Genomic DNA, 115,343 nt, shown 5'->3' on the forward strand with positions numbered 1-115,343 from the left:
CGCCGGAAGCGAGCGGGCGGAGTGATCAGCGCGGGACCAGCAACACCCACACCGGCCCGTCGGCCAGCGGAAGCGCCTGGCCCGACTCCGTCGTGAACCGGGTGCCCTCGGTGGGCGAGGACCGCGACCACGTGCCGTCGAACAGCGACCCGTCACGCAGGAGCGTGGCGTCGCCCGAACCGACCGTGCGGACGACCGGTGACGGCGAACCGCTCGCGTCCTCCACACCGGTGCCCGCCGTCTCCTCGACCTGCTGCACGACAACGGTCGCGGCCCCGACGTCCCCGGTGCCCACGGACGTCACGGGCGAGCCGTTCAAGACCACCCGCCACCGCCCGGTCCCGGGCGAGAACTCGAAGCGGTACTCGTCGCGTCCGACACGCACGACGTGGTCGCTCACCTGTCGGCCACCGGAGGGCGCGTCGCCGCGCGGCAACACCTGGGTCGGTGCCGGGCCGGTGCCCTGCGGAACCGACGGCGGGCGCACGTAGAGGTTGTGGGGGACGGGACGAGCCGGGTCGCGGAAGAACGCGTCCGGCACGTCCCGGGGACGCACGAGCCTGGCGGACGACTCCGCCAGGACGGGCTCGATCTCGGGTGCCGCGCCGGAGAAGACGAGCGTCGGCTCGCCGTACTGGGCGAACAGCTCGACGTCGGCCTCGCGAGCGCTGCGCACCGGGCCGGTCACGTCGGGAATCTGCTCCGAGTAGAGCGCCGCGAGCCGCGTGGAGCCGCCCTCCACCGGCTCGACGTAGACGACGTCGGCGGCGTCCAACCCGGTCTGCGGTCGTGCCGCCTCGACGTTGTCGATCTTGATCACGGTCAGCGGGACCGGCGGTCGGTCGGGAGCGGCGAACTCGGGTCGCGCCTCGTTTCCCGGTGGCGCCGGGCCGGTCGCCCCGTCGTCGCCGTCCGACACCACCAGCCACGTGACGACGCCCAACACGGCGCACAACAGCACGGCCAGCACGACCAGACCACCCCGGCTCAGTCGGGCGGGCACAACCGATCACTCCTTCCAGCTCCGGCGACCCGGGAGGTCGGGCCGCAACACGGCGGCTCCGACCACGCGGCCCGCCGCGAGGTCGGCGAGCGCGCAATCCGCGTCGTCGAGCGAGTACGGGACCGTGGAGACCCGCATACGGTGTCGTCCCGCGATCCGCAGGAACTCGCGCGCGTCCGTGCGAGTGTTCGCGGTGACGCTGCGGAGCTGCCGCTCCTGGAACAGGTGGACGTCGTAGTCCAGCGGTGGAACGTCCGTCAGGTGGATGCCCGCGACCGCCAACGTCCCGCCTCGGTCGAGCGCGGACAACGCCACCGGCACCAGCTCGCCCGCAGGGGCGAACAACACCGCCGAGTCCAGCGGTTCGGGCGGCGGGTCGGCGGGCCCCTGCACCGACGCGGCACCCAGGTCGGTCGCGAGGGCCCGCGCCCCCGCTCCCCGCGTCATCACGTGCACGCGTGCTCCCTCGGCCAGCGCCACCTGAGTGGTCAGGTGGGCGCTGCCGCCGAAGCCGTACACGCCGAGCCGACCCCGCGGGGGTAGCTGCGCCCGGCGCAGGGCGCGATAGCCGATGATCCCCGCGCACAACAGCGGCGCCAGCTCGGCGTCGGAGTAGCCGTCCGGCAACGACAGCGCGTAGTCCGCGGGCACGGTGGTGTACTCGGCGTAGCCGCCGTCGGCGTCCCACCCGGTGTACCGGGAGTCCGGGCACAGGTTCTCGTCGCCACGGGCGCAGTACCGACAGCGTCCGCACGTGTGCCGCAGCCACGGCACCCCCACCCGGTCGCCCACCGCGACCGTCCCCCGGTCGACGCCCGTACCCAGCTCCTCGACCACGCCGACGACCTCGTGTCCCGGTACGACGGCCGGTCGCCGGACCGGCAGGTCCCCCTCGGCCACGTGCAGGTCGGTGCGGCACACCCCGCACGCCAGCACCCGCACCAGCAGTTCACCCGGTGCGGGCGTCGGCACGGGTTCGCGATGCGGTGTCAGGGGTCCGGACGTCACCGGACCCGGCCGCGTCACGCGCCATGCCCGCATGCGCACCTCCGAGGTCGCCTCCGTCCGCGTCCTCAGCGTCCCCGCATACCCCGTCCGGGCGAAGGGACTTACGTCCCTCACGGCGACGTGCGGACGACTCTCGCACCCGGCCCGCGACCTGGGCTGCCATGGAGGCGACGTCACAGGAAGGGAGTGTCATGAACCAGCCCGAACGGTCTCACGGTCGCGCGCTCATCCCCGACTTCCGGGACCTGCTCGACATGCTGCCCACGATGAGCGGGCTGCGCCCCGCCCTCGATCTGCACAGCATCAGGGTGGAGGACCGCGTCGAGGGCGACACCTACGTTCTCCGGGCGGAACTACCCGGGATCGACGTGGACAACGACCTCGACATCACCGTCCACAACGGTCTGCTGACGATCGAGGCGGAGCGCGAGGAACGCGAGCTGGAGGGCGGCCGGTCCGAGTTCCGCTACGGTTCGTTCGCCCGCACGGTGGCGCTGCCCACGGGCGCGCGGGAAGACGGGATCGACGCCTCCTACGACGACGGCATCCTCACCGTGCGAGTGCCGCTGACCAAGCCGGAGGAGAACCGGCGTCAGATCCGCGTGCGGCACGACTGACGCGACACCACGGCGGGGGCGGTGTGCACGGCACCGCCCCCGCCGTCGTTCGCCTCATGCGCCCGCCGACGCGGCCGGGGCCTGCTCGTCCACCAGCCACTCGTCGGCGTCGTCCGTCCCCGTCGGTGGGATGACCACCACGGGAACGCTGGCGTGCTTGACGCACGCGCTGCTGACCGAGCCGAGCAACGCGCGGCGTACCCACCGCCCGGACCGCCGTGCCACCACGAGCATGGCGGCGTCCTTCGCGGCCTCGATGAGCCCGACGGCGGGCGTCGCTTCCAGCACCACGGGTTCGATGCGGGGAACGCGTTCCCGCCCTCGGGTGATCTCGGCGATCGTCTCCTCCAACTGCCGCGCGTGCCGCTGTCGGATGCGCTCCACGGGCTGCCACGGTGGTTCCTTCGCCAGATCCACCGCCCACACGTGGACCGCCCGCACCGTGCAGTCGCGGACGAGTGCCTCGTCGAGCGCCCAGTCCAGCGCGGCACGCGCGGCCGACGACCGGTCCACACCAACCACGATCGGCTTGTCCACCGTCCCCGCCATCCACTTCGTCCGTCCCTCACCTGCCTCCACCGCGCTTCCCTCTCCGGTGCGATCCGAAACCCCGCCCGCCGTCTCCGCCGCGAACCCCGAGGTCCGCTCGTTCGGCCGTGTCCCGTGCCCCCCTCGTGGTGAGACCATCCGACGTGACCTGGTGACGAGAGGCCGTCGTGCATGATCGACACTGGACACGTCGAGCCGAGGACAACTGGGGGTGACAGGCATGTCGGTGCCGGGTCCCGTCCGCCGAGACGTTCCGTCGCGCCCTGTCGCGGCCTGGCTGGCGCTGGCCGCCGTCGTGCTCACCGTCGCGGGCGGCTGGTGGCACACCGGCAGTCCCCTCATCGCCGTCGAGTTCCCGTCACCCGACCGTGTCGCCGACGCCGACGCCGTCGCCTCTGCGGCGGCGTGGGGATACGCGCTGATCGTCTGCTACGGGCTCGGCCTGTACCTCGGTACGGCGGCGGCCGGGTGGGTGTGGCGGACGCCGCCCGCGCGCGCGGCCGTCCGATTCGGGCTGACGGCCTCCGTCGTCGCGGTCGTGACACACCTGATCGAGAACACCATCCTGCTGGTCGCGGGCGGCGACGTCGGCGTCGACTCCGTCCTCGCACACTGTGTCACCGCTCTCGCCGTCGCCAAGTACTCCGCCGTCGTGCCCGCCGCACTCGTCGCGGTGACCGGGGCGATCGTGCTGGTGTGGCGGTGCGTCACCCACTCGGCCGCCGTGACCGAGGGCCGCGCCGAACTCGTCCTGGACACGGTCCCGCCCCGCCCCATCGCCGTCGACGACCCACCGCTGCCGGGCCAGACCGACGCGCGCGCGGTCCGCTGGCGGCAGGCGTACAACGTGCCCGACGTCCGCCCGGACGTGATCAGCCAGCGCTGGCACGAGGGTCAACACACCACCGGTTTCTGCCTCTCCGGCGGGGGCATCCGGGCCGCGAGCGTCGCACTGGGAGCCCTGCGGACGCTGCGGGAGGAACTGCTGGACGCGCGCTATCTCGTGTCGGTGTCCGGCGGCGGCTACACGGCCGGAGCGCTGCAGCTCGCCCTCACGGGCGCGGGCGCGCCACCGCCGAACGGCACCGTGGAGCGCGATCCCGAGACCGTGTTCACCGCCGGAACCGCCGAGTTCAACCACGTCCGACGCCACTCCAGCTACCTCGCCGACAGCCCCGGCGAAGTGCTGGCCGCGCTCGGACGTGTCGCACGAGGGCTGGTGCTGTCGCTGGCCGTCCTCTTCGGACCCGCACTCGTGCTCGGCGTGGCGACCGGGTGGCTCTACCAACGGGTTCCGGTGACCCCGTTGTCCTCCGACCCGCTCGCCTTCCCCATGCCCCGGCTGGGCGCGGTCGTGGCGGTCGTCGTGTTCGCCCTCTGCGCATTCCTGTTCAGCCTGCTCACCCAACGCGAACCGCAGCGACGTGGTCCGATCTCCCGGCTCGCCACCGACTTCGCGGTGCTCGCGTGGATCGTGGCGGGCATCGCGATGGTCGTGCCATCGCTGGCCTGGGCCTCGGCGTGGCTGCTCTCGCACACCGACCGGGCCGTGGACGTGGGTGCCTCGGTGGGTGCTCTCGCGCTGACCTACGTGAGTGCGATCTCGGTCATGGCGTGGCGGCACCGGGCGAAGCTGCAACGCCGCTTCGCGTTCCTCCGCCGCGCCACCGCGAAGCCCGCCGCCGTGCCCAACGGCCTCACGCAACGGCTGCTCGTCATCGTCACCACCGGTGTGCTCGCCCTGCTGTGGCTGCTGTTGCTCGGCACGGCCGTGATGACCGAGGGACGCGACGAGGCCCTGTGGACCGCCGCCGCCACGCTGGTGGTGGTCGTCGCGCTCGGCGGGGTGTGCGACGTGTCGTCGCTGAGCCTGCACCCGTTCTACCGCGAACGGCTGGCCCGCGCCTTCGCCGTGCGGGTGGTCCGCCGACACGCGGACGGCCAGAAGGTGGCCGTGCCGTACGACCCGGGCGAGGGCACCACGCTCTCCGCCTACGGCGTCGCCGCCGACGGCGTGCGTTTCCCCGAGGTGGTGTTCGCCGCCGCCGCCAACCTCAAGGGCGAGCACCGCACGCCGCCCGGCCTCGGCGCGGTCTCGTTCACGATAAGTGCGAAGTGGACCGGCGGCCCGGACGTCGGCTGGGTGCGCACCGACGACCTCGAACGCATTTCGAGCGAGCGACTCCGACGCGACCTCACCGTCCAGGGCGCGGTCGCCCTCAGCGGAGCGGCGTTCGCCTCGGCGATGGGTCGGTCGAGCCGCTGGTTCCAGGTGCTGCTCGCGGTGTCGGGCGCGCGGCTGGGCGCGTGGCTGCCGAATCCGGGATTCGTGCGGCAGGCTCGCGAGGCCGCCCGACGCGGCGACTGGGCCTACCCGTGGCTGCCGACAGTGCGCCGTCTGCCGTACCTCGTGCGGGAGGTGTTCAACAGTCACCCGCACCACGACCGGCTGCTGCACGTCAGCGACGGTGCGCACTACGACAACCTCGGGTTGGTCGAGTTGTTCCGCCGCCGCTGCACCCGCATCTACTGCATCGACGCCAGCAACGACCAACCGCCGTCGGCCCGCACACTCGCGGAGGCCCTCGAACTCGCCAGGGAGGAGCTCGGCGTGCACGTCGAGCTGCACGACCCGTGGCGCGCCGACGCGGGCGCGGCGCTCACCGAGCTGCCGGACCATCCCCTCGCCGACCGCATGGCGCTCTCGCCCGTCATCACCGGCACCGTCCACTATCCGCCGGAGAGTGGTCTCGACGAGGGCGTCACCGGGGAGCTCGTCGTGGTGCGCGGCGTGCTGTGGCCGGAGCTGCCGTACGCGCTGCAGTCCTACGCCGTGCACCATCCACAGTTCCCGAACGACAGCACCGGCGACCAGTGGTTCGACCACGGCGAGTTCTCGTCCTACACCGAGCTCGGTGCCCGCATGGGTGAGGCCGTGCGGGCGGCGACCACCGCCTCGCGGCCCGCTTCGCAGCCCGCATCGTCGGCGCGGACGCCGCGGTCGGCGAGGCGGCCGGCGACGGCAAGTGGACCGTCCACCCCCGAGCGAAATTGACCGTTGGCCAACGTCTCGGACCGGGCACTGTAGGCTGTCCACAGCTGGTTCCCGCACCGTCGCAGCGTGTGACATCTCACCGGCGAGGAGGGCTCGACGCCGGCGGGCGGATAGGGCAGGATACTGGCCTCGCCGACCAGCCGGCATGTGATGGGAAGCGACCGTGGAAGGATCTCTCGTGAATTCCCAGACCGCCCAGCTCGACGACCTTCGCCTGGTCGCGCTGCCCAGTGCCATCAAGTGCACGGAGTTGTTCGTCCGGTTCTCCCTGACCGAGTGGTCGCTTCGCGAGCTCTACGACGAGGCAGCGGACGTGGCGCGGCAGCTCGTCGGAGCCGTCGTGGAGCGCACCGACAAGTCCTCCCCCGGCTTCGTCACCGTGCGGTTGAGACTGTCGGGCAATTGCCTCGTCGTCGAGGTCGAGGACGACCAGCTCGACCACATCCACGACGAGGCTCCCGTGATCGAGGGTCGCCCGACCGGGGCGGTCCCGCTGGACGGCCGCGGCAAGCTCGTGTGGTGCGAGGTCCCGCTGCCGGACGGGGTGACGGCGGCGCAGGTGCGCCTCCCGCGCCGCGACGAGCGCAGGGCCCAGGTGGTGCCCGAACCGGCCCCGGGCGACGAGAAGGCCACCCCCGACCCCGGTGTCGTCGACCGCATCCTCGTGAGCCTGCAGAACCGCGAATGGTGACCGCACCGGCGTGTCCGCCTTCCGCGTGCGCGTGTCCGCACCGGACGTCCCCGTGAGGTAGCGCCCCGGCGTCGACCCGGCGGCCTCGCCGCACAGGCGCGACGATGGTGCCATGACGTTCGAATCGATGACGCGGTGGCGTCCCGCCACCGGCGGCACGGCGATCACGCTCGGCGGACGGGCCACGGCCCTGCTCGACCGCGCTCGCGTCTACACGTGCGGCATCACGCCCTACGACACGATGCACCTCGGTCACGCCGCCACGTTCGTCTGGGTGGACACACTGCGACGGGTGCTGCGAGTCCTCGGTGTCGAACCCGTCCTGTGCCGCAACGTGACGGACGTGGACGACGTCATCGACGCGGCGGCCAGGACGGCGGGCGTGCGCTACGACCACTACGCCGCGTTCCAGGAGTTCCGCTTCGACGAGGACATGGCCGCGCTGCGGGTCCCGATGCCGGACCACGAGCCGCGCGCCCACCGCTACGTCGACGCGGTGATCCGGCTGGCGGGTGCGCTCGCCGAGTCCGGGGCGGCGTACGTCCGTGACGGCGGCGTGTACTTCCGGGGCCGACACGTGGTGGCCCGCGCGCAGCTCGACGAGGGGGAAGCGCTGGAGCTGGCCCGCGAGTACGGCGGCAGGCCCGACGACGACACGAAGGACGATCCGTTCGACGTCGCGGTGTGGCAGCCTGCCGAGCCCGGCCACCCGACGTGGGACTCGCCGTGGGGACCGGGACGGCCGGGGTGGCACGCGGAGTGCGTCGCCATGTCCGTGTCGACGTTCGGCCCGTGTGTCGACATCCACGCAGGTGGCGCTGACCTGCGGTTTCCCCATCACGCCTACCACTCGGCGATGGCGGAGGCCTACGCCGGGGTGTCTCCGTACGCGCGGGCGTGGTTCCACGTGGGGACGGTGCTGGCCGACGGCGAGAAGATGTCCAAGTCGCGAGGCAACGACGTGCTCGTCCGGGATCTCCTCCGGGACCACCCCGCTCCGGTGGTGCGGCTGGCGATCATCGACCGGCCGTGGGCACAGCCGTGGGAGTACGCGCCCGGTGTCCTGAACGTCGCCGCGGCGAGGCTGGAGGACCTGCACCAGGCGGCGGGCCGTCGCGGCGGGCACACCGACGACACCGACATCGAGCACATGCGACGCCTGCTCGGGGACGATCTCGACGTGCCCGCCGCGCTCGACGTCGCGATCGAACGCGGCGGCACCGCGGCGCGGGTGTTGACCGCCGCGCTCGGCCTGTCGTGACCCGTCAGTTCACGGGTTCGACGTCGGGGATGCCGTCCTCCGGGGGCGGGGCGTGCTCGGTGGTCGACTCGGTGATCGGTGCGTCGCCGTTGTCGGTGAGCAGCACCGGAGTCAACGCCTCGCTGCCGGTCCCCTCGATCCGCGCGACCCGCACTCCGGACACGCCCGCGTGCGAGTCGGCGGAGTACCGGAACGGCGCGAACGTCGGACCGGCGAACTCGCCACCCACCGTTTCGAGCGCCCGCACGAGTCCCTCGCGGGTCGGGTTCGGCCCGGCGGCCTGGAGTGCCTGCACGAACGTGTAGGCCTGGGCCATCCCGTAGATGCGGTAGTTGGTCAGGTCGCCGTCGCCACCGTGTTCGTCCCACACCCGCTGCCACAACCGCACCCAGGGGTCGTCGGTCTCGTCGACGCCCGCGAGGTACTCGGTCGTGAGCGCCCCGTCGAGCGAACTCGCGTCGTCGACGGCTCCCTCGGAGAACCGGGCGAGCAGCGAACCGACGAGTGCCGCGTCGGACCCCACGTTGCTGTAGACCCACTGCGGCCGGAAGTTCAGCCGTTGGGCGGCCAACTGGCTCAACGCGGTGAACGACGGCACCGTGAACCCGACGACGATCTCCGCGCCGGCGTCCTTCAGGGCGCTGATCTGCGGGGTGATGTCGTTCGTGGTGGGCGCGTAGCGAACCGCCTCGACGATCTGCTCGTCCACGAACGCGCGGATGCCCTTCTCGCCGTCGTCGCCGAAGTCGTCGTCCTGCAGCAGCAGGCCCACCTTCGCGTCGGGGTGGTTCTCGGCGAGGTACCGGCCGAGGATCTTGCCCTCGATCTCGTAGTCGGACTGCCAGCCGAAGGTGTTGGGATAGGTCTCGGGTCGGTTCCACAGCAACGACCCGGACGAGACGAAGAGGTCGGGCACACCGTTGTCGTGCAGGAAGTCGAGCACCGCGCTGTGGGTGGGCGTTCCGAGCCCGCCGACCATCGCGAAGATCTCGTCGCTCAGCACCAGCTCGTTGGTGACCTGGCTCGTGTTGGTCGGGTTGTAGGCGTCGTCCTTGTACAGGTATCGGATCGTGCGGCCGTGGACTCCGCCCTGGTCGTTGACGAAGTCGAAGTACGCCTTCGCCCCGGTGGGGATCTCGCTGTATCCGGGCGCGGCCACACCCGTGAGCGGGAAGTGGGCACCGATGGTGACGGTCTCGGCGGTGACTCCCGGTTCCGCGCCGCCGGACTCCGCCTCGGGTCGCCCGCCCGCTCCGCAGGACGCCAACAGCAGCGCCGCGGCGACTCCGGCCGCCGTCGCGCGCAGCCGGGCCCGACCTCGTTCGGCTCTCATCCCTTGCTCCTTCCGTTTCGGACTCGGTTCCAGACCCGGCGTCCCAGTCCGGCGACTCCGGACGGAGCGGCGAGCATCACGGCGATCAGCACGACTCCGTAGACCAGGGGCGCCAGCTCCGCCGCGCGCTCCGCGTCCAGCCCGAACTCGGTGCCCAGGTCGGTCACCGCGGGCGGGAGGAACACCAACAGCGCGCTGCCCAGCACCGCGCCCCACAGGCTGCCGAGTCCTCCGACGACCACGGCCGTGAGCAGCGACAACGACAGCACGATCGTGAACCCGCTCGGCGCGGTCAACCGCACCACCATCGCCAACACCGACCCGGCGAGCCCGGCGCAGGCCGCGCTGACGACGAACGCCAGCACCCGCGCCCGGCCGAGATGGATGCCCGCGAGCGCGGCGGCGACCTCGTCGTCACGGACGGCCCGCCAGACGCGTCCGTACCGCCCCGCCGTGAGATTGGCGAGCAGCAGGAGCACGAGCAGCAGGGTCGCCCAGGCCACGTAGGCGAGGAACTTCTGGTGTCCCAGCTCCGTGCCGGTGACGAAGTACGCCACGTCGTCGAACCACGTGGCGGGCGTCGGGGTGGGCACGGAAATGCCCGGCTCACCGCCGAGGATGCGGTCGAAGTGCAGGGCGAGTCCCGGAAGCCCCACTGCGAGTGCCAGCGTGGCCCCGGCCAGGTACGGTCCCGCGAGCCGGGCGGCGGCCGCGCCGACGACGATCCCGACGAGCGCGGTGAACACCATGGCGGCCAGCATCGCGACCCCGAACGGCATCGAGCCCTCCCGGAGCACCAGTGCCGTCGTGTAGGCGCCCACGGCCATGAGCGCGCCGTGTCCCAGGGAAATCTGGCCGTTGAGCCCGGTGAGGACGGTCAGTCCGGCGGCGGCGATCGCGTAGTAGGCCACGGAGGCGAGCTGGGCGTGGCGGAACGCGTCGACGTTCTCGAACACGAGCACGACGACCACCAGCGCGATCGCACTCGCGAGCAGGTGGCGCGCGGGAGGCGACGCCGGGACCCACCACCGCCGGGCCGGTGTCGTCGGAGTCTGCTGACTCATTCAGACCTTCCTCTCGGTCGTGTGGCCGAACAGTCCCCGTGGCCTGGCGAGCAGCACCAGGACCAGGATCACGAGCGCCGCGAGGGCCACCAGCTCACTGCCGAGGTATCCGGACACGTAGGACAGTGCGAGTCCGACGAGGAGCCCGCCCACCACCGCTCCGGGCGGACTGTCGAGCCCACCCAGCACCGCGGCCACGAAACCGAACACGATGACCGGCTCCATGTAGGCGGGGTGGATGAGGCTGCCGCCCGCGATCAGCAGCCCGGCGAGCGACCCCACCACGGCGGCCAGAGCCCAACCGAGGGTGAGCAGACGGCCGACGCGGACACCGAGCAGCCGGGAGACTTCCTGGTGCAGCGCCGCGGCCCGCATCCGGAGTCCGAGGTCGGTGAGGCGGAACAGGGCGACGAGCGCGAGCATCACCACGAGCACCGCGAGGACGACGAACGTGTCGAAGGGTGTGAACGCCACCGTCGTCCCGCCGACGTCGAAACCGGTGAGGGAGAACGGCGCCGGGAACGACTGGTAGGCGGAGCCGAAGAGGATCGCGGCCAACGCCTGCAACGCGACGAACAGCCCGAGCGTCACGATGACGGCGTTGAGCTCGGGACCGCCCTCGACGGGCCGGATCAGCAGCCGTTCGATCACGGCACCGAGGACGAGGCCCGCGACGAGCGCGACCGCGAAGCCCACCCAGTACGACTGGCCGTTCTCGATGAGCGTCAACGCGACGTACGTGGTGAGCATCGCCATCGCGCCCTGGGCGAAGTTGACCACGCGCGTGGAACGCCAGATGAGCACCAGCGCCAGCGCGAACGCCGCGTAGACGGCGCCTTGGCTGATGCCGTTGAGAGTGAGGTCGACGAATCGCTGCATGCGGGGTCTCTCCCGGGGTCGCGCCGTGTCCGGCTCGGTCGGCGGGTGCGAGGGGGCTTCACAGCCCGAGGTAGGCGTGCCGGAGGTCGTCGTCCTCGGCCAACACCGCGGCGTCGGCACGCGCCACCACCCGGCCCAGGTTCAGCACCACGCCCGTGTCGGCGATGGACAGTGCGCTGCGGGCGTTCTGCTCGACGAGGAGGATCGCCAGGCCCTCGGTGTCCACCAGCTCCCGCAGCACGGCGAAGATGCGGGAGACCACCCGTGGGGCGAGCCCGAGCGACGGTTCGTCCAGCAGCAGGACCTCGGGCGCGGACAACAGGGCGCGGCCGATGACGAGCATCTGTCGTTCGCCCCCGGACAGGGAGTGCGCAGCCTGTTTGCGGCGTCGCTCCAGCGAGGGGAACAGCGTGAGGACGTCGGCGATCGTGGGCGGGGTCCGCCTGGTCGACCGCACGGCCCCGAGCAGAGCGCCGAGCCGGAGGTTCTCCTCCACCGTCAGGTCCGGGATCACCCCGCGGCCCTCGGGGACGTGGGCGATCCCGGCTCTGGCGACCTCCTCGGCGCTCACGTCGGTGAGGTCGACGTCGCCGACGTCGGTGCCGAGGTGCACCCGGCCCGCCTGGGCGGGCAGGAGTCCGGACACCGTCCTCAACAGCGTCGTCTTGCCTGCGCCGTTCGCCCCCAGCACGGCGGTGACCCGTCCGGGCGGTGCCGTCACGTCGACGTCGTCGAGTGCGAGCACCGGACCGTAGCGGGCGGTCAGCCCGCGCACGTGCAGTCCTCGCCCCGTGGGCTCGTGCTGGTCCGTGCCGCTCATGGGCGGGCCTCCTCACCCAGGTACGCCGTGATCACGGCGGGGTCCTCGGCGATCGCGTCCGGGCTGCCCGAGGCGATGACCCGACCGAAGTCGAGGACGGTGATCCGGTCGCAGACCGACATCACGAGATCCATGTGGTGGTCGACGAGCAGCACCGCCATCCGGTCGGACAGCACGCGCACGAGGTCGGCGAGTTCGGTCAGCTCGTCGTGACCGAGCCCGCTCGCGGGCTCGTCGAGCAGCAGCAGGTCGGGTTCCGACACCAACGCGCGAGCCAGGGCGACTCGCTTGCGAACGGGGTACGGCAGGCTCCCGGGCACGGCGTCGGCATAGGCGTGGATGCCGAGTTCCCGCAACACCACCTCGGCCTTCGCCCGCAGGTCCGCCTCGTCGGCGACGGCACGTCGCAGTCCCAGCAACGCCGGGACGAACCCCGTCCGTCGGAACCTGTCGGCGCCGACCATCACGTTGTCGAGCACCGTGAGCCCGTGGAAGAGACCGAGGCCCTGGAGCGTGCGGGCGATGCCGAGGGAGGCCAGCTCGTGCGGTCGCGGTGGGGGCATCCGAGTGCCTCGGATGCGAAGCGTCCCGGTCTCGGGACGCACGAACCCGCAGCAGACGTTGAACAACGTGGTCTTGCCCGCCCCGTTGGGGCCGATCACACCGTGGACCTCTCGCGGTCGCACCGCGATCGAGACGTCCGACAACGCGGTGAGACCACCGAATCGCACCGTGACGCCCCGCAGGTCGAACAGGGTTCCTTCGGCTCGCCCTTCGTCGGTGTCGAGCGTGTGCTCGGTCCGCACGTCCACACCTCCCGCCCGTCGGCCTCGTCGCCGCACCCCGGGCGCCGACTGGCCGGGGCACGCATCAGCCTCGGGCCGACCGCCCAACGGCGGCCATAGGCGCTTCGCCCAGCATTTCGCCGCAGAACTGGGCAGACCGCCCGAAACCGGCAGCACTCGCGACGAACCGGCCCGCCACGTTCCCACTCCGCGGGCGTGACCGGACGTCGGGCGCCCCGCACAGAAGACACGAGCCGGGTTGTGCACGACGCACGGTGGAGCTGGACGCGAGCCCACGTCCCGTGCCATGGTCACTCGGATGACGACGGCAGCACGTCAACCGGCGGACAACGAGGTCTCCACGGCGGCGCGGACAGCCCTGCGCGTGCTCACCACCGTGCTGATGGACGACCTCGACGCTCTCGCCGACCGCCTCACCCTGATGGTGCTCCGAACCGAACCCTCCTACGCCGAGCTGAGCGTGTCGTCGCCCGACGCGCTGCGCGAGAACCTGAAGGCGAACATCGAACGCGGCGTGCAGACGCTCGGCGGGTTCATTCCCGAGGGCGTCGACCCCAACGACACCTCCCGCGAGACCGGCCGCAAACGGGCACGCGAGGGCGTGCCGCTGGAGGCCGTCCTGCACGCCTACCGGCTGGGCGGGCAGGTGATCTGGGAGGGACTGCTGTCGACCTCCCGGGAGCGGTTCCGGGGCCGCTACGACCGGGAACTGCTCGACGCCTCCGGATGGGGGTGGCGGGTGATCGACGCGGGGTCGGCGGCACTCGTGGACGCCTACCGGCTGGAGGAATCCCGGCTGCGCAGCCAGGAACTCAGCCGACGGCACGCCTTTCTCAACGCGCTGCTGGACGGCCGGGGCAAGGACCCGACCGTGGCGCAGGAGGCCGCGACGGTGCTCGGACTGCCGACCTGCGGACCGATGCTGTGCGTGGTCGCCCCGGTCGACAACCCCAGCGACGAACCGCTGCGGTCCCCACGGGACACGCTCGCCACGCACGGTCTCGTCTCGTCCTGGCACGTGCGCCCCTCCGACATCGTGGGGCTCGTCGCGCTCGCCGACCGCACCCCGGCCGACGTCCTGGACGCCCTGCGACCGTCGGTGTGCGGTCGGGTCGGGGCCTCTCCGGTGATCACGACCCTCGGGAAGGTCGGTGAGGCCTACACCCTCGCCCGCACGGCCGCGAAGACACTGCGGGAACCGGGAGTGGCGTTCCTGGACGAGCACCTGCCCGAGGCGCTGCTCGTCGGCAGTCCCGAGTTGACCGGACGGCTCGCGCAGGTGGCGTTCGGCGAGTTGCTGCGGTTGCCCGAACACGAACGCGAGACGCTGCTGACGACGTTGTCCGCGGTCATCGACAACGGCTGTTCACCGACCCGCGCCGCGCAACAGCTCTACTGCCACCGCAACACGGTGATCTACCGCCTGCAGCGCATCGAGTCGGTCACCGGTCGGTCGGTGTCGAACGCTCGTGACCGACTGCTCTTCACCCTGGGCCTGCTCGCCGTGCGGCGCCCCGACACGGACGGCGATCGGGGCGCGACGACGAAGGCCCGCTGACCGGTCCACCTCGTCCGGGCAGGTGAGTCCTCGTCGTCGACACCGCAGGTCAGCGCCTTGGATGGCAGGCTGAGGTGGTGCGGACCTCGACGGCACCCCAGCTTCTCGTCGTCTCCACCGGGACGACGACATTCGACCTGACCACGGTCCGAGAGGCGGTACACCGGGTGTGGCCCGGCGCCGGCGTGACGGCCCGGACCGTACCGCCGGGCGCGCCCGGCCCGACCGGCCGTCGGCTCGGCGGCGTCCTCGACGAGGACCGACCCGATCTCGTGCTCTCCACCCATCCCGCGACGACCGCGGGTCTCGACTGGCTCCGGCGACGTCGCGGGCTGGACCTTCCCGCGGCCTCGTGGGACCCCGGTGACGAGGACGGCCTCGCGCGAGCGTTGCACCGGCTCGCCTTCCCCGAGGTGCGCACCGCGACTCGACGCCTGCCCGCGGCCGACGCCCTGTTCGCACACGTCGAGACTCCCGCCGTCCCGCAACAGGTCGGCACCGTGCTGGTGTTCGAGCCGGGCCCCACCCCGACCGTCGACCAGGCAGCGACCATGCTCGCCACGGTGCCGGGCGCGCTCGGCCGGTTCTCCTCGGCGACGGCATGTCGCGCCACACACTGGTGCGCCGTTCCGGACCGACAGGCGTCCGAACTCGTCGACGCGGTGGTCGCCCCCGACCTGTCCCGCGCGGTGGACGCCTTCTTCTCCGCCCCGCTGCAACCGGCGCATTCCGTGGCCGCCGCACGGGTCGTCACCGGACTCGCCGACGGCCGGAGCGCCGTGCTCGTGAAGCTCCACCACGCGCTCGCCGACGGGATGACGGTCCTGCAGGCGCTGCTGTCCGACACCGACGACGCGGCCCGCCTGTCGTGGGCGAGCCGTCCCGCGTGGCCGATGGGCGGGGTGGGAGTGCCCGGCCTGCGGGGAGGACTCCGGCCCGTGCTGTCGGGCCTGGCCCGGTTGGCCGCGGCGGGCCGCGCGCCGCACGCCGTCACCGACGGGGAGGTGCCCCACGCCGGGCGACATCATGCGCTGGTCCTGCTGCCGGGACGCGCCGTGCGGTCGGCGGCCCGGGCCGCCGACGTGGGGGCGGCGGAGTTCGTGCTCGCCCTCTTCGGCCAGGCTTGGCACGACGTCGGCGCGGCCGGAGGCGGCCGGTTCCGGCTGATGGTCCCGTGGTCGGTGCGCGGCACCGACAGCCTTCGGCTGGCGGGCAACCACACCGGCGCGGTGTCGGTCGACCTGCCCGTCGACCGCATGGACCTGCCCCGTCGGGCGCGCCTCGTCGCCACGGCCCTGCGCTCCCGCACGGACACCGGGGTGCCGGAGGCCGGCAACCTCGTGGTGCAGGCACTCGGCGCTCTGCCACCCGCCCTGCATCGAGCACTCGCCCGGCGGGTCTACCGGCGTGACTGGTTCAACGCCGTGGGCACGGTCATGCCGGGACCTCGACGCGAGGTCCGCTGGCACGACGCCGTCATGTCGGAGGCCTACCCCGTCCTGCCGCTCGCGCCGGGCACCGGACTCGCCTGGGGCGCGCTCACCTGGGGTCCGTGGATCACGGTGTGTGTCACCGTCCGCGCCGATCTCGCCCCGCTCGCGGACTCGCTCACCGACCGGATGACGTCGCTCGTCGCCGACTCCGCCGTGCGGGAGCCGTCGTGATCCTCCCCGAAGCCCGCGTGCTGGTCACCGGCGGATCGTCCGGGATCGGGGCCGCGGCGGTGGCGGCCTTCGCGGCCCGCGGCTGCTCCGTCGTCGCCCTCGGCCGCGATCGCGCCGCACTCGCCGACGTCGCCCGACGCACCGGGGCGACGCCCCACGTGGCCGACCTGACCGACCCCGGCGTGCTCGACACCCTCGCTGCCGACGTGGGCCCGATCGACGTGCTCGTCGCCTCGGCCGGGCTCGGCTGGGCGGGCGACCTGCCCGACATGTCCGCCGAGACGATCGACGAGTTGGTGCGCGTCAACGTGCTCGCCCCGATGCGGGTCACGCACGCCCTGCTGCCCGGCATGGTGCGCCGCCGCCGTGGTCGACTCGTGTTCGTGTCGTCCATCGCCGGGCACATGGCGGTGGACCGGGAAGCCGTCTACTCGGCCACGAAAGCCGCCGTGACCGTCTTCGCCGCGAGCGTGCGCCACGAGGTGGCGCGTCACGGAGTGGGCGTCTCGGTCGTCTCGCCCGGTGTCGTCGACACCCCGTTCCTGGCGCGACGCGGACTCGCCTACACCCGGCGGTTCCCCCGCCCCGTGTCCGCGACGGCCGTGGCCGAGGCGATCCTGCGCGCGGTCGAAAAGGATCACGCGGAGGTGTTCGTGCCGCGGTGGCTGCGGTTCCCCGCCCGGCTGCGGGGCGCCGCACCGCGCCTGACCGACGCCCTGCAACGTCGGTTCGGCTGAGTCAGGCCCCGCGCGCGGCGCGCAGGCTCTCCTTCAACGAGCCGAGAGTGGCGAGCACGGCCGTCGGCTCGTAGCCGCAGTGCGCCATGCAGTTCGCACAGCGCGGGTCACGGCCCCGGCCGTAGGCGTCCCAGTCGGTGGTCTCCAGCAGCTCGGCGTAGGTCTGCGCGTAGCCGTCGCTCATCAGGTAGCAGGGCTTTTGCCAGCCGAACAGCGAGTACGACGGCACACCCCACGCGGTGCAGCCGAAGTCGACCTTGCCTTCGAGGAAGTCGAGGAACAACGGCGAGTGGTTGAGCCGCCACCGCTTGCGGTTGCCGTTCGCGAAGGCCTTGCGGAACAGCTCGCGAGTCTCCTGCACGCCGAGGAAGTGTTCCTGGTCCGGCGCCTTCTCGTAGGCGTAGGCGGGCGAGACCATCATCTGGTCCACCTTCACCTCGTCGTTGAGGAAGTCGAGCACCTCGATCAGCGTCTGCGGGGTGTCGGTGTTGAACACGGTGGTGTTCGTGGTGACACGGAAACCTCGGCGCTTCAACTCGGCGATCGCCTCGATCACCTCGTCGAACACGCCCTCCTTGTCGACGGCGGCGTCGTGACGCTCCCGCAGGCCGTCGACGTGCACGGCGAAGGCGAAGTACCGCGACGGCTTCAGATCCAGCTTGTCGATCTTGCGGCGAACGAGCGCGGCGTTGGTGCACAGGAACACGTACTTCTTGCGCTTCACCAGCTCGTTGACCATCGTGTCGATCTGCGGGTGCATCAACGGCTCCCCGCCCGCGATCGACACCATCGGAGCGCCGCACTCCTCGATGGCCGCCACCGCCTGCTCCACCGGCATCCGCTGCTTCAACACGCTCGCCGGGTGCTGGATCTTGCCGCAGCCCGGGCAACTGAGGTTGCAGGCGAACAGCGGTTCGAGCTCCACGATGAGCGGGAACTTCGACCGACGCCGGAGTTTCTGGGCCAGCAGGTAACGCGCGATTCTCAGGCTCTGGTGCAACGGCATGCCCATGGCTGCCGCACCTCCTTCACAACGCTGTCGTTCTTGCCTCGGGCGACGGTCGCCGCCCAGGTGCGCAGCGCGGGGCCACACGCCCGCAACGCCGCGAGTGCCGCCGCGCCTGCCGCGACCGTCGCCACGCTCAGCAGCGGACGCCGGGGCGTGTCGACCACGGCTCGCAGAACGGCGACCTCCCGGCCGTCGTCCACGAGGTCCAGCAGCAGCCCGGACTCCATGTCGAGTGCCACGGCGTCCGCATCGGCACGCACGTGACGGACGAGTCGCGGCGACTCGACGAGAGCTCCGGTGTGGACGGTGGAGCGCACCCGCCGGTCGTCCCGGAGCACGGCAGCGAGCGATCCCGCCGACGGACACCGACGCGTGCCCGCGGGCGACCGCACCACGTCGGGCACCACGAGGTCACCGGGGCAGGCTGCCTCGGTCGTCGCTGCCGCGACACCGACCACGACCACGGGCGCCGACGGCCACACGCGCAGCGCGGACCGCACCGCCGCGCGCCGACGGGCTCGCAGCCCCGCCCGCACGACGTGACCGCCGCGCAGTCCGAGGCGCACGCTCAGCGCCTCGACGCCGAGCGGGCAGAGCACCAGCGGCCCGTCAGTCCGGCCCGGCATCCCGGCCGCTTCCCAAGTACCGGCCCAGCGCGGTGAGCGGGAACACCAGGCGGTACAGGTGGTAATTGATGTAGAAGTCACCGGGGAACCCGGTTCCGGTGTAGTGGGGCTCGTCCCAGCCGCCGTCGGGCCGCTGGTGGTCCACCAGCCAGTCCACCCCGCGCCGCACGACGGCGTTCCGCTCCCCCGCCGCGAGCAGCGCCAGCAGCGCCCAGGCCGTCTGCGAGGCCGTCGAGACGCCCCGGCCGACCCAGGACCGGTCGACATAGGAGCGCAGGTCCTCGCCCCAGCCGCCGTCCTCGTTCTGGTGGGCGGTGAGCCAATGGACGGCCGCGCGCACCGCCTCGTGGTCGGCGGGCACACCGCACGCGATCAACGCGGGCACCACGGCGCCCGTGCCGTACACGTGGTTCGCGCCCCACCGGCCGAACCACGACCCGTCCGCCTCCTGCGCGTCGAGCAACCAGCGCACCCCACGCCGGACCGCCGCGCTGTCGGCGAGTCCGCGTGCGGCCAGCATCTCCACGACGTGGGCGGTGACGTCGGCCGACGGCGGATCGATCACGGCGCCGAAGTCGCAGAAGGGCAGCTTCTCGCACAGGGTCTGCGTGTTGTCGGCGTCGAAGGCACCCCAGCCGCCGTCCGCGCTCTGCATGCCGAGCAACCATTCCGTCGCCCGGCGCATCGACGCCTCCACGGCCTCGGCCCCGTCGGGCTCGGGGTGGCGGACCCGACGCAGCCCCAGCACGACCTCGGCCGTGTCGTCGGTGTCCGGGTAGACGTCGTTGGCGAACTCGAACGCCCAGCCCGACGGTTCGAGATGCGGCCTGCGCACCTGCCAGTCGCCGCCGGAGCGGATCTCCTCCCCCACGATCCAGTCCGCGGCGGACACGAGCGCCGGGTGGTCACCGGGCGTTCCGGCGTCGAGCAACGCCGTCATCGCCAACGCGGTGTCCCACACCGGCGACTGACACGCCTCCAATCGGCGCACCCACCCGTCGCCGGTCTCCTCGCGCACGGTGAACCCTTCGAGACCGTCGAGCGCCTTCGCCAGCACCGGGTGGTCGACCGGGTAGCCGCGCAGGTGCAGGGCGAGGATCGAGTACACCCACGGAGGTTGGATCCCACCCCAGCCGCCGTCGGCCTCCTGACGTTCGAGGATCCAGCGCTCGGCGCGGTCGAGCGCGAGGGACCGCAACGGCTTCACCGGCAGTCGTTCGAGCCGGTGCAACACGGCGTCGAGCCCGTGGAACAGTCCCGACCACGACAGCGTCCCGGTCGTGGACTCCGGCCTCACTCCCGTCCGCAGTTCCCGCAGGCTGAATCCGAGCTGCCGCGTGGGCCGCGCCGCCCCCACGATGGTCAACGGCACCACTGTCTGCCGGGCCCAGCAGGCCCAGTCGTAGATGTTGAGCGGGAACCAGTCCGGCAGCAGCACCAGCTCCGGCGGGAGCACCGGCAACTCCCGCCAGGACCACTGTCCGAACAAGGCGAGCCAGATGCGGGTGAAGACGCGGGTGGCCTCGATCCCGCCGCTGTCGAGGACGAACTCGCGCGCCCGCCGCAGGTGGGCGGCGTCGATCGGATCACCCGCGAGGCGCAGCGCGGTGTAGGCCTCCACGGTGGTGGAGAGGTCCGCGGGACCGTCGTGGAACGTCGCCCACGTGCCGTCGGCGCGCTGGCGGGACCTGATCCACCGGGCCGTCTCCTCGGTGACCCGCTCGTCGTCGATGCCGAGGAACCGCCGCAGCAGCAGGTCCTCGGCCTCCATCGTCACGTTGGTCTCGAGTTCGCCCTTCCACCAGCCCTGCGGGTGCTGCAACGACAACAGGTACTCGCGGGCGGACTCCACGCACCGACGCACCCGGTCCTGCGACCGGTCCACGGTCGGGGTCGACTCTCGGCTCAGCAGGTCGGTCATCGATCACGCTCCACGACGAATCGGGTGAGATCGACCAGCGCCGCCCGCGTGTCGGCGGGTGGGTCGACCGCGTCGAGAGAGGCCACGGCGTCGGCGATGTAGCGCTGGGCGCGATCGCGGGTCCATGCCAAGGCGTTCGTGTCGTCGATCAACTCGGCCATCAAGCGCACCTCCCGCTCGTTCGGCGGTCGGTCGCGCCGGTAGTACTCGCGCAACCTCTCGGCGCTCTCGGTCCCCGCGTTGAGCGCGACGACCACGGGCACCGACTTCTTGCGCACCCGCAGATCGGCGAGGACGGGTTTGCCCGTCACCTCGGGGCTGCCCACGATGCCGAGCAGGTCGTCCACGAGTTGGAAGCCCATGCCGAGGTTGCGGCCGAACCGTCCCAGCGCCGCCACCGCCGCGTCGTCCCCACCACCGAGGCGAGCACCGAGTTCCGCGGCGCACTCCATGAGCGCGGCCGTCTTGCCGTCCTCCATGCGCAGGCACTCGTCCACCCCGACGTTCGCGCGGCCCTCGAAGTCGATGTCGGCGGTCTGGCCCTCGATGAGCCTGCGCACCGCGCCGGTCAGGCAGCGCCCGGCCGCGAGGTCACCGGTGGCCTCCAGCACCTCGACGGCCAGGTTCAGCAGCGCGTCGCCCGCGAGGATCGCGGCGGGGGTGCCGAACAACGCCCACACGGTGGGGCGGTGTCGACGTTCGGTGTCTCCGTCCATGACGTCGTCGTGCAGCAGCGAGAAGTTGTGCACGAGTTCCACGGCCACCGCGCCCGGCAGCGCCGACGTCTGTCGCCCCCGGACGGCCTGCGCCGCGAGCAGGGCCAGGGCCGGGCGCAACGCCTTGCCACCGGCCCCCTCCACGGCCTCGCCGTGTTGGTCCGTCCACCCCAGGTGGTAACTGACGATGCGGTGCATCGCAGGTTGCAGGGTGTCGACCGCGTCTCGCAACGCGGGGCGCACCAACGACTGGGTGGCGCTCACCTCGGACGGCAGAGTGGTCGTCATCGGCTCACACCCCCTGCCAGGTGAGTCGCGACGAGCTCGGCCGCTCGATGTCCACTTCGCACGGCTCCCTCCATCGTGTCGGGCCAACCTGTGGCGGTCCAGGATCCGGCGAGAACGAGGCCGGGCAACGCCGTCCGCTGGTCCGCGCGCACCCGGTTCGAACCCGGGCCCTGCCGAAACGTGGCCCGGCGTTGCCGGGTGACGAAGAATCGGGTGCACGGGGTCGTCGCCGCGCCGGGGAAGAACCTGCCCAGCTCGGCGAGGAACACGTCCCGCAGGGCCGACGCCGGAGTGGTCAGCCACACGTCGGCCGCCGACAACGACACCGTCAGGTACTGCCCCGAGGTCAGCCCGGCCGCGTCGGTGCGATCGAAGATCCACTGGACCGGGGACGACACGGCGGCCGCGAACCCGAGGTCGGTGACCGGACGCTCGTACACCACGTGCACGTTGACGATGGGCACGGCGCCGAGCCGTGCGAGGCCCGCGCGGTCGAGTCCGGCCCGCCCGGGCGCGACGCGCGTCGCGGTGTCGGGAGGAACAGCGAGCACCACCGCGTCGGCGTCGAGGACCTCGTCGTCCATGCGCACGAGGAACCGCCCCCGGACCGGCGTGATGCCCCGGACGGCACTGTGCGTGCGCACCTGGCCGTGCCGTTCGAGGAGGTACTTCTCGGCGGGGCGCACGTGCAGGTCGTCGAGTGGCCAGCGCGGGATGCCGATGTCAGCGCCGTCGGTCGACTCCAGCAGCGCCGTGCGGAACACCATGGCCGCCGAGGCCAGCGACACGTCGGCGACGTCGCCGTTGAGCGCGGCCACCGTGACGAGGTTCCACAGCCGGTCGAGGGTCGCTTCGTTCTGGCCGTGGCGGGTCAACCAGTCGGCGAAGCTGTGGTCGTCGAGCGAAGGATCCTGCGGGTCGAGCGAGCGCAGGGCGAGTGCCGCGCGGAACACGCGCAGCCGGTCGAGGGGGCGCAGCGCCGAGTAGCGGGCGATCGCCGGGGCCAGGTGCAGCGGAGCGCGCGCGTCGGTGCGGCTCAGTTCGGTGCGCCGACCACCCGGCGCGAGCACCGGCACGTGGAAGCGGTCCTGCATGTCGAGGCCGTCGGCGCTGCCGAGCCGTTCCAGCAGCGCGCGATAGGCGGTGCAGCAGCGCAAGGTCACGTGCTGTCCGTTGTCCACGGTGAGGCCGTCGCGCTGGAAGGAGAACGTGGCCCCACCGAGGCGCGAGCGCGCCTCCAGCACGGTGACCGCGTAGCCCGCGTCGGCGAGGTCGCACGCGGCGGTGAGTCCGGCGAGCCCCGAGCCGACGACGACCACCCGGACGTCTCTGGCGCCCGAGCCTCGTGCCCGGGGTTCCGCGCACGGTGCCGTCACGGCGTCCCTCCCAGCAGAGCGACTCCGGCCACGAGCGCCTTCTCCCAGTCGGGCAGGCTGGTGCGCCCACGCAGGATCGACGACGGCCGCAACGCCATCCGGGTGAGCAACCGGTGGTAGATGCCCGCCATCGCCGCGCAGCAGGCTCGGCTTCGGCCGTCGAGCACGTCCAGCAGCCGAAGCCCGCGCTCGTACCACTCCGCGGCCCGAGCGGCCTGGAACTCCAGCAGGGCCACAAGGTTCTCGGGATCGTCGACGAACGTGCCGTCGTCGGCGCGGTCGAGGGTGCAGCCGAAGCGAGCGAGCTCGTCGCCCGGGAGGTACACCCGGCCGTTGTCCAGGTCCTCGACCACGTCCCGCAGGATGTTGGTGAGCTGCAACGCCACACCCAGGTCGTCGGCGACGGGCTCGTCGCGCGCCCGGTCGGGGCTGCCGAAGATCGCGAGCGACAGGCGGCCGATCGAGCCCGCCACGCACTGGCAGTACCTCCGCAACGCCGTGAAGCTCGGGTACTCGACCCCGAGCACGTCGGCGCGGCAACCATCGATCAGTTCGTCGAACGCGTCGAGCGGCAGATCGAACCGGCGGGTGGCGTCGGAGAGCGCCAGCAGGACGGGATCACGGGAGCCGTCGAGCCCGAACTCGACCGACCGCAGATCGGTGCGCGCGTCCTCCAGTCCCTTCAGCTTCACCTCGGGGCTGAGGTCGCCGTCGCCGATGTCGTCGACCCGGCGGGCGAACGCGTACACCGCGCTGAGCGCGTTGCGCTTGGGTTCGGGAAGGAGTCTGATGCCGTAGGAGAAGTTGCCGGCCTGTCGGCGGGTGATGGTCACGCAGGCGTCGTAGGCGTCGTCGATCCTCACCGCGCACCACCCGGTCCGAGCAGCGACAGCACGGAGGCGACGACATGTGTCCGCCGAGGGCGCGGAGTCCCGGACAACACGTCGAAGCCCGCCTCGGCCAGGGCCCGCGCCGTGGCACGCCCTCCGGCGACGTAGCCCGCGATCGCCACACGCGCCGCTCCGCTCAACTCGGTCACCAGAGGTGCTCCCTCGTCCAGCAGGGTCACCGCGCGCTGCACCTGCAGCGCCACGGCCGCGCGGACACCGGTGCTCGCCCGGGCCGCCACGAGGTCGTCGTCGGTCACGCCGTAGCGCTGGAGATCGGTGGTCGGGAGATACACCCGGCCCGCGTACGCGTCCTCCAGCACGTCCTGGCAGTGCTCCAACACCTGCAGCGCACTACAGACGTGGTCGGAGAGCACTCGTCGGCGGGCGGAGTCGGCGTCGAACACGCACAGCACGAGCCGGCCGACCGGATTGGCCGACAGCGCGCAGTAGTCCAACAGGTCGTCGAAGGTGCGGTATCGATGCACCACCTGGTCCCGGCGATTGGCCTCGACGAGTCGTTCGAGCTGCGAGCGGGGCAGGTCGCAGGCCGCCACGGTCTCGGCGAGGCGCCGATACACGGGGTCGGGGGACGGCGTCCCGGCGTAGACACGGTCGAGTTCGGCGGACACCTCGTCCAGCAGCGCGAGTCGGTCACCCGGGGCGGCGTCGCCGATGTCGTCGACCATCCGGGCGAAGGCGTAGAGCGTCAGCAGGTGCCGCCGGTGTCGGGCGGGCAGGACGCGCAGCGCGACGGGGAAGTTCTCGTGTCGTGCCCGTGCGTGCAACCGCTCCAACGGCGGTGACGCCTGTGCAGGTTCGGCGTGCATGGGCCTCGCCTCGTCCCGTCCGGCCGGTGAGCCGAGCGTCGGCATCGGGGAGATTCCATTGTCGTCCGGCACAGACGTCGACGGCAACTCCGTTCCCATGGGTTCGATCCTTCCGGGGGCCGGTGGGACGTCTCCGGTGTCCGTTCGCCTCGGCATTCCGGTTCCACCGAGAACAAATGCTATGGCGTGTCGACCTGCCCGCAACCGATACGACAGTTTCACGATCGTGTGACCACCGCTGCAGCACAGCGATTTTCGCGTCGTCGACGAATCCACAGTAGATGAACAATGCGAAACCGGCACACCTCCCTTGGTCCATATAGGACAGCGCACTACGGCGTCACGACCGCACGTCCGGTGAGAGTTCCCTCCTCCAACGCTCGATATGCGTCCGTCACGTCGTCGAGCGAGAACCGGTGCACCTCGGTGTGCAGCAGGCCGCGCGCCGCCAGCCGCAGGACCTCCACCAGCTCCGGACGACTACCCCAATAGGTGGTCTGCACCGACAGCTCGAACGGCACGGAGAAGAACGACATCGGAACTCGCCCGCCACCGAGCCCCACGATCGTGAGATCGCCGAGCACCCGACCGATCGACACCGCCAGCGACAACGTCGCGTCGCTGCCCACGCAGTCGAGGACGACGTCGGCCCCCTGCCCGGCCGTCTCGTCGCGCACCACGGCGGCCACGTCGTCCCCGGCGGCCACCGCGACGTCCGCCCCGGACCGACGTGCCAGTTCCAGTGCCTCCGGTCGCGTGTCGACGGCCACCACCCTCGCCGCCGTCGTCGCCTTCACGATCTGCACCGCCAGATGGCCGAGGCCCCCGATGCCGATGACCACAGCCGTGGCCGACGGCGTGAGCTTCGCCCACGACCGTCGCACCGCGTGGTACGGCGTCAGTCCCGCGTCCGTGAGCGGCGCCGCCGTCACGGGGTCGAGCCCGTCGGGCAGGGGCACCACGTGCCGCGCGGACGGCACGAGCAGGTAGTCCGCCATGCCGCCGTCGAGCCCGAGACCCGCCCCACCCTGCACGACAGGCGCCTGGTCGGGCCGCTCGCAGTAGGTCTCGACACCCTGAAGGCACCGGTCACAAGCTCCACAACCCCACGGGCCGTACACCGCGACGGGTAGGCCCGGCTCCAGGCCGCGCACCCCCGGTCCCACGGAAGCCACCCAGCCCGCGTTCTCATGCCCCAGCGTGAACGGCAACCGCCACGGTAGCTGCCCCGGCTCGAACTCCCGGATCACGTGCAGATCGGAGTGACACACCCCCGCGCCGCCGATACGAACCAGGACCTCCCCCGGCCCCGGGTCCGGCGTGGCGACCTCGGTCAGCACCGGATCGGTGAGCCAGTCCTGCAGCCGAAACGCCCGCATCGGATCAGCCCCCGCTTCAGTCCTCGCCGCCTTTGGGTGGCCGCACGACCATCACCGGGCAGCCGGCGTGATGAATCAGAGCCTGACTCGTGGAACCGAGCAGCAGCCCGGTGAACCCACCACGGCCCCGGCTGCCGACGACCACGAGCTGCGCCCGCTCCGAGCGGTCGAGCAACTGCCTGCGCGGGCGGTCCCGCACCAGCACCCGCTCCACCTCGACGTCGGGGTACTTCGCCTGCCACGCCGAGAGCTGGGCGTCGAACCGCGCGCGGACGTCCTCCTCCTCCGGCGAGTTGGTGAAGAAGAGCCGGGCTCGCCGCAACACGCTCTCGTCCTCGACGTCGGCCCACGCGTGCACCGCCACCAGTGGCGCGCCCCGCTGCTGCGCCTCCTCGAAGGCCCACCCGACGGCGCGTTCGCTCAACGAGCTGCAGTCCATGCCCACGACCACCGGGCCCGTCGACGGCGGTTCGGTCCGGCCCGACCCGCACCGGACGACCACCACCGGCGAGTGCGCATGCGCGGCCACCGCGACGGCGGTCGAACCGGCGAGCATCCCGGTGAACCCACCGAGCCCCGAGGCGCCGAGCACCACCAGTACCGCGTCGCGCGACCGGTGGGTGAGTGCGGGCACGGGCGGTTCGTCCACGGCCTGCGCCGAGACGGTGAGCCCCGGGGCGACCGCAGCCGCCTCGTCCGCCGCCGTGTCGACGATCGTCTGCGCCTCGTTCAGCAGGGTCTCGATGACACTCGGCGGCACCGGTGCCTCGGTGGCGAAGTACCGCGCCACCAGCCCGTAGGCGTACACGACCTGCAATTCCAGCGCCTGTCGCGCCGCGCGCCGCGCCGCCCACCGCACGGCCATCCGCGAAGCGTCCGAGCCGTCGACCCCGACGACGACCGGACCGCGTCCGTCCTCCCCCGCCATGTCCGCTCCCTCCTCGGGCCCGCACTCACGAGGCCCCGACCGTAAGGCCGGGTCCGCTGCGGGCGCCGCCGTCGTTGGTCCCGTCCACATCGGGACTTCGGACCCCTGACGACAGCTCAGCCACTCGGAGGGAGGACGGAGAACGGGTGGGTGTAGAGCCGGGTGAGCAGGCCCGTGCACGCCGCCATCGCCTGCACGTCGGGACCGAACCGGCTCGTCGTCAGGATGTCGCCGCCCGGGAGGGAGGTCGTCGCCTCATACGCCTGCCGCACGACCGGCAGCTGCTCCGGCGCGTCGGTGAACGCCTGCCCGCCGAGCACCACCAGCTCGGGATTCACGATGTCACGGAGCAACGCCACCGCCGTGCCCAACGCCCGGGCCCGCTCGGTGAGGATGTGCCGGGCCGCCGTGTCCCCGGCCAACGCCGCTGCCCGCAACGCCCGGAAATCGGGCCGGGAGATCACTCCCGCGCGGACGGCTCGCTCCAAAACCGCGCGTTCGGCGACGGTGACCTCCAGGCAGCCGACCTTCCCGCACGGGCACGACACGTCACTGCCCACGGGAAGGTGGGCGATGCTGCCCGACTGTCCCGGCCCCCGGTGCAGGACCCCGTCGACCGCCACGGCGACCCCGACCATCTCGCGCGCGTAGACGTAGAGCGCGCTGCGCGCGTGCACGGCCTCCCCGAACAGCAGTTCCGCCGTGGCCATGGCCGGCACGTGTCCGTCGAGGTGGACGGGCAACCGCGTGACCGCTTCGAGGATCGCGGCGGCGGGGGCGTCCCGCCAGCCGAGAGGGCCGTGGGTGAGCAGTCCCCGCTGCGGATCGACCTGACCGCCGATCGCCAGCCCCACCCCGATGATCCGGCGTTCCGGCCAGCCCGCGAGAAAGGCACCGACCTCGTGGGCGATGTCGGTGAGGACCTCCTCCGCCGAACCGCGTGGAGTGGGCACGCGCACGCTGTCGAGCAGGACCCCGCGGAGGGTGCTCAACCCGTACGTGATGGTCGTGATGCCCACGTGCACCCCGCAGGCGGCGATGACGTCCTCGTTGAGGTCCACGGGCACCGTCGGCCTGCCGACCTCCCCGGTGGGTGGCGGCACCGGCAACTCGCTGAGCAGTCCCAGGTCGATCAGCGTCGCGATCTGCCTGCTGACCGTCGGCATGCTGAGCGAGGTGCGGCGCGCCACAGCCGCCCGCGAGAGCGGCCCGTGCGTCCGGATCGCCCCGAGCACCGCCGCCGCGTTCGCCTCACGGACGCCGCCGACCGTCCCCTCGCCCCCGAGCGTTCGTACCACCGCACCGACCTCGCTTTCGGCGCTTCAGCTCACTCGACGCGCGGCACGACGTCAACGCCGTCCACGACGTGGACGAGGCCGGGAAATTGTTTCAACGCTTTTCTTAACAGCCACTGAAATGGCCATCGACCCACTCATTGGGAATGGCACGCCCGAATTGCTGTCCGCCTGCCATGATCGGCACCCGCCGACGGCGAGCACTTCGGCCGGGAAGCGGCGATCGCGACCATCCGGAAAACGGAGACATTTGATGCAGACCTTGTTGTTGTTCGGTCTGGCCGGGATTCTGGCCCAGCTCGTGGACGGGTCGCTGGGAATGGCGTTCGGGGTGACGGCCACCACGACTCTGGTGACGCTGGGGACCGCCCCCGCGGTCGCGTCGGCTGCCGTGCACCTCGCCGAGGTGGGGACGACGCTCGCCTCGGGGGTCTCCCACTGGCGGTTCTCCAACATCGACTGGCGCACCGTCGCCACCCTGGCCGTTCCCGGCGCGATCGGCGCTGTGCTCGGCGCGTACGTGTTGACCTCGTTGCCGATGGACTTCGCGGAGGTGTGGATCACCACCGTGCTGCTCGTCCTCGGCCTGTACGTGCTCGTCCGGTTCGCGTTCCTGCGCCTCGGCACGCTGGTGACGACCCGACGACCCACCGCGCGGTTCCTCGCGCCGCTGGGGCTCGTCGCCGGGTTCGTCGACGCCAGTGGAGGCGGCGGTTGGGGCCCGGTCGCCACGACGACGCTGCTGTCATCCGGTCGACTCGAACCACGCAAGGTCGTCGGCTCGGTCGACACGTCGGAGTTCATCGTCGCGCTGGCGGCGAGCGCGGGCTTCCTGCTGACCCTGTCGCACGAGGAGTCGTTGAACTACACCGTGGTCGCGGGTCTGATGCTCGGCGGCGTGCTCGCGGCGCCTCTGGCGGCCTGGCTCGTGCGCAAGCTGCCGCCCCGCGTACTCGGGGCCGCGGCGGGCGGGTTGATCGTGTTCACCAACGCCCGCACGTTGCTGAACTCCGCCGAGACGGACCAGACCGTCACGACGGTCGTGCTGACGCTCGTGGGTGTGCTGTGGGCCGTGGGCCTCACGGCCGCGATCCGCTCGGTGCGCGAGGAGCGGCGCCGCAGCGAGCAGCGTCAGGACGAGGCCCCCGTGGCCTGACCCGCCGGGGGCCTCACCCGGCCGAGCGGCGAGCGCGTTCGAGAGCCGGCCCGAACTGAGTCCGGACCGCCTGCCATGCCTGCGCCACCTCGGCGCGCTCGGGTTCCACCGGTTCGGGATCGGCGCGGTCTCCCTGGAAGGACAACAACAACTGCACCACGCGCCCGACCACCTCCGGATGCCCCAGCGGGACGGGCGGCTCCACCCGGACGGCGGGATCGGTGTCCCGGCTGACGAACGCGGCCACGCGCACCCCGCGCGCGAGCAGGTGCTGCCGGGTCGCGGCGGTGTCGGTGTCCCACCAGTCGGCGTACGAACCGTGGGCGTCGGCGTCGATGCCGTCCCGCCGCGCGGGGGCGGGATCGGCCACGACCACGCTGCGCACCCGGTCGGTGTGGGTCTCGGCCAGTCGCAGGGCGGCTTCGGCGGCGGTACCCGCCGCCACCAGATGCACGCGGGTGGTCACGCCCTCCAGGAGTTCCTCCACCGACGGCGTGTCGCCGGTCTCCGCGGGCAGGCGGCACCACCCGACCCGGAGGTGCTCGGCCAGCGGTCGCCACGTCGCGGGCAGAGTGTCGTGTTTGGCCTCACCCGCCGGGTCCAGCACCAGCAGCACCGGCGCCGCCTCCGGCCCGTGCCACACCACCGGTGGTCCCTCGCGGCGCACGCCGTCGTCGTGGAAGTCCCTCATGGACGTCGGGTTACCCGCGTTGATCGCGAGTATGCGTTGCGACGGTGCGCTGACGCACGGTCGGCGAGCTCCCCCGACGAGTGAGACGTCACCCGCGGCGACCTGCGGAAACGGAATCCGGTTCGTAGACTTGCGGCTTATGCCCGACCGCGGTCGCTACCACCATGGTGATCTTCGCCGCGCCGTCATCGACGCCGCCGTGGACGTCATCGCCAAGGACGGCATCACAGCGATCAGCCTCCGAGATCTGGCCCGGCGCGCCGGTGTCTCCCACGCCGCCCCGGCCCACCACTTCCACGACAAGGCGGGTCTGCTCACCGCCATCGCCATCGAGGGCTTCGAGCTGCTCGCCGACTCCCTGCAGGAGGCGTTGAACAGCACTCCCCTCCCGTTGATGGAACTGGGGACGCGTTACGTCGGCTTCGCCGTCGATCATCCCGGTCACTTCGAGGTCATGTACCGGCCGGACGTCTACCACCGCGACGACCCCGAACTGATCGCGGCGCGCCTCTGGGCCCGGCGCGTGCTGCACGCGGGGGTCTCCACCTCCTCCCCGGGGGTGGAGAACGACGTCCTGCGCTCCGGTGCACTCGCGGCGTGGGCGCTCGCCCACGGTTTCGCCACGCTCGCCCGCAGCGGCAACTTCGACGAGCTGCTCAGCCACCAGTCCCCCACCGAACTCTTCCAGCGCATGGCGCGCCAGGTGCTCACGATGGGAACCCCGCCGAGCGAGTGAACCCCCGGTGCCGCGAGCCCGGCACCGGGGGTTCTCGTGGCGATCAGCGCCGTTCGAGTCCGCGTTCGACGGCGGCGATCAACTCCGGCCGCAGCGCCTCGGGCGGGATGACCGCGTCGACGGAGCCGACCTCGACGGCGCGACGGATGGAGTGGATCTCGTCGAACTCGGCCGCGACCTCACCGAGCTTTTCGGCACGGACCGCGGTGCGCACGTCGGCGAGCTGCGTGGCGAGCTCCGCCCGCTCCGCGTCACTCGCCTGAGCCAGCCGCGCCTCCGCCTCACGTACACGCTCGTCGGCGGCGGTGCGGGCGGCGACCTCACCCGAGAACACCACTGCCGCCGCGGGCGCACCACCGATCACCGAGGCGAACGACCCGTCGACCGCGAGCACCGTCATGTTCGGGTTCAACGCCTTCGAGAAGACGACGAACGCACCACCGTGGTACCGCGAGATCACGCAGAACACGATCGGGCCCTCGAAGTTGACGATCGCGCGGCCGATCTCGGCGCCGTACTCCAACTGGAGCTTGCGCATCGACTCCGGCGACCCGTCGAAGCCCGACAGGTTCGCGAGCACCACCACGGGCCGGTTGCCGCTGGCGGCGTTGATCGCGCGCGCCACCTTCTTCGACGACCGGGGGAACAGCGTGCCCGCCGTGTAGGTGTCGGGGCCGTCGGTGGGCGGGAACCCACGCCGGGGCACCGACCGGGACTCGATGCCGATCAGGCACACGGGCCAGCCACCGAGGTGCGCGTCCTGCACGACGGCGGTCTCGGCGTCGGCCATGCCCGCCCAGCGTTCCAGCACCGGGTGGTCGGCGTCGGCGATGGCCCGCATCACGGTGCGGATGTCGAACGCCTTCTTGCGGTCGGGGTTCGTCTCGGGCGAGAAGATCTCGCCCACCGTGGTGAAGTCGCTGCCGACGACGTTGTGCGGGTACGGCCGCACGTCGCGGTCGTGCGGGTCGGTGGTCTCGGCGCGACGCGGCCCCGTCTCCCCCGGCGCGACGTAGGTGTGGTCGTAGTGCGCCATGAGGACGTCGCGAGCCCCCGCGAGGTCGGGCGCCCAGTACTGCGCCTGGCCGTTCGGCCCCATCACCCGGTCGTAGCCGCCGATGCCGTGGTTGTCCTCCGCGGACACCCCACCCGAGAAGTCGAGCGACTGCTTGCCGGTCAGCACCATCGCCGAGTCCGGGGTCATGACGAGGATGCCCTTGGTGTGCATGAGCATCGTCGCCTCGGCGTTCCAGTAGGGCTGGGCGCCGACGTTGATGCCCGCGACGACCACGTTGATCTCGCCGCCGTCCTGGGTGAAGTGGACGATCCGCTTCAGCGCCGCCGCGACCCAGTCCATGTTCTCGGTCCCGGAGTCCATCGCGATCCGCGCACCCGCCGACAACGCGAACCACTCCACCGGCACCTTCATGCGCTCCGCGAGGTCCAGCGCGGCGATCACCCGGGCGCACTCGGGTTCGGCGAGCGCGCCGAGCGCCTTCGTGGGATCGCCCAGCAGCACGACCCTGGTCACGCCCTGCGGGTGCCGGGCGGTGGGGGTGGTGACCACGCCCGCGACGATGCCCGCCGTGTTGCCGCCCTTCGGCCGGTCGACCGGGACGAGAACGCCGTCGGCGTCGAGGTCGTGTTCGACGAAGGTGCCGTTCGGGCCCGCGAGCAGACCGACCAGCTCGTAGGGGTAGACGGTGTTGCGCCGACGCGCCCGCAGCACCTTCTGCCCGTAGGCGTCGAGCGGCCGGACGACCTCCGTGGACGGCGTGGTCATCCGCACGCTCACCCCCGACCCCGGGGTGTGCGTGATGTGCACGGCGACCTCGCGGATGTCGCCCGCCGAGTCACGGCGGCGGCCGAGGAACTCGACCATCTCGACGCCCGCGCCCGCCGTGGTGGGCACCACCCGGCGCGCCACGGCACGCAACTCGTCCGCGGTCAGTTCGATCGTCGGCCACACGTAGATGACGATCCGGTTGGTGTCGAGCCGCTTCTTCTCCGGACGCCGCACTTGCTGCTCTCGGATCGCGTCGAGGCACGCGGCGAGCTTGCCCTCGACGTCGGGCAGCGCCAGCAGTCGTCCCTCGGAGTCGCGCAACGGGGTGAGGTCGCGCACCTGCGCCATCGCCACGAACCGTTCGTCGGACGGGTTGTCCGGCGCCACGCACCGCACGAGGTGCACTTCCTCGTCGGACGACGGCAGCCGCGTGAGGTCGAACTCGCGCAGCCGACGCAACTGCAGCCGCTGCGCGATCAGCGGGTGCAGACCACGGATCAGTCGGTCCTCGGTGAATCCGTGTGTCGACCGCCGGAAGGTGAAGTGCTGGTGCATCACCGAGCCCGCGCGTCCCGCCATGGTCACGGTGACCCGACGGACGTGGTGCGGCAGCGACACCTCGGTGAGGTTCGCGAACAACTTCGCCGCGGCGGTGTCGTCGTCGGCGAACTCGTCCGACCACCCGAGGTAGAGGTCCACGACCACGCTCGCGTCGTCGGCGGCCTCCACGGCAGCGGTGTCGATCGCGTGCAGGGCATCGGTCACCTGCCGCGGGTCGGCGGCGGTGGACACCAGCCGGTACCGTTCGCCGTCCAGTTCGTACTCGGCGGTCACGCACGGGAACCCGGCGACCGTCCGGACCCGCAGGTTCACCAGTGACCGGTCGCGGTAGTAGCGCCCCGCCATGACCTCCAGCAACGGATCGAGGTCGGAGCCCTTCCGGTGGATGCGCTGGCCGAGGATGCGCACCAGTGGTTCGGCGCACGCGACCATCTCGGCGATGCGCTCGGCCCGGTCCGGGGCCTCCGGGTTCGCCTCCAGCTCCCGGAGGTGGGCGCGGACCCCGACGTAGGCCTCGGCCCGACGCCGCCGCAGCAACGGCTGGGCGAACCAGCGGAACACGACGCTGCGAGCCAGGTCGGCGACCACCGGGAAGCGCACCTGCGTGGCGGCCACCAGGTGTTCGAGCATGTGTCCGACCGGCTCACGCACCGACTGCTCGGGACCCGGTTCGGTGAGCCACAACTGCAACAGCGCGGTCACCAACGGCACGTCGCTCGCGGCGCGCTGCTGGGCGCAGAACAGACGGAACACCGCTTCGGTCAGCTCCGGCCCCTGCTCCAGGTCCTCGACGCCGTAGTGGGCCAGGGCGCGGGAGAGCCGTTCCCGGAACTCGTCCGACAGCCCCGCGCGGTCGGTGTCCAGGCTCTGCAGATACGTGTGGAAGTACTCGCGAGGGCTGTGCACCCGGGTGTCCGGCGAGCTCTCCTCCGCCCGGGGCCGGTTGCGGCTCAGTTCGGAGAGGTCGGCGAACACGTGCAGCAGTTGCCGCTCGGCCTCCACCGGCCGCTCGCCGCGCGCGACGAGTTCGCGTCGTGCCGACTGGTAGTCGCTCAGCGCACGCTCCACGTCGTCGGCGTCGAGGTCGAACCCGAGCAGCCGGCTGCGCAGGTCGGCCAAAGCCCGCTCCGCCCGCTCGACCGCGTCGATCTCGGTGCGACGCTCCGGCAGTGCGAGATCCTCACCGCCGTCGTCGGTGCCGCCCGCGTCGGCCTCCTCGGTGTCCAGCGGCTCCAGGCGCAGCAGCGGCGCACCCGCCTCGACCTGGCTGCCGATCGACACCGGCCGCTCCCGCAGGACCGCGCGGAACGGCGCCCGCAGCACGGTCTCCATCTTCATGCTCTCCAGGACGAGCACGGGCGCGCCCGCCTCGACCTCAGCGCCCACCTCGACGGGTGCCGCCACCACGAGCGCGGGTGCCGGGGACCGCACGATGCCGCCCTCGTCGCGGCTGATGCGGTGCACGACACCGTCCACCTCGACCACGTGCACCGGGCCGTGGGTGCCCGTCACGAAGCGGTAGCGCTGACCGTGGGCCACGAGCTGGCCCGTCGCCTCCCCGTGGCGCTCGATCTCCACGTCGACGTGGTGCGTCACCGGACCGTTCTCGATGGCCACCCCGAATCGACGCGGCCCCGTGCGGGCCACCGTCAGCCGGTAGCCGGTGCCCCGAAGCTTCAGCTCCACGGTGCGGCTGCCGGAGTGCCGGACCTGCGGCCGGCCACCGTGGGCGGTCGAGAGCAGGTGCTGCTGCTCGGCGTGCTCGGCCTCGGTGTAGGAGTCGACGGCGGCGACGGCGAGCGCGATCCCCGCGTGCCGGGTCGACCGCAGGCGACCCTCGGCGCGCACCCGGTCGATCCACCCGGTGTCGGCACTGGCGTCGACGACCTCGGGAGCGTCGAGGAGGTCGAGCAGGAAGCTCTTGTTGGTGGAACCGCCCTCGATCAACACGCTGGTGTCGGCCACCGCGCGCCGCAAGCGGGCGAGTGCCTCGTCGCGGTCGCGACCGTAGGCGATGATCTTCGCGATCATCGAGTCGAAGTCGGCGGGGATCGTGTCGCCCTCGCTGACCCCGGTGTCGACCCGGATGCCCGGCCCCGCGGGGAACGTCAGCAGGCTGATCCGCCCCGGCGCCGGGGCGAAGTCGCGGTCCGGGTCCTCGGCGTTGAGTCGCGCCTCCACCGCGTGCCCGATCTCGGCGGGCTTCTCGCCCTCCAACCGGCCGCCCGCGGCGACATGGAGCTGCGCCTTCACCAGGTCCATACCGGTGGTGGCCTCGGTGATGGGGTGCTCCACCTGCAGCCGGGTGTTCACCTCCAGGAACGCGAACAGCTTCTCGCCCGGGTGGTAGAGGAACTCCACCGTGGCCGCCCCGCGGTAACCCACGGCGAGCACGAGTCGCTCGGCCGAGGCCTTCAGCTCACTCGTCTGCTCCGCCGACAGCAGTGGGGACGCCGACTCCTCGATGACCTTCTGGTTGCGGCGCTGCACCGAGCAGTCGCGCACGCCGAGCGCCCACGCCGTGCCCTGCCCATCGGCGATGACCTGCACCTCGACGTGGCGCGCTCCCGTGACCAGCCGCTCCAGGAAGACCACACCGCTGCCGAAGGCCCGCTCGGCCTCCATCCGCGTGCGTTCGTAGGCGTCGGTCAGCTCGTCCTCGGACGACACCACCCGGATTCCGCGACCGCCACCACCCGCAGTGGCCTTGAGCATCAGCGGATACCCGATGCGCTCCGCCGCGGCCCGGGCGGCGTCGAGGTCGTCCACGGGCCCGCCGCTCCACGGCGCCACGGGAACCCCGACCTCCTCGGCCAGCAGCTTCGCACCGATCTTGTCCCCGAGCTTGCGCATGGCCTCGGCGCTCGGGCCCACGAACGTGACCCCGATCCGGTCGCACAGTTCCGCGAAGGCCGGGTCCTCGGCGACGAAGCCCCAACCCACCCAGGCGGCGTCGGCCTTGGTCTCGACCAACGCCCGCTCCAGGACGTCGAGGTTCAGATACGGCCGCGCCGACGCGGCTCCCAGGCAATAGGCGTGATCGGCCTCACGGACGAAGGTGGCGTCGCGGTCGGCGTCCGTGTAGAACGCCACGGTCTCCAATCGTGGCCCACCCTCGGCATTGCGCTCCCTGACGGCGTGGATCAGCCGCATCGCGGCTTCCCCACGGTTGACGATGGCGACCCGACGGAACACCCGAACTCCCCTTCACCCTGCTGCGACGACACGCGAATCGGCACGGACGTCTCGGGCGGAGACGACCGGCCCCCTGTCACTCTCGCGGCTCGGGGCGGGTCGCGGTAATGATCGGACTCACCACGTCGTGTGAGTGGGTTTTGTAGGGATCTGCCAAACCCGCTGCTCGGCGAGCCGCGAGCAGGTATTGCCGCAAGACGCTCCACGGCGGCCTCGCAGGGCACCCACCGCGGTCACCCGGTCACGCCGGGGTCAACGACCGCGGTGGTTCGGGGCCCGGTTCGGTGTCCTCGGCGACTCGCGGTCCGACCGCGCCGACAATCTCCGTCGTCGCGAGTTCGTCCGGGCCCGCGGGCCGACGTGCCAGCACACGCAGCACGCCGGCCGCGGCCACGGTCGCCAGAAGCGTCACCAGTCCGGAGACCAGCAGCGCCTCCTGAGGGCCGAACCGTTCGGACAGCCAGCCGAGGGCGGGTGCCCCGAGTGCCCCCGCGCCCCCGGCGACTGTCCCCTGCACCGCCAACACACGGCCCCGCATGCTGTCGGCGGCGTCCAACTGCAGACGCGTGCTCTTCACGGTGTCGATCACCACCGCGCCCGCCGCGATGGGCAGGAGCACGAGCGCGAATCCGGCGAACCCCGGGAGGTAGCCGCTGAGCGCCTGCAGAACACTCGTCACCCCGGCCGCGACCAGCAGCACGGGAAGAGTGAAGTCCTTGATCCGGGCCGCCAGCAGTCCGCCGACGACCGTCCCGACGGCGAACACGGACGACAACGTTCCGTAACCCGCCGAGCCCGCGTCCAACGGTCCTTCGGCCATGGCGGCCATGCTGACCTGGTAGTTGCGGCCGAGCGAGGACAGCACGAAACCCAACGCGAGCAGCACGAGCAGCACGTGCCTGGTGCGCAGGTACCGCAGCCCGGCGAGCACCCCGGCCTGCTCCGGCCTGCTCACGGCCAGCGGGTGGAACTGGGAGGTCCGCATCGCGAGCACCGTCCCGATGACGGCGAGGAAGCTCACCGCGTTGAGGCAGAACAACAAGGCCTCGCCCACGACGGCGGCCAGCACCCCGGCGAGACTCATCCCGAGCACCCGGCCGATCGAGTTCATCACCGAGTTCCACGCCAGCGCGTTGCCGAGATGGTGGCGGGGCACGACCTGGCTCGCGAAGCGTCCGAGCGCGGGACCCTCGAACGTGCCGACCAGCCCCGCGGCGGCGGTCAACCCGAACAACACGGGCAGGGGCAGCTCGGCCCACACGGTGAACGCCAACAGCGCGGCGATGAGGACGTGCAGCATCTCCCCGGTGAGAATGATGCGGCGAGGGGAGAGCCGGTCGGCCAAGGCGCCCGCCCACGGGCCGCAGACCATCGCGGGAATGGTGGACAACGCCACGGACAGCCCCACGGACGTGGCCGAGCCGGTGCGCTCCATCACCACCCAGTTCAGGCCGAGCACCTGCATCCACGTTCCGGTGACCGACACCAGGTCGGCCAACGCCCACAACCGGTAGTTCCGGTTCGAGAACGCGCGCAGCATCGGCGGCAGCTCTCGCCGCAAGATCCTTCAGTCCCTCCGGGGACGGTGAGCGCGGCCACACGCTCGCGCGTCGGGGAGCGCGAGGGGGCACGGCGTTCACCGCGTCGACAACACGTGCACGCGGTCGGGCGGTGTCGTCGTCGAGTCACCCGCCGCTGGCGCCACACGCTACCCAGCGGCCCGGCGGGACGTCCTCACTTCTCGGCTGTGGCGATGCCAACAGTCGGGTTTGGGTCGAAACCCCTTCCCCAGTGGTCGATTTCCCTGCAGAACAAGTCCATGACGGACAGTACGAGTCGAGCACGCCGAGTGCCCGGACGACAACTCGTCCAGACCTCTGCCGTCCCGACGACGGCCGCGGGAGCCCTTGACCGGCCCCCGCGGCCGTCGGAGTCAGCGCGTCGGGCCTTCTCCCCGACCGCGCTCGTCCTCGGCGATGTCGAACCGCTCCTTGCGCACCTCCCCGGAGATCGTCTCCTCCTCGGTGACCGTCTCCTTGCCGAGCCGGATCTTCTCCACGGGCACGCTCTCCTTCGTGACGTGCGCCTCCTCGCGGTGGAGCGTGATCTCCTGCTCCTCCTCGCCGATGTCGTGCGGCCGCTCCCGATCGGTGCCGGTCACCGGCTCCCGTTCGATGCGGACCTCCTCGTGGGAGACGGGCACCGTCATCTGCTGTTCCTCGGTCACGACGTACTTGCGCAACCGCACCCGTCCGCTCTCGACGTTCTCGGTGGTGGCCCGCAGCCGCTCCTCGGAACGCACCATGGTGTCGTCGTCGGAGCGACGCCTCGCGCCGGTGTCACCCGCACGACCTCGACCCGCCGTCGTCCCCGTGCCACCGGTCGTTCCCGTGGCACCGGTCGTCCGGCCTCCGGCGGTGCCGGCTCCGGTCGCCCCTGTCGTTCCGGTCGTGCCCGGTGTGCCGGTCGCTCCGGTCGCCGTGCCTCCGGCCGTCCCGGTCGTCCCCGCGGTCCCCGTCGTGCCGGGACGGGTGCCCTCCGTCGTCCCGGTGCGGCCTCCGGCCTCGCGGCCGGTGGTGCCCTCGGACATCGACTCCTCCGGCCGCGCGCCACGGGGCATCGGCAGGTCGTAGTGGCGGTACAGCGCCGCCGTCTCGTCACCGGAGAGGTCGGCGTTCGGGTCCGCGTGTGGAGCGTCGGAGACCTGGTCCTTCGACACCGAGACGTGCACCCCGTCGGAGTCCATGCGCGCCCCCTGGAGCGGCACGAAGTTCTCCTTCTGCCCGAAGAGACCCGACCGTACGGTGACCCACTCCGGTTGGTGCGATTCGTCCGACAGGTAGACGTTGCCCACCTTGCCGATCTTGCGACCCTCCGCGTCGACCACCGCGTTGTCGACGAGTTCCTCCGGACGCAGTGTCGTGGCCACGATCGCTGCCTCCCTTCCGTGCTGTGTACGGGTCGAACACGCCGCCCAACCCTCACAGAGGCGTTCACCTCACACCGACAGCGAAACCCCGACCGCGCAGCAGTCACCCACGCGGGTGACACACCGCCCGCGTGGGTGGGCGATTGACTGCGCTCCGCAACACGTCAGCCCTTCACGCACACCACCTGCTTGAGGTGCGCGACCACCTCGACGAGATCGGTCTGCGCCTGGATCACCGAGTCGATGTCCTTGTAGGCCGCCGGGATCTCGTCGACGACACCGGCGTCCTTGCGGCACTCGACCCCGCGGGTCTGCTCGGCCAGATCGGCGGCCGTGAACTGCTTGCGCGCCTTGGTGCGGCTCATCCTCCGGCCCGCGCCGTGCGAGGCCGACTCGAACGACGCCGTGTTGCCGAGCCCTCGCACGATGTACGAGCCGGTTCCCATGCTCCCGGGGATGATGCCGAGGTCGCCCCGTCCCGCACGGATCGCTCCCTTGCGGGTCACCATCACGTCGACGCCGTCATAGCGCTCCTCGGCGACGTAGTTGTGATGACACGAGATCGGCTCCTCGAACCGCACGCCCGGCACCGTCTCGGCCAGCGCGCGCTGCACGAGCGCGAGCATGGTCGCGCGGTTGCGTGCCGCGTACTCCTGCGCCCAGTACAGGTCGTGCCGGTATGCCTCCATCTCCGGGGTCCCCGAGACGAACACGGCCAGGTCCGGGTCGGGCAGGTCGGCGTTGTGCGGCAACTTCTTCGCGATGTCGATGTGGCGCTTCGCCAGCTCGTTGCCGATGCCCCGCGAGCCGGAGTGCAGCATCAACCAGACCCGACCGGCGTCCTCACCACCCTGTTCGAGACAGACCTCGATGAAGTGGTTTCCGCCGCCGAGGGAACCGAGCTGCCGCCGGGCCCGGTCGAGCAGCGAGTGCACCGATGGGTGCAACGCCGAGAACTCCGACCAGAACGGCTCCCATCCGCCGACCCCGGGGACCCTCGCCGGGTTCACGGGCCGCTTGTGCAGGTCGAAGCCCACGGGGACGGCCGCCTCGATCCGCCTCCGCAACGCGCCGAGGTCGTCGGGCAGGTCGGACGCGGTGAGCGACGTGCGCACCGCCGACATTCCGCACCCGATGTCCACCCCCACCGCAGCCGGAGACACCGCGTCCCGCAGGGCGATCACGCTGCCGACCGTCGCACCCTTGCCGTAGTGCACGTCGGGCATCACCGCGAGTCCGTGGATCCAGGGCAGAGTGGTGACGTTCCAGAGTTGCCGCATGGCGGCTTCCTCCACCGTCTCCGGGTCCGTCCACAAACGAATGTCCGTCCGGGCACCCTCGATCGTCGTGTACACGTTCACCACCTCGTTCCTGTCGCCACCAGACTCGCCGATCCCCTGATCGAGCGGCAACATCATTTCCCGAGCACGACGACACCGCGCCCCCGAGGACGCGGTGTCGTCGTCGAACGCGGTGGATGCCCGTCGTCGGTCGGCGTTACCTCCGGGCCTGCTCGGCGGCCAGGACGATGCGTCGCTTTTCGGCGTCGGAGATCACGTCGGCCGCGGCCAACTCGGCGGCGACGTCGGCGGCACGCTCAGCCGCGCCACCCGACCGGTGCTGCTCGCCGTGTGAGATGAACAGGTCGTTGATCGTGCACCCGTCACCGGTGTCGACGTTGGCGACGGTGGTGTCGTGTCCGTCGATCATCACGGTCGGCCGGATGTCCGATCCCGGGCAGGCGTCCCCCTCGGCAGCCACGACGGTGAACGTGAGCGTTCCGTCCTCGGACCGGTTCCCCGCCTGGTCGACGGCGTGGTAGAGCACCGTGTGCTCACCGGGCCGATTGATCACGATCGGCTCTCCGTAAGGCGTGTACGAGCCGCCGTCGAGCGAGTACCGCAGGAAGCGGACACCGGAGCCGGAGTCGTCGGCGGACAACGACACCGTGGCCGAGTCCACGTAGTTCCAGTCCGCGTCCTGGTCACCGGTCACCTGCGCCGTCACCTCGGGCGGCGTGGTGTCCCCCTCGTCGGCCTCGACGACGGTGAAGGTCACCGACCCGACCTCCGAGGTGTTCCCGGCGCGGTCGGTGGCCCGGTACTGCACGGTGTGATCACCCGGCTCCGCCACCGTCACCGGCTCCGAGTACCCGGTGAACCCCGCACCGTCCAGGTCGTACTCCACACTGTCCACACCAGACCCGGAGTCCTGCGCGTCGACCTCGACGACGGCCGCACCGACGTAGTTGCCGTCCGCATCGGTGTCACCCGACACGGCCGCCGACACCTCCGGAGGGTCGGAATCGTTCGGGTCCCCTTCGACAACGGTGAAGGTCACCGACCCGACCTCCGAGACGTTGCCCGCCGCGTCGGTGGCCCGGTACTGCACGGTGTGATCACCCGGCTCCGCCACCGTCACCGGCTCCGAGTACCCGGTGAACCCCGCACCGTCCAGGTCGTACTCCACACTGTCCACACCAGACCCGGAGTCCTGCGCGGACAGCGACACGGTGGCGGCACCGATGTAGCTGCCGTCGGCATCGGTGTCACCCGACACCGTCGCCGTCACCTCCGGAGGCGTCGTGTCGTCACCCCCGCCACCGTCCTCGCTCACCACGAGCACACCCTGCATCGCCGAGTGCCCCGGGATCGCGCAGTAGTAGCGATAGGTGCCGGGCGAGAGCACCACGTCGACCTCGTACCGCCCCTCGTTGGCGTCGAACGGGCTGGCGACGATGTTGAGGGCGACGTCGGAGTTGTGCTCGGACGAGGACGTGTCGAACGTCAACGTGTGCGACATCCCCGTCGTGTTGCCAGTGGCCTCACTCGTCTCGAAGACGATGGTGGTCGGGCCCGGCTTCGCCGTCTCCGGCGCGGACGCGTACGCGGTCATGCTATTGCTCGCCGTCCAGGTCAGGACCTGCTCCTGAGCCGCCGCCCGAGGTTCGTCCCCTCCTCCCGGCAACGCGCCCGCCGGGACCAGCCACAGAGCGACCACGGCCACGGCGAGGCCCACGACCGCCGCGCCACGCACCGTTTCCTTCCGTCGAGCCCGCAGGCTCGCACGCAACTGGCGAATCATCGTCGACTCCCACTCCTCGGACCGTCGGGTCACAGTTCCCGGACCCGGACGTTGCGAAACTCGATTACATCGTCACCACCGTGGTTTTGCAGTCCGATGTATCCGGAGAGGAACTGACGCAGATCGGTCGGCGGGTCACCCTCTCGTGACGACTGCCTGCCCGGCACGTTGTCGAACTCGTTGATCACCGTGCCGTTGCGCACGATCGTGTAGTGCTGACCCTCGACCCGGATCTCGTAGTCGTTCCACTGTTCCTTCGGCGTCACCCCGGCACGACCGTGGTACACGCTGTCGAAGTTGTAGACCGACCCGGTCTTCTGCGGCTCTCCCGACTCACCGTCGTAGATCTGGATCTCGTGTCCACAGTAGATCGCGACCCATGCCGGTGAGTCCTTGGCCGAGCCCTTGGTGCCACAGCTCGTCGACGGCCGATCCTCCAGTGGCACCCGGGGGTCGGGGAAACGTACGAGCACGCCGCTGTTGGCCCGATGCTCGTCCGGTGCGACGTCCCGGAACTGCAGCTTGAGCGAGAAGTCGCCGTAGGCCTTGCCCGTGTACCACAGCATGCCGAGCCCACCGTCGGACCGCAGCGACCCGTCGGGACGCAGCTCGAACCGGCCCGCGTCCGCCTGTTCCCAGCCCGCCAGCGACTGCGGCGTGCCGTCGAAGATCGCCTCGTACCCGTTGTCGTCCCGGCCGCCAATGCCGGATTCCTCGGCCGCCGTCACCAACGCGTCGCGTTCGTCCTCGGTGAGCACGCCGTCCTCGACGAGCCGAGCCGTGACGTCGGTGACGTGGCTGACGAACGCGCCGTTGTCCGGCCAACTGCTCTCGTCGTCGATCAGATCGTCGACCGTGCAGCCGCCCGCCACCTCGTGGTTGGTGACGCCGGTGTCATCGTCGCGGTAGTGCACGGTGCGCACCGTGTCCGGCACGGCACACTCCACCGCGACGTCCTTCGTCACCGTCACCTGCTCCCCGTCCGCGTACGTCACGGTCAGGGTCGTGGTGTAGTCGCCGGGACGCTCGTAGGTGTGCGTCGGGTTCGCCTCGGTCGAGGTGGCCCCGTCGCCGAAGTCCCAGCGGTGGGACACACCGCCGGAACGCAAACCGTCGAAAGCGATGGTCAACGGCTTGTTCTGCACCGCGTACGCCCGCGCGGCCGGAGCCGGCGTGGCCGGGCCACCGTGGTAGGCCACCCGAACGAGCTTCTGATTGTCGTCCAGGCTGAAGAACCCGCCCGCGTAGTCCAGCAGGTACAGCGCCCCGTCGGGACCGAACTCGGCGTCCATCCAGCTCTGGAGCTGGTCGGAGCCCCCACCGCCGGGGATGATCGCGCGCAGGTCCTCAGCGAAAGGCGGAGGCGTGCCGTTCTCGACCGTGGCCGGGTCGATCGTCACCGCGATGCGGTTGTTGGCGTTCGACTGGTCGCCGATGAACCACTTGCCGTCCCAGTAGGCGGGCCAGGCCACCCCGCTGTCGGTGTCGACCTCGGAGCGGTAGTAGGTCGGCCCCGACATGACGGCCTGACTGCCGCCCTTGAGGTACGGCCACGTGTACGTGCTGTCGTCGAGGTCGTAGGTCGGGATTTCGCTGCCGTCCTCCCGCTCGGGGAACACCGGCCCACCGCCCTGCGGGGAGTACCAGATCATGTTGTCGCGCACCGGGGGCAAATCCTCCAGCCCCGTGTTGCGCGGCGAGGTGTTCTTCGGGTTGTCGCAGTCGTACCACCCGGTGAGCACACTGGCGTCCTCGTTGCTCCGATCACGGTACGGCTGCTTGTTGCCCATGCAGTACGGCCAACCCTGGTTGCCCGCCGACGTGATGATCGTGGCGTGCTCGTACTTCGCGGGCCCCAGCTCCGGGTCGGGCTCCATCGCGTCGGGCCCCACCCACGCCGCGGTGAGCCACCCGTACTTGGCGTCGATCTGGATCCGAGCCGGGTTGCGCACCCCCATCACGTAGATCTCGGGCCGCGTCTTGTCGCCCGGGTCCTCGGCCTCGGGGAAGAGGTTGCCCTCCGGGATGGTGTAGGTGCCGTCGTCCTCGGGATGGATGCGCAGGATCTTGCCGTTGAGGTCGTTGGTGTTGCCGGACGTACGGCGAGCGTCCTGGAAGGACACTCCCTTGTAGTCCTCGGTCCAGTTGTTGCCCGAGTACCCGTCCGAGCCCTGCGACGAGTTGCTGTCTCCCGTGGCGACGTAGAGGTTGCCGTCGTCGTCGAACGCCATTCCCCCACCAGCATGACAGCACGAGTGGATCTGCGTGTCCCAGGCCAGCAGGTCCTTCCGGCTGTCGAGGTCGATGCTCGCCGTCTCGTGGTCGTAGGTGAAGCGCGAGATCGTCCGCTCACCGATGCGTTTGTCGGTGTCGATCGACTCGTGCGGCATCCAGTACAGGTACATCCAGCCGTTGGTGGCGAAGTCGGGATCGAGTTCCAGCCCGAGCAGCCCTTCCTCCGCCTTGACGAGTTCGTCGCCGCTGCCGCGGTTGCCGAACACGTCGAGCGTGGCGAGCAGCGTCACCCGCTCCGTCTTTGGGTCCCACTGGTGGATGGTGCCGCACCCGAGACCGACGTTCTCGTCCTCCCAGTCGGGGATCGGCCCCGTCGCACACGCCGCCTTGCCGATGTAGAACACGGTGCCGTCGTCGGCGATGGCGAGCCCGTGCGGCTCGCCGATCTGGTCGAGTCGACCGGGCAGGTTCTCGCCGGTCAGTCGTTCGACCTCGTAGTTCGCGGCGATGGTGGCCTGACAGTCACCGCGGACGAGACCCGTCGTCCACTCCAACGCCCCCAGGAGGTGACCGCGGAAGTTCTTCTCGCCATAGCTGTCGATCGTGCCGCCCATCGCGGTGTAGAACGCCCGGCCCCCGCTGTAGTCGTGGCACCACGAGATCGGGTGGAACGGCCCGTTCGCCGCGGGCCCCGGGTCGTAGGTGTGCTCCTGCACCTGCGCGACGGTGTGGACGTCACCGATGGGGTTCGAATCCCAGTTCAACCACTTGTCGGTGCGCGTCCACGTCAGGGGAAGGCCCTTGTTCGCCGGATGCCGGCGGTCGACGACGCTGACCACCGCCTCCTGCGCGTCCGGATCCACCGGCTCGGTCTCCTCACCGGTGTAGAGCTCGAACTCGGCGAGCTGCGTGGCGTCGGCCCCGTCGTTGGACGTGACGTTGAGCCGGTAGTGCGAGTAGCTCGTGTCGTTGTCGAACCGGTACTGCTGGAGTTGGAACCGGTTGGGGAAGTCCTCCCCGGACCGCGAGTCGAGGTCGGTCCAGTTCTGGCCGTCGTGGGAGCCCTGGAGCGTCCAGTCCTTCGGGTCGCGGTCCGGGAAGTCGTTCGCGGACACCAGTCCGTAGTGCGACACGGCCGTGGGCTCGGCGAGTTCGACGCTCAGCCAGGCCGAGCTGTCGAACGCCAACCACTTCGTGTCGTCCTTGCCGTCGACGGCGTGGGCCGCCGACTCGTTCGGCGCGTTCTCGTCGCTCGCGGCGACGTTCGCGACCTCCACGGGCGTCGGCCGGGCTCCCGCGGGCCGCGCGCCGACGAGCCCGGAGAACCACGCGGAGCGCTCCTGCGCCCTCGCCGCGTCGCGGATGCCGAGGAATCCGCCACCGCCTTCGAGGAACCGCCGCAACGCCGCTTCCTGCGACGAATTCAGTTCGGAGCCGTGGGCCGACAGGAACACCACACCCCGGTACCGGGCGAGGTTCTCGCTCGTGAACGCCGCCGGGTCGGTGGTGACGTCGACGTCGAGACCACTCGTGGCACCGAGTTCGGTGATCGCGTCCGCCGCCCGCTCGACCGGGTCGTCCTGCTCGTCGGCGGCTCCGTGGAACACCAACACCGATGCCGTCCCGGCGGCCCGCCGCTCGGGTTCACGGTCGTCGGATTCCGACGCGATCGACGGCGGTGCCGCCGCGAGCCCGAGCACCAACGCCATTCCGGTCGCGGCCACCATGCACCGTCGCCACGGCGTCGGTCTCGCACGTCCGGCACGGGGTAGAGCTGACAATCTCCTTCGACCCATCTTCACTCCTCACTGAAGGGGTGTTGCAGGCCCTGTGGACACCTCAGCCCGGGGTGACGTGGTGCCCCCCGTCGTGTCCGAGGTAGCGGTCGATCGCCTCCTGAGCCCCGTCGGGCATGCTGCCGTCGGCATTGCGCACGAGGAAGATGCCCGACATGCCCGTCTCGGAGTGGCTCTGGACGTGGCAGTGGAACATCCACGCTCCCGGACCGACGCCGTCGCCCGCGACCACCTGGAAGCCGAACGAGTCGCCGGGGTTGAGATCCCGGGTGTCGATCACCCGGCTCGGGTCGTCGGGTCCCTGGAGGTAACCCGTGCGGTTCTCGACCCAGCGGTGTGCGTGGAGGTGGAAGGTGTGGAAGTTGTCGCCGTGCCCGATCGCGATGAACTCCACCCGCTCGCCCAGATTGGCCTCCAGGATGGGGACGTCCGGGGCCATCTTGTTGTTGATCGTCATGTTGTTGAAGACGACGGTGTGCTGGCGGTCGGGCAGCAGATCTCCCTCGCGGCGCACGACGAGCGCGCCGTAGAGGCCCTTGGCGATCCCCTCGGTGCCGTGATCGCTGCCGAGCGCGTGGTCGTGGTAGTGCCAGTAGCCCGCGCTGCCCGGCAGCCAGAAGCCGCCGGGCCCCTTCTTCGGCGCGTTCGTGCTCCACACGTACGTGCGGGTCTCGCCGGGTTCGTTGAAGGAGGCGTTGAGCGGGCTGCCGTCGGAGGCGGTGTCGTAGTTGACGCCGTGGGGGTGGATGGACAGTCGCCGGTCGGTGTTGTTGACCAGGTCGATCTCGAGGGTCTCGCCCTCCCACATCTCGAAGACCGGGCCCGGCACCGTGGCCTTGCCCGGTTCGAGTCCGTAGCCGTAGAGGCCGCCGGGCAGCTCCTCCGCGTAGACGGTGACGCGACGCGGGCCTCCCGCACGACTCGACCGCCCCGTGGCGGGGGCGGCCGTGGCGGTTCTCGCGCCGAGGGTGGACACGGCTACGGGAGCCACCATTCCGGCCGCGGCGCCGACCAGCATCGAACGACGGGACACCCGTGGGGACCGAGGTAGCCGAGTCTGTTCACCGGTCATGGGTCTATGCCTCCAGCGACATGAGTTTCCGTCGGGACGTTAAACACTTCTGGCGCAGCCGTAAATATCTACGGTCGACAACGCCCTACTTTTGACCAGAAAATGCAGAAGTGACTGCGCCGAACGGCCCAGCACGCACGGCCGTCCGCAGGCAGGCGAGCGAGCCTGCGGCTCGCACCCGGCGTGTCCGCACCTCTCGCACAGGTGTCTGTACCCCCTGTACGCGTGCCCGCACCCCCCGTACGCGTGTTCTCACCCCACGCGCGCGTGTCCGCGAGCTGCGCCCCCGTGTCCGCGGCTCGCATGCGCGTGTCAGCGGCTTACGCACGCGAGTCCGCACTTTGCACACGCGTGTCAGCGCCGAACGCCCGCGTGTCCGAGCCTTGCGCGCGTAGCAACACCTTGCGCACCTACGTCCGTAAGCAGCGCATCCGTCAGCGAGTTACGCACCCGCGTCAGCGCCCCGCGTCGCCAACACGCGTGCACGAGACCACAAGAAGCGTGCAGGCGACGACGACACACGTACGTACGGCGCCGACACACGTTCGCACGACGGCAACACTCGTGCGTACGGCGCGAACACTCGTACGGGAGGCGCGGACACACGTTCGCACGGCGCGGACACGCGTCCCCACGGCGCGGACACGCCGAGGGAGTTGGTCAGTCGTCGAAGTCGGTCGTCGAGCGCACTTCGAGATTCACGAACGTCGGTTCGTCGGCGCAGACCGCCCGCATCTTCTCGGCGAACTCCGTGGTGGCGGGGTGCTCCGAGTTGGCCATCGCGGCCGCGCGGTCGGGGAACTCCACGATCTCCACGTAGGTGTTCGGCCGGTCGCGATCGGCTCCGACGACGGCCCACCGAGCGGTGCGGTCGGCGCCGATCGCGTCGGCCCACTCGCGCGCCATCCGCTCGACCTCGTCGATGCGGTCCGTGCGGAACTCGATGAGCTGGACGAAGGCGCCGGGTGTCGTGTCGGCCACCGGGGCGTCCGCCAGACCCTGCCGCACACCCTCACGAAGCTCCTCGTCGTCGGTGTGCCCGTGCACGTCCACGGCGTGGTACACCGCCGCCCGCACCAGTTCTTCCTCCTCACCGCTCATGGCCAGCGTGCAGCCGGACACGCTCGGTGTCTCTCGGCAGTCCACGTATTTCCGTGTCATCACCGTTCTCCATTCCCGGGTCGGCGCCGCTTGACTTGTGTCCTCTCACGGCGCACGGTCGAAAGGCACGCCACGCTCCCGTCCTCGAACCGGTTCATGTACTTCTCACTCACCACGGTGCGTCACCTCGTGTCCGTTGTGGACACCATCGCCGGGGTCACCGACCCGGAGCGGTTCCCGCAGTCCGGGTTGGAGGCGATGTGCGACCTGCTCGGCGCGGACGCCGTCACCTACCACGCGCGGCACCACCCGACGGGCGCCGTGCGCCACGTCGAGTTCCGCCGCCGTCCTCCGGAGAACGGCTACGCCGGTGGGAGCGTCACGGTGTCGGTGCAGCCCTACCCCGGCCTCGACGTCACCGTGGTCTTCGTCCGCTGGGCGCGCCCGTTCACCGACGTCGAGCACGACGTGGGCGCCCTGTTGCGCGAACCGATCGCCTCGGTGTTGTGTCGTGCCCGCTCCGATCGGGTCGTCGACCCCACGATCACCGGGACCGACCTCACGGCGCGGGAACGGCAGATCCTCCGGCTGGTGGCGCGCGGCCGGACGAACGTCGCCATCGCGCACGAGCTGGCGTTGAGCCCCCGCACGGTGGCCAAGCACCTGGAGCACGTGTATCGCAAACTCCGGGTCGACGGTCGCGCGGCGGCAGTGGCGCGTGTCCTCGGTTGAGGGCTTCCACCCGCCGCGCGGGGCTCGGGCCGTCACGGCCGGAACTCGTACACCCGGTTGAAGTCGGTGGCCACGGCCTCCCGCGCGGTCGAGAACCCGGCCTCGCGGCCCAGGGCACACGTCGTGGCCGGTCCCGCCTGGTTGCCGAGACCGTAGGCGGGTTCGGCCGACAACCCGCTGGGCAGACAGATCCACGTCGACGCACCTGCCAGCAGGCGTCCCAATGGGTTCACCGTCTCCTCCACGCTGTCCCAGCTCATCGGCTCCACCAGCATCACCGCGCCGTCCTCGGCGAGTGCCGACCGCGCGGCCCGCAACGCCCCGAGCGGGTCGGGCATGTCGTGGAGGCAGTCGAAGAAGGCGACGAGATCGAACGTGCCCGTCAGGTCCGCCGCTCCCGCGGTGCGGAAGGAGACGCGGTCGGCCACCTCGGCGTCGGCGGCCCGGTGCTGGGCCAGCACGATCGAGGGTGTGTGGTAGTCGATGCCCACGAACGTGCTGCGTGGGTACTCCTCCGCCATGATGATCGTCGACGCGCCGAGCCCACACCCGACGTCGGCGACGCGGGCCCCGGCCCGCAGCTTCTCGTCCATCCCCGGCAGCGAGGGGATCCAGGTCGTCGTGAGATTGGCGAGGTAGCTGGGCCGGAAGAACCGCTCGGTGCCGAGGAAGAGGTCCTCGTGGTGCTCGTGCCAGCCCACGCCCTCACCGGTGCGGAACGCCTCGGTGAGCCGGTCGAGGATGCGGGTGGCGGCGGTCAGGTTCTGAAAGGCTCCGGCGACGTACGCCGGGCTGTCCGGGTTGGTGAACGCCTCGGTCTGTTCCGGCGACATCCGGTACCGGGCGTGCGCGGGGTCGGGGTCACCGTCGGAGCCGTCGTAGGTCACATAGCCGGTGGTGGCCATCGCCAGCAGCCACTCCCGCACGTAACGCTCGACGAGCCCGGTGCGCTCGGCAAGCCGGCGGGCGGTCATGGGTCCGCCCTCGGCGAGCTCGGTGAACAGTCCCAGCCGGTCACCGATCAGGGCCAGCGGCACGGTCATCGCCGCGCCCGCGTCGGTGACCACTTGGTGGACGAGTTCCTCCAGCCGTTCGGGGTCGACGACGGCGGACCGGTCGGTCGTGGTCATGAGCGTCTCCTTCCGTGCTACGTCCAGCACACGCTCGACGGCACGGAGACGTCCATACGCACTGCACGCACCTCACCGGGGTTGACGCGCGATGCCCCGGGTACGCCGGTGGACGACATGAGCAGGCACCCGGACGAAGGGCACGCGAGATGAATCGCATCGCCACCTGCCTGTGGTACACCTCGGGCGCGGAGGACGCCGTGAACTTCTACGCGACGGTCTTCCCGGAGCTGGAGGTGCAGGAGATCACGCGTCAGCCCGACGGCACCGTCCTCGTGGTGGTGTTCGAGCTGCGCGGTCAGCGCTACCTGGCGTTGAACGGAGGTCCGGCGTACAGCCTCACACCGGCCGCGTCGATCTACGTACCGTGCGAGGACCAGGCGGAGGTCGATCGGCTGTGGTCGGCGCTGACGGTCGACGGCACCGAGCTGCAGTGCGGATGGTTGACCGACGCCTACGGCCTGACGTGGCAGATCGTGCCCGCCGAGCTGCCGCGGCTGCTCACCGACCCGGACCCGGTGAAGGCGGAACGGGCGCGAGAGGCGATGTTGCCCATGCGCAAGATCGACATCGCGACCATTCGGGCCGCGGTCTCCGGCGCGTGACGTCGAGCGGTCAGACGCCCGCGTCGACCTGGCGCATCGAGGGAAAGTCGTCGCGCGACAGTTCGAGGATGCGTCGCAGCGTCAGCGGCGCGTCGTGGAGGACGAGTCGCCGCGGGGAGATCCGATCGGCGAGTTCGGCAAGCGCGTGCACGCCGCCGACGTCGATGAAGCCGAGCTCGTCGAGTCGCAGGTGGAGGTCCCCGTGCACGGGGGCGGCGGCGAGGGCGATCTCGAAGACGTCGCGGGAGGCGAGGTCGAGTTCGCCGTGGACCCGCCACGTGTCCGTCTCGTCGGGATCGGCGTAGAGGCCCGTCCCCACGCCGAAGGTGTCGTGCTGACGCACCGGGTGCACGAAGGCGAGTGCCGCGGCGGCGCGGTGGTCGACGAACCGGCCGTCGTAACCGCACAACACCGACAGCGGCAACCGGGCGATCATCTTGTCGGCGGCCAGTTCGGCGTTGACGAAGCGTTCGGCATCGGCGCGGCTCTGGATCGGCGGCGCACTCTCGGCGGCGATCCGGAGCCCGCTGTAGCCGGCCGCCTTGGCCTCGTCGACGGCGTGCTCGATGAGGGCGAGCTGATCGGCCAGCGAGGGACCGCCCGTGCCGCCTCGGGGCGACTCCATGCTCACCACGGCCACCTGCCCCGTGCGCAGCAGCTCGTCGCGTTCGGGCAGCGCCTTCAGGTCGTCGATCAGGTCGTCCTCGTCCCGGTCGGCGAGGTAGAGGATCTTCTCGTTGCGTGCCAGTCCTTCCCCGACGAAGGGCACCAGCACCTGGCACCACTCGTCGCGGCCAGCATGGAACCAGCAGGCATGATCGTGCCAGCCCCGTCCCACCGGGACGGTGAGCGTGCTTGTTCTCCGCATAGCCCCCACCTAATCAGCTCCCGAGGGAGGCGACTGGATTCGAAAGACCCCACTCAACCGTGATCCCGGTGGCTCCGAGAACCTCGGCGGCGGACCGTGCGGCGCAGTTGCACGATCCGAGCCACACCCAGCGCGGCGACCACGAGCGCACCGACCACAGCGGACAGCAACATCGACACACCGAGCGGAAGCGACCCCGCCGTGCCGAGGAACCGCACGGTGACGGACTCGGTGTTCTGCAAGATGAAGACCAGCAGCACCACGAGCAGCACCGTGGCGACGATGGCACCGACCCACGCGCCCCCGATCCGAGTGCGGTCGGTGACCGGAATTCCCGCGTTCCCGCCCCGTCTGCCGCGTCCGTGGGTGGCGCCGTCGGTGCTCATGGCTCCATCGTCGGGCCGTCGGGCGTGGTTCGCAGTGTGACCACTGCCGTGAGCGTCCTCGACCGGACACGACGGTCACCCACGGTCGCCCCTGTGTCCACAAGGTGACATCCACAGTGGACTGGACCTACGGACCGTCACCGTCGCCGTGACAGCACCGTGATCCGACAACGATCGGGTCACGGAAGATCGCCGTCGGGGCTGCCCGACAACATGATCTGTCGTGCGAGCTTGGCCGCGCGCACCACCGCACTGTCGGCCGTGGTCAGGCCGGGAAGGGTGTCGTCGGGCCGTGCGGGTCGCTCCTCCAGTTGGCGCAGCAACGAACCGAGTTCCGTCCCCAACCGCTCGACCGCCGCACCGATGGTGCGGGAGTCGACTCCGGAGTCGGGCGAGGTCGGGTCCGGCCGTAACGCGGCGATGACCACCGCCGCGAGCTGCTGCGCCACGTGCTCCGCGAGATCACCGGCCTCAGTCGTCATGATGTCCCTCCCCAGACGGTCACCTCGAGCCTCTCCCGCGACCGGCGGTCGGTGAAGAGCCGAAGGTCCCGCTACGACGGACCGTCGGGGTCGGGCAGCGGGACCGTCCAGATCAGCCGCACCGAGGACTCGGTGGCGTCGACGTGGACCGCGCCGCCCCTGTCGTGGGCCCGCCGCTGGATTTCCTCCAGCCACGCACTGTGGTCGAGGTCGGAGGGTGGCACGGCACCCTCGACCAGGACATCGACGGTCACCTGGTCGCCGACGTCCACGTCCAGGGTGATCTCCGGTGGTTCGTCGGCCCGCACGGCGTGACGCGCGAGTCTGCCGACCCCCTCGCGAGCCACCGCCTCGACGTCACGCCCCAACGAATCGTCGACGAGCGTGTCGAGTGCGCCCCCGATCCGCACGGACGGCGTCGCCACACCGGACGGTGGGCTCGACGCGATGTCGAGCAGCCTGCGCCGCAGACTCGTGTGCGCCGACGTCCCCAGCGAGTGCAGGTTGAAGATCGAGGTGCGAATCTCGCGCACCGTCTGGTCGAGTCGCCGGACCGCGTCCTGCACGCGTTCGGCGGCGTGTGGATCGCGGATACGCCCTGACACGCTCTGCAACCCCATGCCGATGGCGAACAACCGCTGGATGACGTGGTCGTGCAGGTCCGAGGCGATGCGATCCCGGTCGGCGAGCAGCGCGATGGCCCGCTCGCTCTCCTGCTTGTCCGCGAATCGCAACGCCACCGTCGCCTGCGCGGCGAACGAGGCCACGAGTGTCATCTCCTGCCGCGTGAAGCTGTTCACTCCCCGCCTGCGCAACGCCAGCAGGACCCCCTGCACACCCTCGGCGCTGCGCAGCGGCGCCACCACGGCCGGGCCGAACGGGGTGGTGAGCCCGGCGGGCAAGCGCGTGTCGGCGTCTCGGAGGTCGTCGAGGACCGCGGGCTCGACGGTGCGCAGCACGTCGGTGAGCACGCCTCGCGCCGCGACCAGCTCACCCACCGCGAGTCGGGGCACCGGACCGTACACCCCACCGACCGACAGCTCCCCGTCGCCTTCGTCGAGCAGCACCACGGCCGCGTCGGCACGGGACAGCTCCCCGGCCACCTCGGCCAGCCGCTGCAACGACCGGTCGGGCGACGCGCCGGACAGCAGCTCCGCGTTCACCGATGTCACGGCTTCCAGCCACCGACCACGCACCCGCGACTGCTCGAACAGCCGCGCGTTCTCGACCGCCACCCCCGCCGAGGCGGCCAACGACCGCAACACGATCTCGTCGTCGTCGCTGAACTCGCCCCCACCACGGCGACGACTCACGTAGAGCGTGCCCACCGGCTCGTCGCGCACTCGGACTGGCACGGCGAGGGTCGTGCGGGACTCCGGCGTGCGCGCCTGAGGCACCTCGATCGCCGAGATCGCGTCGTTCAGGGCCGACGCCGTGTCGGAGAGTTCCGTCGCGTCGACCGGATCACCCGGGTCGTCGCTCTCGCGGTCGTCGCGATCGAGGTCGATCGCGACCTGATCGGGTGCTCCGCCCTCGGGGTCGAGCACCGTCAACGCACCGCTTCGCGCCTCCACCAGATCCATGGCCGCCCGCACGGTGCGCCGCAGCGTGGCGTCGACGTCGAGCTGGCCGCTGACGGCGAGCACCGCGTCCAGCAGCGACTGGAGTCGATCACTGGTGCGGGAGATCTCCGTGAGCCGACTCTGGACCCCGGCGAGAAGCTCGTCGAGCTTCAGCCTGGCCAACGGTCGCGTGGCCGGCGTCGGGCGCAGCATCCGCTGCTCCCTGCCACCGGCTTCGGCACTGCTCGACATATCGGGCGTGTACCCGGGCCCGACGTCGTCAATCCGCTGCTCACCGGCTGTCTCGCGCCGTCACGCCCTGCCACCGGCGTCGCAGGAGACGCCTGTCACCGCACGAGGTGCGCCGGCTGGTGGGTGATCGCCTCGATGTCGGTGGCCGTGGACTGCAAGAGCTGACGCGACAGGTCGGCCAACGCCCTCGCCACCGCGAGTTCGTCACCGATGGCGGGCACGTCGTCGTCGTGCGGGTTCCGCCTCGCCACACCGATTCCCGTGTGCCGCGTGTCGTCGGCCTTGCGCAGCAGCGCCTCGGCCCGGGTCTGCCCGTCGTGCTCGTCGATGACGATGTTGATCGTCCACGTGTTCGTGTGTTCCATGTCGATCGCCTCTCTCGCGTCCACTGTGGGTCACCGGCACCGCGGCCGGGAGAGGCTTTCGTCCCGAGCGGTCCGCGAGTGGCGCGCGACCACGTCGGCGCGCACGATGGCGGCAACGACAACCACGGTTGCCGGAATGCGACAGGAGGACCCGGTGAGCGAACACCCTACGGTGACGGCCGTCGCCGCGCTGGCCGCCGAGCTGCTGGACGAGGCCGCAGGACGGCAGGCCCGCCGCACCGCCCGCACGCTCGTGTCCGGCAACGCGTTGCGGTCCACCCTCATCGCCCTACTCGCCGAGTCGGAGCTGGCGGAACACGACTCCCCACCCGCCGGCACACTGCACGTCCTCGGCGGGACCGTCCTGCTGCGCACGCCGAGCAGGCAGTGGGAGCTGGCGGAGGGCGATCTCGCCACCCTGCCTCCGGAACGCCACTCGGTGTACGCGCTGACCGACGCCACCCTGCTGCTGACCGTGGCGCTGCACTGACGCCCGAACTTGTCGGCGCACCGCGTCACGGCAACTCAGCGGGCGAACCAGCGTTGCGGTTCCGGTGCCGTGTTCTCGTAGATGTGCTTGGCCTCCTGGTACTCCGCCAGTCCGGCGTGACCGAGTTCGCGGCCCACACCGGATCGCTTGTACCCGCCCCATTCCGCCTGCGGGAGATAGGGGCCGAAGTCGTTGATCCACACCGTGCCGTGACGCAGCGCCCGCGCCACGTACTCGGCCTTGCGCGCGTCCCTGGTCCACACGGCCGCCGCGAGTCCGTACGTCGTGTCGTTGCCGATCTCCACGGCGTCGTCGACCTCCGAGAACCGCTCGACAGTCATGATCGGGCCGAACGTCTCCTCCTGCACGATCCGCATCCCGCCGTGGCAGTCGTCGAACACGGTGGGCAGGTAGAAGAACCCGCGAGCCAACTTCGGGTCGTCGGGACGCCGTCCCCCGGTGAGCAGCCGCGCCCCCTCATCCAGCGCGACCGAGGTGTACGACTCCACCTTCGCCCGGTGTTCGGCCGACACCAGCGGTCCGCTCTCGGTGTCGGGGTCGAGCCCGTTGCCCAGCTTGATGTGCTCCACCCGCCGCACGAGTTCGGTGACGAACTCGTCGTGCAGCGAGTCCTCGACCACGAGCCGGGTACCGGCGGAACACACCTGACCGGCGTGGAAGAACACCGCCAGCAGTGCGTAGTCGATGGCGGCCTCGAAGTCGGCGTCGGCGAAGACGACGTTCGGGTTCTTGCCGCCCAGTTCGAGCGCGACCTTCTTCACCGTGCGGGCCGCCGACGCCATGATGGCCCGTCCGGTGTCCAGGCCTCCCGTGAACGACACCATGTCGACCTGCGGGCTCTCCGTCAACGTCGCGCCCACCGGGTCTCCCGCGCCGAGGACGAGGTTGACCACGCCCGGTGGTACGCCCGCCTCGTCGAGCAGCTCCACCAGCTTGATCGTGGTCAGGGGCGTGACCTCGCTGGGTTTGAGGATCATCGTGTTGCCCGCCGCGAGCGCGGGCGCCACCTTCCACGACATCTGCAACAGCGGGTAGTTCCACGGCGCGATGAGTGCGCACACCCCGATCGGTTCGTACAGCACCCGGCTGCGTACCGCCGGGTCACCCGCGTCGACCAGTCGTCCGGGATCGGACTCCGCCTGGGTCGCGTAGTACTCGAACACCGAGGTGACGTCGTCGACGTCGATGCCGCTCTCCACCAGCGTCTTGCCCGTGTCGAGCGTCTCCAACCGGGCGATCTCCGCCCGGTCGCGTTGCAGCAGTTCCGCCACCCGCCGGAGCAGCAACGACCGGCGCCGGGCGGTCCACCCACGCCACTCGCCGTCGTCGAACGCCCGTCTCGCGGCCCTGACGGCGGCCTCCGTGTCGGTCACCGCCGCCTCGTCGACCGTGCGCACCACGGACTGGTCGAATGGGTTGACGACCTGTCGGGTCCCACCGGCCACGGCGGACACCCAGCGGCCGTCGACGAACAGAGTGGACATAGCGCCACCTTCCCGGAGTGCGGCGTGCTCAGCGCGACGCCGCCGGTCTCGCTACCGTGAAGACAACGTGCCCTGAAATGTCCTCCACGCAAACATCGCGGCCACCGCACGTGCTCACCGGGGCCGGCGCGGCGGTGCGGTTTCGCCGAAACGGGAGCGGCGTTGGCGACGAACGACGGCCACCACGGCCCCCACGACCCCCACACCGGGTCACTGTCCACCCCGGACACGACACGGGAGAGCGGGCTGAAGTACAGCGTGTTCCTCGGGGCCGCGCTGCTCATCGTCGCGCTGTCCCTGTGGGCCATCATCACGCCGACCGGCGCCTCCGACGCCATCGGCAGCGCGGTGTACTGGATCTCGCGCGGGTTCGGCTGGTACTACTTCCTGGCCGCCACGCTGTACCTGGTGTTCGCGCTTTTCGTGGCCTTCTCGCGCTACGGCAAGGTCAAGCTCGGCCCGCAGCACGCCACACCCGACTACGGCGTGTTCTCGTGGGCGGCCATGCTGTTCGCGGCGGGCATCGGCATCGACTTGATGTTCTTCTCCGTGTCCGGTCCCGTCAGCCACTACCTCGCTCCGCCGGAGGGGACGGGCGAGACGGTCGAAGCGGCCCGACAGGCCGTCGTGTGGACGCTGTTCCACTACGGCATCACGGGCTGGGCGATGTACGCCCTCATGGGCATGGCGCTGGGTTACTTCGCGTTCCGCTACCGGCTCCCTTTGGCAATCCGCTCGGCGCTGTACCCGCTCATCGGTCGACGCATCCACGGCCGGTCCGGCGACGCCGTCGACCTCGCGGCGATCATCGGCACCATCTTCGGCATCTCCGTGTCCCTCGGCATCGGGGTCGTGCAGCTCAACTACGGCCTGCGCTTCATGTTCGGCATCCCCGAGGGCGTGGCAGCCCAACTCGCGCTCGTCGTGCTCGCGGTGCTCATGGCCACGGCCTCGGCGGTGTCGGGCGTCGACCGCGGCATCCGCAGACTGTCGCAGCTCAACATCCTGCTCGCCGCGGTGCTCATGGTGTACGTGTTGGTGCTCGAAGGCCCCATCCACCTGCTCAACACGCTCGTGCTCAACATCGGCGACTACATCAGCCGGTTCCCGTCGATGACGCTCAACACGTTCGCCTACGACCAGCCGGTGGACTGGCTGAACGACTGGACCCTGTTCTTCTGGGCCTGGTGGATCGCCTGGGCGCCCTTCGTCGGACTGTTCCTCGCCCGCATCTCGCGTGGCCGTACCCTCCGCGAGTTCGTCGCCGCGACGCTGATCGTGCCGTTCCTGTTCACCCTCACGTTCCTGTCGGTGTTCGGCAACAGCGCGATCAGCGTCGTCCGGCAGGGCAACGCCCAGTTCGGCGAGACCGCGATGAACGCGCCGGAGCAGGGCTTCTACGGCCTGCTCGACCAGTACCCGGGGGTGACGTTCAGCGCCGGGCTCGCCACCTTCGTGGGCCTGTTGTTGTACGTGACGTCGGCCGACTCCGGTGCCCTCGTGATGGCCAATCTGAGTTCCCGCCTGCCCACGCCGATCACCGACGCCCGGCCGTGGCTGCGGATCTTCTGGGCGATCGCCACCGGTCTGCTCACCATGGCGATGCTCATCGTGGGCGGCGTCGACGCTCTCACCAGCGCCACCATCATCATGGGCCTGCCGTTCTCCGTCGTGATGTTCTTGATCATCTGGGGCCTCTACCGGGCGTTACGGGTGGAACGGTTCCGCGAGGAAGCCCTGCGCACCACGCTGCCGTCGTCGCTGTCGGTGCGCACGACCGCGCCGGGAGCGGCCCGCACCTGGCGTCATCGACTCGCCCGAACGCTCAGCTTCCCCGGCCGACGCGCGGCGTTGCGGTTCCTCGACGACGTCTGCCGCCCGGCTCTGCACGACGTGGCCCGGGCACTTGCCGATCGCGGCGTGGAAGCCACCGTCAGCGAGGAGACCGAACCCGAGAGCGCACTGCCGGATCTCACCCTGCGCGTCCCGCTCGGGACCGAGCAACACTTCGGCTACCGGATTCGGCCGGTGGAGCGACCGACCCCGACGTTCGCCATGCGGTCGGTGGCCGAGCACGACCGCTACTACCGCATGGAGGTCCACCTCGCCGAGGGCGGGCAGGACTACGACGTCATGGGCTACACGCGCGATCAGCTCATCGGCGACGTCCTGGACCAGTACGAGCGGCATCTCGAATTCCTGCGGCTCCATCGCGAGACCGAGGCCCGCCACGTGTTCCCCGACCACACGCCACCACAACCGCACGAGACGGCCTCGGAGGACGAGGGCGAGAGTCCCCGTTGAGCGGTGCCGCCCGCTACTCGACAGCGGCCAGGGCGATGACGAGAGCGAGCCGGGTCTTCGGGTCGTCGAGCCGCAACCGCACCAGCTCGCTCATCCGCCGCATGCGGTAGCGGACCGTGTTGGGGTGCACGTCGAGCGCCGCCGCCGCGGCCCCGAGGTCGCCTTGAGCCTCCAACCACGCCCGCAGCGTCGCGACGTAACGGGTGTTGTGCGCAGCGTCGTGGGCGGCGAGTTCCACGATCGGACCCCGGCGTGGTTGCCGCCCCGACCCGGCCGCCGTGCGCAGTCGCTGGAGCAGGATGTCCGACCACGCGGCGTCGTAGTCCACGGGTCCTGCGCCCGGCCGGGTGACGTGCAGGGCCAGGCACTCGTCCGCCTCCTGCCTGCCCGCGGGCAACTGCGTCACCTCGCACACACCGCCGATGCCCGCCGACACCGTGACGTGCTCGGGCAGGTCACGCACCAGGTCGTGCACCCACGTCCGCGCGGGCGTCGGATCGTCCCCGCACGGCAGCACGGTGTAGACCGTGTTGCCGAAGAGCGTGCTCCGACCGGGCCGCGACCAGCCGAAACCCGTGGTGGCGCGGTCGTAGACGAGCAGCACCGCGGCGTGCCGTTCGTCGTCGGCGTGGGCCTGCATGGCCACCACCCGGAACGTCTCCGGGGGCAGGCCGAGCTTGCTGCACACCGAGGCCGCCTCCGGCGTGCCCTCCAGCAGTTGCACGACCAGCTCCGACTCCACCTGGCGTTCGAGGTCGGCACTCACGCGGAAGCGCAGCAGGTGCAGCGCCACCGCCTCCGCACCGTCCTTCAGGGCGCGCAAGCGCCGCCCGGCGAGCGGTTCGTCGCAGGTCACCCACACCGACCCGAGCAACTCCCTGCCTGCCCGCACGCCCGCCACCATGCGCCCCCGCAGCCCGTGTTCCGGCGAGGGCGCCACGAACAGCGGCTCCTCCGAGGTCCCGAGGTGGCGGAAGACCCCACGCTCGGAGAACAACCGCCGCACGGGCTCCGACACGCGGCGGCCGAGGATCGTGTCGAGGCGGGCCGGATCGGCGTCCTGTTGCAGCGACGAGTAGGCGACGACCCGCGACAGCCGGTCCTCGACGGTCACCTGGCCGCCGACGGTGCCCGCGATCGCGTCGGCCAGCGCGAACAGGTCGCTCGGACCGCGACCCGAGCCGGTCTCGCGGCCCTCCAGCACCAGGCCGTAGACGACCCCGCAGATCTTGCTCCACGACACGGCCGGGTCCACCAACAGCACGGCCACACCGTGGCTCTCCGCCCGCACCCGCGTCGCGTCACCGGTGACCGAACCGTGCACCAGCACGACGGTCGCCTGCGCGGCCACCGCCAAGTCCACGGCGTCCCGCGCGTCCCGCACCCCGACCGCCAACAACACGTCGCCGACCGGTGTCCCGCTGTCCGCCGGGTCGTGCACCACGACGCTGTGCAGCTCGGTGTCCCGGGACGGCACGCGCGCCCAGGAGCGAACGCCGTATCCACCGAGGACGTTGATGAGCCGATCCAGTGTCACCATGGTCCCGAGTGTTCCCTTGGACTCCGTCGTACAAAGGGTCGGCATCAGATTGTCCGGATCCGACAACCGCCGGACGCGTGTGGTCGGTCACTCTGGAGGACGCAACGACGCACACAGCCCACGCCCACGAGGAGGCAGGCGGTCATGAACGGAAACACACGCATCGACGGCGGTCCCCGAACGGCTGTGGTGGTCGGCGCGGGGATCGTGGGTCTCTCGACCGCCTGGTTCCTGCAGGACCACGGCGTCGAGGTCACCGTGGTGGATCGCGACGACGTCGCCGCGGGTGCGTCCTGGGGCAACGCGGGTTGGCTGTCCCCCGGCCTCGCGATCCCGCTGAACGAACCGAGCGTCCTCAAGTACGGTCTGCGCACCCTGCTCGACCCGAAGGCGCCACTGCACGTGCCCTTCACGCCCGACCTCGGGCTGTGGAGCTTCCTCACCCAGTTCGCCGCCCACTGCACCTGGGGTGCGTGGGAACGCGCGGCCCGCGCCAACCTGCCCTTCAACGCCGAGTGCCTCGCCGCGTTCGACACCCTCACCTCGTCCGGTGTGGAGGCGCCCACCACGAGCGCGCCGATCACCGCGTTGTTCGAGAACCGCACGCAGGCCGTGGGACTTTTGAAGGAGCTTCGCCGCATCAATGACTCCGGCGGTCACATCGCCTACCGCGGGCTCGAAGGCGACGAACTCCGTGAGCTCGCCCCGCAGGCCTCCGGGCGTATCACCGCGGGTGTGCAACTCGAAGGCCAGCGCTACGTCGACCCGGGCGCGTTCGTGCACGCCCTCGCCGACGCCGTCCGCCGACGGGGCGGCGAGATCCGAACCGGATTCGACGTCACCGACATCCGCACGCACCGCCAGTCGGTCACACTGGAGTCGCGGTCGGGAGACACGGTTTCGGGCGACGTGGGCGTGGTGGCCACCGGCGCGTGGCTGAACCGGCTCGCGCGCAGCAAGGGTGTGCGGGTGCCGGTCCGCGCCGGTCGGGGCTACTCGTTCACCGTGCCCACCGACCGTCCGGTGCCGAACCCGGTGTACCTGCCGCACGTCCGCGTGGCCTGCACGCCGTACCGGGGTGCGCTGCGGGTGGCGGGCACGATGGAGTTCCAGGGCGCGGACGCGCCGCTGGTCCCGGCCCGCATCGAGGCCATCGTCTCCTCGGCCCGCAACCTGCTCGACGGCGTGCACTGGGAAGAGCGCACCGACGAGTGGGTGGGTCCCCGACCGGTGACTCCGGACGGCAAGCCCCTCATCGGTGCGACGACCGTTTCGAACCTGTACGTCGCAGGCGGGCACGGCATGTGGGGGTACACGCAAGGCCCCATCACCGGTCGCCTGCTCGCCGAGCAGATCGTGACGGGCAAGCAGCCCGAGGCGTTGCGGGCGGTCGATCCGCTGCGGTGAGTCGTGTCGGTCGGCCGGTCCACTGTGACCGGCCGACAGGCTCGGCGTGTCGGCGATTGCACCTGGTCGGTTGACACCCGTTCCTGTGACGCAATTTTCACCTCGCCCGTTGCGGTCCTACCGTTTGACGCGTCAGAAGTACGCCCACCACTGGGGTCCGGATGCGTCCGGAGGGACCGTTCATGAACAAGACTGCCGACCAGATCGTCGTCGGTGACCGGATCACCTACCTCGCGGGAACACCGATCGGGATGGAGAAGCTCTTTCTCAGCGGCGAGGTGGTCGCCTACCCGATCGTCGACCCGTACACCTCGGTGTTGTGGTTCCCGACCCGACCCGACGACGCCGAAGCCGACGCCGAGCCGGTGTGGGTCCGTCACGACAAAGTCGTCGACGTGGCCTCCGCCGTGGAGTGACGACTCACGCCACCAGCCGTCGCAGGGCCGCCCCTGCCGCACGGACCACCGGGTCGCCATGGCCGAAACACAGTGTCTCGACGTCCAGTTCGGACAGGGCTCGGATCGAGCGCATCAGCTCGGTTCGGTCCCTGTTGAACACGCCCGGGATCACGGCTCCGTCGTGTTCGGCGAGCGTGTCGCCGGTGAACAACACGCGGTGATCCGGTTCGTACAGGGCAATGCTGCCCTCGGTGTGCCCCGGAACGTGCAGAACGCGCAAGCCTCCATACAGGACGTCACCGTGTGCCACCGTGGCGTCGACCGGAGCCGGAGGTCCGGCCAGATGTTCCTCGACCCGGGCGTACAACGGTCGCTCCCACTCTTCGAGCACGGGCGGAGAGGGAGCGCGGTCGCCGCCGACACAGTCGGCTTCGAGTTCGTGTGCGAGCACCGGGGCGTCGCTCCAGCGACGGATCTCCGCGAGCGATCCCGTGTGGTCGCCGTGGCCATGCGTGACGACCACGGTGTGCAAGGCGGCACGTGAGCCACCGATCCGTTCGACCGCGTCGGCGATCTCGTCGCCGCTTCCACGCGGCCCCGAATCCACGAGCGTGAGACCGTGGTCGTCCCGCCAGAGGTAGCACTGCCCCACGTCGAACCGGAGCAGGTGCAGCCGAGGGGTGACGGCAATGAGGTCCATGCCGCGTGACGCTAGCGACCCTCGCCATCCCACCGCAGCCGTGTCCGCGCCCAGCGAACGCCTGCCAGCGTCCTGCGCACGCATGTCGGCGTCCTGCGCACGCCTGCCAGCGTCCTGCGCACGCATGTCGGCGTCCTGCGGCGCCGACATGCGTGCAGGAGTCGCCGACAGAGCCGGAGCCGGGTCAGCGGAGCTTGATGACGACCTTGCCCCTCGCCGCGCGGGTGTCCAGTTCGGTCAGTGCGGCGGCGATGTCCTCCAGGGCATAGGTCGCGCCGATCGGCGGGTCGAGCACTCCCGCGTCGAGCAACGGACGAAGCTCGGCCCACTGCTCCTGCAGGTAGGCGGGTCGCTTCCCCCAGAACGCGCCCCAGCCGACGCCGACGACGGAGATGTTGTTGAGCAGCAGGCGGTTGACCTTCACCGTGGGGATCTCGCCCGCCGTGAACCCCACGACCAGCAGACGGCCCTCCGGCGCGAGGCTGCGCAGCGAGTCGGTGAACCGGTCGCCTCCCACCGGGTCGACGACGAGGTCCACCCCGGAGCCGTCCGTCAGGTCCCGAGCCGCGTCCCGGAAACCCTCGGGCGCGATCACCTCGTGCGCCCCGGCCCGACGGGCGACCTCGCCCTTCTCCGTCGACGACGTCACCGCGATCACGCGCGCGCCGAGCGCCGACGCGAGCTGCACCGCCGCCGTGCCGACACCCCCACCGGCACCGTGCACGAGCACGGTCTCCCCCTCACGGAGTCCACCGCGCCGGGTGAGCGCGAAGTGCACGGTGAGGTAGTTCATCGGCAGCGCAGCGGCGGCGACGAACGACGTCGTGTCGGGCACGGGGAACACGGCGTCGGGCGACACGGCCACCGTCTCGGCGAAGCCTCCCAGCCCGGGGAACGCGGCGACCCGGTCACCCGCCCGCACGGACGCGTCGGCCGGGGCCGAGCGCACCACGCCGGCGACCTCCGTCCCGGGGATGAAAGGCAGCTCCGGCTTGTACTGGTACAGCCCGCGTGTCTGGAGCACGTCGGGGAACGTCACCCCGGCCGCATGAACGTCGATCACCACCACGCCGTCGGAGCCGAGTGGTTCCTCGACGTCGGCCACTCGTACCGCGGCGGGGCCGTCGAGGCTGGTGATCTGCGCAGCTCGCATGGGCGACTCCTTCGTCAGAGGGCGACACTGCGCACCATACTAAGCAAGCGCTCACCCATCGGGGAAGGTGTGTCAGCGGCCACACCCGTCACGGTTCAGTCTCGCCGTCGGCCCGAGCCGATCACGACGCGATAGAGCACCAGGATGACGAGGGCGCCGAGGATCGCCAGCCCCCACGTGCGCAGGTCGAAGAACGTACCGAGGTCGGTATCGAATGCGTTGCGCCCGATCCACCCTCCGAGCAGCGCACCACCGATGCCCAACAGAATCGTGATCACACAACCGCCGGGATCGCGCCCCGGCATGAGCAGCTTCGCGATGCCGCCGGCGAGCAGTCCGAGAACGATCCAACCCAGTACACCCATGGGACTCACCCTACGGGCTTTTCGATCATCCGACACGGCGACGCCAAGCCGACGAAGGGCCCGAGCCGACCGTAGGCGCGACTCGGGCCCCGCTGACGTCGTCAGGCCACCGTCACTGCGGCGTCGAGGCCGTGTCCTCCCAGCCCAACGCGGCGAGCAGCTTGGTCTGGAGCACCGGCGACAGCGTCTTCATGAAGGTGTCGCTGACGTGGTTGTCGTCCATGTACACCAGCACGTTGCCGATCACCGGCGGGCAGTGCGTCGGCGTGCAGAAGTAGTCGCTGAGGTCGACGAACGAGGTGTTCGGCGGCACCGGCATCGTCTCGTACGGCGGCACTGCGTGGTACATCTCGTCGCGCGGGTGACCGCACTTCTCGGACGTGATTCCCTGGATCTGCGCGCAGCCCGCGGGCTCGAAGTCGAAGCGCGGGTTGTCGCGGATCGCGGCGACCGGGATGCCCGCCTCGTTCAACCGCTCCCACTGCCGGACGTAGCCCTCGGGGGTCCACTCCTGCAGTCCGACCCGCACGTCCCGAGTGGCCATGGTCACCACCGCGTCCGGCTGCAGATCGATGATCTTCGGCAGGATGAAGCGGTTCCAGATGACGCAGCTCTCGTTGTTCGGCAGCTCCTCGGTGGCGGTCAGCGGGCAGCCCGGCTTGCCCAGCACCACCAGCTCCCAGTCGAGACGTTCGGAGATCCCGCGCATCGCGCCCATGAGCTGCATCGAGTGGGAGTCGCCGACCACGACGACGCGCTTCTTCGGCTCCGCGCCGTTCAACGGCTTGACGATGCAGGTACGGACCTCGACACCGCCCTCACCGACGACGCCTCCCTCCGTGACCGTGGAGCACTCGCCGCGCTTCCACCCGATCCACTCGTACGGCAGGGCGGCGAACGGCGGCACGACCGACTTCTCCGGGTCGTAGATGGGCGCACCGGTCGCCACAGCGGCGGCGCCGGGGTGGTCCGGGTCGTCGGCCTGGTACTCGAACCGCGCCCGCTTGACGCTGACGTCCTGCCACACGACCGCGGCGGCGATCACGGGCACCAGCACGAGAACGGCGAACCGGTAGGCACCCCAGCGCTTCTCCACACCGATCTTCGACTCCCGGACGGGCTTCTCGATCAGGTGGTAGGTCAGCATCGCGAGCACGACCGACAGCCCGATCACGCCCGCGCCGCCGACCAGACCGACCTCGGTCCGGCCGCGCACGATCAAGTAGAAGAGCAGCACCGGCCAGTGCCACAGGTACAGGGCGTAGCTGATGTTGCCGAGGTAGATCAACGGACGCGAGGACAGGAAGCGGTCGGCGCCGATCGAGCTGCCCGTCGCACCGGCGAGCAGCACCAGCGCCGCCGACACCATCGGCCACAGCGCCGCGTACCCCGGGAACATCGTGCCGACCTGCAGGATCACGCCACACGTGGCCAGCCCGACGACCCCGAGCCAGCCCGCGAGCAACGCCAGCCAGCGCGGCAGCACGATCCGGTCGATCGTCAGGGCGAGCAGGCCACCCAACGCGAACTGCCACACGCGGGTACCCGAGTGGAAGTACGCCAGCGGCTGGTTGACGGCGGTGAGCCAGATCGAGAAGGTCAGGGAGCCGGCGAACAGCAGCCCGAGCACCGCGAGCAGCGTCGTGCGCATGTTCCAGTTCAGCCACCGCACGATCAGCAGCAGCACACCGATCATCAGCGGCCACACCAGGTAGAACTGGCCCTGGATCGACAGCGACCAGAAGTGCTGCATGAGGCTGGCCGAGCTGTGCTGCGCGAAGTAGTCGGCCGAGTCGGAGACCAACTGCCAGTTCTCGTAGAACAGCGCCGAGGCGATGATCTCCTTGGCCATCTGCGACCACCGGTGTTCCGGCAGCCACAGCAGGGACACCGCCATCGTGGCGACGAGGACCGTCAGTGCGGCCGGGAGCAACCGCTTGAACATCCGGCCCCAGAACGACCGGTACTCGATGCGGCCACGCACGCTCGCGCGGTAGAGCTGCCCGGTGATGAGGAAACCGGACACGAAGAGGAAGACGTCCACGCCACCCGAGATGCGGTCGAGCCACACGTGGTACGCGACCACCAACGCGGCAGCGAGAGCACGCAGTCCCTGGAGTTCCGGTCGGAACTTGCGTGGCTGCCGCGACGTCGGTGCGGACGCGCTCTCCTCCCGCACAGGTTCCCGCAACGTGGTCATCGCCGGAAGGTCCTCCCTGATACCTACTCGGGCCGCCTCGCGCAACCCGAACGCAGCGATGGCACGGTATCCCCTCCGCGAGGGGGCCCGACGCGTGGGTAGGTACAGTTCGCTGGCCGCCCGTCACGGATGGTGCATTTCGCCCGGACACGGGGGCCACGGCACGACTGCTAGCGTGAAAGCAGCAGGTGGCAGGTTGTGCACCGCTGTCGACCCCGCAGGGAGAAGGACGTGGCCGAACAGACCCCGAGGCACCCGGCCGTGACCGCGGTCGACGTCGACGCCGCAGCCGACCAACTCGCGGACGTCATCCCGCCCACACCGCTGCACCGCAACGAGCGGCTGTCGCGCCGATACGGTCTGGACGTCCGACTCAAGCGGGAGGATCTGAACTCCGTTCGCTCGTACAAGGTGCGCGGCGCGTACAACCTCGCGAGCCGCCTGACCGAGAGCCAACGTGGTCGCGGCGTCGTGTGCGCCAGCGCGGGCAACCACGCGCAGGGCGTCGCGTACGCGGCGGCGGCGCTGGGTGTCGAGGCGCGCGTCTACCTGCCGCGGACCACCCCGCGTCAGAAGCGTGAACGGGTGGCGCTGCTGGGCGGCAAGCACGTGCGGGTGATCGTCTCGGGCGAGACCTACGACGACGCCGCGTCGGCCGCGCAACAGGACGCCACCGACACCGGTGCTGTGCTCATTCCCGCGTTCGACGACCCCCGCACCATCGCGGGCCAGGGAACCGTCGCCAAGGAGATCGTCGATCAACTCGGCTACGCACCCGACGCGGTGGTCGTGCCCGTCGGAGGCGGCGGCCTGCTCGGCGGCGTGCTCGCGTGGCTGCGGGAACGGCACCCGCAGGTCGACGTGATCGGCGCCGAACCACAGGGTGCGACGAGCATGGCGCTCGCGCTGGCACGGGGCGGTCCCACCTCCCTGGACGAGCTCGACCCGTTCGTCGACGGCGCGGCGGTGCGCAGGGTCGGCGAGTACACCCACGCCCTCGCCGCCCACCACGAACCTCGGCTCGTGGCCGTGCCCGAAGGACGCATCTGCGTGGAGATGCTCGACCTCTACCAGACCGACGGCATCATCAGCGAGCCCGCGGGCGCCCTCGCCTCGGCCGCGCTCGGCCTCGACGAACTGGACCTGCCCGACGGCGCCACGGTCGTCTGCGTGCTCTCGGGTGGCAACAACGACGTCAGCCGCTACGCCGAGATCGTCGAACGAGCCCTCATCCACGAGGGCAAGAAGCACTACTTCCTGGTCGAGTTCCCGCAGGAGCCGGGCGCACTGCGCCGATTCCTCGACGACGTCCTCGGCCCCGACGACGACATCACGCTCTTCGAGTACGTCAAGCGCAACAACCGCGAGACCGGGCCCGCGCTCGTGGGCCTCGAACTCGGTGCCGCGGAGAATCTGCCCGCGATCCTCGAACGGATGCAGCGGGTGCCTCACCGTATCCAGCGCGTGGAGCCGGACAGCCCGCTGTTCACCTTCCTGACCTGACAGTCAGTCGAGCTTGTGCAGCTTGTCCGGGTGATGCACAGCGGTCTTGCCGGACTTCTCGCTGCGCACGAGGTACTGGGGATGTTCCTTCGACGCCCGCACCGACCGTCCGCCCGCCTCGGTGTCGGTCGTGATCTTGCGCTCCACCGTGCCCACCGAGCTCTGGTTCCCCGCATCCCAGCGCACGCGGTCGCCCTTCTTGAACTCCGCCATCGTCGTACTCCCTTTCGCCCCTCAGCGGGAGTGATACCCACTGCGCGGGCCCGGTTCACGGGAAGGCCTTGCCCGCTTCGACGAGCGCCTGGTCGATGAACGTCACCGCCGGTGTGCCGCTGTCGTCGTCGAGCCACGACTGGGTACCCACTCGCAGTGCGCCGAGGAAACACGAGGCGATCACCCGGGCTCGCATGGGTGAGCTGTCGTCGGACGGCAATCGGGCCTCGATCCCGGCGGCGAGGAGTCGTTCGAAGGAGGCGAAGGTGGCGACCTGTTCCGAGAGCAACGCCGGATGAGCGCGGATCACGCGCGCGCAGGTGAGCCAGTCGAGATTGTCGTCGCGGTCGCGGCGCCGCCGTTGCAGCTCGCGCAACGCCGAACGCGCTGCGCCACGCAACGCCGTCCACGGCGACTCCTGCTCGGGCCGCGCGGCGACGGCGTCGAGCAACGCGTGCAGGCGCATGGCGTCGCCGTACAGCATCGCCTCTTCCTTGCTGGCGAAGTAGTTGGAGAAGGTGCGACGGGACACGCCCGCGGAGTCGGCGATGGCCTCGACGGTCACGGTGTCGTAGCCATGGGCGACGGACAGTCGCATCGCCGCCTCGTACAGTGCCGTCTTCGTGGCGATTTTCTTCCGTTCCCGCAGCCCGAGCGCAGTCTCCACGTCCTCGATCGTAGGTGCGGACGTGACCTGTTTCTCAAGGGGCAAACTTGCACAGTGCGCAACTTCACGTGGATAGTTGCGTGTGGCAACGATGTCACTTCTCAGTTGCCACTACCGGACCCCACCCTGTTTCACAGCCCGGAGGCTGCGTGAGTTCCTCGACCCTGCCCACAGAACGTGCGGCCGACCGCGCAAGCGTCTTACGCCCGTTGTTCGGCCTTCTGCTTGTGCTGTTCGTCGCGATGATCAGCTCGACCGTCGTGTCGGTTGCGCTGCCCAAGATCATCGGTTCGTTGAACGGCACCCAGACTCAGTACACCTGGGTTGTCACGGCGACGCTGCTCGTGGCCACGGCATCGACCCCGATCTGGGGCAAGCTCGCCGACCTCTACGACAAGAAGTTGCTCGTCCAGATCGCCATCGGCATCTTCCTCGTGGGCTCGCTCGTCAGCGGGTTCGCGCAGGACGCGGGTCAGCTCATCGCCGCCCGCGCGTTCCAGGGACTCGGTGTCGGCGGTCTCCAGGCCCTCGTGCAGACGATCATCGCCGCGATGATTCCGCCGAAGGACCGCGGCCGGTACAACGGACTTCTGGGTGCCGTCATGGCCGTCGCCACGGTGAGCGGTCCGTTGCTCGGCGGCATCATCACCGAGACGTCGTGGCTCGGCTGGCGCTGGTGCTTCTTCGTCGGCATCCCGTTCTCCCTCGTCGCCCTCGGCGTGCTGCAGCGCTCGCTGCACCTGCCCGCCGTGCGGGACCGCAGCGAGATCCAGGTCGACTACGTCGGCGCCGCCTTGATCGCGGGTGGGGTCAGCCTGCTGCTGATCTGGGTCAGCTTCGTGGACTCGTCGTTCGCGTGGCTGTCGTGGCAGACCGCGGCCATGGTCGGCCCGTCGGTGGTCATCCTCGCCGTCGCCGTGTGGTGGGAGTCGCGGGTCCCCGAACCGGTGCTGCCGTTGTCGGTCATCAGGCAGAAGGGCCCGGCGTTGGCCATCCTGGCGAGCCTCGCGGTCGGTATGGCCATGTTCGGCGGCGCGGTGTTCCTCGGTCAGTACTTCCAGGTCAGCCGCGGGTACAACCCGACCGAAGCCGGACTGCTGATGATCCCGATGATGCTCGGCACGCTCGTCTCGTCGACTGTGTCGGGTCTGGTGGTGAGTCGCACCGGCAAGCTCAAGGCGCAGGTCGTCGCGGGCACCGTGATCCTCGTCGCGGGCTTCGGTATGCTCTCGACGCTCGACCGGGACACCCCGTTGCTCATCGTCTTCGGCGGCTTGGCTCTCGTCGGCATCGGCGTGGGCATGTCGATGCAGAACCTGGTGCTGGCCGTGCAGAACACGGTGGCGTTGCGCGACGTCGGCGCGGCGAGCGCGTCGATCACGTTCTTCCGCTCGCTGGGCGGCACGATCGGCATCTCGGTGCTGGGCGCGGTGCTCGCCAAGCAGGTCAACGCCGACGTGGACAAGGGCCTGACCGCGGCCGGTTACCCCACGTCCGGGTCGAGCGGGACGAGCAACCTCAACCTGGACGCGCTGCCGGAGCCGGTCCGCGACATCATCCAGGTCGCCTACGGCGACGCCACGGGCCACATCTTCCTGCTCTCCACGTCCATCGCGGTGGTCGGTGTGATCGCGGCGCTGCTGCTCAAGCCCGCGCCGCTGCGCACGACCCTGGACATGGAGCCCGCGGAGAAGGACGAGGCTCGGTCCTGACGGCCGGGTCTCACATCGCCAGCGTGGTCGGGTCGAGGCGGGGCAGGTGCACGACGGCGTCCAGGCTGTCGGCGAGCGGCCCCGCCTCCCCCCGGGAGTTCCGGTCGCGGGCGGGGTCGTAGACCGGGCCGATCACGCGTGTGCGCAGCGGTCGTCGCAGCCACCGCGCCACGGTGTCCGGCGGGAATGCCCTCGAACGCCGACTCCAGGAAGTCCGGCTGTGGCTCGGGCACCGGGAACGGCGCCCGGCCACTTCCTGTGGTGAGCGCGGCGACGGCGTAACCGGGGCCGAGGCGGGCGCGCAACGCTCCGCCCGCGCTACGGCCGACGTGGTCGGGGGGGGGAGAGGCGACGCGTCTCGCCCGCGACGAGGTGGGCAATGCCGCCCCAGTGAACGATCCGCTGTCCCGTCTCGGCCCGCCAGGTCAGCACGGTGTCGGCGAGGGCCGCCTCGATCCCGGCGAGCGAGTCGGCCTCGACCGGGTTTGGGACGGAGACCACGGACACGGGATCGTCGGGATGCTCGCGGTTCCAGGAGCGGAGTCCGCGCAGCACGTCCTCCACGTCGACGGCGCGCAGGAACGACTGACTCGACCGCACGAGCGCCCGCAGATCTCCCTCCCCCGTGTACAGATATCGGTCGAGCGTGAGGCCGGTCTCCTCGGTGCCCTCGATGAACAGGGCGCGAAACCCCGCGTGCTCGATGAGGCAGGCGGAGGAGCACCCCGGTGGCGAGCACAGACTCCCGCGCCGTGCGCACAGCGGAGGCGACCCCCACCACCTCGGCGCGCGCCAACACCTCCGGGACCTCCACCGTCGCCCCACCCGTGAGCGGGAACGGACGAACGTTCGCCGCCAACCACGAGTTCAATCCCGGCTCAGCCATACCTGTACCCCTTGTTCGCGCCTCGTGGACGATGATGCTTCGGGACGCAAAAAGCTCCACCCGGCTTGAAGTCAAGGCGAGACGAGAATTCCCGCCGCGGTCGGACGGCGGGTCCACCGGTTACCAGGGCGACTGAATAACAGGCTTCACTCGAAACTCGGAGAGCCATAGGTAGCATCGATCGATCGGGAAGCGGCCACATCGGACCGGGACAAGTCGGTCGCCACTGCGGCATTCAGTTCGGCCAGTAACACCTCGTGCAACGTGACGACTACCCCGGCTTCCTGCTAGTCCTGCAGCCGCCGCCATCAGGTCATACTCGAACCGAACCCCAGATCCCGCAGCAGACCTTCTCATCCGATCCGGTATAGAACACGAACATGATGCCCTCCAGCACCGCCCGACCCGGCAGCGGATTGGGGTTCATCCTGCCGAATGAAAATACCGGCAACAATGGCTCGACCCGCTCCCACAACTCATACGAAAGCACCTAGGGCGCGACCGCACCGCGAAACCTTTCTACCTCAACCCGGATTCATTGAGATCAGAGACTCCGAGCGTCAAACTCTATCCAATACATCAAGGTCACCCTCGAAGGAGACCACCACAATCCACGATCGATCCTCTGCTAGGAAGTAATGGTGTTCCGGGACCTCGAGAAGCGCAGCCGTAACCGAAGCCGCCTCACTTCCCTCAAAACGTACACCGTAGGGAGAAAGTCCATCTCCCACGTGCTCGACTGCAGATCCTGGACTGATTCGTGCACAGATTTCTCGAGATGCGCTCAATGACAGCAGCCGCTCATCGTTGATTCTCCAATGCTTATGGCTCCCACACACACGACCCCAGTCAATCTTTTCTCCTACGGCGGGAAAGTTGAGCCTCAGCCAATCGAATACAGCTCCCTGATCCACCCTTGCCAGGGCGGCTAAAGGCGGCACAGAAAACACTTCTTCTTCCCAAAAATCTCCAGACAATTCACACCTCTGTCAGCCGCATCCGTGCATTCGCTGAAGTTTCACCACAGTTACCTCGGTCGCACTGAACTGAAAGTGCGCCCCCTTCTCCTTCCCCGCCCACACGTTGACGCGCACCCCGCTTCGCTCATCGAATTCGATTCGGAACCCCACCTTGTCGTTAGCCGTCCGCACGCCGACAGAAGTACCTTCAACCCGCCGAAACCTGCCCAACTTCACTTTTCCCAGCTTTGAACCCGCGAGGAATCAACCAATCCAGAGCCCGATTCCGCGCCTGGTTGAAACCATCGGTGACAGGCTCGCCACCATTATCATGCACTAATACGGGCGTGGTTCCCGCGAGCACAGGGTAGGTGTGAATGCCGTTGACGGACTTGGTGTGGGCTGCTCCAGGCGTCGGTGCGGCTGACCTGAACCCACGTGCCTGCTCCGGCACGCAGCCAGTCACCACGTGATGCCGGACTCGCGTTTCGGTAGCCGCTCGCCGTCGGCGTCGTGGAGAAACCGCACCTGCCGGCACTTCCCTTCGCGCCCCTCGTGCACCGACGTCACACGACGGCCGAACCCGCGTAGACGCCTGGTACCGAGCACCAACGGCTCAAGATCGAACCGCCCCCGTCACCGCGACTCATCGGCTACGCTACGTCGCAATCCTGAGCTCCCCGGAGGGTGCTGTGCGGCCACTGTCCGATGACGATCCTGCCCGCGTGGGCGGTTACACGCTGCTGGGACGGCTGGGTTCGGGTGCAATGGGCACCGTCTACCTGGGCCGGTCGCGTGGTGGTCGGCGGGTGGCCGTGAAGCTCGTGTCCGCGGGGTTGGCCGAGGAGCCCTCGTTCCGCGACCGGTTTCGCCACGAGGTGGCGAACATGCGCAGGGTCGGCGGTTTCTGGACCGCCGGTGTCGTCGACGCCGATCCCGACGCGGACCGCCCGTGGGTGGCCACCGAGTACATCGAAGGCCCCACGCTCGCGGAGTACGTGCAGGAGAAGGGCCCACTGCCCGAGGACGAGGTGCTCGCGTTGGGCGCCGCGCTCGCCGAAGCACTCGTCTCCGTGCACGAGGCGGGCGTGGTCCACCGCGACCTCAAGCCCGGCAACATCCTCATCTCCGGCGACGGGCCGAGGGTCATCGACTTCGGCATCTCCCGTGTACTCGACCAGACCACCCTCACCGCCACCGGAGTCGCGATCGGCACGCCGGGCTTCATGTCACCGGAGCAGGTCGAAGCGGGCGAGGTCGGCCCCGCGAGCGACGTCTTCGCCCTCGCCGGAGTCCTCGTCTACGCCGCCACCGGCAACGGCCCCTTCCCCGCAGGGTCACTTTCCTCCGTCCTCTACGCCGTCGCTCACGGCCGGCCCCGGCTCGACGACGTTCCACCCCACCTGCGTGCGGTGCTCGAACCCTGCTTCGCCAAAGAGCCCACCGGACGTCCGAACGCGACACAGCTCCTCGAATCACTGACCCCCGACCACAACCCCACCTCGACCACCGCCGCCACGACCACCACGCTGCCTGCTCCCGCAGCGACTCGAGTCGTCGAGACCCGGCCCGCATCGCGACCGGCACCGGTGACACCTCAGCCGCTCCTGCCCGCGGCGGGTCCGATGACCGTCGCGAACCCCGATCGCCGCCACAGGAAGCTGCCCACCGGATTCGCGCTCGGGGCGACGTGCGCAGGTCTCGCCTGCTACGGCGTCACGGCCGGCTTGCTCAACCAGACCATCGGAGCCCCTGTGCCCCCGATTCTTCTGGCGATCAGCGAGTTCGTGCCGCTGGTGGTGACGGCGCTGGTCGTGTTGCTCCGGCCGTTCCGCACCGAGCGGACCCGGTTCTGGGGCGCCTTCACGCTCGGTTTCCTCATGCCCGCCGTGATCACCGCAGGCTGGGTGCCGTACGACAACCTGCTCGACCACGTCGACACCATGCTCGTCTTCTGCGGGCACGCGCTGGCGCCGGTCGCCCTGCTCGCCGTCGCCGACATCGCCCTCGCACGGCACACCACCGGGGACCCGCTGGGCGGCACGGCGCAGTTCGCCCTACCGCTGGCGACCTGGCTGGTCTACTTCTATGTCCAGGCGGGGGTCGGTTTCTTCGGGATCGACGCACTGAGCCTGCTCGCCTGTGCGTTCGGAGCTGTGCTGATGTTCGTGCTGCTGGCCTCCGCCTCCGGCCGGCGCTTGCTCGACCGGTTCGGCCTCGTGATCGCGATCGCCCCCGCCCTGCTTCCCGTCACGCTCCGCCTGCTGGGAGGCGGCGACGACGGACCGCCGAGCTACGTGATGGCTCTCCCACTGATCACCTTCACGATCCCGTTCGTCGTGGTGCGCCACGTCGTCACACGCCACGGCGCTCGCCGCCGGAGCGGGACCACGCAGCGCATTCTGCGGTGAGCAGGTGCGGCGCTTCACGGTCACCTGTGCCGCTCACCACAGCCGGTGAGCGGCACAGGTGGAAGCTCAGCGGCCGAGTTGCTCGCGCACCGTCGTCGCGACGTCGGCCACGGGCACGCGGTTCTGGTCGCCGCTGGCCATGTCGCGCACGGTGACGACGCCCTCGGCCTGCTCCTGCGGACCGTGGATGAGCACGATGCGCGCTCGCTGGTCGTTGGCCCACTTGAGCTGCTTGCCCAGCTTGCCCGACGTGCCGAGGAAGACGCCCGTCCGCAGACCCTGGCTGCGCAACTCGGCGGCCATGCGCATCACGGCGTCCTGCGCCCCGAGCACCGTCAGCGCGACGTCGAGTCCGCCGGTCGGCTCCGCGTCGGCGGCCTGGACGGCGAGGATGCGTTCGAGACCGATCGATCCCCCGCACGCGGGCACGTCCGGTCCGCCGAGCTTGGCGACCAACCCGTCGTAACGACCACCCGAGGCGATCGACCCCGGATAGCCGGTGGCGACGACCTCGAAGATCGGGCCGGTGTAGTAGTCGAGGCCACGCACCATGCGCGGCGTGAAGACGACCCGGCCTTCCGGGAGCCCCGCGGTCAGTTCCAGCAGCCGGTCGATCTCGGCCAGTCCCTCGCGTCCGCGCTCGGTGGTGTCGAGCTGCTTGCGCACGCGGTCGGTGTCGGCGGCCGTCACGTCACCCACCAGCTCCTCGGCGACGCGGGACTCCAGGCCCCGGTCGACGAGCTCGGCCACCACCGAGTCGGCGGCCAGCTTGTCGAGCTTGTCGAGCGTGCCCAGCACGGCCGTGCCGCGGTCCTCGGGGATGCCGTACGCCTCCAGCAGACCGTGCAGGGCCTTGCGACTGTTCACGAGCATCGTGAAGTCGGAGACGCCCAACGCCTCCAACCCGTCGTGGATCGCCCACAGGATCTCGGCGTCCGCGAGCGGCGACGACGACCCCACCGTGTCGATGTCGCACTGCGTGAACTCGCGGAAGCGGCCCTTCGCGGGACGATCGGCCCGCCACACCGGGCCGATCGCGTAACGCTTGTAGGGCGAGGGCAACCGACTGCCGTAGGTGCCGACGACCCGCGCCAGCGGCACGGTGTGGTCGTAGCGCAACGCGAGGTCGGCCTCGCCCGTCGCCTCGTGCACTCCCCGCTTGAGGATCTTGAAGATCAGCGCGCTGGCCTCGTCGCCGAGCTTGCCCGCGAAGACCTCCAGCCGCTCGAACGCCGGAGTCTCCAGCGGATCGAAGCCGTAATGCTCGAACACACCCGACACGGTGTCGAACGCGGCCTTGCGGCGACGAACGTCGTCCGCGAGGAAGTCCCGGGTGCCTGAGGGTGGCTCGGCGGCCTTCGCCATGGTTGTCGTGTCCTCCACTGTCGTTGGCTCGGGCCCCATTGTCGCGCGTCGGCCTTCGTGCGGCGCGTCACCCCTCGCCCGACGACAGAGAGGGCTGGCGTATAGGTCGTTATACGCCAGCCCTCGTCCTCCTCGATGCGCCCCCGCGGGAGTCACCGACCGAAGCCGGCCGTCAACCCGCTCACGAGCTGCCGCCTGCCCAGGATGTACAGCGCGAGCACCGGCAGCGTCGACAACACCACCGCCGCCAGCACGGCGGGAATGTTCACCGTGAACTGCCCCTGGAAGCTCCACAACGCCAACGGCAGCACCCGCTGGTCCGCACTCTGGGTGAGGATGAGCGGGAAGAGGAAACCGTTCCACACCTGCAGCGCGTCGTAGACGGCCACGGTGACCACCGCGGGCCTCGTCAACGGCAGCACGAGGTTCCACACCACCCGCCAGTGCCCCGCACCGTCCATACGCATCGACTCGAACAGTTCGTTCGGGACGTCGCGCAGGAAGTTCGCGAGGATCACCACGCTCAGCGGGATCGCGAACGCCGCGGACGGCAGGATGATGGCCAGCAGCGTGTCGTAGAGCTGGACCTGGGTGATGAGGTAATAGACCGGGATGATCGTGGCCTGCAACGGGATGGCGAGCCCGAGCAGGAACGACCGGTAGGTCAACCGGGCGAGTCTGCCGTTCGCCCGCACCACGTAGTACGCGGCCAACAACGACACACTCACGGTGATCGCCACCGTCACGACCGTCACGAGGACGCTGTTGCCGAGGTAGCGCAGGAAGTCGTTCTCCAACACCAGCCGGTAGCTGTCGAGAGTCGGGTTCTCCGGCGGCAACAGGGGGTTGGCCGAGAAGAAGCCCTCCTGGTCGCGCAAGCTGGTGATCACCACGTAGTAGACCGGCACCAGCACCACGAGAAGCCACGCGAAGCCCGCGAGTCCACCCAGGACGTTGGGCCTGCGCCTCACCGCGCGTCCTCCACCGAACGCCATCACGCCCCCTCCAACTGGCTGCCGCGGCGGAAGTTCGCCCAGCGGGACAACCCGAGCGCCAGGGCGAGCCCGGTGAACACCAGCAGCACGGCGAGCGCGCTGGCCTTGCCCATCTCGTCGCTGGAGAACCCGGTGAGATACATGTGCAGGGGCAGCAGGCGAGTCGCCTCGCCGGGACCACCGCCCGTCAGCACGAACACGAGGTCGAAGTACGTCAACGACCCCACCATCATCAGCGTCGACGACGTGATGATCGTGTAGCGGAGTTGGGGCAGCGTGATGTGGAAGAACTGTCGCACCGCCCCCGCGCCGTCGAGTTGGGCCGCCTCGTACAGCGACGCCGGGATCTGCCGCACCCCCGCCTGGTAGAGCAGCGTGTGGAACGGCACGAACTGCCAGGCGATCACGAACACCACCACGTACAGCGCGAGGTCGGCGTCACCCAGCCAGTCCTGGGCGAGGGCCTGCGCGTCGAACGCGAGACTCATCCCGAAGTTCGGGTCGAGCAACGCCTTGAACGCGATGGCGATGGCTGCCGACGAGAGCAGCATCGGCAGGAAGTACAGCACGCCCAACAGCGCCCGGTACCGACCCCGCCCGGCCACGAGCACGCCGAGCAGCAACGAGATCGGGGTCTGCACCAGCCAACTGAAGACCATGATCTGCACCGACAGCCACACCGCGTTCCAGGTGGACGCGTCGGCGAGCACGTTCGACCAGTTGTCCAGCCCGGCCCACGTCATGGCGGAAATGCCGTCCCAGTAGACCAGGCTCAGCGCCACCACGCCCACCAGCGGCACCAGGGCGAACACCCCGAAGAAGACCAACGCGGGCGTCGCCATGAGGGCGGACGGTTCGGCGCGGCGGGTGGCCGCGCCGTCAGCCAGCTTCCGAGAGGCCACGGTCGTCACCGCTGTTCGATCGTGGCGTCCATGGCGGCGCAGAACTCCTCGGGCGACAGCGATCCGCTGAAGAGCTGTTCGAGGTTGTTGAGCAGCGCGTCCGCCTGCCGGGGGCTCAACGCCTGGTCCCAGGAGAGTTCGAAGTTGTCGGCCTCGGCCGCCAGCTCGTAGACGAACGTCAGGTAGTCGGGCGCGTCGGTCTCGGCGAGCCGGTCCTCGACTCCCTTGAGCGGTGGCACCGACCCGTTGTCGAGCAACGTGGTGACGTAGTCATCGTTCATCAACCCGTCGGCGAGGTACTCCGCGACGGCGGCACGCTCCTGCTCCGAGGCCTCCGCGCTGACCGCCCAGTAGTTCGCCGGGTTGCCGACGATGTTGCCGGGGTCGCCCTTTCCGCCGTCCACCGTGGGGAACGTGGTGTAGCCGAGGTGGCCGTCGGCGATGAACTGGGGCGCGGAGTCCTTGATGCTCGGGTAGGCCCAGGACCCCATCAGGTACATGGCGACCTTGTCGGTGTAGAGGAGCGCGGCGTCGGCACCGCTGTCGGCGGCGATGGAGTTGTAGCCGCGGATGAAGCCGCCCGCGCTCTCCAGTTCCTGGATCATCTCGCCCGCCTTCAGCACGGCGGGATGCGACCACGCACCGGGTTCGTTCGCCTGGATCGCGTCGAACACTTCGGGTCCGCCGATGCGGTCGACGAGGTACTCCAGCCACATCAGCTGCGGCCAGCGGCTCTGCCCGCCCATGGCGAACGGCGCGATGCCCTCGTCCTTGAACTTCGGCACGAGGTCCATCAGCTCGTCCCACGTCGTCGGGGGCTCGGCGTCGATGCGGTCGAAAAGCTTCTTGTTGTAGTAGAGCAGGACCGGCTGCATGCCGTTGTTGGGCAGCGCGTACGTCGTGCCGTCGACGACCCCGGTGTCGAGGACGGAGGGCAGGAAGCGGTCGGTGAGCGCGGCCTCGTCGTCGGTGAGCTCGGAGATCGGCACGACCTTGTCCGCGTCGACCCACTCCCGCAGCGTGCCGCCGCCCCATCCGAAGATCAGCGTCGGGGCGCCACCGGCTCCGATGGAGGTCCGGATTTTCTGTTTGTAGGCGTCGTTGGCGAAGAACTCGACGTCGATGGCGTGGTCGGGGTTGTCGGCGTTCCACGATTCGAAGGAACTGCGAATGGTCTGCTCGTCTCCGCCCGTGAGCGCCCACGCATTCGCTCCCGAGCCCTGACTCGGCCCGCCCGTGCCACAGGCGGCGCCTAGGGTCAACACCGCCGCCGTACCCGCCGCGAGCAGTGCCGTGCGTCTCCTACCCAGTGCCATGACGCGCCTTCCTCGTCGAAGGTTCCGAAACTTTCGGAAACACCTTGGTGTGGGTACGCACCATAGAAGTCCTTGTTTCGCAGGTCAAGAGTCGACATTGACAGAGATTCGGCTAGGATGAAACCGAAAGTTTCGGAAAACAACTCGGAGGTTGCGGTGCCGAAAGGCTCCAGCGCCCCACGACGGGCGACGCTGGCGATGGTGGCCGACACGGCGGGCGTGTCGCTGCCCACGGCGTCCAAAGTGCTCAACGGCCGCGGTGACGTGGCGGCAGCGACCCGAGCCAGGGTGGAGCAGGCCGCGCGCGACCTCGGCTACACGTCACCGTCCAGTCGACGCTCCGTCCCCACCACGCGTGTCGTGGACCTGATGTTCGACGATCTCGTCAGCCCGTACTCGCTGGAGGTGCTGCGTGGCGTCACCGAGGCCGGCGCCGAGGCGGACATCGACGTCGTCGTCAACCGTCTGCCGCCCGGGGACACCGGCCCCTCCCCCGTGTCCACACCGGACGAATGGGCGGCTCGACTCAAGGCGGCGGGCCGCAAGGGCATCATCATCGTCACCTCCGAACTCACCGAGGAGCAGGTCGACGCCTTCGACCGCGTCGGGTTGCCCCTCGTGGTGATCGATCCGTTGAACCTGCCGCGCGTCGACGTCACCAGCGTGGGCGCGACGAACTTCTCGGGCGGACTGTCGGCCACCGAACACCTGTTGTCGCTCGGACATCGTCGGATCGCCTACGCGGGCGGCCCCGTGCGAGCGGCGTGCGCGCAGGCCCGGCTGCACGGCTATCGCGCGGCCTTGGAGAAGGCGGGTGTCCCCGCGGACCCGGACCTGGCTCTGCACGGCGCGTTCAGCTACCCCGCGGGACTGGAGATGGGCAGCCGCCTGCTCGACTCCCCCGAGCCGCCGACCGCCGTGTTCGCCGCCAGCGACACCACGGCGCTGGGCGTGATCGAAGCGGCCCGGCGCCGGGGCGTGCGCGTGCCCGACGACCTCAGCGTGGTCGGCTTCGACGACACCATCCTCGCCACCCTCTCCACGCCCGCCCTCACCGTCGTCCGGCAGCCGCTGCCCGACATGGGCCGGGTCGCGTTGCGCACCCTGCTGCGGCTGGCGGCGGGCGAGACCTTGGATTCCCACCACGTCGAGCTGGCGACCCATCTCGTCGTGCGTGACTCCACCGCACCCCCACGAGGAGAGACATGACCGATCAGCCTTGGCACGACCCGTCGGCGGCCCCGGCCCAGCGCGCGGCGGCCCTGCTGGCCGCGATGACGTTGGAGGAGAAGGTCGCCCAGCTCGGCAGTGCCTGGCCGGGCAACGAGGAGATCAACGGCAACGTCGCCCCCATGCAGGACGTCTTCGCGCGCGGAGCCGTCTCGTTCGAGCACCGACGCAGGCACGGGCTCGGTCATCTCACGCGGGTGTTCGGTACGGCGCCGGTGAACGTCTCCGACGGCACGGCTCGCGTCGTGAAGCTGCAACGCGACATCGTCGACAACACCCGGCTGCGGGTGCCCGCGATCGTGCACGAGGAGTGCCTGACCGGGTTCACCACCTACGGCGCGACCGTGTATCCGTCGCCGCTGGCGTGGGCCGCGACGTTCGACCCCGAGCTGGTGCGGACGATGGCGGCGGCGATCGGGTCGGACATGCGCCGGGTCGGCGTGCACCAGGGCTTGTCGCCCGTGCTCGACGTCGTGCGCGACTACCGCTGGGGCCGGGTGGAGGAAACGCTCGGCGAGGACCCGTACCTCGTGGGTGTGCTCGCGAGCGCGTACGTGCGCGGCCTGCAAAGCGAGGGCGTCATCGCCACCCTGAAGCACTTCGCCGGGTACTCGGCGTCGCGGGCGGCCCGCAACCACGCGCCCGTGTCGATCGGGCCCCGGGAACTGCGGGACGTCATCCTGCCGCCGTTCGAGATGGCGGTGCGGGAGGCCGAGGCGGGGTCGGTGATGAACTCCTACGTGGACCTCGACGGGGTTCCCGCCGCAGCCGACGAGTCGCTGCTCACCGGCGTGCTGCGCGACGAGTGGGGTTTCGAGGGCACCGTGGTGTCGGACTACTGGGCCGTCGCCTTCCTCGCCACCATGCACCGGGTCGCCGAGGGCGCCGCCGATGCCGGGGCCCTGGCTCTGCGGGCAGGCATCGACGTCGAACTGCCCGACGCCCTCTGCTACGGCGACGAACTCGTGGAGCAGGTCCGCCGTGGCGAGGTGGACGAGGCGCTGGTGGACCGCGCGGCGCTCCGGGTGCTGGAGCAGAAGGCCGCGCTGGGGTTGCTCGACGCCCACTGGACCCCGGAGTCCGATGTGGATTCCTCCGTCGAGCTGGACGCTGCCCGCAACCGCGCTCTCGCCCGCCGGATCGCCGAACGCTCGGTGGTGCTGCTGGCCAACGACGGCACGCTGCCGCTGCGTCCCGAGGTGCAGCGTCTCGCGCTCGTCGGACCGTGCGCCGACGACCCGCTCACCTTCCTCGGCTGCTACTCCTACCCCAACCACGTGCTGCCGCGGTATCCGGAACTCGACCTCGGCGTCGAGGTGCCGTCGCTGTCGCAGGCGTTGCGAGCACAGTTCCCCGACGCTCACGTCACCACGCTGCCCGGCTGCGACGTCGTCGGCGACGACCGCTCCCGCATCGCCGAGGCCGTGGCCGCCGCGAAGGAGGCCGACGTGTGCCTCGCTGTGGTGGGCGACCGGGCGGGGATGTTCGGCGAGGGCACCTCCGGCGAGGGCTGCGACGCCCCGGACCTGCGGCTGCCCGGCGTCCAGGACGAGCTGTTGTCCGCGCTGCTCGACACCGGGGTGCCCGTGGTGATCGTGGTCGTCTCCGGTCGGCCGTACGCACTCGGTGAGCACGCCGACCGGGCCGCCGCCGTCGTGCAGGCGTTCCTGCCCGGCGAGGAAGGCGGCGCCGCGCTCGCCTCGATCCTCTCCGGCGAGACGGTGCCGTCCGGACGACTGCCCGTGCAGGTGCCGCGCCACCCCGGTGGACAGCCCGCCACGTACCTGCACCCGCCGCTGGGCGGCGACAGCGAGGGCATCAGCAACCTCGACCCGACGCCGGCGTTCCCGTTCGGACACGGCCTGTCGTACACGACGTTCGACTACTCCGGGCTGACGCTGAGTGCCGAGAAGATCGCCACCGACGGCAGCCTCGACGTCACCGTCGACGTGCGCAACAGCGGCGAGCGCGCCGGGTCGGAAGTCGTCCAGCTCTACCTGGACGACGTGCAGGCGCAGGTGACGAGGCCGGTCCGGCAGCTCACCGGGTTCGCCCGCGTCGACCTCGCCCCCGGCGAGACGGCCCGCGTCACCTTCACCGTGCACGCCGACCGAACGAGCTTCACGGGCCGCGACCTGCGGCGCATCGTGGAACCGGGACGCATCGACGTCCACGTCGGCCGCTCGGTGGCCGACCTTCCCTGCTCGGGTTCCTTCGAGCTGACCGGACCGGTCCGTGAGGTGGGGGCCGACCGCGTGCTGACCACGCCGGTCCGAGTGACCACGCAGAACTGACAACGCGAGGGCGTCGCCTGCGGGCGGCGCCCTCGTGCAGTCTCGTCCCGCGACCGGACGAGTCCTGTTCGGACAGCCCCACCACCGCGTACCATCACGGACTGCGGTGATCCCGATACCACCCGCGTACGACGGCCGGCAAGAGGCCGGACGATTCACTCCCCCTGTGGTGCCGTCGCCCGGGCCGGGCGACCCGACGCGGAACTATCCTCGGCCTCAGCACGCTTTCCCTGCTCGACGGCGAGCCACGGGTCCACACGCCTCGCCTCCGACCGAAGACGGTGGGTGACCACCGCCTCGCCGAGCACACTCCTTTGTGCTGGACCTCTCACCATCACCGGACCACCGTGTGAGACGACTTTCCGACCGATGGCCGTCGCGCCCACTCTGGGAAGCGTCGCGCGCACGACGCAACCCGCCGCACTGCGCGCCGGAGCATCGCAGGAAGGTAACCGATGGCAGACACGCCCCACAGCGACAACGCGTCCGACGAGCCCGTCGGACTCCCCGAACGGCCCCGCAGATCGAAAGGCCCCTTCGTCGTCCTCGGCGTCGTGCTGGTCGCCGCTCTGGTGGCCATCACGGTCGTGCTGACCGGCGGCGACTCCGACGACTCCGCGAACGGGAACACCACCGTCCGCATCGGCACCACCGAGGCGGGTTCCGACTACTGGAAGCCCTTCAAGCGGCTCGCCGCGGAGGAAGGCATCACGATCGAGACGGTGAACTTCAGCGATTACAACCAGCCCAACCCGGCGTTGTCGCAGGGCCAGACCGACCTGAACCTGTTCCAGCACGTGCTGTTCCTCGCCAACTACAACGTGTCGAACCAGGACGACCTGACGCCGATCGGCTCGACGTACGTGGTCCCGCTGTCGCTGTACTCCAATAAACACACCGCCGTCGACCAGATCCCGGACGGCGGCACGGTGGCGATCCCGAAGGACCCGACCAATCAGGCCCGCGCGCTGCTCGTGCTGCAGGAGGCGGGACTGATCACGCTGAAGGGCGGCGGCACCGTGCTGTCGACCCCGGCGGAGATCGACCGCGCCGCGTCGAAGGTGGAGGTGACGCCCGTGGACGCCGCCCAGACCGTGGCCGTGCTGGACTCGGTGGACGCCTCCGTCGTCAACAACGGCTTCGCCAGGGACGCCGGGCTGAACCCCGACGAGGCACTGTTCTCGGACGACCCGCGCAGTGACGCCGCCGAGCCCTACATCAACATCGTCGCCGCGCGGGCCGAGGACCGGGACAACCAGACCTACCAGCGCGTCGTCGAGCTGTTCCACCACCCCGAGGTGCAGGAGGCGGTGCAGGCCGAGTCGCAGGGCTCGTCCGTCCCGGTGAAGCGGTCCCAGGCGGAGCTCGAAGACATCCACACCGAGCTGCAGGAAACCGTGCGGGCGGCCCAGCGATGAGCGACGCTCCGCTGATCGAACTGCGCGGCGTCACGAAGGTCTTCGAGACCTCGGGTCGCCGCGCGGTGACCGCACTCGACGGCATCGATCTGAGGGTGAACGCCGGCGACGTGTTCGCCATCATCGGCTACTCCGGCGCGGGCAAGAGCACACTGGTGCGTCTGATCAACGCGTTGGAGCACGTCACGAGCGGTCAGGTGATCGTCGACGGCACCGACCTCACGACTCTGAGCGAGCGGAAGCTGCGGGAGGTCCGGCGCGGGATCGGCATGATCTTCCAGCAGTTCAACCTGCTGCGCTCGCGCACCGTGTTCGGCAACGTGGCCTATCCGCTCAAGATCGCGGGGTGGTCGAAGGACGCCATCGAGAAGCGAGTGGCGGAACTGCTGAACTTCGTCGGCATCGTCGACAAGGCCTGGCACTACCCCGACCAGCTCTCCGGTGGGCAGAAGCAGCGCGTCGGCATCGCTCGCGCGCTCGCGACCAACCCGAAGATCCTGCTCGCCGACGAGTCGACCAGCGCACTCGACCCGGAGACCACGGCCGACGTGTTGCGCCTGCTGAAGCGGGTCAACCGTGAACTCGGAGTCACGATCGTGGTGATCACGCACGAGATGGAGGTCGTGCGGGAGATCGCCGATCGCGTCGCGGTCCTCGACTCGGGGCGGATCATCGAACAGGGCTCGGTGCTCGACGTGTTCGCCGACCCGCAGCACGAGACCACCCGACGCTTCGTGGAGACCGTGCTGCGTGACCAGCCGCAGGGCACGAACTTGGAGCGAATCCGCACCCGGCACACGGGTCGGCTCGTCACCGCGCGGGTGCGCGACGACCGCAACATCGGCTCGGTGCTGTCGAGTGCGCAGTCCCGCCACAACGTGAGCTTCGAGATCGTCTACGGCGGCATCAAGGAACTGGGCGGGCAGTCGTTCGGTGGGCTGACGCTGGAGCTGATCGGTGAGGACGCGAACGTGGACGCGTTGATCGCCGAGCTGCGTGCGGTCACCGACGTGCAGGAGGTGGCATCGTGAACACCGACTGGGAGACGCTGGAACCGGTGCTCTGGGACTCGATCGGCCAGACACTGTGGATGGTCGCGGCGACGCTCGTCGTGGGCGGGCTGCTCGGACTCGTGCTGGGCGTCCTGCTCTACACGACCCGCCCTGGGGGCCTGCTGGCAAACCGCGTCGTCTACACGGTTCTCAACGTCGCGGTGAACATCATCCGACCGATCCCGTTCATCATCTTCATCACGGCGATCGGACCGCTGACCATCAAGGTCGTCGGCACCCAACTGGGGACGACCGCGGCGACGTTCGCGCTGATCCTGGCCGCCACCTTCGGCATCTCGCGGATCGTGGAACAGAATCTGGTGACCATCGATCCCGGTGTGATCGAGGCGGCGCGGGCGATGGGGGCGAGCCCGATGCGCATCATCACCACCCTGCTGGTGCCCGAGGCGCTGGGACCGTTGATCCTCGGCTACACCTTCGTGTTCGTGGCGGTGGTCGACATGACGGCCGTCGCGGGCGCGGTCGGCGGTGGCGGTCTCGGCGACTTCGCCATCACCTACGGCTACCAGCAGTTCAACTGGACGGTCACGGCCGTCGCCGTGGTTTTGATGATCGTCCTGGTGCAGGCGGTGCAGTTCCTCGGCAACTGGCTGGCCCGCAAGGCACTGCGCCACTGAGCGCTGCCAACGCCATCGAACGTGAGGACGAGTCGGCTCGTGGGAGTGCGGAAGGCTCTCCCACGAGCCGCCCGCCCACACTCACGCCGGATCGGGGCGGTGGCCGACTCGGTGTCGGCGACGCCTCAGCTCTGCCGCCCGGTGATCAGCTCGACGGCCCGCTGCCGCACGTCCTCCCCCACCTCCGGCACCGCGTAGTCCCGCCGCCGGACGTGGGCGAGCAACTCGGGGTCCGGGGCCACGTCGTGCTCGCGCAGGTAGTACGCCACCGCGCCCGGCCACACCCAGACGCCGTCCGTGCGGAAGTTCAACGGCACCGACGGCGGCCGGTCCGGGTCGAACGCATCCGTGTCGTAACTCCGCGCCGCGAGCACCACCGGTGCCTCGTTCAGGTACTCCAGCACCCGGTCCTTCTCCGCCGGGTCCAACGGCACCCGGTTCACCACGGGCCGACCGTCCGCGCCGAACCCGTCGTAGACCTTGGCCGTGCGCAACTTCCCCGGCGCCTCGGCCGCCTGAGCCGCGGAAGCCGGACGTTCTTCCGCGGGACCGAGCCCCGCGCGCTGCCGCAACCAGGCCGGAAGGTGGGCGTCGTCGCGCGGGTGCATCCGCAACTCGTCCTGGAAGCCGAGCGGGGGCGGATTGCGCCGCCACCGGGGCTGGGTGTGGTAGGAGAAGTCGGCGTAGGCAGTCCCCGACGGGTCGACGGTCACCGTGGCGCTCAGCCAGGTCCCCCGCCCCGGCTCGGCCATGCCGGTGCGTAGCTGCCCGAGCAGGCTCACGACCTCGGCGGGCGGGCGCACGGGCATCGGCGAGCCGTCCGGCCCGAACGCCATGGCGTCGACCTCCACGTGCTTGCCGACGCTGCGGTACTCGCACAGCAACTGGGTCCACCCGCTCCCGGCGGCCTCGGCGAGCAACGTCCCGACCCGGGTCACGAGCTCGTCACGCTGCCGCTCGTCCAGCGGTCCCACGGAATCCGTCATGAACTTCCCACCCCCGGCGCTCACGACGACGGCGGTGCAGGAGGCCGCAACGTGGGCTGGGGAATCTCCTCCAACACGCCCTCCTCCAACAACTCCGCCACCGACCGCTCCAACAGGAACGCGACACCGCCACCCGGCTGGTCGAACCACGGCACAGCAGTGCCCGTCAACGCACGGACCGCATACCGCAACCGATACACGTGATACTCGGCCTCCGCCCGCTCGGCAGGATGCGAGCGGTACGGAAACTCGGTCCCAGCCGTGTACAAAGTGTTCCCCGACGGGTCACCGTAACGGTCGAGCTCCGTCCCCGGAGGAAGCGTCACCAACCGCTTCCCCTTGTACAGCGTCAACTTGATATCGCCACCGAGAGGCTGAATCGGCCACTCGTCGATATGCCGCTTGGCATCGGGCGGTAGCTCACCGCGAAACGCGTCGCGGAACAGGTACACGTTCCCCACGAAGTAGCGCACAGCGGCACGGAGGTCGTCGAACACGGCCTCGTCCCGCCGCTCGTCGCCCACGGCGAGAAAGACCGCCCACCGCGAATCCTGGGGAACGAGACACCAGGCACCATCCGCCACCTCGCCGACCTTGGCATGACGCCCGTCCACGCCGAGCTCGGCGAGCGCTTCCTCAGCCCGCCTCGTCCAGTTCACGTCGTCGCCGGCGGTCGCCACGACAGGACGTCCCAACCGCCGGACCATCCAGTCGGGCACCATCGACTCGTCGCGCGGGTAGTCCTCGAGTTCCCGAAGCAGTGCCGCGAGGGTCGGCCCGTCACCGTCCCACGACGGCTCGTCGTCCCACCCGAACCGGTAGTCGACGGTCGCGTCCACATTGACCTGCGCCGTGACCTCGAACCAGGTTCCGCGTCCGCGCCGATACATCCCGTCGCGCACGTCGTCGAGAAGAGCTTTCGCCTCCGCGGGAAGATCCCAGAGTGACAGCCCTCCGTCCGTCGCCCGGCGCACCATCGCGACCAACTCCGAATGGTCCCCGACGACGCGATAGGTGATCAGAACCTGGGCCCAATCGACCGGAGCGAAGTGAGCAACGATATTGCTGAACCGACCCCAGATCGCGTTCAGCTCGACCGGGTCGAGTTCCAAGCGAAGCTTCGTCGACACGCTACTCCCCGTTCTCCTGCTGCTGCGGCCTCGCTCCGGCCAGCTCAGCGCGGAGCCAATCGGGAATCCGATCGTCGGGACGCGGGAACGCCTCGAGGTCCCGAACCCAGTTCCGCGATTCCAGCGGTGAGCGCCAGCGCGGGTCCCAGAAGAAGTTGAAGTTGACGTGCATCTGCGCGGGCGGATCGAGCATGAATCGCATCGAGAACCACGTTCCCTCGTCCGGCTCGTACATCACCCTCCGCAGATCCCGAGTGGCGGAGAAGCACACCTCGGGGATCGGCACGTCCGCAGTCGTTCCGTCCGCCATCAGGACAGTGAGAACGAAGTCCTCGACGTCCACGGTCATCCGGCAGAAGAGGTCCACCCGGCGCCATCCCTCGGGGACCGCATCCAGCAGCGCCAACCCCATCGTCCTCAGCAGTTCGCGCTGCGACTCAGTCGCCACTGTCGCCTCCTGACGTAGCCGTCGAGCCCGCGGTGGGCGGTTCGTTCGGGAAACTCCGCACGTGGACCGTGTGATTTCCGTTCGCATCCACCTCGACCCAGCGTACCTGGATCTTGTGCGGTGCCCTCATACCGTCCTCACGCAACGGGAACACCTCGAAGTTCTTGATGCTCGTCCCGGGCTTGTCGAGGAAAGCCGCGAGTTCGTCCTCCATCTTGTACCAGTTGTCGGGCAAGTAGTTCTGATTCTGGAGCCGCCACTGCGCCATCATGTTCATCAGCTCGCCGGGGCCGTCGAACTGATGTCCCACGAGGTGCCCACCGTCGTACGGGCCGGTGCCGTCGCCCTGCCGGTTCGACTGTTTCTGGGCGGTCTCGTCGCGGTGATTCTGCTCGCCGGTCGATTCTCCCGGGCCGTCCGACTCACGCCACCGCGCGGCGGAGAGGTCCTCACTGACCTTGTGCGGCGCCAGCGTTCCGGAATGGCCGATGACGGTGTCCGTCTGTACCTTGCGTAGCTCGGTCGTGTTCAGTTGGTCAAGGTCGACGATTCCCTTGCCCGGCAGCACTGCCGGTCCCGTCTGGTAGACGAAGTTGTCGTCGACGCGACACACGAGGCCGGGCCTGGGATCGTTCAGGTCTGCGTGGAAAGGCCGGAAGGTCTCGACGACCTCGATCTCACCCTTGTCGTTGGTCCAGTACACGGACCGCACGCGGCGGACGTACTGCTTCTCACTCTGGCTGGCGTCGCCGTCGGCGTCGCCGTCCACGTCCTTCTTCTTGACGCTGCCGTCCGAATAGTCACTGGAGACGACGTACTTCTTGTTCGCCTCCAGCGGAGGCTTCACGTTGTCGAGGAACGACTGTCCCGGCTTGAGCGTGACAGGCTCCTCGGTCGCGTCCTTGAACTTCGCCGGATCGTGTCCCTGCGGAGCACGCGACTTCGGGTCGAACTCCGTGCGGAGCTCGACCTTCGCGTCGTTCGCGAACGCACGCCGCCCGTCCTGCTCGAACTCCCAGTACTTCTTGATACCCCGGAAGTCCGGGTTCGTACGGGCGGTCACACCCGACTCGACCTCGGCCCATCGGACGTGACCGTCGCCCCCGGTGTAGAAGGTTCCCCGATGGACACCGGCCCGGTCGTGCACCTCGTAGCGGGTGTAGGGCTCGTAAGGGCCGCCTCGTGCGAAGGATCGGCTCGAGGGCGGAGCCTTCGGGTCGTCCCACCCGATCGTCTCCGTCTTGTTGCACGGCGGCCGATGGAACTCCACGCTCGCTCGCGGGATGCCGTCACCGTCGGTGTGGAACACCTGATGGTTGCCGTCGATCTCGACCCGATAGGTCACGTTCGGGTGAGGAGTGGCGACATCAAAGTTCGGATGGTAGCCGGGGTTGTCCTCCCATTGCCTCGTGTCCGAGTTGAACCGTCGAGGCGGCTCGTTGGGATGAGTCGTCTCGATGTGCGTGACCTTGCCGTTGTCGTCGGTGTGATAGGTACCGCGCAGACGGCCGTCCTCGTCGTACACCTTGTAGGCGGTGTTCGCGTCGAGCTCTTGGTCCGTGGGGAATCGCTCGTCTCTCCTGGGCGGGCGCACCTTGCCGTCGCCGTTCGGCCCACCGACGTCCGCGGTCTTCCCGGGATGCGACGGTGGGTTGAACTCGCCACCCGCCGGATTCCGCCGCCGCTCCGTCAGCAGGTCCTTGTCGCTGAGCTCCCGCTCTTGGCGACGCCAGTCCGGCTCGTCGGTCCGATCGCGTGACGGTGTGGAGTCGGGGTCGCCGTCCGGTCCGTCGCCGCGCGAGTGCGACGAATCGACGTCCACGTCCCGCTTGTTCCCGTCCGGCGTGTCCGGGGTGAAGCCGTCGTCACCCGTCCGCGACGTCGAACCGTCCGGGCTGTGGGTGGACCACTCGCCGTTCGGCGGGATCTTCGGGCGCGGCTTGCCGTCCGGGCCGATCTCGTGGTCGGAGCTGAAGACATTGCCGTTCGAGTCGGTCCACGCGCGCTTGTTCGGCGCCATCACCTCGGTGTCGAGCTCCCGAGAGAGTCGCTCCGCGAAGCCGTTGGAGCTCGCGTCGCAGCCGATCAGCCGGATCGGACGGCCGTCGTAGTCGCCGTTGCGACGCAGGATCTCGGCGAACTCCTCCGGCGTGTACTCGCGGTTGCCGATACGGGCCTTGCCGTCCGGCGTCACGTGCACGTCGACCGTGTAGCGGCCGTCCGGGTCGGGCTTGACCCGGTGCGGGAGGTCCCCCATCTCCGGGTCGTTCCGGTGGAACGACGTGCCCGCCGGGGTGCGCTCGGCGTGCCGCTGGTTGACCTCGTCGGGGGTCAGTCGGTCGTCGCCGTGCGGGTCCCGGTCGTCCGGCCGGTCGTCAGTCCGATCGTCGGACCGGTCGTCACGGTCGTGTCGATCCTCCGGCCGGTCGGGCCGGTCGTCGGAACGAGGATCGCGGCGGTCGTCCGGCCGGGAGTCGTGGTCTCGCGGCCCACCGTCGCGGCCGTCGCGGCCGTCGTGGTCCGGACGCTGCGGACGGTGACCGGGATCGCCGCTGCGGTCCGGGCCGGGTCCCTGCGACGGTCGCTGCGGCGGTGTGCCCGCGTCCGGCCGACCGGGTGCGTGCGGACCCTGCTGGGTCGGTCCCGGGTGGGTCGGCGACCCGGGCCGCGGGCCCGGCTGAGTCGGTCCTCCGTGCTGCGGCGCGGAGTGGTGAGGTCCGGGCTGGTTCGGTCTGGGCTGGTGCGGTCCGGGTTGCTGCAGCCCCGACTGGTGCGGGTGCGGCGTATGCGGGCCCTGCGGGTGGGGCGACTGCGACCCGGGACCGTGCGTCGAGGGACGGGTGTGCGGACCCGCGTCGGGCGACGGCCCGAACGGGCGTCCGCCCTGCGGCGCGTGCGGCGGGGTCGCCGGGTGTGGGGTGAAGCCCCTCGGCGCGTGAGGCGGCGTCGGAGTGTGGGGCGACGGGGTCGGCCGACTCCCGTCGGGTGTGGGCCGGTGCGGGCCGGGCTGCGGGTGCTGGGCGTCCGGCCGGACCGGTGGCCGAGACGGAGGACCGTCCGGACCGGGACGGCCCGGCGGCACGTCGGCGTGGGGCCGCGCGCCCGGGCTTCCCGGCGTGCCCGTCCAGCCGCTGCGCGGGCCGCCTCGACCGTCGGGGGTGCTGCCGGTCGGTGAGGTCCCTCCCGCCGGGCCGTGGCCGACCGGTCCGCCACCCATCGGCTGCTGCGGCGAGTTCGGTGTGGACGGTCCGGCGTCCGGACCCCGCTGCGGGGTCGGGGAGAACGCGTCGCTTCTCGGCGTGGTCGGGGACGACGGCGACGTGGCCAGGCCACTCGTCGTGGTGCTGTCGGTGTGGTGCGGTCCGCTCGGTCGCGGCCCGGGAGCGTCCGAGTGCACGGGCCCGGGCGACGACTGGCTCGGCGGGTGCGACGAGGAGTGAGGCGGCGGGGCGTCCGCGCGCGGCGGGGCGCCACCCGTGTCACCACCGGTGTGCCCCGGGGTGGCCGACCGGTCGCCCGAGAAGGTGCTCGGCCCCGAGGAGTCCGGAGTGGACGACGTCGGGTGCGCCGTGTGGGGTGGCGGGTTCGAGGTGGACGAGCCGGACGGCGGATGTCCCGAGCTGCCCGGGTTCCGGTGTTCCGGCGACGAGTTCGGCGTGTTCGAGGTGTTGCCCGAGGAATCGCTCGTCGGACGCCCGCCACCGCCGGTGGAATCGCCACCTCCCGCCGTGGTCGGCGTGTCGCTGCGCAGCGTGCTCGGTGTTCCTCCGTCGGCGCCACGTCCTGTCGGGGAGCCGGACGACGGGGAACCGGAATCCCCCGAGCTCCCGCGTGGCGAGGTCGACGTCGACTCGCCCGACCTGGTGGACGGTGTGTCCGAGGTCGACCGCGAGCCGGGGCTGCCGGTCGTTCGGGAGTCACCGCCCGAGTCGCCGCCCGAGCGGTCCCGCGGAGAATCGGTGTCACCGCCGGACGAACGATCACGGTCACCCCGAGGCGTGGTGCTCGGCGTGCTGTCACCGGAGTCGTTGCCCGATCGGTTCGCATCACCGTCCGAACCAGACCTGTTCGAGTCCGAACCGGATCCGCCGGAGTCACTGTCCGAGCCGGAACCGCCGTCCGAACCGGATCCGCCCGAGTCACCGTCCGAACCGGACCCTCCACCCGAACCGCGTCCCCCGCTGCCTCCGAGATCCGGCCCGTCACCACCACGGCCGAGTCGCTGGACGAAGCCACCGTCGAGGACGTTCTTCGGGTTGATCACATCGAGGCCGGTGACCTTGCCCAGGATCTTGCCGCACACCTTCATGATCGAGCCGAAGACGTCGGCGAGTTTGCCCAGCAGGGGCGAGACCTTGCGGATGCTCTCGGTGAGCTTCTTCAGCAGATCGGCGATCTTGGTCGCCCACTTCGAGATCGCCGTGACGGCCTGGGCGACCACCACCGGCGTGCCGAAGCCGAGGGAGAACACCGTCTCCAGCACCCACGAGATGAGCTTGCCGACGAGGTCGGCGATGAGGTCACGCACCGTCTCCCTGACGAACGACACGACCTCGCCGAAGATCATCACCACGATGCTGATCGCGTTCGCGGTGGTGGCGGCGCCCGCGAGCGCCTCTTCCTGCTCCTTGCACGAGGCGCGGTAGGCGTCGGCGGCCTCGCCGGTCCACCCGGTGGTGCCGTTCTTCACCGCATTCGCGAACGTCACCTGGGTCTCCTCCAGGTGTGCCGCGACGTTGGCCCAGGTCTCGGAGTACGACTGGATCACCGGCGGGTCGCCGCAGACCGAGTCGAGCATGTCCTTCAGCGGCTGGACGTGCTCCATCAGGAACGACGCGACCGACGACATCAACCAGCCGAAGGGGTCGATCGCGGCGGCGGCACCCTCGGCGGCGAGACCGAGGACACCCAGACCGCCCTCGATCCAGTTGCCGTCCTTGATGCCGTTGAAGGCGTCCATGGCCGACTCGGCGATGCCGATGCCCTGCATCCACCCGTAGTCGCCGTTGCCGGAGGTCAGCGGCCCCGGCCCGTCGCCGTCCTGCGGGGTGTCGGCGACGAGGGAGTTCCCCTCAGACATTGCCGCCTCCCAGGGCGTCGCGAACACCGTCGTCGGTGGCCTGGTACTGCCTCGCGGCCGCCCGCACCTTGTCGGCGGTCGCCTGCATGGCCTTCACCGAGTCGCGCAACGCGTCGATGCCGTACTGCTCGACCGGGTCGAGCAACATCCGGAACGGCTGGCACAGGATGCCGTAGGCGTCGGTGGGCATGCTCACCTGTTGTGCCGCGTCGAGCGCCTGCGCGAGCTGGTCGACGACCCCGTCGAGCTGCGTCGCGTGCGCCTCGAGGTCCGCACCGACCTCGAATCCCCCATGAGACATCGGACAACCCCTCTGGTGACGCGAAGTGGATCAGGAAAGGATCGACCGTCCACCGAAGTCGTCGTCGTCCTCCTCGGGAGGTCGCCGACGCACGTTCGGTCGAGGCCGCGGCGGAGGCGGTGGTGTGGGCTCCTCGTCTTCCTCGGGACCGAAGCGCATCTCACGGTCGCGCTCGGCAGCCGCACCGTCAGTGGTCTCCTCGGGCGGCTCGGGGAAGGTCTTGCGCGCGTCGTCGAACACCTTGGCCGCGGTCTGGTCCTCCGCGCCGACGGTCTCGACCATCGCCTGTTGGAGCAGCTCGGGAATGCGCGACTGCGCGGTCTGCACGGTGCGCATGATCTGCGCCGACAGCTCCGACATCGACTTGCCCTGCGCGCTGTCGGAGATCGTCAACCCGGTGAGCAGTCCCTTCGAGTTGATCCTCACCTCGACCGTGTTGTCGGGCGAACGCTCGGTCACCGAGATCTCCTGCACGCGCGCGGCCATGGCCTGGTAGCGCTGTGCCTGTTCCTGGATCTTGCGAGTCCAGTCGTCGATCATGCGATCGCTGGCGTCGACACCGTCCGACATCGAGCCTGCCCCTCCCCAGTCATGCCCTTCGTCGTGCTTGACGCGCAGTGTCCCCCATCGGTTCCCTCCATGGGCCGACACGCCGTCAGATCGGCCCGAACGGCCCAACCGCGCTCACTGTTTGAAGTACACCAACTGGTGGCTGCTGGCCAAGAGGTGACCGTCAGAGCTCCACAGCCGAGCGGACTGGTCGAAGTATCCACCGCCGAACGCGCCCGCCCACGCCGTGGCGAGCACGGGTCGGTCTCCCTGCTCCGCCACGACGTCCGCGCCGGCGTGGAAGTAGGTCGTCAGCGACACCGTGCCCGCGGGAACGAAGGCTCCCCTCCTGCGGAGTACGCGCGGATAGAAGACGTCGCACAGCGCCGCGAGCGCGGGCACGTCGAGCGCACGGGACGGCCGTTCGCGCACCCACAGCGTCGTGGTCGAGTCCGGTTGCGGCCCGGTTCCGGGCTCGGGCACCGCGCCCGTCACGAACCGCATTTCGTAGTTGCGCGCCCAGGCCACGAAGTCGAGCTTCGTGTACGGCGGCACGGTCTCGGCGGGCGGGACCTCGGGCATCACCGCCTCGGTGTCGGACCACGTCGACCGGCGTACCCCGGTGACGACCGTCGCGGTGGTGGTGACCACGTCGTCCTGGGTGAGGGACACGGTCCAGTGCTGGGTGGACCGGTTGGTGCGCACCGGTGTCGCGACGACCTCGAACGGCCCGTCGGCGATCGGTGCGGCGTAGTTGACCGTGAGCGAGAGAACCTCACCGAGCAACCGGGCGTCGTCGAGAACGGCACGCACGAGAACCGCGGCCGTGACCCCACCGAACGGTCCCACCATGTTCGAGTACGCCGGGTCGGTGTTCCCCGTGAGGACCCCCTCGCCTCGGCCTTCCTCCAACGTGAGGGCCCGGTCGAACGGGTGGCCGGTCTCGGAAAGGGCGACTTCGGTCATGAGAGGCTCCGCGGTACAGGTCCGATCGACGAGTTATGCCAACCTACATAGCCCCGCCGTCCGGGCGCTCCAGGAGGTAACGCATGGCACAGCAGAACCGCCGTGGCGGAGCCAAGCAGGCGATGACCACCAGCGCCGTGGCCCTGTTGCGTGAGCGCGGAGTGGCGGGGACGTCGTTCGCCGACGTCCTGGCTCACAGCGGCGCTCCGCGGGGGTCGGTGTACCACCACTTCCCGCGTGGGAAGGCGCAGCTGGTGGAAGAGGCCACGCGTGCCGCCTCCGACGCACTGACCGCCAGGATCACCGAACTGCTGCGCGAGCACGGCCCGGTGCACGCGGTGCGCGCGATCGTGGAGCTGTGGCGACGGGACCTCGCCCGCACCGACTACACGGCGGGCTGCCCCGTCGCCGCCGCGGCGCTCGGACCGGTGGAGTCCGCGCGGGAGCTCGCCGGGAACGCCCTGCGCGAGTGGGAAGCCGCCTTCGCGGAGGCGTTACATCGGCGCGGTGTGCCGGAACGACAGGCGGCCTCCCTCGGGACCCTCGTCGTGAGCGCGCTGCAGGGCGCGCTCGTGCTCGCCAGGGCGCAGCGCAGCGCCGCCCCGCTCGACGCCGTCGTCACCGAGCTGGAGTCGGTGTGCGGCGTCGCGCTCGAACGGTAGAAGAAGCGCACGCCGTCGTCGGCGCGCCGTACCACGATGCGCGCATGAACTCCCCCGATCCGAAGTCCGTCCTCCACCACTACCTGCGCCAGGCACGCGAAGCACTGGTCTGGAAACTGGAGGGACGTGGTACTCCACGACGAAGCCGAGGACAGCGCGGACACGTGGGCCACGGCCGAGGAGTCCCGCGAGGACATCGTGGAGCTGTATCGGCGGGCGTGTGCCCACTCCGACGCCACGATCACCGCACTCGCCCTGGGCGCGCCCGGCGTCGTGCCGCACTGGCCGGAGGCGCGGGCACACACCACGCTCCACACCGTGTTGGCACACATGACGGCCGAGACCCAGCGCCATGCCGGACACGCCGACGTCGTGCGTGAGCTCGTCGACGGTTCGGCGGGACTGCAGCAGGAGGCCAACCTGCCCCGACAGGACGCGGACTGGTGGCGGCGGTACCACGAGCGGTTGGAGAACGTCGCCCGCGAGGTCGGGGGCGGGTGAGCGTCGTCGGGCGCGCCGCTCGGGGCCGTGAGCGTGCCACACTGACCCGACGGGCGAGAACGAGGCTGGGGGCCACGTGTCGGGTGACGACGAACTCGTGCTGGTGGGACAGGGTCCGGTCGCCACGGTGTACGCCGGGGAGGCCGACGACACGGCGTTCGCCCTGAAGGTCTACCCCGGCGCGCTCGACCGCCGGTCGTTGCGCGCCGTGCGGACCGAGATCGCCGCCCTGGCGGGCTTGCGGGAGCAGGCGCACATCCTCGCGCCCGACACGATCGAACGGCTGCCCGACGGGAACACGGCGCTGCGCATGGACCTGTGTGCGCAGTCGCTGGGCGAACTCGTCGACCAGGAGGGCGCGCAGCCGGTGGGCGAGGTTCTCGCGCTCGGCGAGTCCTTGGCGTTGGCACTGAGCGCCGCGCACGGACGCGGGATCGTCCACGGTGGTGTCTCGCCGGGCAACGTGTTGTTCGAGGGCTCCGGTGACGTCCTGCTCTCCGATTTCGGCACCACGCTCCGGCGGTACTTCGCCGACGCGACGACGCCGCAGTCCTGGACAGCGCCGGAAACTCTGCGCGACGGTTCCCTCGACGAGCGCTGCGACCTCTACGGGCTCGGCGCGATCCTGCACGTCGCGCTGACCGGACGGCCGCCGCACCGCCGCGTGCCGGGCGAGCCGGACGACCGCTTCGTGTTGCGTGTCCTGACCGACCCGGTTCCCCCGATCGACCGGACCGACGTGCCGCCCGCGCTCGCGAACCTGGTGGCGGGTCTGCTGGCGAAGGACCCCACCGATCGTCCCGGCAGCGCCCAGGAGGTCGTCGACCGCCTGCGCGCCGTGCGGGAGAACCCGACCCGCGCGCACGACCCCGGCCACGGCACTCCGGTCTCTCCCCTGCCGGACGACCTCGGCGAGCCGATCCTGGTGACCGGTCCGGCACGGCGTCGCCGGAGGCTGCCGACGGTGAGCCCGGCTCCGGTGGTGGCGGCCGTCGTCGTGGTGGCGATGCTCGTGGTCGGCGCGGTGCTGTTGCTGGCGTACCGACCGCAGCAGGTCGCCGTTCCGCCCGCCCCGGCGGAGATCCGCGGGGCGAACCCGACCACGTCCGCCGCTGTGGAGAACATTCGGCTCGACCAGCCGGTCGATCTCGGTCACAGCGTGGAGCTGTCGTGGCACGGTGACGGGAATCTGCACTACGCGGTGATCGTCGCCGAGGAGGGCGGCGAGACCGACACCGTGTACGTGAACAGCCGGACGTCGTATCGCGTCGAGGTCGATCCGTCCCTGGCGTACTGCTTCCAGGTGAAGGGCAGCGACGGCGTGCGGGTGTACACCAGTGAGATCCGCCCGCTGCGTCGCGCGGCCTGCTCGCCGTGACTCGTCAGCGACGGCCGCGGTGACCGAACATGGCACATAGCCGGGCTCGCCATCCCCGGCGCGCGAGTCCACGACGGATCGTGCCGACCGCTGCCCAGGCCCGATCGCGATCGGCGGCCCGGAGGGCGGTCGGGCCGGACCACGCCGCCAGGTCGACCTCGGACGCGAGCGCGCGCACGGCGGCGACCGTGTCCTGATCGACCACGTCGGCAGCGGCGACCGCGACCTCGCGTGGCGTCATCGCCGGACTGGTGACCACGCCGTGCGCACGCAGCCGGTCGTGTGCCTCCGCCCACGCCGCGAGGACTCCGGCGGCACCGGTACGGCGGCGACGGCGCTGAGTCCGCACCATTCTGCCCACCACGACAGCGCCGCACCAGCTCACCACCGCGAGCGGCAGGATCGCCGCGAACAGCCAGAGAGGCAGGTGGATCGAGGGGTCGTCCTCGGCGGCTCGGGCCGGAGGCGACTCGTCCTCGCCCTCGGGCGGTTCCGGCGCCGGGTCCCGTTCGTCCAAGACGCCCCGCGCCCGGTCGGTGACGGCGGTCAGCCCGTCACCCCGCGAATCACGGCCGCTGACGACTCCGGTCGGGTCCAGCGGCACCCAGCCGACGCCCTCCACCGCCACCTCGGGCCAGGCTTCGGCGTCGGCGTTGCGCACCGTGTAGTCGTCGGTGTGCTCCTCGACCGTGAAGCCCACGACGAGCCGGGCGGGAATTCCGCGTGCCCGGGCGAGCGCGACGTAGGCGGCGGCGAACTGTTCGCTGGTGCCTCGTCGTTCGGTCAACAGGAACCGCTCCAGGTGGGGCCACGAGTGTCCGGACGCGACCTCCGTCGCGGGCGCGATCGTGTAGTGCTCCCGAAGGTACTGCTCGAGCCGTACCGCCGTCCGGAACGTGGGCCTGCCCTCGCCCGCGGCCCGTTCGGCCAGTTCGGCCACGCCCGGGGGCACGCTGCCGATCGCGGCGAGACCACCCGGCGCGTCGGCATCCACCGGGGCGTCGGCCAGCGCCCGCGCGGTGACCTCCGGGTCCCACCACGTCAGCGTGTAGGTCAGCGGTGATCGTTCCTCGGGCACGAGCAGACTGCGGTGCCGCTCCTCCACCAACGGAGCCACACCGTCCACACGCGACGGCCAGGTGCGGCCGGGCAACCACGGAGGTTCCAGGTCGAGCAGCTCGACCCTCGTGGTCCGCTCACGCACCGGCACCCGCACCTCGGGCCCGGGCGGAAGCTCCGAGCCGAGCCGCCGGTACCGCGTGCCCGGCTGCCAGGTGACCCCGTCGAAGGTGTCCAGCACGACCAGCGGCCAGTGCCCGGCGACGTCGCCGCGCAGCCGGAACAATGGGGTGTCGGGTTCGGCCAGCCGCGCGGAGAGCCGATCGAGCGGGCTTGCCACGGTGAGGTCGACGAGCGGCACCGAATGGTCGTCGCGCAGCGAGTAGCGGGCGGACGGCACCGGGACGGCGACCGTCACCACCACCATGGTGGCCACGCCGACGAGCCCGACCCCGGCCACCGCGAGCCGCCCGCCTCCGCTGGTCCGCCGTCGCCCGAACAAGGCCCCCACGAGCGCCAGGTAGCCGGCTCCGACCGTCACGGCGAACCACCCGGAGGCGGCGACGTAGACCTGCGCGACCACCAACAGGAGCAGACTCGGCACCACCGCGACCAGCGTGAACCGCGCCCGGTGGACCAGCTCGACGCCGAGCACGGCGGCGAACACCGCGAGCAGCGGGACGAACAGCATCGTGTCCGGCTCGGCCCGCGCGGGCCACGTCGACTGCAGCACCTGCTGCCACGACGTCGCGACGCCGCGCTGGAACGCCGCCGCCGTCTCGCCGGTGGGCAGGCCGTTCGCGGTGGTCTCCCACAACGTGGTCTCCACGACCGCGAGCACACCGCTCACAAAGGTCACCAGTGGGCGCCACGGCTGCAACGCCGGGCGACGACACCCCAGTGCGGCCAGGACCACCGCCGAGACAGGCACCCCGACCGGGATCGCCAACGCCACCGCCCCGAAGACCGGCGCGAACGACAACCCCGCGACGGCCGCCAACGCCCCCACCACCGCCGTGGCCGCGAGGGAAGCACCCGGCGAGGTCATCCCACGAACCTGTTCCACTGTTCCACCGCCTCGGGCGCGCCGGGACCACGCAGCACCGTCAACCCGGGACTCACCGCCGTCCCCGCCTCGTCACCCAGCAGCACGCACACCGTCGCCGGGCAGCGCAGGGCGAGCGCCCGCCACGCCTGCGGGTCGGCCGACGCGGCCGTCACGAGCACCACGACGTCCGAGGCCGACCGCGCGACCGCGGTCGTCGACAACACGGCGTCGGCGGGCGAACCCTGCTGTTCCACCACACACAACTCGTCGAGCATCTCCCGACCGGCCGACTCGGCGGACCCGAAGTCCCGGTCGCGTTCACCGGAGGTGACCAGACGCGTCGGATGTCCCGCCCGGCCGCACGCGAGCAGCACGGACGCGGCGACGTCCACGGCGTCCTCGAACGACTCCGGCGACAACACGCCGCGTCGCGTGTCCAGGCCCACGGTGATCCGGGGCTGTGCCGGGTCCACGAGGTCGCGCACCAGCAACCGGCCCGTGCGGGCGATGGCCTTCCAGGACAACCGGCGCACGTCGTCGCCGGGGACGTACTCGCGGATGTCGCGCAGATCCTCCATTCCGCGCACGAGTCCCGTCGTCCCCGCGGGCCGCAGGTTCCGGAGCACGCGGGCGGACAGCGGGCGGGCAGGCCAGCGCCTCGGCTGCACCCACACCGTGGTCGCCTCCCCCGCGTCCCATCGGTGACCCGCCAGTCCGAAAGGGTCCGTCCGCCTCGCCACGAGCGGCCCCACGGTGTGCCGGCCTCGCCGGGCCGTGGGCAGGTCGTAGCGCCGGACGACGCTGCGTTCGGGAGGCAGCGGTGCGATGTGGAGCGTGCGGGGAGCGCCGGCGACCCCGTCGGTGAGGTGCAGACCGCGCTGGCGCCGCCTCGTCGGGTTGGTCACCAACACCGTCGCCAACGCCGGTCTGCCTCGTTCGACCCGGTCGGGGAACACGGTGCGACGCAGCTCGATCCGGGGACGTCGGGCCACCGACACGAGCGCCGCGAGCACGCAGGCCACCCCGGCGGCGCCGAGCGCCCGGAGCAGCGGATACCCGGCCCACTGACCGGACGCGACGAGCACGACCGAGGCGACGAGCACGACGGTGCCTCGGGCGGTGAGCCGCATCGCTCAGTGCCCGGCGGTCAACGCGGGCGCCGGGGTCGCCGCGAGCACGTCGCGCACCACCTCGTCGGCGCCGCGCGCGGCGAGTTCGGCCTCGGCCGTGAGCACGAGCCGGTGGGCCAACACCGGCACCGCCACCTCCTTGACGTCGTCGGGAGTGACGAACGTGCGATCGTCCATCGCGGCCACCGCCTGCGCGGTGCGCACGAGCGCGATGCTGCCGCGAGGACTGGCCCCGTAGCGCACGGCCTCGTGCACCCGAGTGGCCGCCGCGAGCCGGGCGGCGTACTCCACCACGGCGCGTTCGAGGTGCACCATCCGCACGTCGTCGATGACGGCTCGCAGCGTGGCGACGTCGACCACGGGCGTCAGGTCGTCGGCGCTCACACCCGCGCAGTCGCTGAGGACGACGAGCACCTCGGTGTCGAGGTCGGGGTAGCCGACGGACAGTCGCATGAGGAACCGGTCGCGCTGCGCCTCCGGCAACCGGTACGTGCCCTCCAACTCGATCGGGTTCTGGGTCGCGAGCACCAGGAACGGCCGCGGCACCTCGTGCGCGACGCCGTCGACCGTCACCCGCCGCTCGGCCATCACCTCCAGCAACGCCGACTGGGTGCGGGGCGTCGCGCGGTTGATCTCGTCGGCGACCACGACGTTGGCGAACACGGGCCCCGGGTGGAACGTGAACTCGTCGTCCTTCTGGCGGTACACGGTGACGCCCGTGACGTCGCCGGGCAGCAGGTCAGGCGTGCACTGGACGCGGCTCCACCGTCCGTCGACGCTGCGGGCCAGGCAGCGGGCCAGCGTCGTCTTGCCGAGTCCGGGCACGTCCTCCACCAGCAGGTGTCCCTCGGCGAACAACGCCGCGACGGCGAGGCGGACGAGCTCGGGTTTGCCCCGGATCACGCCGCACACGTTGTCCACGATGAGCGTGGCGACCTCGCCCGCTCGCGTTGCGCTCACTCTGCCTCCCACACGTACCGGTTCGACGTCCAACGGCCGTCGACCACGACCCAGACCTCCTCGCCGACGCTTTCGAAATGGAACGCCTCGAAGCTGACGTAGCCGTTCTCGTCGGTGGTCTGGCGCGATCCCGGGTTGGAGTAGTCGGTGTTCGTCGAGTACGGGATGATCTCGTACTCCGTGTTCGGTTCGAAGTTGCGCAGGACCACGAGCATGGTCGCGCACTCCGGTGGCTCGCAGCCGTCGTAGCTGTCCGTCGTGCCCCGTGTGACGGTGACCTCCGGCGTGCGCTCCACGGTGACCGACGCGGTCGCGGGAGCCGACCTTCCCGCGCTGTTCTCGGCCCTCACGGTGATCGTGTACCTGCCGTAGTCGAGTCCACGAAGGACGGTCGAACGAGCACTGCCTGGCACGGTTTTCGTCGCCGCTGCCGCCGACGGGCCGTCCCACGTGACGTGGTAGCTCGTCACGCGAGCCCCGTTGGACCGCGCCGCGCCCCACGTCACCGTCACGGTCGTGCCGTCGGCCTCGGCCGTCACCCCGGGCGGAAGACCGGGTGGCCCGGGCGGATCCGGAGTCGGAGTCCGTTCCTCGTCGCCGGGGACGCTCACCCGCTGGTCGCGGTCGGTGCTCTGCGGGGTCTCGGTGTCGTCGGGCCGCTCCGGTCGCGACGACGGAGGCCGGCTCGACGGGTCGGGGCCTGGGCCCGCGACGACGGTGTGCACGCCGCCGTCATGATCGACGACCAGCACCTGCCTGCCCTGCCGTCCGGTGACGTACACGCGGCCGTCCTCGGCGGTGGCGAGCTGCGGATCGCCCTCGGTCGTCGGGAGGGTGGACGACCGCAGTCGGGTGCCGTCCGACGCGTAGGTCAGCACGGTGCCGCGCGAGCGATCGAGGACCACGACCGCGCTGCCGCTCACTGCGGGCGTCGCGAACTCCCCGCGCGGCAGGTCCACCGGCACGGTCGCGTCCGGAGTCCGGCCGGGGTCGAGGCCGGCGGCGTCCACCAGCAACAGCCGGTCGGCGGCGTCGTCGAGAACCGCGATTCGGCCGCCCGCGTCCCGCGGCGCGACGTCCGCGTCCTCGGGCAGATCGATCCGGGCCCGCACGGCGGGGCCCAGTCCGTCGGCCGACACGGCATGCAGCGTGTCGTCGGCGACGTCGACGAACACCGCCGATGTCCCCACCACCGCGAGCGCGCCGTCGTGGCCCTGGGGAGCGACGGCAGGACACGTGATCCGCTCCGCGTCCCGAGGAAGGCGGCACAGCACGTTCGCGTCGAGCCGGTGCAGCCACAGCGTGCCGTCCGGCGTGGCGACGGGAACGCCGAGAGGTCCGGGGACGCGCACCGTGGCGTGCTTCGGCCCGAGGCGCACCACCGTGCCCGCCTCCCGGTAGACGAGGTACGGACCACCGGGGGTCTCCACGGCGACGGGCTCCTCGTCGGCAGGCGCGGGCATCGTGCCCTCGACGGTGAGGGTCGACTTGCCGAACTCCACGATGCGCGTGCGCGACACCACGTAGCCGCTGGTCTCCCCGTGCACCACGCTGCTGCCGGGTTCGAGTCCCGGGATGGGAACCCGCGCGTCGACGGTCTTCGCCTCGCCGTCGACGTGCACCACGAGATCCGAGTCCGGCTGGGCGACCCAGTGACCCTCCTGCACGAACCGGAGTCCGTTCGCGGGCGCGACCACCGCCGTCACCGCCCCCACGACCGCGGCGACGCACGCGAGGACCACCGCGATCAGAGGTCCCCGACGCAGTGCGCGGTCACGCCACGCCGACAGTAGCGGTGCGGGCACGCGCCGAGCATAGGAGATCGCGGCCACAGTGGGATCACTTTCGGACCGGTTTCTCCACGACAGCCCGGTCGCTCGTCGCCTCGGGGAACACCAGCTCGAAGATCGCGCCGCCCGCCTCGGCGTTGTAGACACGCAGCGAACCGCCGTGGGCCTGTGCGACCCACCGAACGATGGCCAGCCCGAGCCCGCTGGACCCGCCCGTGGTCGAGAACCGGTCGAAGCGCTCCTCCACGACCTCCGGGTCGATGCCCGGTCCGTGGTCGGCGACGATCACCCGACCACCCGCCACCGTGATGTGGACGACGGCGTCGGAACCGGGGTGGCGCCCGTACTTCAGCGCGTTGTCGAGGAGGTTGCCCACCGCCCGTTGCACGAGCGCGGCGTCGGCGGTCACCGTCGTCGGGGCTGTGGTGACGGTGACCGTCGCCGACCCCGCCGCGGCCTCGGCCACCACGGCGGTCACGAGCTCGTCGAGCCGAACGGCAGTGGCCCGCAGTTGCTCGACGCCGGCCGCCAGACGCGCCCTGGTGAGCAGGTCGTCGATGATCCCGCCCATCCTCGCGGCCAGGTTCACCGTGCGGGTCAGCAGTTCCTCGCGCTCAGCCGGATTGCGCTGCGCCGTCTCCGCGAGCGCCCGCAACGCCGCGACCGGGGAACGCAGATCGTGCGCCGTCTCGGCGAGCAGGAGTTCCTGCTGTTCCAGGGCCGCGACGGCGGGCCGGATCGCCCGGCCCGACAGGAGGTGTCCGCCGAGCGCGACGGCGGCGACGAGCAACGTGCACCCACCGACCACGAGCAGTACCAGCCGGTCGTGCTCGGCCTGGGTCGGATCGGCGTCCACGGCCGCCACCACCGCGCCGATGTACTGTCCCCGGTCGTTGCGGAACGGGTCGGCGCCGACCCACACCAGCCCGCCGTCGGACCCACGGACGGCGGCGCGGAAGAACGACTGCGTCAGCACGGCCTCCCGTGCGGCGCCGTTGAGGACGTCGAGGTCCACCTCGACACAGGCGCGGGCGCTGACGTGCCCCTCGAAGGCACCCGTGTCGCCCGGGAGCACAGCGAACTGGGGACACTGCGTGTCGATCTCGTCGTCGTCGATCAACGACGTGTCGAGCGTGGTCCCATCGTACTGGAGCAGACGTTTGACGGTGGAGGTCACGCGGTGGACCTCGGCGTCGAGCCGCTCGTGGCCCTGTTCGGCGTTGTCACGCACGAGCAGCCACGCGAGCACCACGAGGCCGACCGCGTTGATGGCCGTGAACAGGGCGGTGAGCAGCCAGCGCAACCGACGCAGCCGCGCCGCGGCCGAGCCCTTCACGTCGCCAACCGGTAGCCGACGCCGAACACGGTCAGCACGACGTCCGGCGGACCGAGCTTGCGGCGGAGTCTGCGCACGGTCACGTCCACCACGTTGGACATCGGATCGGTGCTCGAGTCCCAACAGTGTTCGATCAGTTCGGTGCGCGTCACCGCGCTGCCGGACCTGGTCATGAGGTACTCCAGCACCGAGAACTCCTTGTCGGTCAACGACAATTCGGTCTCCGCACGCCGCACCCGTCGGCGCGCGCAGTCCAGTTCGAGGTCGGCGTGCCGCAACACGGACGGCCGCCCCTCCCCCGAGCGGCGACACAACGCCAGGACCCGGGCCGTCAGCTCCGCGACCGCGAACGGTTTGACGAGGTAGTCGTCACCGCCGTGCTCGAAGCCCGTGACGCGGTCGGCGAGCGAGTCCCGCGCGGTCAGGAACAGCACCGGAACCGTCCACCCGGTCCGGCGGCGGTCGAAGACGTAGGCGACGGAGTCGCCGTCGGGCAGCATGCGGTCGAACACGACGCAGTGGTACGGCCCCGTCCTCAGCACCGCATCGGCCGAGGCCAGATCCGTGGCGGTCTCGACCACCAACCCCTGTCCTCTCAGCTCCACCGACACGGCCACGCGAACGTTCTCGTCGTCCTCGACCAGCAACACCCGCCAGGAGGGAGGTCGTGTCATCGGTTCCTCATGTTGCGCCGCGCATGGTGTGGACATCCCGGGTCACCTCCGCCGACGGCAGCCTAACGCGGTGATCCGGGTGGGAAAGCGCGTTCGACGCGGCTGGCAGCAAGCTGCCTCGCCGCCGCAGAGGGAGGTGGGCGATGCCCGACCTGACACTGCTCGACGCCCCGCCCGGCCAGGCACTGCCCGGGCGGGCGCCGTCGCTGCCGACACACATGTCCGTGGTGCACGCGGTGCCGGGTTCGGTCCGGGGCCGCGTCGACGCCGCACTCGTCCACGCGGCGCGGGACGTTGGCGTCAGCGTCACGTCCGTGGGCGGTCCTCGGCTCTTCCGCCCGAACTCGCTGCACCACCGCAACCTGCGGCGCGGCGTGCGCTACCGGGTCCTGCTGCCCGAACGCGACCTCACGAGCGTGGAGGGCCGCCGACTCGCGCACGCATGGGCGGCCGAGGGGGCCGAAGTACGAACGACCTCGGACGTGCCGCTGTGCGCGTTGCTCATCGACGACACGGCCACCGTGCTTCCCGGTACGGACACCACGGCACCGACCGGGACCACGCTGTTCACGTTGCCGAGTGTGGTGGCCGCGACGAGGACGTTGTTCGCGCGGATGTGGGAGTCCGCCACGCCCCTGCATCGACCGGGTGCCGACACGGAGGCGTTGACCCCGCGGGAGCGCGAGATCCTCGTGCTGCTCGCGTCGGGACGCACCGACGAATCGGTGGCCTGTCTGCTCGGCGTCTCCGTGCGGACGGTGCGGCGGCTCGTGGCGGGCCTGATGGACCGTCTCGACGCCCGCAGCCGGTTCGAGGCCGGAGTGAAGGCCGCGCGTCGGGGCTGGCTGGGCTCCTGAGGGGCGCATCGGGCGCTACCGTCTGTCCCGTGCGCGTGCTGGTGCTGGAGGACGACGACCATCTGCGGTTGGCGCTGGAAGTGTCCCTGCGCGGAGACGGTTTCGCCGTCGACGTCGCCGTCGATCTGGCCGCGGCCGACGAGGCGGTGAGCGTCAACTCCTACGACTGTGCGGTGTTCGACCGCAAGGTGCCCGGTGGGGACGCCCTCGACTACGTGGCGGCGCTCCGGCGCCGGGGCTGGTCGGTGCCCGTGTTGTTCCTGACGGCCCTCGACACGGTGGGCGATCGGGTCGACGGACTGCACTGGGGAGACGACTACCTGGTGAAGCCGTTCGCGATGGAGGAGCTGCTCGTGCGGGTCCGCAGTCTGTGCCGCCGCGCTCCCACCGCCACCGTCGCACCGCTGCGGCTGTTCGACATCGAGCTGGACCCGGAGCGGCACGAGGCGAGTCGTGGCGGCAGACCGTTGTCGTTGAGTCCGCGGGAGTTCGCCGTGCTCCGGCAGTTGTTGGAGGCGGGCGGTGAGGTCGTCTCGCGTCGCGACCTGATCGCGAACGCTTGGGACGAGCTCGTGCCACCCGCCTCGAACGTGCTGGAGGTGGTGATCCGACAACTGCGGCGCAAGCTCGGTCCCCCCGACGTGATCCGGACCGTGCGCGGCGCGGGCTACCACCTCGGGCCACCCCGGTGATCGTCGCCCAGGCGCGACGGGGTCAGCCGCGCTCGACGAGGCCGGCCTCGTGGGCGAGGATCGCCGCCTGCACCCGGTTGTCGAGCGCCAGGCGCCGCAGGATCGCGCTCACGTGCGCCTTCACCGTGCCCTCGGAGAGAAACAACGCGCGCCCGATGTCCGCATTGGACGCTCCGGTGCCCACGAGTGCGAGGACGTCGCGCTCGCGCGGGGTCAGTTCGGCGACGCGCTGCCGGGCGTCGGCGGCACGCGAACGGCCCGCGTCCCGCACGGTGGCGAGCAATCGCCGGGCGATCCGCGGCGACAGGTACGCAGCGCCCTCCACGGCGGCGCGGATGGCGATGAGCAGTTCCCTCGGATCGGACGCCTTGAGCAGGAAGCCGCTCACTCCGCACTCGAGTGCCTCGGTGACGTAGGCGTCCTCGTCGAAGGTCGTCAACACCACCACCGCGACCTCCGGAGACTCACGGCGCAGGGCTGCGGCGGCGGACAGTCCGTCGAGGCCGGGCATCCGGATGTCGAGCAGCACGACGTCAGGGCGGTGGCGACGCACCGCCTCGATCGCGGCGCGCCCGTCACCGGCCTCGGCGACGACCTCGACGTCCGGGTCGGCGGCCAGGATTCCACGTACCCCTGCCCTGATCATCGCCTCGTCGTCGGCGAGGACGACCCGGATCAGCGACCGCCCCTCCGCGCTCTCGGTCATGCTCGTCCCGGCCAGTGCGCCGTCACGGTGAAGTGCTCGCCGTCGTCGGCCACCGACAGCGTGGCGCCGGTGGCGGCCAACGAGGACCGCAGGGTGGTGAGCCCGGTACCCGTGCCCGCGTGCGCGGCGGCGCCGCGATGCGAGTTCGACACCGTGACGCACAGACCGTCGGCGTCCTCACGCACGCGCACCGACACCGCGGCGCCGGGTGCGTGCCGGGCGGCGTTGGTCAGGGCCTCGCGCACGACGCGGTGCACGTCCCCGCGCAACGGTCTCGACGGGAGGTCGGCGGTGATCTCCATGCCCGCGGCACGGGCGCGCGTCACGAGTTCGGCCACCGTGGGGGACGGCTCGCCACCGTCGTTCTCCCGCAGCACACCGACGACCTCCCGCAGCCGGTCCGTCGCGGCCACGGCTCCCGCCCGAACCTCCGCCGCGGCCTGCTGGTGTGCCGCCGTGAGGCCCGGGGCCAGTTCCAGCGCACCGGCCCGCAGGGACAACAGAGCCAACTCGTGTCCGAGCGCGTCGTGCAGCTCCGACGCGATTCGGGTCCGTTCCCGCAGTGCGGCGTGGGCGGCGACGAGTTCACGTTCACGTTCCAGGTGCGCCACGCGTTCGCGGCCCGCGACCACGAGGTCGTGCTGTTGCCTGCGCGACCGGCCGACCAGCCAGGGTGATCCGACGAACAAGGCCAGCATCGCGACCATGCCCACGCCTGTCGAGACGTCCACCAGGGCGAACCCCGCCGAGACGCCGACGGCGGCGAGGAACACCGGCCACGCACGCCGCACCGTGAGATGACGCCCGTGCAAGTACGCCGCCGCGGCCACGACCACGAAGGCCATCTGCCGCCAGAGCGGGACGACGTCGAGGTCCACCGCGTTCACCAGCCCCGCCGACACCACCGCGACCAGGACCGCCCCGTTTCTCATCGCGTCGACTCTACCGAGCGCACGGCGATCACCCGTGCCACCACGGTCGCCGTCGCCGCGAGCGCTGCCGCCGCGAGCGTGACGGTGAGAGGCAACGCGAAATAGGTGACCTGCGCCCAGGTGACGGTCCTGCCGTTCATCAGCACCGACGCCAGCTCCGGGTAGGCGACGAGCAGGACGATCGGCACGCCGAGCGCCGCCCATCGGGGCAGAGTCCGCCACCACGCGGTGCCCGCGCGACGCCGTGCCCACCGCCGGGACCGCATCACACCGAGCACTCCCAGTCCCGTCGCCGCGAACGCCAGCAGCCCGAGTGCGAGTTCCGCGCCCTGCCGCCCACCGCCGGGAATCTCCGGCGTTCGTCCCCCGCTCAACTCCACCAGCCCGACAAGCACGTCGTAGGCGTCGTCGTGGAGTCCCGCGCTGTTGAGCAGCACCGCGAATCCCCAGCCGCTCGCGGGATCGACCGCCTGCACTGCCGTGTAGGTGAAGAGGTTCCCGCTGTGGACGAGGAGGTCGCGGTCGCCGATCCGCTGCAGCCCCCATCCCATCCCGTACTCGGCCTCACCGACCGGCCGGTGCATCACCGCGAGGCTCTCGGGCGTCACGACGGCGGGCCCCAGCCCGTTCTGTGCGATCAACCACCGACCCAGGTCGTGTGCCGTGGTGACGACACCGCCCGCACCCCCGCCGTAGCGGTTGCGATCCAGCTCCGGTCGAGCCAGCCAGAGCCCGAACAGCGAGTTGTGGCCGGGTTTCACCTCGTCGGCGTTCACGGTGCTCCGTGACATCCCGAGCGGGGTGAACACGTGCTCGCGCAGGTAGTCGCCGAACGGTTGCCCGCCGACCACCTCGACGAGCCGGGCGGCGACCTCGTAGTTGGCGTTGCAGTACTCCCACCGAGTGCCGGGGTCGGAGGCCAACGACCCGTCGTGCAGCGCGGCCACGTAGTCGGCCAGTGAGGTGGCGCGCTCGGCGGCGACGACGTCCACACCGGTGTCCGACAACCCGGAAGTCTGGTTCAACACCTGCCGCACGGTGATCCGCCGGGCGCGATCGTCGGCCATACGGAACTCGGGGAGGTACTCGACCACCGGCGTGTCGAGGGCGATCCGCCCGTCGTCGACCAGCGTCAGGACAGCCGCGGCCGTGAACGACTTGCTGAGCGAGGCCACCCGCATCGGCGTGTGCTCGGTGATCGCCTGTCCGTCGGCGTCGACGCCGTGGCCCGAGGCGTGCACGATCTCGTCCTGATACGTGACGACGGCGGCCAGCCCCGGGACGCCCGTGCCCTCCAGAGCGCGATCGAGATAGGCGGCGATGTCGTCACTCGCGGGCCGAGCCGCCGAGACCGGCGAAGCCGACAGGCCGAGCGCCACGGCCATGACGACCAACAAGGAAAGTACGCGTGTCATGTCGGACACCGTAGAAAGTGGACACTCCGCCACGGATCCGACGAACGACCGGAGCCACCCCTGACGAAAGTGAGGGGTGGCTCCGGCGACCCCGCGAGACCGAGGTCGAGTTGGAGGACGGTTCGGACCTACTCGCGAATGAACGCCAGCAGGTCGGCGTTGACGCGGTCGGCCAGCGTGGCGGTGAGCCCGTGCGACGCGCCCGGGTAGTAGACCTCCCGCACATCCTCGACCAACTGGGCGGTGCGGCGGGACGACGCGTCGATCGGCACGATCTGGTCGTCCTCACCCTGCATGAGCAGCGTCGGCACGTCGATCTTCTTCAGGTCGTCGGTGAAGTCGGTCTCCGAGAACGCCGCGATGCACTCGTAGGCGTTCTTGAGTCCCACCTGCATGCCCCACAGCCAGAACTGGTCGAGCAGACCACGCGGCACGTCGCTTCCGGGCCGGTTCGCACCGTAGAACTGGGTCGCCAGCTCCTGGTAGAAGGTCGACCGGTCGGCGAGGACACTGGCCCGCAGCCCGTCGAGCACCTCCTTGGGCACCCCGGCGGGGTTGTCCGGGCTCTGGATCAGCAGCGGCGGCACCGCGGCGATCAGCACCGCCTTCGCGACGCGGTCGCTGCCGTGCCGCCCGATGTAGCGAGCGACCTCGCCGCCCCCGGTGGAGTGGCCGACCAGGACCGCGTCGTGCAGATCAAGGGCGTTGATCAGTGCGGCCAGGTCGTCGGCGTAGGTGTCCATGTCGTTGCCGGACGAGGGCTGGCTCGACCGGCCGTGGCCGCGCCGGTCGTGCGCGATCACCCGGTACCCGTGTTCCGCGAGGAAGAACATCTGCTGGTCCCACGCGTCGGCGTTGAGAGGCCAACCGTGCGAGAACGTCACGACGGGGCCTTCACCCCAGTCCTTGTAGTAGATCTCGGTGCCGTCGTCGGTGGTGATGGTGCTCATGAGTCGGTTTTCCTCCCTGCCTGGCAACGGTGTGAACCTGCCCCTCGACCGACTCGATCTCGGGACCTTCCGTGGGGCGCCGGAGACGACGTCGTCACCGTCGACCGAATACGCGACACGCGTTCCGGTGACGCCCAGCGGCCTCGCCAGCGAGGTGACCCGGCCTGAATACGGTTAAACCGGTTCTCACCCGCGGGGTCGCCAGATAGTGACGTTCGTCCATGTGCCCGCCACGTGACCAGAGGCCATTTCCGGACCGCGGTCCGGAACCGCACGCTGTGTGCCGCTGACTGAACTCCTGGTTCCGACCAGTTGGCTCGCCCGAGACGAATCCGGCGTTGTTCCCGTGCCGGGTCCGGGAGCCCGATACCCTCCGAGCCGGCTTGCTCTCACGGCGGACAGGGTGATCGAACTGGGTGGGGACTCCCGGCAACTGCTGCGCCGACTCGGTCGGCGATACGCGATCGCTCTCCGCCTCGTCATCCTGCTGCCGCTCGCGTCGATCGCACTGTTGCGCGCCGAGCCGGAGCGGCTGGTCGCCACGGCCGTCACCGTGACCGTCGCGGTGGGCTGGACGTGCGCGTACTGCCGGCTCCTCGCCGGAACCACGCGGTCGTACCCCGTCGTCGTGGACGTGGTCGTCCTGCTGGCGGTGGGCCTGAGCGTCTTCGTCACCGACGCCGTCGAGCACCAGAACGCCGGGTGGCTTCGCCTGCTGGTCACCTTCGCCGCGGTGAGCTGGCAGTGGTGCACCCCGCCGGTGGTGGGCGCGCTCGCCACACTCGCCGTCGGCGGTGGCATGGTCGCGATCGTCGCCACCGCCGGAACCGACACCCAGCTCGTGGTGTCGATGGCCTGGGTGCCGGTGGCCGCCGCGCTGTCCCGGGCGGGATGGACGATCGTGGGCCGAGCCGCGAACCGCGCCGACCACGCCGCCGCGGAGGCCGAGCGCGAGCGCCGGAAGTCGGTCGTGGCCGCGGCGGTCCGCGCCGAGGAACGCGACCTCGCCACCACCCTGCACGACACCGCGGCGACCACGTTGCTGATGGTGGGCACCGGCCAGGTCCCGCGCGACGCGGACTGGCTCGCCGCGCAGGCACGGCGCGACCTCGACCGATTGCGCTCCCGCCAGGACCGCACCCCTCGCCGTGGCGATCTGGTCGCCCTGCTCCGTGACGACGCCGAGGCGACCCGGTTGACGATCGAGCTGGACACGCCGTCCCGGCTGGAGCTGCCCTTCGGGGTCGCGCGGGCCCTCGCCGACGCGACCGCGGAAGCTCTCACCAACGTCCGCCGGCACGCGGGAACCGACCGGGCCACGGTCACCCTGACCGGTGACGCGTCGCGCCTTCGCCTGGAGATCGCCGACGACGGCCGGGGTTTCCGCGCCGCCGACGTCCCCGCCACCCGCCGCGGACTATCGGAGTCGGTGCGCGGCAGGGTGCGCCGCATCGGTGGCACGGCGACCGTGACGTCCGCCCCCGGCGCAGGCACCGTCGTGCGGCTCGACTGGGGTGAGGCCGATGGCTGAGCACTCCGCCGAGCTCCAGCGCGGTATTCGGGCGGCGATGCTGCTCATCGCCGTGGCCGTCCTGTTCGGTCTGGGGCTGCGCACCCTGCTGTCCCGGCTCGACACCTACGAGCATCCGCTCGCACAGGTGTCCGCCTTCGCCGCGCTGGCCGCCGTCCTCGCCGTCGAGTGGTTGCTGATCGTGAGGCAGCAGTCGTGGGGACCCTGGCAGGCGCCTGCCATCCTGCTGGTCCTCGCCGCTTCCGCGACGTCCTACGCGACCCTGCCGGACGGCAAGACCTCGACCGCCGTGGACTGGGCCTTCGGCACCGCCAACTGGGTCGGCCTGATCGTGCTGCTCAACCGGCCCGCGCGCGCCCTCGTGACGTTCCTGCTCGCTCACGAGCTGGTCGCCGTGCTGCACCTGCTGCTGTTCGAGGACGTCACCCGGTCCGCGCTGCAACGGCTCGCAACCGGGTCCGTCGGAGTCCTCGGCTATCCCCTGTGCGCGGCCGTGTTGGTGTCGGCGCTGCGGCGATTCACCGCGTCCACCGTGGCAGCGCGACGGGAGACCGAACGAATCCGAACTGCCGAGGCCGTCGCCGAGGAAGCACACCGGCGGCGACAGCAGCGATTCGGCGAGCTCTCCGACACCACGGTGCCGCTCCTGGAGGGACTCGCGGACGGGTCACTGTCACCCGAGGACCCGACGGTGCGACGTCGCTGTGCCGTCGAGGCGGCCCGCATGCGGCGGCTGTTCGCCGAGATCGACACGGTCGCGGACCCGCTGCTGCACGAGCTGCGCCACTGCGCCGACGTCGCCGACCGCAAGGGCGTGGAGGTGGAGCTGGACAGTCGCGGGCGCCTGCCCGCGCTCCCGGCGGACGTGCGTCGCGACCTCACCGACGCCACGCTCACCGCGCTCGCAACCGCGTCGACCTCGGCGCGGGTCACGGTGGTCGGCACGCCCGACATGGTGTCGGTCAACGTCGTCGCCGACTGCGGCCGTCTCGACCCGCCGAGACCGAAACGGGACGTCCGCGCGGAGGTGTTCACCGCCGAGGACACGACATGGTTGGAGGTCGTATGGAAACCGGTCACCGAACCGGCGCCCCTGTCACGGCCGTGATCGTCGACGATCACGCCGCCATCGCCGCGGGCGTGCGGTTCTGGTGCGAGAACGCGGTGCCGCCCATCGCGTTGCTCGACGCCGAGGGTCGGCTGGCCAACGTCTGGACCCCTCCGGGTTCGGACGCCGACGTGGTGATCTTCGACCTGGAACTCGTGCCGGGCAGACCGGCGTTCGGGGAACTGCGTCGGCTCGCCGACGCGGGCCGCCGCGTGGTCGTCTACTCGCAACACGCCGACAACGCGACGGCGATCAAGTGCGTCGACCTCGGCGCTCTCGCCTACCTGACCAAGCGGGAAGGACCGGAACACCTCGTCCCCGCCATTCGCGCGGCGGCCGAAGGCGACTCCTACACCGCGCCGTCCCTGTCGGGCGCACTGATGTCCGACGACACCCCGGGCAGGCCCAGACTGTCGACCCGGGAGATCGAGGTGCTGCGCGCGTGGTTCGCCTCGGCCTCCAAACGACTCGTCGCCGAACGACTGCGCATCACCGAGAAGACGGTCG

Annotated in this window: 95 protein-coding genes and 1 pseudogene (2 of these 96 cut by a window edge); 32 read left to right on the forward strand and 64 right to left on the reverse strand. The window is 70.6% G+C overall.

The window, feature by feature from the left end; all coding sequences use genetic code 11:
• On the forward strand, window positions 1-25 hold the 3' end of the coding sequence (locus JAV51_RS03120; protein WP_197319077.1) for a universal stress protein. It extends 899 nt beyond the left edge of the window; 25 of the gene's 924 nt are visible here — the last part of the coding sequence; its start codon lies beyond the left edge, outside the window; the stop codon is at window positions 23-25.
• Here the strand turns inward: JAV51_RS03120 and JAV51_RS03125 are convergent, their stop codons facing one another.
• Entirely contained in the window at window positions 26-1,003 is a 978-nt protein-coding gene (locus JAV51_RS03125) for a DUF3048 domain-containing protein (RefSeq protein ID WP_197319078.1), read from the reverse strand. It abuts the gene before it with no gap.
• Window positions 1,004-1,009: 6 nt separating this feature from the next.
• The gene (locus JAV51_RS03130) at window positions 1,010-2,044 is read right to left on the reverse strand and encodes a zinc-binding alcohol dehydrogenase family protein (protein WP_197319079.1); all 1,035 of its coding nucleotides are present in this window, start codon (window positions 2,042-2,044) and stop codon (window positions 1,010-1,012) included.
• A 158-nt stretch (window positions 2,045-2,202) separates the two neighbouring features.
• Here JAV51_RS03130 and JAV51_RS03135 point away from each other — a divergent pair, with 158 nt between their 5' ends.
• Complete coding sequence (locus JAV51_RS03135) at window positions 2,203-2,628, forward strand: Hsp20/alpha crystallin family protein (protein ID WP_197319080.1); 426 nt, start codon at window positions 2,203-2,205, stop codon at window positions 2,626-2,628.
• A 54-nt stretch (window positions 2,629-2,682) separates the two neighbouring features.
• On the opposite strand, the gene JAV51_RS03140 is transcribed toward JAV51_RS03135, so the two are convergent.
• The gene (locus tag JAV51_RS03140; RefSeq protein ID WP_307845717.1) at window positions 2,683-3,207 is read right to left on the reverse strand and encodes a universal stress protein; all 525 of its coding nucleotides are present in this window, start codon (window positions 3,205-3,207) and stop codon (window positions 2,683-2,685) included.
• 190 nt (window positions 3,208-3,397) lie between these two features.
• Here JAV51_RS03140 and JAV51_RS03145 point away from each other — a divergent pair, with 190 nt between their 5' ends.
• From JAV51_RS03145 to JAV51_RS03155, 3 genes are all read left to right on the forward strand, one after another.
• Window positions 3,398-6,232, forward strand: coding sequence for a patatin-like phospholipase family protein (locus JAV51_RS03145; protein WP_197319081.1), 2,835 nt, complete (start codon window positions 3,398-3,400; stop codon window positions 6,230-6,232).
• Window positions 6,233-6,410: 178 nt separating this feature from the next.
• The gene (locus JAV51_RS03150) at window positions 6,411-6,923 is read left to right on the forward strand and encodes an ATP-binding protein (protein WP_197319082.1); all 513 of its coding nucleotides are present in this window, start codon (window positions 6,411-6,413) and stop codon (window positions 6,921-6,923) included.
• A gap of 112 nt (window positions 6,924-7,035) precedes the next feature.
• Window positions 7,036-8,184, forward strand: a complete 1,149-nt coding sequence (locus JAV51_RS03155) for a cysteine--tRNA ligase (protein ID WP_197319083.1) — start codon at window positions 7,036-7,038, stop codon at window positions 8,182-8,184.
• A gap of 4 nt (window positions 8,185-8,188) precedes the next feature.
• Here the strand turns inward: JAV51_RS03155 and JAV51_RS03160 are convergent, their stop codons facing one another.
• Genes JAV51_RS03160 through JAV51_RS03180 form a run of 5 tightly spaced genes read right to left on the reverse strand, consistent with a single transcriptional unit; the run spans window position 8,189 to window position 13,086 of the window.
• Window positions 8,189-9,517, reverse strand: a complete 1,329-nt coding sequence (locus JAV51_RS03160; protein ID WP_197319084.1) for an ABC transporter substrate-binding protein — start codon at window positions 9,515-9,517, stop codon at window positions 8,189-8,191.
• Entirely contained in the window at window positions 9,514-10,581 is a 1,068-nt protein-coding gene (locus JAV51_RS03165; RefSeq protein ID WP_197319085.1) for a branched-chain amino acid ABC transporter permease, read from the reverse strand. The genes JAV51_RS03160 and JAV51_RS03165 overlap by 4 nt, the downstream gene beginning before the upstream one ends.
• Entirely contained in the window at window positions 10,582-11,460 is an 879-nt protein-coding gene (locus tag JAV51_RS03170) for a branched-chain amino acid ABC transporter permease (RefSeq protein WP_197319086.1), read from the reverse strand.
• 58 nt (window positions 11,461-11,518) lie between these two features.
• The gene (locus JAV51_RS03175) at window positions 11,519-12,280 is read right to left on the reverse strand and encodes an ABC transporter ATP-binding protein (protein ID WP_197319087.1); all 762 of its coding nucleotides are present in this window, start codon (window positions 12,278-12,280) and stop codon (window positions 11,519-11,521) included.
• Window positions 12,277-13,086, reverse strand: a complete 810-nt coding sequence (locus tag JAV51_RS03180) for an ABC transporter ATP-binding protein (RefSeq protein WP_197319088.1) — start codon at window positions 13,084-13,086, stop codon at window positions 12,277-12,279. Before JAV51_RS03180 ends, JAV51_RS03175 begins: the two co-directional genes overlap by 4 nt.
• A 298-nt stretch (window positions 13,087-13,384) precedes the next feature.
• Between JAV51_RS03180 and JAV51_RS03185 the strand changes: the two genes are divergently transcribed.
• The 3 genes from JAV51_RS03185 to JAV51_RS03195 all read left to right on the forward strand — a co-directional run bounded on the left by JAV51_RS03185 (window position 13,385) and on the right by JAV51_RS03195 (window position 17,045).
• On the forward strand, window positions 13,385-14,644 hold the full coding sequence (locus tag JAV51_RS03185) for a CdaR family transcriptional regulator (protein WP_197319089.1): 1,260 nt from the start codon (window positions 13,385-13,387) through the stop codon (window positions 14,642-14,644).
• 77 nt (window positions 14,645-14,721) lie between these two features.
• Window positions 14,722-16,308: a wax ester/triacylglycerol synthase domain-containing protein gene (locus JAV51_RS03190; RefSeq protein ID WP_307845718.1), complete on the forward strand. Its 1,587-nt coding sequence runs from the start codon at window positions 14,722-14,724 to the stop codon at window positions 16,306-16,308.
• Window positions 16,305-17,045, forward strand: coding sequence for an SDR family oxidoreductase (locus JAV51_RS03195; protein WP_197319091.1), 741 nt, complete (start codon window positions 16,305-16,307; stop codon window positions 17,043-17,045). The genes JAV51_RS03190 and JAV51_RS03195 overlap by 4 nt, the downstream gene beginning before the upstream one ends.
• A 1-nt stretch (window position 17,046) precedes the next feature.
• Here the strand turns inward: JAV51_RS03195 and hpnH are convergent, their stop codons facing one another.
• The 10 genes from hpnH to JAV51_RS03245 form a co-directional block, all read right to left on the reverse strand.
• A complete protein-coding gene (gene hpnH, locus JAV51_RS03200) occupies window positions 17,047-18,057 on the reverse strand; it encodes an adenosyl-hopene transferase HpnH (RefSeq protein ID WP_197319092.1) in 1,011 nt (336 codons plus the stop codon).
• Window positions 18,030-18,680: a hypothetical protein gene (locus tag JAV51_RS03205; protein WP_197319093.1), complete on the reverse strand. Its 651-nt coding sequence runs from the start codon at window positions 18,678-18,680 to the stop codon at window positions 18,030-18,032. The genes hpnH and JAV51_RS03205 overlap by 28 nt, the downstream gene beginning before the upstream one ends.
• Window positions 18,664-20,601: a squalene--hopene cyclase gene (gene shc, locus JAV51_RS03210; RefSeq protein WP_197319094.1), complete on the reverse strand. Its 1,938-nt coding sequence runs from the start codon at window positions 20,599-20,601 to the stop codon at window positions 18,664-18,666. The genes JAV51_RS03205 and shc overlap by 17 nt, the downstream gene beginning before the upstream one ends.
• The gene (locus tag JAV51_RS03215) at window positions 20,598-21,605 is read right to left on the reverse strand and encodes a polyprenyl synthetase family protein (protein ID WP_197319095.1); all 1,008 of its coding nucleotides are present in this window, start codon (window positions 21,603-21,605) and stop codon (window positions 20,598-20,600) included. The genes shc and JAV51_RS03215 overlap by 4 nt, the downstream gene beginning before the upstream one ends.
• Window positions 21,602-22,981, reverse strand: a complete 1,380-nt coding sequence (gene hpnE, locus JAV51_RS03220) for a hydroxysqualene dehydroxylase HpnE (RefSeq protein ID WP_197319096.1) — start codon at window positions 22,979-22,981, stop codon at window positions 21,602-21,604. The genes JAV51_RS03215 and hpnE overlap by 4 nt, the downstream gene beginning before the upstream one ends.
• Window positions 22,978-23,844 carry a presqualene diphosphate synthase HpnD gene (hpnD, locus tag JAV51_RS03225; protein WP_197319097.1) on the reverse strand — a complete coding sequence of 289 codons (867 nt, stop codon included), beginning with the start codon at window positions 23,842-23,844 and terminating at the stop codon, window positions 22,978-22,980. The genes hpnE and hpnD overlap by 4 nt, the downstream gene beginning before the upstream one ends.
• Window positions 23,841-24,797, reverse strand: a complete 957-nt coding sequence (gene hpnC, locus JAV51_RS03230) for a squalene synthase HpnC (RefSeq protein ID WP_197319098.1) — start codon at window positions 24,795-24,797, stop codon at window positions 23,841-23,843. The genes hpnD and hpnC overlap by 4 nt, the downstream gene beginning before the upstream one ends.
• A 233-nt stretch (window positions 24,798-25,030) precedes the next feature.
• Window positions 25,031-26,077, reverse strand: coding sequence for an NAD(P)-dependent alcohol dehydrogenase (locus JAV51_RS03235; protein ID WP_197319099.1), 1,047 nt, complete (start codon window positions 26,075-26,077; stop codon window positions 25,031-25,033).
• Window positions 26,078-26,093: 16 nt separating this feature from the next.
• Complete coding sequence (locus JAV51_RS03240) at window positions 26,094-27,005, reverse strand: universal stress protein (RefSeq protein ID WP_197319100.1); 912 nt, start codon at window positions 27,003-27,005, stop codon at window positions 26,094-26,096.
• A 116-nt stretch (window positions 27,006-27,121) separates the two neighbouring features.
• A complete protein-coding gene (locus JAV51_RS03245) occupies window positions 27,122-28,303 on the reverse strand; it encodes an ROK family transcriptional regulator (protein WP_197319101.1) in 1,182 nt (393 codons plus the stop codon).
• 250 nt (window positions 28,304-28,553) lie between these two features.
• On the opposite strand from JAV51_RS03245, the gene JAV51_RS03250 reads away from it, so the two are divergent.
• Window positions 28,554-29,456 (forward strand): sulfite exporter TauE/SafE family protein, encoded by a 903-nt coding sequence (locus JAV51_RS03250; protein WP_197319102.1) that lies wholly within the window; start codon window positions 28,554-28,556, stop codon window positions 29,454-29,456.
• A gap of 13 nt (window positions 29,457-29,469) precedes the next feature.
• Here JAV51_RS03250 and JAV51_RS03255 read toward each other — a convergent pair whose 3' ends face one another.
• On the reverse strand, window positions 29,470-30,147 hold the full coding sequence (locus tag JAV51_RS03255; protein ID WP_197319103.1) for a hypothetical protein: 678 nt from the start codon (window positions 30,145-30,147) through the stop codon (window positions 29,470-29,472).
• A gap of 139 nt (window positions 30,148-30,286) precedes the next feature.
• Here JAV51_RS03255 and JAV51_RS03260 point away from each other — a divergent pair, with 139 nt between their 5' ends.
• Complete coding sequence (locus JAV51_RS03260) at window positions 30,287-30,883, forward strand: TetR/AcrR family transcriptional regulator (RefSeq protein ID WP_197319104.1); 597 nt, start codon at window positions 30,287-30,289, stop codon at window positions 30,881-30,883.
• A 43-nt stretch (window positions 30,884-30,926) separates the two neighbouring features.
• Here the strand turns inward: JAV51_RS03260 and JAV51_RS03265 are convergent, their stop codons facing one another.
• The 8 genes from JAV51_RS03265 to JAV51_RS03300 all read right to left on the reverse strand — a co-directional run bounded on the left by JAV51_RS03265 (window position 30,927) and on the right by JAV51_RS03300 (window position 48,702).
• Window positions 30,927-36,425 (reverse strand): carboxyl transferase domain-containing protein, encoded by a 5,499-nt coding sequence (locus JAV51_RS03265; protein WP_197319105.1) that lies wholly within the window; start codon window positions 36,423-36,425, stop codon window positions 30,927-30,929.
• A gap of 241 nt (window positions 36,426-36,666) precedes the next feature.
• Complete coding sequence (locus JAV51_RS03270; protein WP_231641255.1) at window positions 36,667-37,965, reverse strand: MFS transporter; 1,299 nt, start codon at window positions 37,963-37,965, stop codon at window positions 36,667-36,669.
• A 393-nt stretch (window positions 37,966-38,358) separates the two neighbouring features.
• Entirely contained in the window at window positions 38,359-39,354 is a 996-nt protein-coding gene (locus JAV51_RS03275; RefSeq protein ID WP_197319106.1) for a DUF2382 domain-containing protein, read from the reverse strand.
• Window positions 39,355-39,518: 164 nt separating this feature from the next.
• Window positions 39,519-40,709 carry an RtcB family protein gene (locus JAV51_RS03280; RefSeq protein WP_197319107.1) on the reverse strand — a complete coding sequence of 397 codons (1,191 nt, stop codon included), beginning with the start codon at window positions 40,707-40,709 and terminating at the stop codon, window positions 39,519-39,521.
• A 142-nt stretch (window positions 40,710-40,851) separates the two neighbouring features.
• On the reverse strand, window positions 40,852-42,438 hold the full coding sequence (locus JAV51_RS03285; protein ID WP_197319108.1) for an OmpL47-type beta-barrel domain-containing protein: 1,587 nt from the start codon (window positions 42,436-42,438) through the stop codon (window positions 40,852-40,854).
• A gap of 29 nt (window positions 42,439-42,467) precedes the next feature.
• Window positions 42,468-46,469 (reverse strand): ThuA domain-containing protein, encoded by a 4,002-nt coding sequence (locus tag JAV51_RS03290; protein WP_197319109.1) that lies wholly within the window; start codon window positions 46,467-46,469, stop codon window positions 42,468-42,470.
• A 43-nt stretch (window positions 46,470-46,512) separates the two neighbouring features.
• Window positions 46,513-47,487: a multicopper oxidase domain-containing protein gene (locus JAV51_RS03295; protein WP_231641179.1), complete on the reverse strand. Its 975-nt coding sequence runs from the start codon at window positions 47,485-47,487 to the stop codon at window positions 46,513-46,515.
• 714 nt (window positions 47,488-48,201) lie between these two features.
• Window positions 48,202-48,702: a DUF1059 domain-containing protein gene (locus tag JAV51_RS03300; protein WP_197319111.1), complete on the reverse strand. Its 501-nt coding sequence runs from the start codon at window positions 48,700-48,702 to the stop codon at window positions 48,202-48,204.
• Between the two features lie 96 nt (window positions 48,703-48,798).
• Here JAV51_RS03300 and JAV51_RS03305 point away from each other — a divergent pair, with 96 nt between their 5' ends.
• Window positions 48,799-49,374: a helix-turn-helix transcriptional regulator gene (locus JAV51_RS03305; protein WP_197319112.1), complete on the forward strand. Its 576-nt coding sequence runs from the start codon at window positions 48,799-48,801 to the stop codon at window positions 49,372-49,374.
• Between the two features lie 32 nt (window positions 49,375-49,406).
• Here the strand turns inward: JAV51_RS03305 and JAV51_RS03310 are convergent, their stop codons facing one another.
• Window positions 49,407-50,504, reverse strand: coding sequence for a class I SAM-dependent methyltransferase (locus JAV51_RS03310; protein ID WP_197319113.1), 1,098 nt, complete (start codon window positions 50,502-50,504; stop codon window positions 49,407-49,409).
• 149 nt (window positions 50,505-50,653) lie between these two features.
• On the opposite strand from JAV51_RS03310, the gene JAV51_RS03315 reads away from it, so the two are divergent.
• Complete coding sequence (locus tag JAV51_RS03315; protein ID WP_197319114.1) at window positions 50,654-51,109, forward strand: VOC family protein; 456 nt, start codon at window positions 50,654-50,656, stop codon at window positions 51,107-51,109.
• A gap of 10 nt (window positions 51,110-51,119) precedes the next feature.
• Here JAV51_RS03315 and JAV51_RS03320 read toward each other — a convergent pair whose 3' ends face one another.
• The 5 genes from JAV51_RS03320 to JAV51_RS03340 form a co-directional block, all read right to left on the reverse strand.
• Window positions 51,120-51,977, reverse strand: a complete 858-nt coding sequence (locus JAV51_RS03320; RefSeq protein ID WP_197319115.1) for an MEDS domain-containing protein — start codon at window positions 51,975-51,977, stop codon at window positions 51,120-51,122.
• Between the two features lie 53 nt (window positions 51,978-52,030).
• Entirely contained in the window at window positions 52,031-52,363 is a 333-nt protein-coding gene (locus JAV51_RS03325) for a lipopolysaccharide assembly protein LapA domain-containing protein (protein ID WP_197319116.1), read from the reverse strand.
• A gap of 179 nt (window positions 52,364-52,542) precedes the next feature.
• Window positions 52,543-52,845 carry a hypothetical protein gene (locus JAV51_RS03330; RefSeq protein WP_197319117.1) on the reverse strand — a complete coding sequence of 101 codons (303 nt, stop codon included), beginning with the start codon at window positions 52,843-52,845 and terminating at the stop codon, window positions 52,543-52,545.
• 71 nt (window positions 52,846-52,916) lie between these two features.
• Window positions 52,917-54,659, reverse strand: coding sequence for a GAF domain-containing protein (locus JAV51_RS03335; RefSeq protein ID WP_197319118.1), 1,743 nt, complete (start codon window positions 54,657-54,659; stop codon window positions 52,917-52,919).
• Window positions 54,660-54,754: 95 nt separating this feature from the next.
• Complete coding sequence (locus JAV51_RS03340) at window positions 54,755-55,024, reverse strand: DUF1876 domain-containing protein (RefSeq protein WP_197319119.1); 270 nt, start codon at window positions 55,022-55,024, stop codon at window positions 54,755-54,757.
• A gap of 154 nt (window positions 55,025-55,178) precedes the next feature.
• Here JAV51_RS03340 and JAV51_RS03345 point away from each other — a divergent pair, with 154 nt between their 5' ends.
• Window positions 55,179-55,514 carry a hypothetical protein gene (locus JAV51_RS03345; RefSeq protein WP_197319120.1) on the forward strand — a complete coding sequence of 112 codons (336 nt, stop codon included), beginning with the start codon at window positions 55,179-55,181 and terminating at the stop codon, window positions 55,512-55,514.
• Window positions 55,515-55,549: 35 nt separating this feature from the next.
• Here the strand turns inward: JAV51_RS03345 and JAV51_RS03350 are convergent, their stop codons facing one another.
• Window positions 55,550-57,019, reverse strand: a complete 1,470-nt coding sequence (locus tag JAV51_RS03350) for an aldehyde dehydrogenase family protein (RefSeq protein ID WP_197319121.1) — start codon at window positions 57,017-57,019, stop codon at window positions 55,550-55,552.
• 162 nt (window positions 57,020-57,181) lie between these two features.
• Between JAV51_RS03350 and betT the strand changes: the two genes are divergently transcribed.
• Entirely contained in the window at window positions 57,182-59,323 is a 2,142-nt protein-coding gene (gene betT / locus JAV51_RS03355; protein ID WP_374058966.1) for a choline BCCT transporter BetT, read from the forward strand.
• Window positions 59,324-59,336: 13 nt separating this feature from the next.
• Here the strand turns inward: betT and JAV51_RS03360 are convergent, their stop codons facing one another.
• Window positions 59,337-60,863: a CdaR family transcriptional regulator gene (locus JAV51_RS03360; protein WP_197319122.1), complete on the reverse strand. Its 1,527-nt coding sequence runs from the start codon at window positions 60,861-60,863 to the stop codon at window positions 59,337-59,339.
• Between the two features lie 144 nt (window positions 60,864-61,007).
• Here JAV51_RS03360 and JAV51_RS03365 point away from each other — a divergent pair, with 144 nt between their 5' ends.
• Window positions 61,008-62,270 carry an FAD-binding oxidoreductase gene (locus JAV51_RS03365; protein WP_197319123.1) on the forward strand — a complete coding sequence of 421 codons (1,263 nt, stop codon included), beginning with the start codon at window positions 61,008-61,010 and terminating at the stop codon, window positions 62,268-62,270.
• A gap of 182 nt (window positions 62,271-62,452) precedes the next feature.
• Complete coding sequence (locus JAV51_RS03370) at window positions 62,453-62,686, forward strand: hypothetical protein (protein WP_197319124.1); 234 nt, start codon at window positions 62,453-62,455, stop codon at window positions 62,684-62,686.
• A gap of 4 nt (window positions 62,687-62,690) precedes the next feature.
• Here the strand turns inward: JAV51_RS03370 and JAV51_RS03375 are convergent, their stop codons facing one another.
• From JAV51_RS03375 to JAV51_RS03390, 4 genes are all read right to left on the reverse strand, one after another.
• Window positions 62,691-63,368, reverse strand: coding sequence for an MBL fold metallo-hydrolase (locus tag JAV51_RS03375; protein WP_197319125.1), 678 nt, complete (start codon window positions 63,366-63,368; stop codon window positions 62,691-62,693).
• Window positions 63,369-63,552: 184 nt separating this feature from the next.
• Window positions 63,553-64,521 carry an NADPH:quinone oxidoreductase family protein gene (locus JAV51_RS03380; RefSeq protein ID WP_197319126.1) on the reverse strand — a complete coding sequence of 323 codons (969 nt, stop codon included), beginning with the start codon at window positions 64,519-64,521 and terminating at the stop codon, window positions 63,553-63,555.
• 95 nt (window positions 64,522-64,616) lie between these two features.
• Entirely contained in the window at window positions 64,617-64,886 is a 270-nt protein-coding gene (locus JAV51_RS03385) for a GlsB/YeaQ/YmgE family stress response membrane protein (protein WP_197319127.1), read from the reverse strand.
• Window positions 64,887-64,998: 112 nt separating this feature from the next.
• Window positions 64,999-67,086, reverse strand: a complete 2,088-nt coding sequence (locus JAV51_RS03390) for an acyltransferase family protein (RefSeq protein ID WP_197319128.1) — start codon at window positions 67,084-67,086, stop codon at window positions 64,999-65,001.
• Between the two features lie 231 nt (window positions 67,087-67,317).
• Here JAV51_RS03390 and ilvA point away from each other — a divergent pair, with 231 nt between their 5' ends.
• Entirely contained in the window at window positions 67,318-68,589 is a 1,272-nt protein-coding gene (gene ilvA / locus JAV51_RS03395) for a threonine ammonia-lyase IlvA (RefSeq protein ID WP_197319129.1), read from the forward strand.
• A 3-nt stretch (window positions 68,590-68,592) separates the two neighbouring features.
• Here ilvA and JAV51_RS03400 read toward each other — a convergent pair whose 3' ends face one another.
• Entirely contained in the window at window positions 68,593-68,802 is a 210-nt protein-coding gene (locus JAV51_RS03400) for a DUF2945 domain-containing protein (protein WP_197319130.1), read from the reverse strand.
• A gap of 55 nt (window positions 68,803-68,857) precedes the next feature.
• Entirely contained in the window at window positions 68,858-69,469 is a 612-nt protein-coding gene (locus JAV51_RS03405; protein WP_197319131.1) for a TetR/AcrR family transcriptional regulator, read from the reverse strand.
• A 149-nt stretch (window positions 69,470-69,618) separates the two neighbouring features.
• Between JAV51_RS03405 and JAV51_RS03410 the strand changes: the two genes are divergently transcribed.
• Window positions 69,619-71,181 carry an MDR family MFS transporter gene (locus JAV51_RS03410; RefSeq protein ID WP_197319132.1) on the forward strand — a complete coding sequence of 521 codons (1,563 nt, stop codon included), beginning with the start codon at window positions 69,619-69,621 and terminating at the stop codon, window positions 71,179-71,181.
• Window positions 71,182-71,191: 10 nt separating this feature from the next.
• Here the strand turns inward: JAV51_RS03410 and JAV51_RS20365 are convergent, their stop codons facing one another.
• Together JAV51_RS20365 and JAV51_RS20170 are read right to left on the reverse strand one after the other, a co-directional pair.
• Window positions 71,192-71,317, reverse strand: a complete 126-nt coding sequence (locus JAV51_RS20365) for a hypothetical protein (RefSeq protein WP_255534860.1) — start codon at window positions 71,315-71,317, stop codon at window positions 71,192-71,194.
• A 182-nt stretch (window positions 71,318-71,499) separates the two neighbouring features.
• A complete protein-coding gene (locus tag JAV51_RS20170; protein ID WP_307845719.1) occupies window positions 71,500-72,006 on the reverse strand; it encodes an erythromycin esterase family protein in 507 nt (168 codons plus the stop codon).
• Between the two features lie 1,745 nt (window positions 72,007-73,751).
• Between JAV51_RS20170 and JAV51_RS03420 the strand changes: the two genes are divergently transcribed.
• Complete coding sequence (locus JAV51_RS03420) at window positions 73,752-75,437, forward strand: serine/threonine-protein kinase (RefSeq protein WP_307845720.1); 1,686 nt, start codon at window positions 73,752-73,754, stop codon at window positions 75,435-75,437.
• A 66-nt stretch (window positions 75,438-75,503) separates the two neighbouring features.
• Here the strand turns inward: JAV51_RS03420 and hisS are convergent, their stop codons facing one another.
• From hisS to JAV51_RS03440, 4 genes are all read right to left on the reverse strand, one after another.
• Window positions 75,504-76,802, reverse strand: coding sequence for a histidine--tRNA ligase (gene hisS, locus JAV51_RS03425; RefSeq protein WP_197319334.1), 1,299 nt, complete (start codon window positions 76,800-76,802; stop codon window positions 75,504-75,506).
• Window positions 76,803-76,954: 152 nt separating this feature from the next.
• Complete coding sequence (locus JAV51_RS03430; RefSeq protein WP_197319134.1) at window positions 76,955-77,797, reverse strand: carbohydrate ABC transporter permease; 843 nt, start codon at window positions 77,795-77,797, stop codon at window positions 76,955-76,957.
• A complete protein-coding gene (locus tag JAV51_RS03435; RefSeq protein WP_197319135.1) occupies window positions 77,797-78,708 on the reverse strand; it encodes a carbohydrate ABC transporter permease in 912 nt (303 codons plus the stop codon). Before JAV51_RS03435 ends, JAV51_RS03430 begins: the two co-directional genes overlap by 1 nt.
• Window positions 78,705-80,015: an ABC transporter substrate-binding protein gene (locus JAV51_RS03440; RefSeq protein ID WP_197319136.1), complete on the reverse strand. Its 1,311-nt coding sequence runs from the start codon at window positions 80,013-80,015 to the stop codon at window positions 78,705-78,707. The genes JAV51_RS03435 and JAV51_RS03440 overlap by 4 nt, the downstream gene beginning before the upstream one ends.
• A 156-nt stretch (window positions 80,016-80,171) precedes the next feature.
• On the opposite strand from JAV51_RS03440, the gene JAV51_RS03445 reads away from it, so the two are divergent.
• The 5 genes from JAV51_RS03445 (at window position 80,172) to JAV51_RS03465 (ending at window position 86,647) form a co-directional block, all read left to right on the forward strand.
• Window positions 80,172-81,224, forward strand: coding sequence for a LacI family DNA-binding transcriptional regulator (locus JAV51_RS03445; RefSeq protein WP_197319137.1), 1,053 nt, complete (start codon window positions 80,172-80,174; stop codon window positions 81,222-81,224).
• Window positions 81,221-83,539, forward strand: a complete 2,319-nt coding sequence (locus tag JAV51_RS03450) for a glycoside hydrolase family 3 N-terminal domain-containing protein (protein ID WP_197319138.1) — start codon at window positions 81,221-81,223, stop codon at window positions 83,537-83,539. Before JAV51_RS03445 ends, JAV51_RS03450 begins: the two co-directional genes overlap by 4 nt.
• A gap of 455 nt (window positions 83,540-83,994) precedes the next feature.
• The gene (locus JAV51_RS03455; protein ID WP_197319139.1) at window positions 83,995-84,957 is read left to right on the forward strand and encodes a MetQ/NlpA family ABC transporter substrate-binding protein; all 963 of its coding nucleotides are present in this window, start codon (window positions 83,995-83,997) and stop codon (window positions 84,955-84,957) included.
• Window positions 84,954-85,988 (forward strand): methionine ABC transporter ATP-binding protein, encoded by a 1,035-nt coding sequence (locus tag JAV51_RS03460; RefSeq protein ID WP_197319140.1) that lies wholly within the window; start codon window positions 84,954-84,956, stop codon window positions 85,986-85,988. The genes JAV51_RS03455 and JAV51_RS03460 overlap by 4 nt, the downstream gene beginning before the upstream one ends.
• Entirely contained in the window at window positions 85,985-86,647 is a 663-nt protein-coding gene (locus JAV51_RS03465) for a methionine ABC transporter permease (RefSeq protein WP_197319141.1), read from the forward strand. Before JAV51_RS03460 ends, JAV51_RS03465 begins: the two co-directional genes overlap by 4 nt.
• A gap of 125 nt (window positions 86,648-86,772) precedes the next feature.
• On the opposite strand, the gene JAV51_RS03470 is transcribed toward JAV51_RS03465, so the two are convergent.
• The 7 genes from JAV51_RS03470 to JAV51_RS03500 all read right to left on the reverse strand — a co-directional run bounded on the left by JAV51_RS03470 (window position 86,773) and on the right by JAV51_RS03500 (window position 96,107).
• A complete protein-coding gene (locus tag JAV51_RS03470) occupies window positions 86,773-87,633 on the reverse strand; it encodes a ferredoxin (protein WP_197319142.1) in 861 nt (286 codons plus the stop codon).
• A gap of 20 nt (window positions 87,634-87,653) precedes the next feature.
• On the reverse strand, window positions 87,654-88,763 hold the full coding sequence (locus JAV51_RS03475) for a TNT domain-containing protein (RefSeq protein WP_197319143.1): 1,110 nt from the start codon (window positions 88,761-88,763) through the stop codon (window positions 87,654-87,656).
• Window position 88,764: 1 nt separating this feature from the next.
• Window positions 88,765-89,211, reverse strand: a complete 447-nt coding sequence (locus tag JAV51_RS03480) for a hypothetical protein (RefSeq protein WP_307845721.1) — start codon at window positions 89,209-89,211, stop codon at window positions 88,765-88,767.
• Window positions 89,201-94,291, reverse strand: coding sequence for a DNA/RNA non-specific endonuclease (locus JAV51_RS03485; RefSeq protein WP_197319144.1), 5,091 nt, complete (start codon window positions 94,289-94,291; stop codon window positions 89,201-89,203). The genes JAV51_RS03480 and JAV51_RS03485 overlap by 11 nt, the downstream gene beginning before the upstream one ends.
• Entirely contained in the window at window positions 94,284-94,592 is a 309-nt protein-coding gene (locus JAV51_RS03490) for a type VII secretion target (protein WP_197319145.1), read from the reverse strand. Before JAV51_RS03490 ends, JAV51_RS03485 begins: the two co-directional genes overlap by 8 nt.
• Window positions 94,593-94,622: 30 nt before the next feature.
• Window positions 94,623-95,162 carry a YbaB/EbfC family nucleoid-associated protein gene (locus JAV51_RS03495; protein ID WP_197319146.1) on the reverse strand — a complete coding sequence of 180 codons (540 nt, stop codon included), beginning with the start codon at window positions 95,160-95,162 and terminating at the stop codon, window positions 94,623-94,625.
• 114 nt (window positions 95,163-95,276) lie between these two features.
• Window positions 95,277-96,107, reverse strand: a complete 831-nt coding sequence (locus JAV51_RS03500) for an acyl-CoA thioesterase II (protein WP_197319147.1) — start codon at window positions 96,105-96,107, stop codon at window positions 95,277-95,279.
• 83 nt (window positions 96,108-96,190) lie between these two features.
• Between JAV51_RS03500 and JAV51_RS03505 the strand changes: the two genes are divergently transcribed.
• The 3 genes and pseudogenes from JAV51_RS03505 to JAV51_RS03515 all read left to right on the forward strand — a co-directional run bounded on the left by JAV51_RS03505 (window position 96,191) and on the right by JAV51_RS03515 (window position 98,648).
• A complete protein-coding gene (locus JAV51_RS03505) occupies window positions 96,191-96,769 on the forward strand; it encodes a TetR/AcrR family transcriptional regulator (protein ID WP_197319148.1) in 579 nt (192 codons plus the stop codon).
• 44 nt (window positions 96,770-96,813) lie between these two features.
• A pseudogene (locus JAV51_RS03510) lies at window positions 96,814-97,270 on the forward strand (DUF664 domain-containing protein).
• Between the two features lie 76 nt (window positions 97,271-97,346).
• On the forward strand, window positions 97,347-98,648 hold the full coding sequence (locus JAV51_RS03515; protein ID WP_197319149.1) for a serine/threonine-protein kinase: 1,302 nt from the start codon (window positions 97,347-97,349) through the stop codon (window positions 98,646-98,648).
• A gap of 4 nt (window positions 98,649-98,652) precedes the next feature.
• Here JAV51_RS03515 and JAV51_RS03520 read toward each other — a convergent pair whose 3' ends face one another.
• From JAV51_RS03520 to JAV51_RS03545, 6 genes are read right to left on the reverse strand one after another with little or no spacing between them, the layout of a single operon-like run.
• The gene (locus JAV51_RS03520) at window positions 98,653-100,755 is read right to left on the reverse strand and encodes a transglutaminase domain-containing protein (RefSeq protein WP_197319150.1); all 2,103 of its coding nucleotides are present in this window, start codon (window positions 100,753-100,755) and stop codon (window positions 98,653-98,655) included.
• Window positions 100,752-101,885, reverse strand: a complete 1,134-nt coding sequence (locus tag JAV51_RS03525) for a DUF58 domain-containing protein (protein ID WP_197319151.1) — start codon at window positions 101,883-101,885, stop codon at window positions 100,752-100,754. The genes JAV51_RS03520 and JAV51_RS03525 overlap by 4 nt, the downstream gene beginning before the upstream one ends.
• A 3-nt stretch (window positions 101,886-101,888) precedes the next feature.
• Window positions 101,889-102,845 carry a MoxR family ATPase gene (locus JAV51_RS03530; RefSeq protein ID WP_197319152.1) on the reverse strand — a complete coding sequence of 319 codons (957 nt, stop codon included), beginning with the start codon at window positions 102,843-102,845 and terminating at the stop codon, window positions 101,889-101,891.
• A complete protein-coding gene (locus tag JAV51_RS03535; RefSeq protein WP_307845722.1) occupies window positions 102,842-104,650 on the reverse strand; it encodes a fibronectin type III domain-containing protein in 1,809 nt (602 codons plus the stop codon). The genes JAV51_RS03530 and JAV51_RS03535 overlap by 4 nt, the downstream gene beginning before the upstream one ends.
• Before the next feature lie 34 nt (window positions 104,651-104,684).
• Window positions 104,685-105,971 (reverse strand): sensor histidine kinase KdpD, encoded by a 1,287-nt coding sequence (locus JAV51_RS03540; protein ID WP_197319154.1) that lies wholly within the window; start codon window positions 105,969-105,971, stop codon window positions 104,685-104,687.
• Window positions 105,968-106,645: a response regulator transcription factor gene (locus tag JAV51_RS03545; RefSeq protein ID WP_197319155.1), complete on the reverse strand. Its 678-nt coding sequence runs from the start codon at window positions 106,643-106,645 to the stop codon at window positions 105,968-105,970. Before JAV51_RS03545 ends, JAV51_RS03540 begins: the two co-directional genes overlap by 4 nt.
• Window positions 106,646-106,788: 143 nt before the next feature.
• On the opposite strand from JAV51_RS03545, the gene JAV51_RS03550 reads away from it, so the two are divergent.
• Both JAV51_RS03550 and JAV51_RS03555 read left to right on the forward strand, forming a co-directional pair.
• Window positions 106,789-107,502 (forward strand): helix-turn-helix transcriptional regulator, encoded by a 714-nt coding sequence (locus JAV51_RS03550; RefSeq protein WP_197319156.1) that lies wholly within the window; start codon window positions 106,789-106,791, stop codon window positions 107,500-107,502.
• 29 nt (window positions 107,503-107,531) lie between these two features.
• The gene (locus tag JAV51_RS03555; RefSeq protein WP_197319157.1) at window positions 107,532-108,194 is read left to right on the forward strand and encodes a response regulator transcription factor; all 663 of its coding nucleotides are present in this window, start codon (window positions 107,532-107,534) and stop codon (window positions 108,192-108,194) included.
• 22 nt (window positions 108,195-108,216) lie between these two features.
• Here JAV51_RS03555 and JAV51_RS03560 read toward each other — a convergent pair whose 3' ends face one another.
• From JAV51_RS03560 to JAV51_RS03575, 4 genes are all read right to left on the reverse strand, one after another.
• Window positions 108,217-108,873, reverse strand: coding sequence for a response regulator transcription factor (locus JAV51_RS03560; protein WP_197319336.1), 657 nt, complete (start codon window positions 108,871-108,873; stop codon window positions 108,217-108,219).
• Window positions 108,874-108,896: 23 nt separating this feature from the next.
• Window positions 108,897-109,832 carry a sensor histidine kinase gene (locus JAV51_RS03565; RefSeq protein WP_197319158.1) on the reverse strand — a complete coding sequence of 312 codons (936 nt, stop codon included), beginning with the start codon at window positions 109,830-109,832 and terminating at the stop codon, window positions 108,897-108,899.
• Window positions 109,829-111,247: a serine hydrolase gene (locus tag JAV51_RS03570; protein ID WP_197319159.1), complete on the reverse strand. Its 1,419-nt coding sequence runs from the start codon at window positions 111,245-111,247 to the stop codon at window positions 109,829-109,831. The genes JAV51_RS03565 and JAV51_RS03570 overlap by 4 nt, the downstream gene beginning before the upstream one ends.
• Window positions 111,248-111,375: 128 nt before the next feature.
• Entirely contained in the window at window positions 111,376-112,197 is an 822-nt protein-coding gene (locus JAV51_RS03575; RefSeq protein WP_197319160.1) for an alpha/beta fold hydrolase, read from the reverse strand.
• Window positions 112,198-112,600: 403 nt separating this feature from the next.
• On the opposite strand from JAV51_RS03575, the gene JAV51_RS03580 reads away from it, so the two are divergent.
• The 3 genes in view from JAV51_RS03580 to JAV51_RS03590 are tightly spaced (each overlapping or abutting the next) and all read left to right on the forward strand, a layout consistent with a single transcriptional unit that may run on beyond the window.
• Complete coding sequence (locus JAV51_RS03580; protein WP_197319161.1) at window positions 112,601-113,728, forward strand: sensor histidine kinase; 1,128 nt, start codon at window positions 112,601-112,603, stop codon at window positions 113,726-113,728.
• Window positions 113,721-114,836 (forward strand): hypothetical protein, encoded by a 1,116-nt coding sequence (locus tag JAV51_RS03585; RefSeq protein ID WP_197319162.1) that lies wholly within the window; start codon window positions 113,721-113,723, stop codon window positions 114,834-114,836. The genes JAV51_RS03580 and JAV51_RS03585 overlap by 8 nt, the downstream gene beginning before the upstream one ends.
• A protein-coding gene (locus tag JAV51_RS03590) for a response regulator transcription factor (protein ID WP_307845723.1) crosses the window boundary here: on the forward strand, window positions 114,833-115,343 show its 5' portion. The gene runs 134 nt beyond the window's last position; 511 of the gene's 645 nt are visible here — the first part of the coding sequence; the start codon lies at window positions 114,833-114,835; the stop codon falls past the right edge of the window. Before JAV51_RS03585 ends, JAV51_RS03590 begins: the two co-directional genes overlap by 4 nt.

Source organism: Saccharomonospora sp. NB11 (genome assembly GCF_015910535.1).
Taxonomy (GTDB): Bacteria; Actinomycetota; Actinomycetes; order Mycobacteriales; family Pseudonocardiaceae; genus Saccharomonospora.

Bases quoted from the DNA above. Each gene is read 5' to 3' on its own strand.
- JAV51_RS03520 (WP_197319150.1), bottom strand. From the start codon at position 100,755: ATGACCTCGCCGGGTGCTTCCCTCGCGGCCACGGCGGTGGTGGGGGCG.
- JAV51_RS03340 (WP_197319119.1), bottom strand. From the start codon at position 55,024: ATGGAACACACGAACACGTGGACGATCAACATCGTCATCGACGAGCAC.
- JAV51_RS03455 (WP_197319139.1), top strand. From the start codon at position 83,995: ATGGCAGACACGCCCCACAGCGACAACGCGTCCGACGAGCCCGTCGGA.
- JAV51_RS03400 (WP_197319130.1), bottom strand. From the start codon at position 68,802: ATGGCGGAGTTCAAGAAGGGCGACCGCGTGCGCTGGGATGCGGGGAAC.
- JAV51_RS03305 (WP_197319112.1), top strand. From the start codon at position 48,799: ATGTACTTCTCACTCACCACGGTGCGTCACCTCGTGTCCGTTGTGGAC.
- JAV51_RS03360 (WP_197319122.1), bottom strand. From the start codon at position 60,863: ATGGTGACACTGGATCGGCTCATCAACGTCCTCGGTGGATACGGCGTT.
- JAV51_RS03315 (WP_197319114.1), top strand. From the start codon at position 50,654: ATGAATCGCATCGCCACCTGCCTGTGGTACACCTCGGGCGCGGAGGAC.
- JAV51_RS03160 (WP_197319084.1), bottom strand. From the start codon at position 9,517: ATGAGAGCCGAACGAGGTCGGGCCCGGCTGCGCGCGACGGCGGCCGGA.
- JAV51_RS03270 (WP_231641255.1), bottom strand. From the start codon at position 37,965: ATGCTGCGCGCGTTCTCGAACCGGAACTACCGGTTGTGGGCGTTGGCC.
- JAV51_RS03260 (WP_197319104.1), top strand. From the start codon at position 30,287: ATGCCCGACCGCGGTCGCTACCACCATGGTGATCTTCGCCGCGCCGTC.
- JAV51_RS03550 (WP_197319156.1), top strand. From the start codon at position 106,789: ATGCCCGACCTGACACTGCTCGACGCCCCGCCCGGCCAGGCACTGCCC.
- JAV51_RS03285 (WP_197319108.1), bottom strand. From the start codon at position 42,438: ATGATTCGCCAGTTGCGTGCGAGCCTGCGGGCTCGACGGAAGGAAACG.
- JAV51_RS03575 (WP_197319160.1), bottom strand. From the start codon at position 112,197: ATGAGCACCATCACCACCGACGACGGCACCGAGATCTACTACAAGGAC.
- JAV51_RS03325 (WP_197319116.1), bottom strand. From the start codon at position 52,363: ATGAGCACCGACGGCGCCACCCACGGACGCGGCAGACGGGGCGGGAAC.
- JAV51_RS03135 (WP_197319080.1), top strand. From the start codon at position 2,203: ATGAACCAGCCCGAACGGTCTCACGGTCGCGCGCTCATCCCCGACTTC.
- JAV51_RS03335 (WP_197319118.1), bottom strand. From the start codon at position 54,659: ATGTCGAGCAGTGCCGAAGCCGGTGGCAGGGAGCAGCGGATGCTGCGC.
- JAV51_RS03250 (WP_197319102.1), top strand. From the start codon at position 28,554: ATGCAGACCTTGTTGTTGTTCGGTCTGGCCGGGATTCTGGCCCAGCTC.
- JAV51_RS03165 (WP_197319085.1), bottom strand. From the start codon at position 10,581: ATGAGTCAGCAGACTCCGACGACACCGGCCCGGCGGTGGTGGGTCCCG.
- JAV51_RS03365 (WP_197319123.1), top strand. From the start codon at position 61,008: ATGAACGGAAACACACGCATCGACGGCGGTCCCCGAACGGCTGTGGTG.
- JAV51_RS03385 (WP_197319127.1), bottom strand. From the start codon at position 64,886: ATGGGTGTACTGGGTTGGATCGTTCTCGGACTGCTCGCCGGCGGCATC.
- JAV51_RS03295 (WP_231641179.1), bottom strand. From the start codon at position 47,487: ATGCTGGTCGGCGCCGCGGCCGGAATGGTGGCTCCCGTAGCCGTGTCC.
- JAV51_RS03390 (WP_197319128.1), bottom strand. From the start codon at position 67,086: ATGACCACGTTGCGGGAACCTGTGCGGGAGGAGAGCGCGTCCGCACCG.
- JAV51_RS03565 (WP_197319158.1), bottom strand. From the start codon at position 109,832: ATGAGAAACGGGGCGGTCCTGGTCGCGGTGGTGTCGGCGGGGCTGGTG.
- JAV51_RS03170 (WP_197319086.1), bottom strand. From the start codon at position 11,460: ATGCAGCGATTCGTCGACCTCACTCTCAACGGCATCAGCCAAGGCGCC.
- JAV51_RS03585 (WP_197319162.1), top strand. From the start codon at position 113,721: ATGGCTGAGCACTCCGCCGAGCTCCAGCGCGGTATTCGGGCGGCGATG.
- JAV51_RS03185 (WP_197319089.1), top strand. From the start codon at position 13,385: ATGACGACGGCAGCACGTCAACCGGCGGACAACGAGGTCTCCACGGCG.
- JAV51_RS03500 (WP_197319147.1), bottom strand. From the start codon at position 96,107: ATGACCGAAGTCGCCCTTTCCGAGACCGGCCACCCGTTCGACCGGGCC.
- JAV51_RS03370 (WP_197319124.1), top strand. From the start codon at position 62,453: ATGAACAAGACTGCCGACCAGATCGTCGTCGGTGACCGGATCACCTAC.
- JAV51_RS03235 (WP_197319099.1), bottom strand. From the start codon at position 26,077: ATGCGGGCGTTTCGGCTGCAGGACTGGCTCACCGATCCGGTGCTGACC.
- JAV51_RS03215 (WP_197319095.1), bottom strand. From the start codon at position 21,605: ATGACGACCACTCTGCCGTCCGAGGTGAGCGCCACCCAGTCGTTGGTG.
- JAV51_RS03505 (WP_197319148.1), top strand. From the start codon at position 96,191: ATGGCACAGCAGAACCGCCGTGGCGGAGCCAAGCAGGCGATGACCACC.
- JAV51_RS03255 (WP_197319103.1), bottom strand. From the start codon at position 30,147: ATGAGGGACTTCCACGACGACGGCGTGCGCCGCGAGGGACCACCGGTG.
- JAV51_RS03490 (WP_197319145.1), bottom strand. From the start codon at position 94,592: ATGTCTCATGGGGGATTCGAGGTCGGTGCGGACCTCGAGGCGCACGCG.
- JAV51_RS03485 (WP_197319144.1), bottom strand. From the start codon at position 94,291: ATGTCTGAGGGGAACTCCCTCGTCGCCGACACCCCGCAGGACGGCGAC.
- JAV51_RS03350 (WP_197319121.1), bottom strand. From the start codon at position 57,019: ATGTCCACTCTGTTCGTCGACGGCCGCTGGGTGTCCGCCGTGGCCGGT.
- hpnC (WP_197319098.1), bottom strand. From the start codon at position 24,797: ATGGGAACGGAGTTGCCGTCGACGTCTGTGCCGGACGACAATGGAATC.
- JAV51_RS03525 (WP_197319151.1), bottom strand. From the start codon at position 101,885: ATGCGGCTCACCGCCCGAGGCACCGTCGTGCTCGTCGCCTCGGTCGTG.
- JAV51_RS03205 (WP_197319093.1), bottom strand. From the start codon at position 18,680: ATGCCGGGCCGGACTGACGGGCCGCTGGTGCTCTGCCCGCTCGGCGTC.
- hpnH (WP_197319092.1), bottom strand. From the start codon at position 18,057: ATGGGCATGCCGTTGCACCAGAGCCTGAGAATCGCGCGTTACCTGCTG.
- JAV51_RS03310 (WP_197319113.1), bottom strand. From the start codon at position 50,504: ATGACCACGACCGACCGGTCCGCCGTCGTCGACCCCGAACGGCTGGAG.
- JAV51_RS03130 (WP_197319079.1), bottom strand. From the start codon at position 2,044: ATGCGGGCATGGCGCGTGACGCGGCCGGGTCCGGTGACGTCCGGACCC.
- hisS (WP_197319334.1), bottom strand. From the start codon at position 76,802: ATGGCGAAGGCCGCCGAGCCACCCTCAGGCACCCGGGACTTCCTCGCG.
- JAV51_RS03330 (WP_197319117.1), bottom strand. From the start codon at position 52,845: ATGACGACTGAGGCCGGTGATCTCGCGGAGCACGTGGCGCAGCAGCTC.
- JAV51_RS03290 (WP_197319109.1), bottom strand. From the start codon at position 46,469: ATGGGTCGAAGGAGATTGTCAGCTCTACCCCGTGCCGGACGTGCGAGA.
- JAV51_RS03175 (WP_197319087.1), bottom strand. From the start codon at position 12,280: ATGAGCGGCACGGACCAGCACGAGCCCACGGGGCGAGGACTGCACGTG.
- JAV51_RS03460 (WP_197319140.1), top strand. From the start codon at position 84,954: ATGAGCGACGCTCCGCTGATCGAACTGCGCGGCGTCACGAAGGTCTTC.
- JAV51_RS03380 (WP_197319126.1), bottom strand. From the start codon at position 64,521: ATGCGAGCTGCGCAGATCACCAGCCTCGACGGCCCCGCCGCGGTACGA.
- JAV51_RS03470 (WP_197319142.1), bottom strand. From the start codon at position 87,633: ATGACGGATTCCGTGGGACCGCTGGACGAGCGGCAGCGTGACGAGCTC.
- JAV51_RS03450 (WP_197319138.1), top strand. From the start codon at position 81,221: ATGACCGATCAGCCTTGGCACGACCCGTCGGCGGCCCCGGCCCAGCGC.
- JAV51_RS03145 (WP_197319081.1), top strand. From the start codon at position 3,398: ATGTCGGTGCCGGGTCCCGTCCGCCGAGACGTTCCGTCGCGCCCTGTC.
- JAV51_RS03375 (WP_197319125.1), bottom strand. From the start codon at position 63,368: ATGGACCTCATTGCCGTCACCCCTCGGCTGCACCTGCTCCGGTTCGAC.
- JAV51_RS03570 (WP_197319159.1), bottom strand. From the start codon at position 111,247: ATGACACGCGTACTTTCCTTGTTGGTCGTCATGGCCGTGGCGCTCGGC.
- JAV51_RS03495 (WP_197319146.1), bottom strand. From the start codon at position 95,162: ATGTCGGACGGTGTCGACGCCAGCGATCGCATGATCGACGACTGGACT.
- JAV51_RS03155 (WP_197319083.1), top strand. From the start codon at position 7,036: ATGACGTTCGAATCGATGACGCGGTGGCGTCCCGCCACCGGCGGCACG.
- JAV51_RS03545 (WP_197319155.1), bottom strand. From the start codon at position 106,645: ATGACACGACCTCCCTCCTGGCGGGTGTTGCTGGTCGAGGACGACGAG.
- JAV51_RS03430 (WP_197319134.1), bottom strand. From the start codon at position 77,797: ATGGCGTTCGGTGGAGGACGCGCGGTGAGGCGCAGGCCCAACGTCCTG.
- JAV51_RS03440 (WP_197319136.1), bottom strand. From the start codon at position 80,015: ATGGCACTGGGTAGGAGACGCACGGCACTGCTCGCGGCGGGTACGGCG.
- JAV51_RS03320 (WP_197319115.1), bottom strand. From the start codon at position 51,977: ATGCGGAGAACAAGCACGCTCACCGTCCCGGTGGGACGGGGCTGGCAC.
- shc (WP_197319094.1), bottom strand. From the start codon at position 20,601: ATGACCGACCTGCTGAGCCGAGAGTCGACCCCGACCGTGGACCGGTCG.
- JAV51_RS03300 (WP_197319111.1), bottom strand. From the start codon at position 48,702: ATGACACGGAAATACGTGGACTGCCGAGAGACACCGAGCGTGTCCGGC.
- JAV51_RS03240 (WP_197319100.1), bottom strand. From the start codon at position 27,005: ATGGCGGGGGAGGACGGACGCGGTCCGGTCGTCGTCGGGGTCGACGGC.